The 115,343-nt window shown below is 48.9% G+C and carries 98 protein-coding genes (1 of these 98 running past the window's edge); 65 read left to right on the forward strand and 33 right to left on the reverse strand.

Features of this window, described 5'->3' with window-relative positions; genetic code table 11:
- The first annotated feature begins 243 nt into the window (after positions 1-243).
- Entirely contained in the window at positions 244-633 is a 390-nt protein-coding gene (locus B2Q61_RS00005; RefSeq protein ID WP_290621178.1) for a hypothetical protein, read from the forward strand.
- Positions 634-1,373: 740 nt separating this feature from the next.
- Positions 1,374-2,318, forward strand: a complete 945-nt coding sequence (locus B2Q61_RS00010) for an ATP-grasp domain-containing protein (RefSeq protein WP_290621179.1) — start codon at positions 1,374-1,376, stop codon at positions 2,316-2,318.
- 145 nt (positions 2,319-2,463) lie between these two features.
- Here the strand turns inward: B2Q61_RS00010 and B2Q61_RS00015 are convergent, their stop codons facing one another.
- Both B2Q61_RS00015 and B2Q61_RS00020 read right to left on the reverse strand, forming a co-directional pair.
- Positions 2,464-4,566 (reverse strand): alpha/beta fold hydrolase, encoded by a 2,103-nt coding sequence (locus B2Q61_RS00015; protein WP_290621180.1) that lies wholly within the window; start codon positions 4,564-4,566, stop codon positions 2,464-2,466.
- Positions 4,567-4,700: 134 nt separating this feature from the next.
- On the reverse strand, positions 4,701-6,836 hold the full coding sequence (locus B2Q61_RS00020) for a hypothetical protein (RefSeq protein WP_290621181.1): 2,136 nt from the start codon (positions 6,834-6,836) through the stop codon (positions 4,701-4,703).
- Between the two features lie 204 nt (positions 6,837-7,040).
- Here B2Q61_RS00020 and B2Q61_RS00025 point away from each other — a divergent pair, with 204 nt between their 5' ends.
- The 6 genes from B2Q61_RS00025 (at position 7,041) to B2Q61_RS00050 (ending at position 12,660) form a co-directional block, all read left to right on the forward strand.
- A complete protein-coding gene (locus tag B2Q61_RS00025) occupies positions 7,041-7,352 on the forward strand; it encodes a cupin domain-containing protein (RefSeq protein WP_290621182.1) in 312 nt (103 codons plus the stop codon).
- 28 nt (positions 7,353-7,380) lie between these two features.
- Positions 7,381-7,905, forward strand: a complete 525-nt coding sequence (locus B2Q61_RS00030; protein ID WP_290621183.1) for a GNAT family N-acetyltransferase — start codon at positions 7,381-7,383, stop codon at positions 7,903-7,905.
- Positions 7,906-7,917: 12 nt separating this feature from the next.
- Positions 7,918-8,637, forward strand: coding sequence for an RluA family pseudouridine synthase (locus B2Q61_RS00035; protein ID WP_290621184.1), 720 nt, complete (start codon positions 7,918-7,920; stop codon positions 8,635-8,637).
- A gap of 310 nt (positions 8,638-8,947) precedes the next feature.
- Positions 8,948-9,757, forward strand: a complete 810-nt coding sequence (locus B2Q61_RS00040; protein WP_290621185.1) for a PhzF family phenazine biosynthesis protein — start codon at positions 8,948-8,950, stop codon at positions 9,755-9,757.
- Positions 9,758-10,003: 246 nt separating this feature from the next.
- Positions 10,004-10,510 carry a CHRD domain-containing protein gene (locus tag B2Q61_RS00045; RefSeq protein ID WP_290621186.1) on the forward strand — a complete coding sequence of 169 codons (507 nt, stop codon included), beginning with the start codon at positions 10,004-10,006 and terminating at the stop codon, positions 10,508-10,510.
- Positions 10,511-10,713: 203 nt separating this feature from the next.
- Positions 10,714-12,660, forward strand: coding sequence for a serine hydrolase (locus tag B2Q61_RS00050; protein WP_290621187.1), 1,947 nt, complete (start codon positions 10,714-10,716; stop codon positions 12,658-12,660).
- Between the two features lie 54 nt (positions 12,661-12,714).
- Here B2Q61_RS00050 and B2Q61_RS00055 read toward each other — a convergent pair whose 3' ends face one another.
- Positions 12,715-13,185 (reverse strand): CreA family protein, encoded by a 471-nt coding sequence (locus B2Q61_RS00055; RefSeq protein WP_290621188.1) that lies wholly within the window; start codon positions 13,183-13,185, stop codon positions 12,715-12,717.
- A 232-nt stretch (positions 13,186-13,417) separates the two neighbouring features.
- Between B2Q61_RS00055 and B2Q61_RS00060 the strand changes: the two genes are divergently transcribed.
- Positions 13,418-13,840: a GNAT family N-acetyltransferase gene (locus B2Q61_RS00060; RefSeq protein ID WP_290621189.1), complete on the forward strand. Its 423-nt coding sequence runs from the start codon at positions 13,418-13,420 to the stop codon at positions 13,838-13,840.
- Between the two features lie 70 nt (positions 13,841-13,910).
- Here the strand turns inward: B2Q61_RS00060 and B2Q61_RS00065 are convergent, their stop codons facing one another.
- Positions 13,911-14,417, reverse strand: coding sequence for a cytochrome b/b6 domain-containing protein (locus B2Q61_RS00065; protein WP_290621190.1), 507 nt, complete (start codon positions 14,415-14,417; stop codon positions 13,911-13,913).
- Positions 14,418-14,802: 385 nt separating this feature from the next.
- Here B2Q61_RS00065 and B2Q61_RS00070 point away from each other — a divergent pair, with 385 nt between their 5' ends.
- The 8 genes from B2Q61_RS00070 to B2Q61_RS00105 all read left to right on the forward strand — a co-directional run bounded on the left by B2Q61_RS00070 (position 14,803) and on the right by B2Q61_RS00105 (position 25,113).
- Complete coding sequence (locus B2Q61_RS00070) at positions 14,803-17,187, forward strand: TonB-dependent receptor (protein ID WP_290621191.1); 2,385 nt, start codon at positions 14,803-14,805, stop codon at positions 17,185-17,187.
- Positions 17,188-17,318: 131 nt separating this feature from the next.
- Positions 17,319-17,999: a response regulator transcription factor gene (locus B2Q61_RS00075; protein WP_414631474.1), complete on the forward strand. Its 681-nt coding sequence runs from the start codon at positions 17,319-17,321 to the stop codon at positions 17,997-17,999.
- Positions 18,000-18,006: 7 nt separating this feature from the next.
- Positions 18,007-19,278: a sensor histidine kinase gene (locus B2Q61_RS00080; RefSeq protein ID WP_290621193.1), complete on the forward strand. Its 1,272-nt coding sequence runs from the start codon at positions 18,007-18,009 to the stop codon at positions 19,276-19,278.
- 280 nt (positions 19,279-19,558) lie between these two features.
- A complete protein-coding gene (locus B2Q61_RS00085; RefSeq protein ID WP_290621194.1) occupies positions 19,559-20,017 on the forward strand; it encodes a nuclear transport factor 2 family protein in 459 nt (152 codons plus the stop codon).
- A gap of 133 nt (positions 20,018-20,150) precedes the next feature.
- The gene (locus tag B2Q61_RS00090) at positions 20,151-21,230 is read left to right on the forward strand and encodes a serine hydrolase domain-containing protein (protein WP_290621195.1); all 1,080 of its coding nucleotides are present in this window, start codon (positions 20,151-20,153) and stop codon (positions 21,228-21,230) included.
- A gap of 2 nt (positions 21,231-21,232) precedes the next feature.
- Entirely contained in the window at positions 21,233-22,492 is a 1,260-nt protein-coding gene (locus B2Q61_RS00095; protein WP_290621196.1) for an alpha/beta hydrolase-fold protein, read from the forward strand.
- A 306-nt stretch (positions 22,493-22,798) separates the two neighbouring features.
- Complete coding sequence (locus B2Q61_RS00100) at positions 22,799-23,875, forward strand: DUF4236 domain-containing protein (RefSeq protein ID WP_290621197.1); 1,077 nt, start codon at positions 22,799-22,801, stop codon at positions 23,873-23,875.
- A gap of 104 nt (positions 23,876-23,979) precedes the next feature.
- Positions 23,980-25,113: an alpha/beta hydrolase gene (locus B2Q61_RS00105; RefSeq protein WP_290621906.1), complete on the forward strand. Its 1,134-nt coding sequence runs from the start codon at positions 23,980-23,982 to the stop codon at positions 25,111-25,113.
- Between the two features lie 232 nt (positions 25,114-25,345).
- Here B2Q61_RS00105 and B2Q61_RS00110 read toward each other — a convergent pair whose 3' ends face one another.
- Positions 25,346-26,173 (reverse strand): MipA/OmpV family protein, encoded by an 828-nt coding sequence (locus B2Q61_RS00110; RefSeq protein WP_290621199.1) that lies wholly within the window; start codon positions 26,171-26,173, stop codon positions 25,346-25,348.
- Positions 26,174-26,402: 229 nt separating this feature from the next.
- On the opposite strand from B2Q61_RS00110, the gene B2Q61_RS00115 reads away from it, so the two are divergent.
- The 4 genes from B2Q61_RS00115 to B2Q61_RS00130 all read left to right on the forward strand — a co-directional run bounded on the left by B2Q61_RS00115 (position 26,403) and on the right by B2Q61_RS00130 (position 29,424).
- Entirely contained in the window at positions 26,403-26,924 is a 522-nt protein-coding gene (locus B2Q61_RS00115) for a GNAT family N-acetyltransferase (protein WP_290621200.1), read from the forward strand.
- Between the two features lie 51 nt (positions 26,925-26,975).
- Positions 26,976-27,572: a cold shock and DUF1294 domain-containing protein gene (locus B2Q61_RS00120; RefSeq protein WP_290621201.1), complete on the forward strand. Its 597-nt coding sequence runs from the start codon at positions 26,976-26,978 to the stop codon at positions 27,570-27,572.
- A gap of 233 nt (positions 27,573-27,805) precedes the next feature.
- A complete protein-coding gene (locus tag B2Q61_RS00125) occupies positions 27,806-28,111 on the forward strand; it encodes a DUF6172 family protein (protein ID WP_290621202.1) in 306 nt (101 codons plus the stop codon).
- Positions 28,112-28,155: 44 nt separating this feature from the next.
- Positions 28,156-29,424, forward strand: coding sequence for a DEAD/DEAH box helicase (locus B2Q61_RS00130; protein ID WP_290621203.1), 1,269 nt, complete (start codon positions 28,156-28,158; stop codon positions 29,422-29,424).
- A 97-nt stretch (positions 29,425-29,521) separates the two neighbouring features.
- Here the strand turns inward: B2Q61_RS00130 and B2Q61_RS00135 are convergent, their stop codons facing one another.
- Positions 29,522-30,235 carry a PEP-CTERM sorting domain-containing protein gene (locus B2Q61_RS00135; RefSeq protein WP_290621204.1) on the reverse strand — a complete coding sequence of 238 codons (714 nt, stop codon included), beginning with the start codon at positions 30,233-30,235 and terminating at the stop codon, positions 29,522-29,524.
- Positions 30,236-30,673: 438 nt separating this feature from the next.
- On the opposite strand from B2Q61_RS00135, the gene B2Q61_RS00140 reads away from it, so the two are divergent.
- The 11 genes from B2Q61_RS00140 to B2Q61_RS00190 all read left to right on the forward strand — a co-directional run bounded on the left by B2Q61_RS00140 (position 30,674) and on the right by B2Q61_RS00190 (position 43,694).
- On the forward strand, positions 30,674-33,046 hold the full coding sequence (locus B2Q61_RS00140) for a TonB-dependent receptor domain-containing protein (protein WP_290621205.1): 2,373 nt from the start codon (positions 30,674-30,676) through the stop codon (positions 33,044-33,046).
- Entirely contained in the window at positions 33,046-33,639 is a 594-nt protein-coding gene (locus tag B2Q61_RS00145; protein WP_290621206.1) for a PepSY-associated TM helix domain-containing protein, read from the forward strand. Before B2Q61_RS00140 ends, B2Q61_RS00145 begins: the two co-directional genes overlap by 1 nt.
- Positions 33,640-33,653: 14 nt before the next feature.
- On the forward strand, positions 33,654-34,166 hold the full coding sequence (locus tag B2Q61_RS00150) for a DUF2271 domain-containing protein (RefSeq protein WP_290621207.1): 513 nt from the start codon (positions 33,654-33,656) through the stop codon (positions 34,164-34,166).
- Between the two features lie 48 nt (positions 34,167-34,214).
- Positions 34,215-35,039: a DUF4198 domain-containing protein gene (locus tag B2Q61_RS00155; RefSeq protein ID WP_290621208.1), complete on the forward strand. Its 825-nt coding sequence runs from the start codon at positions 34,215-34,217 to the stop codon at positions 35,037-35,039.
- On the forward strand, positions 35,039-36,322 hold the full coding sequence (locus B2Q61_RS00160; RefSeq protein WP_290621209.1) for an NADPH cytochrome P450 oxidoreductase family protein: 1,284 nt from the start codon (positions 35,039-35,041) through the stop codon (positions 36,320-36,322). The genes B2Q61_RS00155 and B2Q61_RS00160 overlap by 1 nt, the downstream gene beginning before the upstream one ends.
- Before the next feature lie 152 nt (positions 36,323-36,474).
- A complete protein-coding gene (locus tag B2Q61_RS00165) occupies positions 36,475-37,374 on the forward strand; it encodes an ion transporter (RefSeq protein WP_290621908.1) in 900 nt (299 codons plus the stop codon).
- A gap of 79 nt (positions 37,375-37,453) precedes the next feature.
- A complete protein-coding gene (locus B2Q61_RS00170; RefSeq protein WP_290621211.1) occupies positions 37,454-39,847 on the forward strand; it encodes a zinc-dependent metalloprotease in 2,394 nt (797 codons plus the stop codon).
- A 282-nt stretch (positions 39,848-40,129) separates the two neighbouring features.
- Positions 40,130-41,260 carry an MlaE family ABC transporter permease gene (locus tag B2Q61_RS00175; RefSeq protein ID WP_290621212.1) on the forward strand — a complete coding sequence of 377 codons (1,131 nt, stop codon included), beginning with the start codon at positions 40,130-40,132 and terminating at the stop codon, positions 41,258-41,260.
- Positions 41,254-42,090 carry an ABC transporter ATP-binding protein gene (locus B2Q61_RS00180; protein ID WP_290621213.1) on the forward strand — a complete coding sequence of 279 codons (837 nt, stop codon included), beginning with the start codon at positions 41,254-41,256 and terminating at the stop codon, positions 42,088-42,090. The genes B2Q61_RS00175 and B2Q61_RS00180 overlap by 7 nt, the downstream gene beginning before the upstream one ends.
- Before the next feature lie 9 nt (positions 42,091-42,099).
- Positions 42,100-43,065, forward strand: coding sequence for an MlaD family protein (locus tag B2Q61_RS00185; protein WP_290621214.1), 966 nt, complete (start codon positions 42,100-42,102; stop codon positions 43,063-43,065).
- The gene (locus tag B2Q61_RS00190; RefSeq protein ID WP_290621215.1) at positions 43,062-43,694 is read left to right on the forward strand and encodes an ABC-type transport auxiliary lipoprotein family protein; all 633 of its coding nucleotides are present in this window, start codon (positions 43,062-43,064) and stop codon (positions 43,692-43,694) included. The genes B2Q61_RS00185 and B2Q61_RS00190 overlap by 4 nt, the downstream gene beginning before the upstream one ends.
- Positions 43,695-43,746: 52 nt before the next feature.
- Here the strand turns inward: B2Q61_RS00190 and katG are convergent, their stop codons facing one another.
- Positions 43,747-46,011 (reverse strand): catalase/peroxidase HPI, encoded by a 2,265-nt coding sequence (gene katG, locus B2Q61_RS00195; protein ID WP_290621216.1) that lies wholly within the window; start codon positions 46,009-46,011, stop codon positions 43,747-43,749.
- 268 nt (positions 46,012-46,279) lie between these two features.
- On the opposite strand from katG, the gene B2Q61_RS00200 reads away from it, so the two are divergent.
- Positions 46,280-46,708: a potassium channel family protein gene (locus B2Q61_RS00200; RefSeq protein ID WP_290621217.1), complete on the forward strand. Its 429-nt coding sequence runs from the start codon at positions 46,280-46,282 to the stop codon at positions 46,706-46,708.
- Between the two features lie 76 nt (positions 46,709-46,784).
- Here the strand turns inward: B2Q61_RS00200 and B2Q61_RS00205 are convergent, their stop codons facing one another.
- Positions 46,785-47,732 (reverse strand): carbohydrate kinase family protein, encoded by a 948-nt coding sequence (locus B2Q61_RS00205; RefSeq protein ID WP_290621218.1) that lies wholly within the window; start codon positions 47,730-47,732, stop codon positions 46,785-46,787.
- Between the two features lie 230 nt (positions 47,733-47,962).
- Between B2Q61_RS00205 and B2Q61_RS00210 the strand changes: the two genes are divergently transcribed.
- Positions 47,963-49,903, forward strand: coding sequence for an amylosucrase (locus tag B2Q61_RS00210; RefSeq protein WP_290621219.1), 1,941 nt, complete (start codon positions 47,963-47,965; stop codon positions 49,901-49,903).
- A 140-nt stretch (positions 49,904-50,043) separates the two neighbouring features.
- Here B2Q61_RS00210 and B2Q61_RS00215 read toward each other — a convergent pair whose 3' ends face one another.
- The 3 genes from B2Q61_RS00215 to B2Q61_RS00225 form a co-directional block, all read right to left on the reverse strand.
- Positions 50,044-51,270 carry an MFS transporter gene (locus tag B2Q61_RS00215; RefSeq protein ID WP_290614916.1) on the reverse strand — a complete coding sequence of 409 codons (1,227 nt, stop codon included), beginning with the start codon at positions 51,268-51,270 and terminating at the stop codon, positions 50,044-50,046.
- A 212-nt stretch (positions 51,271-51,482) separates the two neighbouring features.
- Positions 51,483-52,508, reverse strand: coding sequence for a LacI family DNA-binding transcriptional regulator (locus B2Q61_RS00220; RefSeq protein WP_290621220.1), 1,026 nt, complete (start codon positions 52,506-52,508; stop codon positions 51,483-51,485).
- 161 nt (positions 52,509-52,669) lie between these two features.
- Positions 52,670-55,096, reverse strand: coding sequence for a TonB-dependent receptor domain-containing protein (locus tag B2Q61_RS00225; protein ID WP_290621221.1), 2,427 nt, complete (start codon positions 55,094-55,096; stop codon positions 52,670-52,672).
- Between the two features lie 352 nt (positions 55,097-55,448).
- Between B2Q61_RS00225 and B2Q61_RS00230 the strand changes: the two genes are divergently transcribed.
- The 7 genes from B2Q61_RS00230 to B2Q61_RS00260 all read left to right on the forward strand — a co-directional run bounded on the left by B2Q61_RS00230 (position 55,449) and on the right by B2Q61_RS00260 (position 60,367).
- Positions 55,449-56,819, forward strand: coding sequence for a ribonuclease J (locus B2Q61_RS00230; RefSeq protein ID WP_290621222.1), 1,371 nt, complete (start codon positions 55,449-55,451; stop codon positions 56,817-56,819).
- 161 nt (positions 56,820-56,980) lie between these two features.
- Entirely contained in the window at positions 56,981-57,616 is a 636-nt protein-coding gene (locus B2Q61_RS00235; RefSeq protein WP_290621223.1) for a hypothetical protein, read from the forward strand.
- Positions 57,613-58,383, forward strand: coding sequence for a DUF3307 domain-containing protein (locus tag B2Q61_RS00240; RefSeq protein ID WP_290621224.1), 771 nt, complete (start codon positions 57,613-57,615; stop codon positions 58,381-58,383). Before B2Q61_RS00235 ends, B2Q61_RS00240 begins: the two co-directional genes overlap by 4 nt.
- A gap of 72 nt (positions 58,384-58,455) precedes the next feature.
- Positions 58,456-59,034, forward strand: coding sequence for a GNAT family N-acetyltransferase (locus tag B2Q61_RS00245; protein ID WP_290621225.1), 579 nt, complete (start codon positions 58,456-58,458; stop codon positions 59,032-59,034).
- Positions 59,021-59,530, forward strand: a complete 510-nt coding sequence (locus B2Q61_RS00250; RefSeq protein WP_290621226.1) for a SixA phosphatase family protein — start codon at positions 59,021-59,023, stop codon at positions 59,528-59,530. The genes B2Q61_RS00245 and B2Q61_RS00250 overlap by 14 nt, the downstream gene beginning before the upstream one ends.
- A gap of 184 nt (positions 59,531-59,714) precedes the next feature.
- The gene (locus B2Q61_RS00255; protein ID WP_290621227.1) at positions 59,715-60,161 is read left to right on the forward strand and encodes a hypothetical protein; all 447 of its coding nucleotides are present in this window, start codon (positions 59,715-59,717) and stop codon (positions 60,159-60,161) included.
- Positions 60,158-60,367 carry a helix-turn-helix transcriptional regulator gene (locus tag B2Q61_RS00260; protein WP_349678754.1) on the forward strand — a complete coding sequence of 70 codons (210 nt, stop codon included), beginning with the start codon at positions 60,158-60,160 and terminating at the stop codon, positions 60,365-60,367. The genes B2Q61_RS00255 and B2Q61_RS00260 overlap by 4 nt, the downstream gene beginning before the upstream one ends.
- A 10-nt stretch (positions 60,368-60,377) precedes the next feature.
- Here B2Q61_RS00260 and B2Q61_RS00265 read toward each other — a convergent pair whose 3' ends face one another.
- Entirely contained in the window at positions 60,378-62,453 is a 2,076-nt protein-coding gene (locus B2Q61_RS00265) for a collagen-like triple helix repeat-containing protein (protein WP_290621228.1), read from the reverse strand.
- Positions 62,454-62,690: 237 nt separating this feature from the next.
- Positions 62,691-63,437, reverse strand: a complete 747-nt coding sequence (locus tag B2Q61_RS00270) for a class I SAM-dependent DNA methyltransferase (RefSeq protein WP_290621229.1) — start codon at positions 63,435-63,437, stop codon at positions 62,691-62,693.
- Between the two features lie 251 nt (positions 63,438-63,688).
- Between B2Q61_RS00270 and B2Q61_RS00275 the strand changes: the two genes are divergently transcribed.
- Positions 63,689-64,249, forward strand: a complete 561-nt coding sequence (locus tag B2Q61_RS00275) for an OmpA family protein (protein WP_290621230.1) — start codon at positions 63,689-63,691, stop codon at positions 64,247-64,249.
- A gap of 226 nt (positions 64,250-64,475) precedes the next feature.
- Positions 64,476-66,260 carry an ABC transporter transmembrane domain-containing protein gene (locus B2Q61_RS00280; protein WP_290621231.1) on the forward strand — a complete coding sequence of 595 codons (1,785 nt, stop codon included), beginning with the start codon at positions 64,476-64,478 and terminating at the stop codon, positions 66,258-66,260.
- A 9-nt stretch (positions 66,261-66,269) separates the two neighbouring features.
- Here the strand turns inward: B2Q61_RS00280 and pbp4b are convergent, their stop codons facing one another.
- Positions 66,270-67,922 (reverse strand): penicillin binding protein PBP4B, encoded by a 1,653-nt coding sequence (gene pbp4b, locus B2Q61_RS00285; protein WP_290621232.1) that lies wholly within the window; start codon positions 67,920-67,922, stop codon positions 66,270-66,272.
- 245 nt (positions 67,923-68,167) lie between these two features.
- Here pbp4b and B2Q61_RS00290 point away from each other — a divergent pair, with 245 nt between their 5' ends.
- On the forward strand, positions 68,168-69,403 hold the full coding sequence (locus B2Q61_RS00290; RefSeq protein WP_290621233.1) for an FIST signal transduction protein: 1,236 nt from the start codon (positions 68,168-68,170) through the stop codon (positions 69,401-69,403).
- A gap of 4 nt (positions 69,404-69,407) precedes the next feature.
- Here the strand turns inward: B2Q61_RS00290 and B2Q61_RS00295 are convergent, their stop codons facing one another.
- Positions 69,408-69,815, reverse strand: a complete 408-nt coding sequence (locus B2Q61_RS00295; RefSeq protein ID WP_290621234.1) for a glutathione S-transferase N-terminal domain-containing protein — start codon at positions 69,813-69,815, stop codon at positions 69,408-69,410.
- Positions 69,816-69,873: 58 nt separating this feature from the next.
- On the opposite strand from B2Q61_RS00295, the gene B2Q61_RS00300 reads away from it, so the two are divergent.
- A complete protein-coding gene (locus B2Q61_RS00300; RefSeq protein WP_290621235.1) occupies positions 69,874-70,485 on the forward strand; it encodes an ACP phosphodiesterase in 612 nt (203 codons plus the stop codon).
- A gap of 45 nt (positions 70,486-70,530) precedes the next feature.
- Complete coding sequence (locus tag B2Q61_RS00305) at positions 70,531-71,067, forward strand: DUF924 family protein (protein WP_290621236.1); 537 nt, start codon at positions 70,531-70,533, stop codon at positions 71,065-71,067.
- Positions 71,068-71,215: 148 nt separating this feature from the next.
- On the opposite strand, the gene B2Q61_RS00310 is transcribed toward B2Q61_RS00305, so the two are convergent.
- The gene (locus tag B2Q61_RS00310; RefSeq protein ID WP_290621237.1) at positions 71,216-71,986 is read right to left on the reverse strand and encodes a substrate-binding periplasmic protein; all 771 of its coding nucleotides are present in this window, start codon (positions 71,984-71,986) and stop codon (positions 71,216-71,218) included.
- A 63-nt stretch (positions 71,987-72,049) separates the two neighbouring features.
- Positions 72,050-73,027 carry a glutathione S-transferase family protein gene (locus tag B2Q61_RS00315; protein ID WP_290621238.1) on the reverse strand — a complete coding sequence of 326 codons (978 nt, stop codon included), beginning with the start codon at positions 73,025-73,027 and terminating at the stop codon, positions 72,050-72,052.
- A gap of 379 nt (positions 73,028-73,406) precedes the next feature.
- Between B2Q61_RS00315 and B2Q61_RS00320 the strand changes: the two genes are divergently transcribed.
- Positions 73,407-74,738, forward strand: a complete 1,332-nt coding sequence (locus B2Q61_RS00320; RefSeq protein WP_290621239.1) for an esterase/lipase family protein — start codon at positions 73,407-73,409, stop codon at positions 74,736-74,738.
- Between the two features lie 26 nt (positions 74,739-74,764).
- On the opposite strand, the gene B2Q61_RS00325 is transcribed toward B2Q61_RS00320, so the two are convergent.
- Positions 74,765-76,303, reverse strand: a complete 1,539-nt coding sequence (locus B2Q61_RS00325; RefSeq protein ID WP_414631473.1) for a hypothetical protein — start codon at positions 76,301-76,303, stop codon at positions 74,765-74,767.
- A gap of 210 nt (positions 76,304-76,513) precedes the next feature.
- Here B2Q61_RS00325 and B2Q61_RS00330 point away from each other — a divergent pair, with 210 nt between their 5' ends.
- The 6 genes from B2Q61_RS00330 to B2Q61_RS00355 all read left to right on the forward strand — a co-directional run bounded on the left by B2Q61_RS00330 (position 76,514) and on the right by B2Q61_RS00355 (position 84,475).
- Positions 76,514-77,662, forward strand: coding sequence for a dienelactone hydrolase family protein (locus B2Q61_RS00330; protein ID WP_290621240.1), 1,149 nt, complete (start codon positions 76,514-76,516; stop codon positions 77,660-77,662).
- A 127-nt stretch (positions 77,663-77,789) separates the two neighbouring features.
- Positions 77,790-80,633: a M16 family metallopeptidase gene (locus B2Q61_RS00335; RefSeq protein ID WP_290621241.1), complete on the forward strand. Its 2,844-nt coding sequence runs from the start codon at positions 77,790-77,792 to the stop codon at positions 80,631-80,633.
- Between the two features lie 141 nt (positions 80,634-80,774).
- Complete coding sequence (locus tag B2Q61_RS00340; protein ID WP_290621242.1) at positions 80,775-81,875, forward strand: endonuclease/exonuclease/phosphatase family protein; 1,101 nt, start codon at positions 80,775-80,777, stop codon at positions 81,873-81,875.
- 71 nt (positions 81,876-81,946) lie between these two features.
- Entirely contained in the window at positions 81,947-82,999 is a 1,053-nt protein-coding gene (locus B2Q61_RS00345) for an aldo/keto reductase (RefSeq protein ID WP_290621243.1), read from the forward strand.
- A 120-nt stretch (positions 83,000-83,119) separates the two neighbouring features.
- Complete coding sequence (locus tag B2Q61_RS00350) at positions 83,120-83,935, forward strand: HDOD domain-containing protein (RefSeq protein WP_290621244.1); 816 nt, start codon at positions 83,120-83,122, stop codon at positions 83,933-83,935.
- Positions 83,936-83,956: 21 nt separating this feature from the next.
- Positions 83,957-84,475 carry a beta-lactamase hydrolase domain-containing protein gene (locus tag B2Q61_RS00355; protein WP_290621245.1) on the forward strand — a complete coding sequence of 173 codons (519 nt, stop codon included), beginning with the start codon at positions 83,957-83,959 and terminating at the stop codon, positions 84,473-84,475.
- Between the two features lie 47 nt (positions 84,476-84,522).
- Here B2Q61_RS00355 and B2Q61_RS00360 read toward each other — a convergent pair whose 3' ends face one another.
- The 5 genes from B2Q61_RS00360 to B2Q61_RS00380 form a co-directional block, all read right to left on the reverse strand.
- Positions 84,523-84,963 carry a DUF3429 domain-containing protein gene (locus B2Q61_RS00360; RefSeq protein WP_290621246.1) on the reverse strand — a complete coding sequence of 147 codons (441 nt, stop codon included), beginning with the start codon at positions 84,961-84,963 and terminating at the stop codon, positions 84,523-84,525.
- Positions 84,964-85,010: 47 nt separating this feature from the next.
- Positions 85,011-85,946, reverse strand: a complete 936-nt coding sequence (locus B2Q61_RS00365) for a sodium-dependent bicarbonate transport family permease (protein ID WP_290621247.1) — start codon at positions 85,944-85,946, stop codon at positions 85,011-85,013.
- Positions 85,947-86,039: 93 nt separating this feature from the next.
- Positions 86,040-86,387 carry a hypothetical protein gene (locus B2Q61_RS00370; protein WP_290621248.1) on the reverse strand — a complete coding sequence of 116 codons (348 nt, stop codon included), beginning with the start codon at positions 86,385-86,387 and terminating at the stop codon, positions 86,040-86,042.
- On the reverse strand, positions 86,384-86,731 hold the full coding sequence (locus B2Q61_RS00375) for a thiol-disulfide oxidoreductase DCC family protein (protein WP_290621911.1): 348 nt from the start codon (positions 86,729-86,731) through the stop codon (positions 86,384-86,386). The genes B2Q61_RS00370 and B2Q61_RS00375 overlap by 4 nt, the downstream gene beginning before the upstream one ends.
- A gap of 51 nt (positions 86,732-86,782) precedes the next feature.
- A complete protein-coding gene (locus tag B2Q61_RS00380) occupies positions 86,783-88,642 on the reverse strand; it encodes a M1 family metallopeptidase (protein ID WP_290621250.1) in 1,860 nt (619 codons plus the stop codon).
- Positions 88,643-88,782: 140 nt separating this feature from the next.
- Between B2Q61_RS00380 and B2Q61_RS00385 the strand changes: the two genes are divergently transcribed.
- From B2Q61_RS00385 to mnmH, 3 genes are all read left to right on the forward strand, one after another.
- Positions 88,783-90,027, forward strand: coding sequence for a DUF2254 domain-containing protein (locus B2Q61_RS00385; protein ID WP_290621251.1), 1,245 nt, complete (start codon positions 88,783-88,785; stop codon positions 90,025-90,027).
- A gap of 104 nt (positions 90,028-90,131) precedes the next feature.
- Complete coding sequence (gene selD, locus B2Q61_RS00390) at positions 90,132-91,172, forward strand: selenide, water dikinase SelD (RefSeq protein WP_290621252.1); 1,041 nt, start codon at positions 90,132-90,134, stop codon at positions 91,170-91,172.
- The gene (gene mnmH / locus B2Q61_RS00395) at positions 91,166-92,284 is read left to right on the forward strand and encodes a tRNA 2-selenouridine(34) synthase MnmH (protein WP_290621253.1); all 1,119 of its coding nucleotides are present in this window, start codon (positions 91,166-91,168) and stop codon (positions 92,282-92,284) included. The genes selD and mnmH overlap by 7 nt, the downstream gene beginning before the upstream one ends.
- A gap of 9 nt (positions 92,285-92,293) precedes the next feature.
- Here the strand turns inward: mnmH and B2Q61_RS00400 are convergent, their stop codons facing one another.
- Positions 92,294-93,505, reverse strand: coding sequence for a methyl-accepting chemotaxis protein (locus tag B2Q61_RS00400; protein ID WP_290621254.1), 1,212 nt, complete (start codon positions 93,503-93,505; stop codon positions 92,294-92,296).
- A 224-nt stretch (positions 93,506-93,729) separates the two neighbouring features.
- On the opposite strand from B2Q61_RS00400, the gene B2Q61_RS00405 reads away from it, so the two are divergent.
- From B2Q61_RS00405 to B2Q61_RS00425, 5 genes are all read left to right on the forward strand, one after another.
- Complete coding sequence (locus B2Q61_RS00405) at positions 93,730-95,037, forward strand: aminotransferase class V-fold PLP-dependent enzyme (RefSeq protein WP_290621255.1); 1,308 nt, start codon at positions 93,730-93,732, stop codon at positions 95,035-95,037.
- Positions 95,038-95,131: 94 nt separating this feature from the next.
- Entirely contained in the window at positions 95,132-95,614 is a 483-nt protein-coding gene (locus B2Q61_RS00410; RefSeq protein WP_290621256.1) for a DUF4199 domain-containing protein, read from the forward strand.
- A 140-nt stretch (positions 95,615-95,754) separates the two neighbouring features.
- The gene (locus B2Q61_RS00415) at positions 95,755-96,609 is read left to right on the forward strand and encodes an SPFH domain-containing protein (protein ID WP_290621257.1); all 855 of its coding nucleotides are present in this window, start codon (positions 95,755-95,757) and stop codon (positions 96,607-96,609) included.
- 12 nt (positions 96,610-96,621) lie between these two features.
- On the forward strand, positions 96,622-96,804 hold the full coding sequence (locus B2Q61_RS00420) for an Arc family DNA-binding protein (RefSeq protein ID WP_290621258.1): 183 nt from the start codon (positions 96,622-96,624) through the stop codon (positions 96,802-96,804).
- Between the two features lie 100 nt (positions 96,805-96,904).
- The gene (locus tag B2Q61_RS00425) at positions 96,905-97,447 is read left to right on the forward strand and encodes a DUF4426 domain-containing protein (protein WP_290621259.1); all 543 of its coding nucleotides are present in this window, start codon (positions 96,905-96,907) and stop codon (positions 97,445-97,447) included.
- A gap of 42 nt (positions 97,448-97,489) precedes the next feature.
- Here B2Q61_RS00425 and B2Q61_RS00430 read toward each other — a convergent pair whose 3' ends face one another.
- Entirely contained in the window at positions 97,490-98,578 is a 1,089-nt protein-coding gene (locus B2Q61_RS00430; protein WP_290621260.1) for a fatty acid desaturase family protein, read from the reverse strand.
- 11 nt (positions 98,579-98,589) lie between these two features.
- Positions 98,590-99,681 (reverse strand): flavin reductase family protein, encoded by a 1,092-nt coding sequence (locus B2Q61_RS00435; RefSeq protein ID WP_290621261.1) that lies wholly within the window; start codon positions 99,679-99,681, stop codon positions 98,590-98,592.
- Between the two features lie 331 nt (positions 99,682-100,012).
- Between B2Q61_RS00435 and B2Q61_RS00440 the strand changes: the two genes are divergently transcribed.
- Positions 100,013-102,169: a tetratricopeptide repeat protein gene (locus tag B2Q61_RS00440; RefSeq protein ID WP_290621262.1), complete on the forward strand. Its 2,157-nt coding sequence runs from the start codon at positions 100,013-100,015 to the stop codon at positions 102,167-102,169.
- A 67-nt stretch (positions 102,170-102,236) separates the two neighbouring features.
- On the opposite strand, the gene B2Q61_RS00445 is transcribed toward B2Q61_RS00440, so the two are convergent.
- Positions 102,237-103,235 carry a hypothetical protein gene (locus B2Q61_RS00445; RefSeq protein ID WP_290621263.1) on the reverse strand — a complete coding sequence of 333 codons (999 nt, stop codon included), beginning with the start codon at positions 103,233-103,235 and terminating at the stop codon, positions 102,237-102,239.
- A gap of 237 nt (positions 103,236-103,472) precedes the next feature.
- The gene (gene soxR, locus B2Q61_RS00450; RefSeq protein ID WP_290621264.1) at positions 103,473-103,931 is read right to left on the reverse strand and encodes a redox-sensitive transcriptional activator SoxR; all 459 of its coding nucleotides are present in this window, start codon (positions 103,929-103,931) and stop codon (positions 103,473-103,475) included.
- A gap of 252 nt (positions 103,932-104,183) precedes the next feature.
- Between soxR and B2Q61_RS00455 the strand changes: the two genes are divergently transcribed.
- Positions 104,184-104,606 (forward strand): VOC family protein, encoded by a 423-nt coding sequence (locus tag B2Q61_RS00455; protein ID WP_290621265.1) that lies wholly within the window; start codon positions 104,184-104,186, stop codon positions 104,604-104,606.
- Between the two features lie 53 nt (positions 104,607-104,659).
- On the opposite strand, the gene B2Q61_RS00460 is transcribed toward B2Q61_RS00455, so the two are convergent.
- A complete protein-coding gene (locus B2Q61_RS00460) occupies positions 104,660-107,938 on the reverse strand; it encodes a S41 family peptidase (RefSeq protein WP_290621266.1) in 3,279 nt (1,092 codons plus the stop codon).
- 150 nt (positions 107,939-108,088) lie between these two features.
- Positions 108,089-109,054 (reverse strand): calcium/sodium antiporter, encoded by a 966-nt coding sequence (locus B2Q61_RS00465; protein WP_290621267.1) that lies wholly within the window; start codon positions 109,052-109,054, stop codon positions 108,089-108,091.
- A gap of 180 nt (positions 109,055-109,234) precedes the next feature.
- On the opposite strand from B2Q61_RS00465, the gene B2Q61_RS00470 reads away from it, so the two are divergent.
- The gene (locus tag B2Q61_RS00470) at positions 109,235-110,134 is read left to right on the forward strand and encodes a dienelactone hydrolase family protein (RefSeq protein WP_290621268.1); all 900 of its coding nucleotides are present in this window, start codon (positions 109,235-109,237) and stop codon (positions 110,132-110,134) included.
- A gap of 57 nt (positions 110,135-110,191) precedes the next feature.
- Here the strand turns inward: B2Q61_RS00470 and B2Q61_RS00475 are convergent, their stop codons facing one another.
- From B2Q61_RS00475 to B2Q61_RS00485, 3 genes are all read right to left on the reverse strand, one after another.
- Positions 110,192-110,509 (reverse strand): TraR/DksA family transcriptional regulator, encoded by a 318-nt coding sequence (locus tag B2Q61_RS00475; protein WP_290621269.1) that lies wholly within the window; start codon positions 110,507-110,509, stop codon positions 110,192-110,194.
- A gap of 66 nt (positions 110,510-110,575) precedes the next feature.
- Positions 110,576-112,378: an ABCB family ABC transporter ATP-binding protein/permease gene (locus B2Q61_RS00480; RefSeq protein ID WP_290621270.1), complete on the reverse strand. Its 1,803-nt coding sequence runs from the start codon at positions 112,376-112,378 to the stop codon at positions 110,576-110,578.
- Between the two features lie 32 nt (positions 112,379-112,410).
- The gene (locus B2Q61_RS00485; RefSeq protein ID WP_290621271.1) at positions 112,411-112,692 is read right to left on the reverse strand and encodes a pyrimidine/purine nucleoside phosphorylase; all 282 of its coding nucleotides are present in this window, start codon (positions 112,690-112,692) and stop codon (positions 112,411-112,413) included.
- Positions 112,693-113,026: 334 nt separating this feature from the next.
- On the opposite strand from B2Q61_RS00485, the gene B2Q61_RS00490 reads away from it, so the two are divergent.
- Positions 113,027-115,343 carry the 5' portion of an ExeM/NucH family extracellular endonuclease gene (locus tag B2Q61_RS00490; protein WP_290621272.1) on the forward strand. The gene runs 866 nt beyond the window's last position, so 2,317 of the gene's 3,183 nt are visible here — the first part of the coding sequence; the start codon lies at positions 113,027-113,029; its stop codon lies beyond the right edge, outside the window.

The raw sequence follows: 115,343 nt of genomic DNA on the forward strand, positions 1-115,343 counted from the left end.
GTTATTTTTAGGGTGTATTACCCGCCAGTACACCACTAAAGTCAAAACGCTATCTCTTACGTGCCTTTTAAACAGGTTCTAATTATATCGCCAAGCGATCCCAGTCTGGCAAGGCTAACCGTTCCGCATGGCGCTCCAGTTTGGACTCAAGATGTGTACTCTGCGATAAAAATAAGCTATAGAAGGGTTACGGGGAAATAACACGCAGTAGCAACCTCGTTTGGATAACACAAGGAGAGACAAATGAAATGCATATTGCTGATACTTACCTGCGTTGCAACATTAACCATTGGTGCTGTTAGCGCCGCCGACGTTATTGTGCCATTTGGCATACCCAAACCCCCTGATGCAAGATTGGCTATTAATGATGCCTATGATAGCGGTGCTGGTGACAGAGAGGAATGGATAGCAAGGTTCGGCACGAAAGCATCACGCCAGGATACTATCGCTTTTTATCGTAACGCGTTGGAACAGGCTGGGTTTGAAATTTATTCAACAGCAGACAGAGCTGGTTCTGCCATGCTGGCGGCCAAGCGGGATAGTGACCGCATTACCATTTATTTTAAAGATAACAGCGATTGGGTTGAGGCGAATGAAAGCGAAATTTTTATCAAAGCGGTGTATAACAAATAGCTGATATCACTTAACAATTGCGTGAAAATTAATTGTCGCCACTAAATATGAGTGCCAATGCCATTGTGGAAATGTTGCTGGAAGACGTATTAATGATACCGATCCTATCGATCGCCAGTCCGGAAGCGTATCGGTAAGCGTTTCGCTTTTTACCGGACACAGCAATTATTTACGTGGCAATGCTATGTAAGCGATAAGCTTTCCATGTTCGCATGCAATGTTTCAACATATGAAATGGCTGATACCACACAAAAATTATGCAAATAAATATATTTTGATACACGGCTTTATAGCTTTTAGCTGCTAGCATTTTAAAAATGAGCGCCATTAAAGCTGAAGAGCAGAGGGTATATAACAAGATTGCGTAAGCTAAATCAGTTAAATTAATATTCATAACAACCTCATTATCTGTAAATTTGCAACTTGAAGGTGTATTGCAGTTTGTTACTCTAACACCGCCCCAAAAGCAGCGCCTTTTGTGATGGGATTGCTGCATTTGTTAATTAAATGCCGAAGCGAGGGTACTCGTAAAACATGAGTTAAGTCAACCGCAATCCAATTCTTACCCGCCCCATGCTATAAGCGGCTACGCTTGTTCGAAAGCCATTGCCGATATTTTTGCTGTTGGCTTTAAAACCAAAGGCGTTGACAGAACATATAGCATTAGCGTTGCGGTATACTTCCCCCAGCGGCGACAAACCAACAAAACCATACACCTCGGTAATTAAGGGCTACAGACAATGAGCAAGATTTACGTGCTGCATGAAAACAATGAATGGACAGTTCATTTACAAAACAGACTTGATGAATTGAATTACCCTTATGAGTTATGGCATTTAGATGAAGGTTCAATCGATCTATCGGCTGAGCCACCGCAAGGCGTTTTTTATAACCGTATCAGTGCCTCGTCACATACCCGGGATCACCGCTTTGCCCCTGAACTGGCTGGCGGGGTTATCGCCTGGTTGGAATATCATGGCCGTAAAGTGATAAACGGCAGTCGTGCTTTGAGTTTAGAAATAAGCAAAGTACATCAGTACTTAGCCCTGGAAAAAGCAGGCATAGCTACGCCAAAAACCATTGCCGCCGTAGGAAAAAAGCACATTATTGAAGCGGCAAGCTCGCTTGGCATGGCCTCATTTATCACCAAGCATAATCGTGCAGGCAAAGGTCAGGGGGTGCAATTGTTTCACTCGGTACAGGCACTGCAAGACTATCTTGACGGCCCCAATTTTGATGCGCCGGTTGATGGCATTACCCTTATTCAGCAATATATTAAGGCAACCGAACCCTTTATCATCCGGCACGAGTTTATTGGCGGCAAGTTTTTGTATGCGGTTAAAGTAGATACCTCTGAAGGTTTCGAACTTTGCCCGGCCGATGCCTGCTCAATAGGTGACATGTTCTGCCCTACTGACCAAACGCCAGCGCAGCCCAAGGCTAAATTTGAAATACTGCAAGACTATCGGCCGGCGTTTATTGAGCAGTATGAAAGGTTTTTGGCAGCAAATGCTATTCAGGTTGCGGGTATCGAGGCCATCCAGGATATAGATGGCAACAGCTATGCCTATGATGTAAACACCAATACCAATTACAATTCAGACGCTGAGGCAAAAGCGGGCCAATTTGCCATGCTTGAGCTGGCACAGTACCTTAAAGCTGAGTTAGATAAATTAGCGTTGTAGGCATTTGGTTGGCGGAAGTGCAGGGTCATTGAGTAGCAGGGACAGGTCTTGCCTTTTGCCAATCCAGAAAGGCAACAAACAAGACCTGACCCCAAGACTCCTTAAGAAGACGCTTTATGACTCAATACTTAGGGCAAATTGCGTTTTACCACGGCGTTATACCCCAACTAACAAAGAGAACACTGAGTAACATTGCAGACAGGCCCAAAAGTATAAAGCCTATTAGCGAGCGTTTTCTAAGGGGATTATTTTTATGCGCTTTTAGCGTCAGCACAAGGGTCGCTATGCCCATTAATCCTGCCAGCAGCACCAGCAATGCACCAGCACCGGCAGGTGGCGCAAAACCAGCAATAAGACTAACCTCGCTGATTTCCATTGCCGTTTGCACACCCAGCCCAATCAGCCCGACACCCACCAGTAAAACAAGCGTGGTGATAAAAGCGATAAGCCTTGGCGTTACCGGGCCAAGGCCTGGCACTTCGACGTTGCTTGAGCTAAAGCGTCTGGCAATAGCACCCCAGGAAATCATAATGAAACCTAATAAGGAAATAATGATAGGCGTAGAGGCAAGCAAGCCAGGGACAACAACGTTCTTTGGCTCATCCATGGCGCGTGCTGCGAGCTTTAAATGGATATCCGTTTGCAGGTAATCCAAAAACTCTGGTGGCGCTGCACCTTCTTCCAGACAAGATGCATCTAATTCAGCAAGATTTTGGCTGGGGTCGTCGAAAAAGTCAGTGAGCACTTGCGATGCACATTCACTCATTGAACGGGTAGGGCCGTGGCCGGCGTAAGGTACGATGATTAAGCGGCCGTTGCTAAACCCTGGCGCAATTCGCTCAGCCAGCGCTGGCGGGGTGATGGGATCCCAATCGCCGTTAACCACTAAGGTTGGAATATCGCTTTGAATTAGTTGATAATCCTTACGATCCCGCGGGGCTAAACCTGCTTCAACGCAGGTATCGGCCATTAATTGGGAACCCTCGACGGAAAATGCGCCCTCGTTAAAACCAAAATCTTCTTGCAGATCCTCTGCCGCAATACTGGCCTCTGCTGCCATATAACCATCGTTACAACGTATCGCGCTGCCCATACCCAGACCAGAACTGCGGGAAAATTCTGCTGCGCCATTTGCTAAGGCCTGAAATACTTCGTCGTCTCTGTTGTTAATCATATCGACTAAGCCCCGCATCACCGCTGGAATAGCGGGGTGTTCGTCTTGTTCATACAACATAGAGAACGGGGCAAAAGCGGCAATTAACGCCGGCACATTTGCTTTACCCGATGGGAAAAGCTCTTCGTCAAACGCATCCGCCATAACAGGATTGGCAATAAGGGCATTACCCGCAGCGTAAAACGCCTGCTCTAAGCCGTCACAAATAGCCGCGCCTTGCCGCTCACATTCGGTAAATACATTCTGATGGTTGCGGGCAACCCAGCGGTGAATGCGCATTAAATCGCCCAGGTCATTCGGTACAATGGCATCGAGTACCAGAGCCCGTATTCCTTCAGGGTCGACATTGACTAACATCTGGCCTAAATGACTGCCGTAGCTAATGCCCCACACATTCCACGAATCGAAGCCTAAAGCACGGCGAAGTGCGCGCACATCTCTGGCATTCTCAACCGTATTGTAGGCGCTTAAATCGACACCCCGGTTGGTGGCTGCATTAAAACATGCCTTCATCCGCTCTGCGTTTTCAATTTCTTGCCCTTTTAGATTGTCCGCCAGCACCTGTTCGCGGCTGGTGGCATCATAATATGGACAAAGCTCTTCCGAATCGCCGATACCGCGTTGATTAAGAATGTATAAATCCCGGGTTTTGGTTAAGTCATGCTTTAAAAAGCGGTTTACATAAAATTCTATACCTGCGCCGGGCCCGCCGGTAAGGTAGATAATGGGGTCTGCTCTTGGTTCAAGTACTTGCTCATCCTCTTTTGCTGATTTGTTCTCCTGATCAATATCAAGACTCGCCTGGGCAGTAATGTGGGTGAAAATGATCCTTAGCAGACGACTATCGGGCACCTCTCTGTTTTCCGGTACCGTAATAAAGCCGCAACGTACTCTGCCTGGCTGATAATCGATTTCATTCTTAAAAGGACAAATAACATGGGTTACGTCGCTGACATCATCGTTTATAAACGCGTTGGTGCTTACTGCAACTGCCGGTGATTCCTGGGCGAAAGTTTGGGTGGACAAGCCAAATAGAAGTAATGCTAAGAGGGATAGCTGTTTACACTTTGTCATTGTAAATACCTTATTGTTATCATTTTCAGGTGATACAGCTTAGAATTTAAAAGATAGTACTTATCCATCGTACTTTATATAACTCAGTCTGCCTATAGCACACCTCTGGCCGAAAATCCCACAAGTCCTTCACTTTAATTATTCGCCGATTCAATGGCTTTTTCCGTTACTAAATCCGGGTTCCATTTTCTAAAGGTACTATCCAAAAATACATTGGCAAGCTGCTCAAACTCAGGGTGCTGGCTCATTCCGTAAAAGGCGGGTGCAGTTAAGATAAACTTCTCGATCCCTAATAAGTCTGTATCTAGCATTGGCTGGCGCTTAAACATACTCTGGGTTTGCTGGAGGGAAATATTGCCAGTGAAATCCATAAGCCATGCACAGAACCAACTGACCTTATTTTGAGTTTGTTGGCATAGGTAATTTCCATTAGCAAGGCTAGTTTGCAGTGCCAGTGCATAACTATCGTCGCCCTGGCGTTTTTTAATGGCTGCATAGTCATAAGGCTCAGCTTGATTGAGATCAACGCGTTGCATAAACTCCTCTGCGCTTACCCCTGCCAACTGCTGCTGTTGTTCATACAAGGTTTCGTCGCCTAACAGCAGCTTATAATATGTCAGTAATTCGGTTTTTGTAGACTCACTTATCGCTAATTGTTGATAACGCTGTTGCTGTTGTTCGTTGAGTTTGCCGCGCTTATCTAAATCCAGTAGTAATAAAAAGGCGTTAAAGAATTGCTCTGCATAATCCGGCGACTGGCGTAATTCTTTGGCCATATAGTCCAGCGCGGTATCGATATTGCCGCTCAGGATATTGACTGCGGATTTTGCTTTTCTATAGTCTGCGCTGGGCTCGCCGCGATAGTCGTTAACCAGGGCTAAGGTCGCTTTAATATCCTGTTGGTAGGCGTAACTAAAATAAAGGTTGCTGACGAAGTTCAGTGAGCTGTCGGGAAAGAGCCGTCCCATTCTGGATAACAGTGGCTGAGCTTTCTCTGGCTGTTCCGTTACTAAATACAAATACACCAGGTTGGACATATTGACCTGACTTTGTGGATTGGTTTTCAGTATCTGCTCCCGGCGCAGAATCATATCCTGGTAGTTATCCAGCCTTAACGTACTGATATTTTGAATGAGCGGGTCGTTGGGAGCTTGTTCATAAGCTTGCTGAAACAGAATTTTACTTATTGCGAGCTTAATATTGTTCTCAGCTTGGTTTGCCATTACCAGCGTTTTAAGTGGAAAGTCTGGTGCGGCCAATAGCTCCCAAAACAAGCGTTCCGTTTCTGCCTGGCGCACTTCAGCCGTAAAGCCACCATATTGTATACCAAAAGTATACACCATATACAGTTGCGCCTTAGCCAGATAAAACTGCGGGTCCAGTTTAATCGCTTGTTGCAATAAGTCAGCGGCTTGTTCTATTGATTCCGATGTGCGCTGATAAGCCAGCTCCCGCCCCTGAATAAATAACTCATAGGCGTCGGGATTTGTGGTCATACCGGCTTCATGTTCAACCTGTTCGGGCAACAGATTTAGTTTGAGTGCCTGGGTAATGGCAAAGGTCAGCTCATCTTGCAAGGCAAAAATACTGGTGAGTTCGCGATCGTAGGTTTGTGACCAGATATGTGCGCCAGTGGCAACTTCAATTAATTGTGCGGTAATACGCACCTTGTCTTTGTCTTTGCGCACGCTGCCTTCAAGAACGTAATTAACATTAAGGAGTTCGCCGATTTTGCGAATATCAGTTTGGCTGCCCTTAAAGTTAAACGAAGAGGTACGGGATATTACCACCAACTGATTTAACCGCGCCAATGAGTTAAGGATTTCTTCGGCAATGCCATCACCAAAATAGCCCTGGGAATTATCCCGACTCATATCTTCAAACGGTAATACGGCAATAGAGCGCTCTAAACTGTCATCGGCTGAACTGACAAACCAGTTTTGGTAAAAGATAAACGCCAATGCCAGCGCTAACGCGGCGGCTAAAATATAATTAATTTTACTGCCGGTTTGCTCACGAATAGACTCGTTAATATCCACCTCATGAGTGCGTTTAAGCCCTTGCGGTGTCAGTTCAAAGGCCCAGGCAAAAATACATACCAACGGAAAGGCAATCGCCAGAATGACGGTGGTAATGGTGCTAAATAGAGTAGGCAGATGTAAGGCGGGCGATATAACCGCAACAATTTGCAGGATAATCCAGCAGGTAACCAGATAAACACTGGCAACCTTGAATACATTACGGCGTTTTAGCTCAGTAAATAATGTCATGCGTCCTGCTCATTATTTTTTGTAAGTTAACCTTAAAGGATAAACGGTAACAGTACAATTAATGTACGAATATATTCATGCTTGAAACCACGCGATGCTATTTGCCACCGGACTTACTAAGTTCGATCAGAATTAACAGCTGAGCCTGTACCTGCTATTGTGTCGACTGTTTATACCAACGCGTTTATATGATTTGGAGCCAACGTGAAAATCATCCGCAGTAAAGACTTTACCGCCAGCCGCGCCTGGAGCGCTCTGGATATCGCCAGTATGAATGGCATTACCACCCGCTTGCACTGGACAAATCAGCCTTATAAATGGCATATCAATGATGGTGAAGAGGTGTTTGTGGTGCTTGATGGCATGGTAGATATGCATTACCGCCAGGATGGCACCGAACAGGTTAGCCGGTTAGATGCCGGTGATATTTTTTACGCTGGTATTGGCTGTGAGCATGTCGCTTATCCGGTGGGCGAGGCACGGATTTTAGTGGTAGAAACAGCGGGTAGTGTTTAACAGGTTTTGCCGCGTTAAGAAAATGACAATGACAATAACAATCCGCTTAATTAAACCGGCAGATATTATGGCAGTCGTGGCACTACAGGATAGCTGCTACAGCGACGCCTTATATGAAAGCCCGGCCCTGTTGCAGCAACGTTTAAGTGCCGCTGCCGACAGTTGCTGGCTGGCTGAAAACGCTAACGGCCAGTTATTGGCTTATTTATTTAGTTATCCGTCAATAAATGGCCACATTACGCCGTTTGCGTCTGCTTTTACATTAAATGCTATGCCTGAGCTGCTATACCTGCATGATATGGCCGTAAACCCGGCAGCGCGTGGTCTGGGGCTGGCCAGCCGCTTGCTTGCTACCGCTCAGCAGCATGCATTAAGCCAGGGCCTGATGAAACTGGCCCTGGTAGCCGTGCAGGGATCGGTACCTTACTGGCAGCGCCAGGGTTTCAGGGTAGTCACTAGGCTAACCGATAGCGCAGAGCACGCTCTGCGCAGCTATCAGGGTGAGCAAGCGCGTTATATGCAAGCCGCGCTGTTTAGCGATACAAAAGGCTGAAGCGGAGGGATTTTGGACATTATTGATACCTTTATTGCACCGGCCTGCCATGAAACTTTGGATGTTTTATACCAGGACGAGGCCATTTTACTGATTAATAAGCCGTCAGGCCTGCTGAGTTTATCGGGTAAAAACCCGCTTAACCTCGACTCGGTGCACTTTCGGTTAGCGAATGGCCGTTTGGTAAATGGCCGTTTAGTGAATGGCCAGCCTGCTGTCAGTCCATCGTTTCCCCATGCCAGATTACCGCACCGCTTAGACTTTGGTACCTCAGGCATTATGGTGGTTGCGCTGACCCCAGATGCCACCGTTAAGCTTAATAAACAGTTTCAGGATGGCACAGTACAAAAGCATTACACTGCGATGTTAGAGGGCTGGGTGAGCGCGGATGAAGGGGTGATAAACGCGCCGATTGCCAAAGATAACAGTCAGTTTCCACGGGTAAAAATTTGCCAGCGCACTGGCAAAACCGCGACCAGCAAGTTTAAAGTATTACAACGGTTAACTGAGCCACGGCGCAGCCTGGTGCAATTTACCCCGCTTAGCGGCCGTACCCATCAGCTGCGCATTCATAGCCTGAGCATCGGCCACCCCATTCTGGGTTGTGATTTATACCATAGTGACAGCAGCCAGCAGCTGGCAAACCGATTATTACTGCATGCCAGTGATATCTATTTTGAACATCCGGTAACCGGCGCGCCGCACCACGGCCACTGTACCAGCCCTTTTTAGGTTCTATCCTCTATTCGTTAAATCGATACCTGAAAGAGAGCGACTGGAACCCCGTTTTGGTCGACACAAAGTGTCTGAGCGAGCGAGAGCGAGAGACAAATACGTCGGGAACGTATTTGAACAGCTCTGCTGGCTTGCGAAGGGCAGGATGTCCGAAGTAGTTGCTGTGGCGAGCCAAGGCGGGTGTTGCAGTTGTTCTCTCTGCATGCTGGTTACGACTTCTAACGCTAAGCCAATGACAGTGCCTGAAACTGCCACTACAATACTCTGCAATACCTGTTATTGAAGCGGTAAACCTAAGGAGTCTGGCTTGGAATTAACTATTTATATTGTGGATGCCTTTACCAAACAACAGTTTAAAGGCAACTCTGCCGCGGTGGTGCCATTACAAGATTGGTTGGCGCCTGAGCTAATGCAAAATATTGCTGCTGAAAATAACCTTTCTGAAACCGCCTTTATCGTTGCTACAGCTGCCAATCAATATCAGATCCGCTGGTTTTCGCCATTAACCGAAATCGACTTTTGTGGCCACGCCACCCTGGCGGCATCCTATGTGATATTTCAGCATTTGGGCGGGGAGGGGGAAATTGAGTTTGTCACCCGGGAAGTAGGTTCCTTGTTTGTTAAACAGCATAGCGATGGCAGAATTGAAATGAGCTTTCCCAATCAGTGCCCGCAGCTTGTTGAGCAGGTGCCGGACACGTTATTAGCAGGTTTATCAGTAGCACCGATTAAGGTATTAAAAAACCGCCAGGCCTATTTTGCGATAATGGCATCAGAGCAGGAGGTTAAAAACCTGAGCTATAACTCAGAGCGGTTAAAGCAGTTAGCGCCTTTTGATCTGGTGGTTAGCGCTAAAGCCAGTGCCACCACCAAAACCGATGAGTATGATTTTATTTCCCGCTATTTCTGGCCGGCGAATGGTGGTGATGAAGATCCGGTAACCGGCTCTATTCATGCCGGGCTGGCACCTTACTGGGCGCAGCAGCTGGCGAAAACAGAATTAGTAGCGTACCAGGCATCAGCGCGCGGCGGCACCTTGTATTGCAGCATCAGCAATGACCGGGTGTTAGTGTCAGGATTTGCCGTGCTTTATCTTAAAGGCACTGCTTACATTTAAGGAAAAGTTTGTTCTCTCTGCATGCCGGATACAACAATCTACTCCTCTTAAGCTAAGCTACATCACGGATGAGCTGCCGGTATTGTAGCCTGCTATCCTAAATCGCTGCTAAACCCGCAGACTAACCATTTTAAAAAACTATTAATCTGCATCCAGTTTAATAAGTCAGTCGTTACTTATATACCCGATAGCTGTTGTCCAATGTTGGAGTTGATCGGTATACCCGCAAAAAAACGGAGAAATACTATGATTTCCAAAAAAACAGCGTTGGCTTTGCTAATTGCAACTGGCGTGTTTAGCTCATCTGCAATCGCAGGCCATACTAACAACCTGCTGGAAGCGACACTGGATGGCAGACAAGAAGTAGCCAATGATGACAGCAACAAAAGAATTTCCGGTGATCCAAATGGCAGAGGTGAAGCTTATGTGTTTGGCATCGACAATGATGCTTTTACCCTGTGTTATGTTCTAACCGTTGAGAAAATCCAGCTTGTTCCTGTTGGCAGTGGCATGGCTGCTCACATTCACAAAGGCAAACGAGGTGAAAATGGTCCGGTAGTGGCGGTGTTAGCCGGGCCGGAAGACGGTAATGCAGCAGATTGCCTGACAGAAGGTGAAGCAGGTAAGTTTCCTACCGGTATTAGTGTAAGCGAAATTCTTGAAAATCCAGAAGAATACTACATTAATGTGCATAACCCAGACTATCCTTCAGGCGCCATTCGTGGCCAGTTATTCTATCAATCTGATGAATAACCGCTGCTAGTCCAGACATAAAAAAGGGCGTTCAGCCCTTTTTTATTGACCTGCTGTTTTATCTCTGACAGATAATATGGTTCGCGGCAGGCCGTCTAATAACCACGCGCTTAATTCGTTGTTTCTGCTAACATTTGTTTACACTCTCCATTTGAATCTGCCCGCTTGCTGGGGTTTAATAAGCCAAAAAAAGAGAAAAAACCATGGATCTTAAGCGCTTATTATCTGGAGTCGTCGCCGCCAGCCTGCTGTTAACCGGTTGCGGTGAACCCGGTTATCCTGATCATTTGCAGGTGCAACGCATCGATCAACCGGATCTGCAGGCAATGTTAATTATGCCTGAAAACCCCGGCACGGCGCTGCCTACCGTTATCATAGTCGGTGGCTCAGATGGCGGGCTGAAAAGTGCAACCGCTGCAGCTCAGGCCTTTGCGGAGCAGGGGGTTGCCGCTCTGGCTGTCGGCTATTTTGGTATGCCCGGATTGCCAGAAACGCTGAACCGTATTCCGCTGGAATATTTTGACGCTGCCTTGCAATACATTGACGCATCTGCGCAGCTAAGTCGCAACCAGTGTCAGAAAGTGGCGATTATCGGCAGCTCCCGTGGGGCAGAACTTGCGTTGCTGCTTGGCGCCAATTTTGATGGCTACGGCCCGATAATGGCCGTTTCGCCCAGCTCACACGTCTGGGGCGCCGTGCAGGACAGTACTGCCGCCGCCTGGACATTAAATGGACTGCCGCTGAATTATGTACCGCGCCATTCTCAGCCCGATTATTCGGCCAAACACTTTATTGGTCGTGAGTATTTCAAGCAGGATTTGCAACACCCCGATGCAGTTGCCGCAAAAATAGCAGTCAGCTCTGTTCAGACTGAACTATTACTTTTTGCCGGTGCCGATGACCAGCTCTGGCCTTCGGCACAAATGGCAGAAGCCATTGCCGCTGAGCTTAAGCAATCGGGCCCGCAATCAAGGGTGACGTCCGTTATTTACCCTGCTGCCGGTCATGTGATTACCCCGGGGCTGCCTGCTAATTTAACCGAAGCCACCCTTAATAACGGCCAAACGCTGGTACTCGGCGGTCAGCCTGACGCCAATGCCCGGGCGCAGCAGGATATTCTGAAGCGGGCCATTGACGCCATTAAACATCCGGTTTGCTATGACAGCAACGCAGCGTTTAACCGCAATAAACTTAACCAGTTAACAGAGTTTGTTAAAACCACCGGCACCTCGTCGATGGTGTTGATGCGCTCCGGTGAAGTGGTTTTCGAATATGGCGATATTCATCAGAAGCATACTATTCATTCTATCCGCAAAGCTATGCTGAACTCTCTGTACGGTATTTATATTGAGCGCGGTGTTATTAACCTTGATGCCACCCTGGCTGAGCTGAATATTGATGATATCACCCCCCTGACAGCAATCGAGCAAGGGGCGACGCTTCGGCAGTTGCTGCAATCCCGCTCCGGTATCTATCTGCCTGCGGCGGCCACGTCAGAGGGTATGCTGGCAGCCATGCCTGCGCGTGGCCAATTTAAGCCCGGTGAACAATATGTCTATAACAACTGGGATTTTAATGTGGCCGGCGCCATTTTCGAAAAACTGGCCGGCGAATCAATTTATGCCGCCTTTAAGCGGGAAATCGCTGACCCGCTGGGCATGCGGGACTATAACGGCAGCTATACGACCATCGATAACGATACTGACATTGCCACGCTTACAGTAGATGGCTTTTATCAGTATGAGCCTGAAAAATCAGCATTCCCGGCCTATCATTTCCGGATGTCGGCTTATGATATGGCACTTTACGGCCAGCTATACGAAAACTTCGGTGTCTGGAATGGCCAACGTATTTTGTCCCGCGAGTGGATAGCGCAAAGCACCACCTCTTATTCTGTTACCAACCGATACATGGACTTTGGCTATGGCATGCTATGGAATGTGATTAATGCTAACGATAAACGGCCCAGCCAGGCCTTTTATCATACTGGTGTTGGCATTCACATGCTTGGGGTATACCCGGACTCTGATCTGGTTTTTGTGCATCGCGTTAATACTGAAACGGAGTACCAATTTGATCAGCAAAACCTGTATCAGATTATAGGCCGGGTGTTTGATGCACTTGAAACTGCAAAAGCACCTCAGCCATAAGCTGCATAAGCAGCGGCTGCAAGCCGCTAACTACACTTTCGCTACCGGACTGGATTACTGGTTTTGTAACGTCGCTGCATTGAAAGCCTCAGTGCCCCACAATGGCACTGTCGACAGGCTGTGCTTAAAGCTGCCGGAGGTTTCCTTGGTGGAGTAGGACACGTACATCAGGGTTTGGTTGTCGGCATCAAAAATGCGGCGAATCTTCATGGTTTTAAAAAAGATACTTTTGGATTTAGTAAACAGCACCTCACCGTTTTTGCTTTTATCTATTTGAGCAATCATTTGGGCGGTGATCGGGCCGGTCTGGCGACAGGCTATAGAGCTATCGGATGGGTCGGAAAAATCCAGGTTAGCCTCAATACTGGAAACATGACAGGTAACCCCGGTAACCAACGGGTCGACAACCGCATCGAGCTTAATATCCTTGGTCGTAAACATCCCCAGTGACACATCGCCGACTTCGTTTTTGCCACAGCCGGCAAGTGCCAGTAACAGTAAGCCACAGTAAATAGCGCGCATCATCAGCTCTCCTCAGGTTAATTATTGCAGTATTGCCAGCATGGCAGGGTTATTAGTCAGCATAGCACTGCCGGCGGGGTAAGTAACTGCACAGTGTCGGTATGTTTTTTGACATGGTTGGTAACAAATCCTCTGCAGCATAAATCAGATTACCCGTTGTAAATAGGATAGAGTCGCTGTAACGTGCTTACACTAAATTTACAAGTGCGAACGCGTGCGCCGGGAGGCTAAAGCCATGATTACCTTTAAACCTGCTACGAATTTGGCAAAAGCGGCGCGGTATACCCTGACCAATATGCGGACTTACTATCAGCAGTATTCGGTTGAATGGGATGAATCACAAATTGAGAGAATGACTGAGAATCTGATTAATTTTGATATTTTCTCAGAGGGTGAAGCGATAGGTGTTATCAGATTGCAATTTGACAGTGAAGGCTGTTACCTGCGTGATTTGCAAGTCGATCAAAACTATCAGAATCGCGGTATAGGCTCTGAAGCTATTGCCGAAGCAGTGCGGCTTGCCAAAGCGCATGGCTCGCATTTGCTTAAACTCAAAGTATTTAAAAACAGCCCGGCTGTGCAGTTGTATAAGCGGCAAGGGTTTAGTGTAACCAGCGAAGATGAGCGGCTTTACTATATGAGCCGGGCTGTTGGCTGACTATCAGTTGTTATCGCCAGTAATAAGCGCCGGCGGCCGAGCCAGCGCGACTTTGCCGGTTACAATAGCTTTATCTTTTTGCGTACATTATTCCTATGAAATGAACAGCGATTAACCACCAGATCAACTGCTTCAGAAACATATGAGTTTCATGAATCTTCGGAAAAACCTGATAAAAAACGTCTTTGTCTGGTGCCAGCTCAAATCCAAAAACGGTAAGGGGGATTTGATAGTTATTTATTAGTGCTACACCGGTTGCTGCCAACAGAAAAATACAGCTGTACAGACTAATATGGGTGACTTTGATAAATACCGAATGCTTTTTAGACTCAGGTTGCACCCGCTCAATTTTAGTTCTGGTTAAATACGGAAAAATCAGTCGCCCAAACATAATAATAACAAGAATAATACCGATAAACGCATGGAGCTCCACTGCATCCTGCCGGTGTAAAACTTGTCCTTTTATGTCCCAGTCCACATGATGGAGCTGTGTCGATAGATTCATCAGCATAAATAGCAATAGTAAGGCTGAAATCCAGTGCAGCGCTCTATCAACAATATATGACTTTGATTTCATTATTTTTTACCAGTCACCAAAAGTATACTGACTGATATCCTAACGCGTTGCAGGCACGCTTGCAGCATAAATGTTAATTATTTTTAAACCGCGATGTTAAGTTGCTGAGAAAGAAACAGCATTATAATAACGTGCTGTTAAGTCCTCACCGCTGGCTTATATTCCGTTAATTACAGGCTACCACGACATGCTGTGCAGTCATCAGGTAGGCGGCTGCAAACATTCACGCTCTGAATAATTCCCCTGTTACAGCGACGTTTTAGTCACATTGGCTTTGTTATCCTCTTGTCGTTTCATCAGATAAATACAGCGGATTGTTGGAGGATAGTGATATGAGCAGGCACGCAAGACAGGTATCGTGGGAAACTGGCAGAGGGATAGCACTATGAGCAGACAATTGAAACAGGTATCGTGGTTGATGCTGTGGGCGCTGCTGGCTGGCTTGCCGTATTTTAGCCACGCAGCAGAGGCGCCTGGTGCGCTGACCGTTATTGTTAAAGATCAGCTGACTGAGCGGCCACTTTCAGGCGTGCAGGTAACGATTAAGGAGCGGGAAACCGCTGCCAGCCAAACCTTAGCCACTGACGAGCTGGGGCGGATCGTTGTGGAGCAGCTCGACCCGGGTCTGTACTCGGTAAACGTTAGCAAAAGCGGCTTCGCAGCATTGTATGAGCCAAGCGTACGCGTGGTGACGCGTAAAAATATCAAAATTGAATTTGAATTGCGGCCGCAGGCAATTGAGGTCGTAGAGGTGCGGGCGCAGCAAACTGATCCATTTGCATCCGCTTCCAGCACCTATCTTGACCGAGAAGCGCTACGCAGTGCTGTCGGCGGTGGTGCCGATCCGCTACTGTCGCTGGACGGTTTACCTGGCCTGGCATCAGCCAGTGAATTTGCCAGTTTTAGCGTACGTGGCCGCGGGCCAAGAGATAATTTGTTATTGGTGGATGACTTTCCGTTTGATAAAGCGGTGCATTTTGATGCCACCCTGGGGGAAGAGGAAGATGTCGGCGGTGGCGGCCGTTTCTCGATTTTTGCACCAAACGTGATCGGTGGTGCCGAATTCTCACCTGGTGGCTGGGGCCCTGCTTATGGCGGCCGCGCAGCATCGCTACTGAAACTGGACGTTGCCGGTGGCAACCCGAGCCCGTCAGCCAGTCTGCGGCTGGATCTGGCCGGTTATGAAGTGGGTTACGACGGCCCAGCCGGTATTTCTGATGATGCGACGTTGCTGGTTTCTGCCCGGCGGCTGGACTTCGGCGCGTTATTTGAAACGATTGAAGAGCTGGACATTGGTGAGCCGGTGTTAAGAGATATCATCGTAAAGTCGGTTATACCCATTAACCAGAACAACACCTTTGAAATTCTGCTGATTGATACCCACGAGGATTACAGCCGCGACGTGACCCACGTGTTCGAATCACCTAATTTCGAAGATGCTGCGCTACAGGATTCAGAACAAGACAGTGATTTGTATGGTCTGACATTGCGCTCATTAATTGGTGATAAAGCGGTCTGGACCAATAAGGTTTACTACCGCAACAGCGACAAGGTTAGCTCAGAGGGCGAAGCCTTTCCCGATCTGGTACCTGAAGGGGCGCCCGCATCGGATTTTCCGCTGCGCGAAGACATTATTACCATCGGTGAAGCTGAAACAGAAATAGGCTGGCGCAGCGATTTTGAGACAGTCAATCAATGGGGTCTGTTCAGTGCCGGGCTGCGGGTAACCCAAATTGAACTGGACTACCACACGGTGTTGGACGGCGACTGGATCCGCTTTGTTTACGACGATGATGATTTCAGACCAGACCCCGACCAGCGGTTTATTGTGCTTGAGCCCGGCAACATCAACTCGGCTATAAATCAAAAGGAAATGAGCTACGCTGGCTATGTCGATCAGGTGTTTGAGCACGGTGACTGGGATTTTAGCACGGGCTTACGGCTGGAACGCGACGGCTTTGCCGATGAAAGCGTCGCTTCGCCCAGATTCAGTGTTAACTGGCAGCCGGGCAGAACGGTCAGATACTTTGCCACTGCCGGGCTGTTTCATCAATCACCACGTTATCTGGAGCTTGCCGCTAATGAAGCAAACGCGCTTAAAAACGAAAAAATCAGCCATGCCAGCGTCGGTGTTAAGTATTTCCCGGCCAATAACTGGTCGGTATTAACCGAGGCTTATTATCAACACCTCGACGATCTGGTGGTCGATCTTGATCGGGCCAGCGGTACCTTTGCCAACATTGGCGATGGCACATCGTACGGTGTCGATATCGTCATCAACGGTATCCTTCGCGAGGGCCTTTACGCTACCGCGACCTATTCATATAACGATGCCGTGGTCGACCGCAAAGATGGTCGGGGTGAAGTTGCTGCTGAATTCAGCCGCAAGCATGTCGCCACCCTTGGCCTGACCTGGGAAATCAGTGACCGCTGGAAGGTAGCGGGGCGTTACAAATACCTTTCCGGCAGGCCAGCCGACGACTTTATTATTCACGCCGACGTATTGGGACCAGGGCAACCGCTGCGTTACTCGAAAGAGATCACGGAGCGCAATGTCGGTCGCAACAGTGGTTCCGGCTTGCTGAATGCTCGCGTTGACTATCGGCGCGCCTTTGGCCCGATAGATTTAACCGCCTTTCTCGACGTTATCAACGTCACGGCAGCGTCTGCGGGCGATGACACCGAGTTTGACTACCGCCGCGGCGTTCTGGTGCAGGACGATAGCGAAGCTGAACCGCTGATTGGTCTGCGACTGGATTATGCATGGTAGATCGGGCATGGTAAATCGTGCATCGTGCATCGTGCATAGGGCGTGGTAAATTGTGTAGGGTAAATCGTGCCTGATAATAGCGGGCAATAGCGGGTAAGGAGAAGCAGCATATGGTTTACGCGCTTGGTGTAATGCCGGTCAGAGTACTGATTGTCGAAGACAATCGCGACATTTGCGCAAATATTGCTGCCTATCTTGCAAAGCATAGCTACATAATGGATTTTGCCTATGACGGGATAAGTGCGATGCAGCTGGCGCTGACGCATCGGTTCGATGTTATTGTGCTGGACCTGATGTTGCCCGGGATGGATGGCTTAAGTTTTTGCAAAAAGCTACGCTCAGATGCCAAAGCTGATACGCCGGTGCTGATGCTGACCGCCAGAGACACTCTCGACGATAAACTTAAGGGCTTTGCGGCGGGCGCCGACGACTATCTGGTCAAGCCATTCGCATTACAGGAGTTACATGCGCGGCTGCAGGCGCTATACAAACGTAGTCACGGCAAAACCGACAATTTGTTAACGGTGGGAGAGCTGACGCTGAACCGGTCAACACTGCAGGTGCATCGCGCCGGGCGGCGTGTCGACCTTAACCCTACCGGTATGAAATTACTGCAACGACTGATGGAGCAAGCACCGGCTGTGGTGGCCCGCGATGAGCTTGAAACCTTGTTGTGGGCCGACGAACCCCCCGATGGTGATGCCCTTCGCTCACACATGTACAAGCTGCGCCAGGCTATCGACAGGCCGTTTGACAGCCCGCTGATCCATACGGTGCATCGTATCGGTTACCGGATTGCGGAGGATGCATAGAGGGTATATGAAAGATAAACAGCCGCTAATGTACCGGCGCAGTTTACGCAGCCGTGTCGCCCTGGCATTTGCGCTATGTGTTGCGGTACTCAGTGTGGTCTGGGGGGTTGCCTTCGTCGCTGCGGTCAGGTTGAGTGAAGACCGGGTGCTGACGCATCAGCTACAGCTTGCCGCCGCAAACTATCCCTCTGTGACATCCAACCTTCGCGGCTATGATGACGTTGCCAGCTTACCCGAATCACTGCGGGCCTGGGCAGAGACTAAACCTGCTGAGGGATTGTACGAATTCGAAGCTGACGAGTTGCATGTCGCGGTGCTATCTGTCGACAATGAAAAGCTGCCTGCCGGCAATGCACAGCGACCGGCCTTTGTGGTGTTTGACGTTGCCGGAATTGAAGCGGCCTCGTCAGAGGATTGGTGGTTGCTGCTTGTTATCAGCGGCGTTGTCGGTACGCTTGGTGTGCTTGGTTTTGGCCTCGGCGTTATCGTGATGCGCAGAGCGGTTGCCCCTGTGGCGCAACTGGCCAGAGCGGTTGCCGACATCGATCTGGAACATTTGTCAGCTGAAGATTACAAACGGATAGACGCCAGCCGCTTTGGTGATGATGAGGTTGGCGTGCTTGCTGCGGCTATTGAGAAAACGCTTGAGCGTATCAGCGCCTTTGTTGAGCGGGAGCGCTATTTTACCGGTTCTGCCAGTCATGAGTTACGCACGCCAATCACGGTAATAACAGGCGCACTTGAGCTGCTGGAGCAAAGCACGCTGTCAGCGACCGATGTCAAGGCGCTGGATCGGGTGCGGCGGGCGACGCTTGATATGAAAACCACTATTGAAATGTTCCTGTGTCTCGCCCGCGAAACCGATGACGGCTTGTACGACGAGCAGTTTTCGGTGTTGCCGCTGGTGAACAAGGCGATAGATCAGCAGCGCTACCTGTTAAACGGCAAGTGCATCGATGTTAATATCGACCAACTGGCAAACCCCGGCATCAGCGGCCATCCACAGGCTTTTGCTATTGCCGTCAATAATCTGGTGCGAAATGCGTTCGAGCACACTCTCGACGGCCAGGGCCCGATTACCATTCGTATTAACCCGCACGAGCTGTTAGTTACCAATCAGCTGAGCCATGACACTGATGAGCTGCACCCGCCAACCGGGGCGTCGCCTCACGGTTATGGTCTGGGGCTGGCTATCGTACAACGGCTATGTGAGCGCAATGGCTGGTCGTTTTCAATGCTCGCAGATGAGAAGCGGGTAGTCGCCCGTCTTTCCTGGTGACGATAGACTGCTCTTTTGCAGGTTGAATGTTTTTAGTAGCAAAATGCTGTTAAAGCAATCGTAAACAGTGAAAATAGTAGACTTACATTTTTGTATCGGTAATGACTATCAAAGTTATCGTTACCCATAAGTTATTGTAAATAAGCCAGTTACAATGTAATGTCATCAACATCCAATTTACAAAGACGTACAGTTATAGCAACGGGGTGGGGCATACTGCTCTATCGTGCAGGTTTTGGCCACTGCTTAATGCGTTATTAAAATTTAAAATGGAGTGCGTATGAAAAAAGGAATTATTTCGTTGTTGGGTTTTATATTTTTTAGTTCAGGCACACTGGCTGATGAATTTGCTTACGATGCTTTTGTTAAAGCTTATTACCAGGCAGAGGTAAAGACTCAGCAACCAAATGCAACGGCGGAAGATTTGGAACACTACTTATCTTTTCTTACCGATGATGTTGGCAACCAGCATTTCCCAAACGCGCCCGATGACTCTCGTGAACCAGATGGTAAAGCGTTGATGCGTAAAGGTATGACCCATTATCTTGGTGTTCATACAGAATACAAAGCGGAACTCATCGACTATCAGTATGGATACAACGCGGTTGCCATTAAGCACAAATATTCTGCAAAAGGCAAAAGAGCAGATGGTTCAGATTTTAGCTACAGCAAAGTAGCACTGGATGTACTTGAACTTGAAAATGGCAAAGTCTCTGTTATCCGTCGCTACAGTGAATAACTCACAGATCACAAATTTTATTGCCAGCAAAAAACCGTTGGCTGCGCCGCCAAACCGCTGCGTGGCTTTTGGCGGATTTGGCGGCTGTTAGCCGGTTTTCGGGTTATATTGCTCCGTGTAAGTGGGATATAAAATGACAAAATTTAGTGTGTTTGCTTCGCTATACTTATTTTTTGCCTGTGCTGCCAATGGTCAGACTTCCAATGTTGATGTCCATACTGCAGTTGATGCTCAACTGCGGATTAATCAGCAAACACATGGCATTCCTGGTCAGGCCGTGCTTGTACTTCACAACAGCGATATTTTGTACCGCAATGCTACCGGCATGACAGCGATTGAAAACGGTACCTTTGTCACGCCCGAAACGGTCTTCCCTGTGTATTCGGTAAGCAAGCTGTTCGCCATCACCCTGGCGATGCAATTGCAGGAAGAGGGAAAAATTGATTTTTCTGCGCCTGCCTCACGTTATGTTGAGAATCTGCCGCAATCCTGGCGAAATATCCGGATCGATCAGTTTTTAAACCATGTTTCGGGCATTCCTGAATATTTTGACAGTAATGATTTCTCACTGCCTTTTCCGCCCAGTCTGGCAGCCGTTTTTACGAACTTAAAAGATGTACCTGTATCTGCACCCGGCGAACGGACAAACTACACCAATACCAACAATCTGGTTATCGCGGCTATCCTCGAATCCATAACGGGTAAACCATACCGCATGCTGGTACGCGAGCGGATCATTGAACCGCTTGAGCTGCAAGATACGTGGCTTGATCGTGCTGACGTACCCAAAAACCGCCTTGTTGAAAGCTATCGGGCGAATGAGGGCAAGATTGTGCCTGACTTATTAATAGAATGGCCGGATTACAGCGCCGCGCACGTGGGCGCTTACATGACACTGGACGACGTGGGCAAATTTATGTCTGCTATCGCGCAAGGGCGTCTTGTTGCAAAGCAGGAACTACAGCGCCTTTGGCAGCCCTATCAGTTCGCTAACGGTAACGTTGGATTTTTTGCCGCAGGCTGGGATTATGGTAAGTCAGGTCGCTGGCACGAGGTCGGCCACGACGGTGGCACCAAGGTGCGGGTGCGCATTTTGTTCGATGATAATCTTGATGATCATTACGTGGTCGTCTATCTGACCAATGGAAATAAAGATGGTGTCTGGTCGCACACGCTGGTCACTTCGGTCCAGACGCTGATATTACCGAAATAGCTGTGGCCTGGCAGAATAGCGCAACGTTTCTGGCCAGCTTCATTGAAGTTATTAAAATAAATGGAAAAATAATGAAGAAAAGGAATATTGCCAAAATAATAGTTACCTTTGTAGGTTTGTCACTGATTGCTTCAGCTGTTTTCGCTCAGCAGGTAGCAGTTGCTAACAATGAATACAGAACAGTGACTGATACCCTTTATTCGGACGTTCTGAGCGAAAACAGAACTATTACGGTGCAACTCCCCAAGAGCTATAGCGCTTCGCCGAACAAGCACTATCCTGTTATTTATCGGCTGGACGGTAAGAGTAATATTCCGCTTGTGTCGGCAGTGTTAGAGCGTCTGCAAGACGTAAATGCGGCGCCTGAAGTTATCATTGTCGCCATTGAAAATACTGACAGGTTGAGAGATTTTTACCCAACCGTCAATCAGGAGCCGCAGGGACCTGTTGGCATTGGCGGTGGTGCACCAAAATTCTTAAAATTTATCGAAAACGACCTTATCCCTTTTGTTGATAAAAAATACCGTACCCATGATTTTAAGGTCATTGCCGGGGCCTCCGCTGCCGGCGTATTCGTACTTTACGCTTTGCAAACCAACCCCGAACTTTTCCATGCGCATCTCGCTTACAGTGCAGCTGTTTGGTGGAATTATGGGGCATCGGCAAAAAGCACAAAAGCGTTTATGTCTGAAACAAAAAAACTAGACACCTATTTATATATGAACATTGGTGAAGAAAGTGGCGTGATGAGAGAGCGCTACAACGATTTGCAAAGCTTTATTTCAGCCAACCGGCCTGAAGGCTTAACATTGATAAATGATGAGTTTGACAATGTCCCGCACGGGTTAACCTCAGCCGCTGGCATTTTTAATGCCTACCAGAATCTGTTCTTACCGTTACGGATGCCGCTTCGAGACTATACCGGCGACACCAGCTCAATTGCAGATTATTACCAGCGGCTATCAGCTCAATATGGTGAGCAGACTGCGCCGCCGGAATGGATGGTACGTGAGTTGGCTTACCACTTCGTCAATATCGGCAATTTTGAACAGGCGATTAAGCTGTTCAAATATGACATATTGCTTTATCCCGAAAAACCAGATGCATACAACGGTCTGGCCTATGGCTACGAGCAAAGTGAGAAGTACGAAGCGTCACTCGCCGAGGTTAACAAAGCAATTGCTTTATCCGGTAAAGACGACGACGGTTATGACGTTTATCTTGCTCGTAAACAGCGACTACTTAAGCGTTTGGCGCAGTAAACACCGGTTCGGAAATAGTGTCAGAAGTTTCAGGGCGTGAAGCAAACCTTCCTTTCGGTATCTCACCTGGAATTTAAGTGATGTATTGGTATCCAGCTTGCCGCTAAAAATGCCCCGTGCTTTGTTAGACGGGTTGCCCCGTATTTGTCGCCGGCATAAATACTAGCTGTACCTATAAGTTATTGTAAGTTTTAAAGAACCGGGGTAATGTTTCTACATTAAATTTACAAAGGCAGGTTAACCCATGTTTAAACACGGGGCGGCCCGCCGAATGAGTATTAGATGCAAAAGAAGGGAGTTCCATAGATGGGATTTTATATTCGTAAAGCAATTAGCGTCGGACCCTTCAGGTTCAATTTATCAAAATCCGGCGTTGGCGTATCAGCTGGAGTTAAAGGGTTACGTTTTGGGACGGGACCCCGGGGCAATTATGTCCATATGGGAAGCGGAGGCTTGTATTACAGAAAAACTTTACCCTCTGGTTCCACTGGGAGAAATCAAACTACAAATAGCCCAGAGTTACAGCAAAGCAACACCGAGATTGAGCACGAGTCATTAAGAGAAATCGAGAGCGCACATATCACACAGATGGTTGATTCATCATCGGCCGACCTTGTCGCTGAAATGAATGACAATAGAAAGAAGGTAAGAATCTGGCCGTTTATAGCAGTGCTTGGCGCTACTTTAACGTTTGTCGCCTTTAAAAGTTCAGAAACACCAACTCTTGCTTTTGCTATAGCAGCCGTTTCAGTCATTCTCACTGTTTTCGCATCGGTCAAGGACAGCTTAAGAAAAACAACGGTTCTATTCTTCGAGCTTGAACCTGAAATTGAAGCGCTTTATCAGGAACTGCACGACTCTTTCGGGCAGCTTTCATCATCATCTAGCAAATGGCACGTGGAGGCGGAAGGAGCTGTTAAAGATAGAAAACGTAATGCAGGTGCCACTAGTGTAATCAAGCGAACCTCAATATCACTGAGCTTAGGGAATCCACCTTATGTAAAAACCAATGTTTCAGTTCCATCCATTCCGGTTGGTAAGCAAACTTTATACTTTTTACCTGACAAGGTGCTTATTTTTGAGCCAAATGGTGTTGGCGCAGTGAGTTATCCGAATCTTAGAATATCGGTGGAAAGAACAAGGTTCATCGAAGATGGAAGTGTACCAAGAGATGCAAAGGTCGTGGATAGAACGTGGAAGTATGTTAATAAACGAGGCGGCCCAGATAAACGCTTCAAGGATAATCGTGAACTGCCAATAGCCTTATACGAAGACCTGAACTTGACAAGTGATACCGGATTAAACGAACGGATTGAAGTATCAAGGGTTGGTCATGGGGATGGCTTTTCAAGTGCTATCGCCATGTTGGCAAAAAGCATCTAACAATGGGCTTCAAGGGACGCTCCGCTTCGCTGATCCCAGGCGTTAGCGCTAAAATCGGTTCGCATCCTGGTTACGAGCAGCATCATAAAATTAAGGGAATAAAAATGAAGAAAATCGTTCATGGATTACTGCTGCTCATGTTGGCGAGCCACTGGAGTAGCTGGGCTGCAGCGCGCCTTCCTGTATTACAGGAACTTACTATTGATAGTGCTGTACTTGGTGAAAAGCGTGATCTGGTGCTTTACCTGCCTGAGGGGTATCAAACTAGTCAGGATCGTTATCCGGTTTTATACCTGACCGATGGTAACATTCAGGGCCCACATACTGCCGGCACAATAGATTATTTAACAAAATTCGAGCAGATGCCGCCGATGATTGTGGTCGGTATTGTCAACCCGCGAGAAACTCGTGAGAGAGATCTGACTGTAACCCCCTTAGAGAAGCAAAACCCTAATCAACTGGAAAATGCAGACAGATTTTTAGATTTTGTTGAGAACGAAGTGATTGCTTTTGTGAAAAAACAGTACCGTACTCTGGACTATCAAGTACTGTCCGGTACGTCCCATGGTGGTCAGTTTGCTATCAATGCATTGCTGAAACGACCTGGCTTATTTGATGGCATTATCGCTATCAGCCCGTCTTTATATTGGAATAACCATCAATTGCCTGGATTAGCTGAGCAGGCTTTAAAAAGCGATCAGTTGCAAGGGCGCTTGTTTGTATCGATAGCCAATGAAGAATCGACAATGACAGAGTCGTATCAACGTTTTGTTGATTTGCTAGCGCGTTATCCATCTAATAAGTTGGCCGTCGCGTCCCAGACGTTTAGCAATGAAACCCACAATACGACCGTGTTGCAAGGACAGTATGCCGGGTTAAAGTATTTGTTTTCCGAATGGCCTATTCCGGAAGATGAGCCTAAAACGTTGGCCGATTTACAGGCGAAATTTGCCAGTCGCTCGAAGCTGCTCAAAACAGACCTCATGATCCCGCAAGATAAAGCCAGCGGTTACGCTGGGTGGTTGCAATATTTAAACCGGCAAGATGATGCGTTGGCATTACTGAAATGGAATCGAGCCAATTATCCTCAGTCTTTGGATGCTCATACAGCCTTAATTAAGGCTTACTTACATTTCAAAATGCCGGAAGATGCCAAAGCAGCACTTAAAGATGCACTAAAGACGTTAAATGAGCTTAGCCCTGAACAAAAAGAGCAGCTTGAAAGCTTATTTGTTTAGTATCTATCGAATTGCAAAGTGCTAGCAAACGAAGCCAGCCGACACTTACGCGCAGCTGTTTTGGGCGTTAATGTCCGGTTATCGCTTTTATAAGGCTCTTAGTTCTGCTTTAACTGGCAATTGTTGGTATCAACGAAAGCGCTGCCGGTAGGCATTGGGCGCCATCAGGAATTTTCGGACAAAGGCGCGCCCCTGAAACAGGGGCAGAGTCATTTAAAGACACTTGGTTAATCTAGAAAACATAAATAAAACCAATACCTATTTCGGCCTCGTAGTTGCTGCGGGCGATGGGACTGTTGCGAACGTCGCTACTGAAATACTCATACAGTGCCTCGGCGAAAATCTGCCAGTTATTATTGACGAAATAGCGGTAGTTGTAATCGAGCCCGAACGAGCGTAATCCTCCGCCCATGCTGGTTTGATTCAGCCCGGATGCAGCCGATTGCTCTGCGGTAACGCCGAAACCTGTATTGGCGTATTCGCTATCGTGAAATACCACAACGGCATTAATTTCAGAGCCGGAGCCGTCATTCTTATCGCCGAAGCGCCGGCCAACTCCAAACAGGCCAAGATTACCGTTTTCAGTGGCCACCGCCCGACCAACTAACCAATAACGCCAGTCGGCATCCAGTGCACGGCGTGCCTGGAACACTAACTGAAAACCCTCTTCTGTATCACCAAGCCCATCCAGACGACCGTCATCGGAATCACTTTCTTCGCGGCCCTCATCAAAGCCTACTAAGGCTTCAAGTAGCCAGGTATCTGAACGAAGGCCGCGCCAGCCGAGCGCTTCACCGGCAAAAAAGAATACATTGTCACCGCTGCGCCATTGCACTGCTCCTGCAGGCTGGATCTCAACACCAAACTCATCCGAGCCCTCGTAGGCTGTTTCATATTCAACCCCAAGGCCCAAACCAAAGCTCCAGCCATCCTCACCATTTGAGAAGTCATCAACCGAGGGCAAAGGTACCAAAGCGGTTCTACTATCCTCGGCTACAGCTGTCTGTACCAGAATTAACTGCATGAATAATAGAGACAATAAAGTTGTAAACGTTTTCATCTAAACACTCTCCAGACAAAGTTGAAGCAAAATGTTATTCCCAAAGTATAGTATTTGCTTCACCTTAACGTGCGGCGATAGCAACGCGATCTCTTTACGGCGCTATTTATTTAAATGTTCAGTTCGCCCTGATTATTCGAAGCCCAACCTATAGTTTGCCGCAGTAAAGCTGTTTACAATGCCGGTTAAGATTGTCCAAGAAAGTTGCCAGCAGAGAATACCAACCATCATGACCCTGATTTGTGAAACAGCACGTTTAATAATCCGCCGTTTTACGCTAGAGGATGCCGACTTTATTGTGCAGTTATTAAACGACGAGTCGTTTATTCGATATATTGCCGATAAACAGGTGCGCACTTTAGCCGATGCCGTAAATTATTTAACTAATGGCCCGCTTGCCAGCTATAACAGCTATGGTTTTGGCTTAAATATGGTGCTGCTAAAGGCTTCAACCGAAAACCCGGCAACACCGATTGGCATGTGTGGTTTGCTGAAAAGGCCTGAACTGAGTTTGCCTGACTTAGGCTTTGCATTTTTGCCAGCATTTTGCGGCCAGGGTTATGCCCGGGAAGCGGCAGCGGCGGTGCTTAGCCAGGCCATTCAAACTCATAAAATGCGCACGGTGCTGGCGGTAACTAAACCGGACAACCTGCGCTCAAATGCTTTGTTGCTGAAACTGGGCTTTGCTTTTAAACACAACATTTCCCTGTATGGCACAGAAAATAAGTTGCATCAGTATCAGACGGCGTAAACTTCCTGTTATGAAAATATCTCCGGCAAACGTAACCAACAAGAGAATGCTATGCGCGTAAAAGGCAAGATAACCCAGTGGGACGATGATAAAGGCTTTGGTTTTATTCAGCCGATGCTGAAAGTAACGCCAAAAGTTGAGCGGGTATTTTTGCATGCTACAGCGCTGCAGAACCGTGGCCGCCGGCCACAAGTGGGTGAGGTTGTTACCTATTCGATAGCTAAAGATCAACAAGGCCGCAGCCAGGCACAAGGCGTTACCTTTGCCGGCGAAAAGCAGCTGGTTAAATCAGTCAGAGCAACAGGCAGCTGGCCGCTAAAAGTGGTGCTGCTGTTCTTTTTGCTGCTGGCTGGAGCCTGTTGGTTTGGCGAGCTACATTACTATGTTCTGGCCGGCTACGCGGGCCTGAGTTTGCTGACTTTTATTGTTTACGCTTCAGATAAGCAAAAGGCAAAAAATGGAAGGTGGCGTACTCCGGAAGCAACATTGCAGCTGATGGCTTTAATTGGCGGCTGGCCAGGTGCTTTACTGGCGCAGCACTGGTTGCGACATAAATCGAAAAAGCGGCCGTTTTTATTCGTATTCTGGCTTATGGTACTGCTTAATCTGGCCGCATTAGGCTATTTGGGCCGGATGTCCGGCGTTTAAAACAAAAGCTGATTTCTTTTACATTGCCCTTGCATGCACTACGCTTACAGCTAATTTTCACCAATGCCCTGGCGAAGTGCTGCTACATTGGTGTTTGCCGGTTAAATTTTCTGCTTAATATGCCGGCAAATTGCAGATAGTGGCAGTTATCTTCAGCGTATCCATGTAGAATGCGCGCATTATTCTGCGCGTTCAGCTTTATGTTGTGAGTGTGCCCACCTGTAGGAATTTTTATGAAAAAAACATTCGCGTTAACCCACCCTAAGCTGAACACGGCCCGCCTGGTCGACGCCATTAAGCATGAGATAAAAAAGTACCTGGCCAGAGAGCGGCGCAAAGCCCTGCCGGACGGTAAAGATTACTGGACCTTTGATTGTCGCTTTGGCGCAGCAGAGGATACGGCAGAGCAGATTTTCACCTCTGAAATTAATAACAAGATTGATGCTGCGGTGGCAGCAGAGTTGCCGGCGTTCTATATCGAGATTTTGGCCCGTGCTTGTAATCATAAGCCGCGCGATACTGATGTAGCGGCAGACTAATTCACTGATATTATTAACTGTAGCGTGGCTACAGAGGACACCTGATGCACTTTTCATCGTTAGATTTAGCTCCTGATTTACAACGCGGCCTGGCAGAATATGGCTACAGCGACATGACCCCGGTTCAACAGCAGGCCATTGTGCCGGCGCGCCGGGGCAAAGACTTACAGGTAACGGCGCAAACCGGTACCGGTAAAACCGCAGCGTTTGCCATTCCGTTATTACAACAGATGCTGGATAAGCCAAAAGCTACAGTTGAAAAACGGCCACGGGCGCTGATCCTGACCCCAACCCGCGAACTGGCCGAGCAAATTGGCGTGGCAATAAGCGGCTATGCTAAGTTTTTACCGCTAACGGTTACTGCTTTGTACGGCGGCGTAAAAATGGGTGGCCAGACTAGTAAATTAGCTGCCGGCGTGGATATTGTGATCAGCACCCCGGGCCGCTTGTTAGAGCACTTGGCGCTGGGCAACGTTATTCTGAGCGATGTGGAATTTGTGGTGCTGGATGAAGCCGACCGTATGTTAGACATGGGCTTTAGTACCGATGTGTTTAACCTGTTGCAACACACCGCCACTAAGCGCCAGACCTTGTTGTTTTCGGCGACTACCTCGCCGGCAGTCAATGAGTTATCACATAAAATTCTGCGCAATCATCAGCAAATCCGGGTAGCGAAAACTAACAGTGCCGCTGATACCGTTGACCATGTGATTTATCCGGTGGAAGAAAGCCGTAAAATTGAATTGTTTGAGCAGTTACTGGCCGAGAATAACTGGTTTCAGGTACTGGTGTTTACCAGCACCAAAGAGCAGGCCGACCGCTTATTAGCCGGGCTGCAGCAGCGTAAAATTGATGCTGCAGTTTGCCATGGTGATAAAAGCCAGGGCGCCCGTCGCCGCGCTATCGCTGATTTTAAATCAGCCAAATTGCAGGTGTTAATTGCTACTGAAGTAGCAGCCCGCGGCCTGGATATTCAGGGCCTGGATTATGTGGTGAATTTTAACCTGCCGTATTTGCCGGAAGATTACGTCCATCGGATTGGCCGCACCGGCCGGGCAGGGGCCTCGGGTACGGCTATTTCGTTTGTCAGTCGTGAAGAAGAGCAAACCCTAGAGCGCATTCAAAAGCTGATAGGCGCCGGAATTAAACGTATCGTTAAGCCGGGCTTTGAAGTCAGTAACCGCGGATCCTTGCTGAAAAGTATTTCACGTAGGGTATTAACCGGGCGATCGAACAAAGCAACTCAAACGGTGATCGACCAGGTGAGCCAGGGTAAACCTAAGCAGAAAAGTAAGCCAAAACAGAGTAAATAATATTGATTAAATATATAAAACGGCAACAATTACTCCGTTTATACATTTAAATGATAGTGGAAGAATGCTAAGCATTCCTCCACTACGTCACAGTTTTTTACGCGGATTTTCTGCGCGTAAACAGCGCGATCAGAGCTAAGCCGAATAAAGCAATTGTTGAAGGAACTGGCACTGCAACAGCATCATCGGCATCCTCCTGAGTTCTAAAACCATTGGTGGTGATATTGTCTATTGAAAAGGTTTCAGTATAACCACCGGTTGCGGTTTGGCTGAATTTAATGGTTGTAAATGGTGTGTCGCTAATAAAGCCAAAAAAACTGATAAACTCGCTGGCGCGGCTGGCTATATCAAGCGCAAATGGCGCAGCACTATCGAACTGCACGCTATAGCTGTCAGACCAGTCAGAATCAGAGAATTCAAAACCAAATGCTGTAATGGGAGCAAAAAACCGGAACGTGATGTCCGGGCCATCACCTGTGCCACTTGTTCCGAAAAGGCCTTCACCCCAAGCTACAGAGTTAGTGTCATTAATCGCGGTGCCGTCGGCGCTATTTACGTTTCTTGCTGTTGCAATACCGGCTTGTTGATTGCCCCTAACGTTTAAAAATGAAAAGCCGAAACCTTCGAACAGCATCTCAACGCCTGGAGTTAACGCGCCAGCAGTTTCAGCGTCGAAAGTTTCCAGTGTTGTTGTTCCACTGGTAAGGGCTGCATTGAAACTTGCTGCGTCGTTATATTCTATGATTGATGCTTGTGCACTTCCAAGAAATGTTAAACCGACTAAAGCTTGGCACAACAACATTTTCTTCATTATTATTTATCCCTAAAATTTAAATTGGTTATTAAAAACAGCTGCCTTATGTTCTTTAATTCATAGCAGCGCGAGCTTTATGCAAAAAATGAGCCTTTTTTTATCTTTATGATTAATATCAATATAATTTTAATTTGGTCTTTTTTTATGCTGGTTGTGTAAAATATTCTGACAGTTGCAATGGTGTGTTAGAACAGCAATTTTTATATATCGTTGAGAATCTATCTTGATATCCGTTATTCCTGCTTATTTTTACGTTGCCGTCCCGGTTACACCTTTCCCTTTGCGACCAGTTTGAACTCATACTTGCTTTGTTAATTACGCGCATGCAAATAACAATAATTATCATTTGTATTGACGTTGGCGTCAGAGGTCGTCTATTATCTCCCTGCATTTTTTGGAGCGCTCTTGCTCACGGATATAAAAAGGACGATAAAAATGAACCACCTGACGCCGGCAAAACTGGCTTTAGTTATTGGCGCAACGCTTTGTGGCAAGGCACTGGCTGACCCGGCAAATATCCCTGATGGTATTGAACGTATAGTGGTAACCGCGTCAGGGTTTGAACAAAAGCTGACAGAGGCGCCAGCCAGTATTTCAGTGATTACCCAGGAAGAAATCCGTCAGCGCTCTTTTACCAGTCTGCTGGACGCGGTGAAGTATCAAGAAGGCATTGATATTGGCACGACCCGTGATAAAACCGGCCAGGGCTCGGTCAGTATGCGTGGTTTAACCGGCGAATATACCCTGTTGCTGATTGACGGTCGGCGCCAGAATAATCACGGCGATATTTATCCTAACAACTTTGGCGGCAATGCATTTAACCATGTGCCGCCGCTGGCCGTCATTGACCGGATTGAAGTGATCCGTGGCCCGGCCTCGACCCTGTACGGTGCCGATGCGCTGGGTGGGGTAATTAATGTGATTACCAAAAAGCATACCGAAAACTGGACCGGCGAATTCAGCATGGGCCGCAGTGTGCAGTCGGATGATAGCTTTGGCGATGATTTTACCACTGAAGTTTCGGTAATGGGCCCACTGATTGACAACGTCCTGAGCCTGGGCCTGCGCGCCAGCCTGTATAATCAGCAAGCCTCGTCGCCGGCTTTTGCCCCGGCCATTGATCCGAACGGCAACCAGATCGTGCGGGAGCTTGGTTTTGGCGGCGGTGGCCGTACCGTTGATAATAAAGATGAACATGCCGGCTTCTCGCTGTCATGGACTCCGGCCGATAATCAGCGGCTGAAGTTTGATTACGATATCTCCAACCAGATTTACGACAACACCCCCAGCTACGATCTTGCCAACGATACCATTGTTTACCCACTGGGTACCAAAGACAGCATCGAGGCACTGTGGCAGGCCAGCAGGGGGCAGGTTAATCCGCGGGCAGGTTATGCTGCTGATCAGGAGTTTGATCGCAGTTGGTGGTCACTGGCCCATGAAGGCAGCTGGAACTTCGGCTCCAGTATGCTGGCGCTGTCCTATGTTGATACTGCTAATAATGGCCGTACTTTACCGCTGAGTGTGGCAGAGCGACAATTATTGCAGGCAATGTATGACGGCAGCGGTGACTATGCCGGTTTAACGGAGCAGGCCCGGCGTGATTTGGCTGAACAAACGTTTCTGCCGCGACCAGCCCGACCGCTTGAAAGCAATCAATATACGCTGGATGCAAGGCTTGATATTCCGCTGACTGCAGCAGGCTACCATAATCTGGTTGTCGGCGGCCAGCTGATAGACGGTGAACTGATTGACGGCGTGTTTGGCCTGGAGTCGGGTAACGCCGGCGGGGTGCAGCAGCAAAAAATGTATTCGCTGTTTGTTGAAGACAACTGGCTGATGACCGACTCTTTCACGCTGACGGCAGGCGTACGGTACGACAAACACGATACCTTTGGCAGCCAGATATCACCCCGCGTGTACGGCGTTTATAACATCAGCCCGCAGTGGACCTTGAAAGGCGGAGTGAGTACCGGCTATAAAACGCCCAATACCACCGACTTATATGACGGTATTACCGGCTTTGGTGGCCAGGGTACCAGCCCGTTTGCCGGTAACCCGGAATTACAGCCGGAAACCAGTGTTAACTCAGAAATAGCGCTGTACTGGAACGCGACTGACAGCAGTCATCATTTTAATATTACCTATTTTGCTACCAGGTTCGACGACAAGATAGCCAGCGGCGATACCATTCAAAGCTGCAGCCAGACTGGCGGCGTGCGGCCATGCGTTAACCTCGGCGAGTATGGCGAGCTGGGTTATCAGACCTACAGCCAGAAAATTAATATCGACAGCGTTGATATTCAGGGGATAGAAATTGCCGGCCATTACCAGTTATCCCAGAACTGGGCAATGCAGGGTAACTATACCTGGACTGACAGTGAGCAGAAAAGTGGTCCGCAAGCCGGCCTGCCACTGACGAATACCGCCGGGCATATGGCTAACGTGCGGCTTAACTGGACACTTGCCGACAATCTGCACCTTTATCTGCAGGGTGAACTGCGCTCTGACCGCTATCGTGGCTACGACAGTGTTATTGAGCAGGAACTGTACTATGAAAACTACAGCCTGCTGAATATCGGCGCCAGTTACCGGCTGAATGACATGGTCCGGTTTGATGTCAGAGTTAATAACCTGCTGGATCGTGATTTTACCTCCTACTCAACCGTCTTTACCGACTTAAACAATGATGGTCAGTACGATTATGTTACCGGCCGTGGCGCGGTCAGCGAGGTATTGTTTACGGATGACTACAACGTTAAAGACAAGGCCCGTAACTTCTGGTTCGGGATGACGGTAAGCTTCTGATGCGGCTTAGTCTTGGTTCAATCCGGCAGTGGCACTGGGTAAGTGCCGCAGTAACCCTGGTGGGCATGTTGCTGTTTGCGATTACCGGCATAACGTTAAATCATGCCGCCGCCATTAAAGCCGATCCGCAGATCATTACTATTGAAGCCGCCGTACCCGAAGCGCTATTGCAACCGCTGCTGCACTTGCCGCCAGGCAAAGTGACATTACCGGCAGCGTTGCAGCAATATCTTACGGCGCAGGGGGTCAACATCGGCCCGCAGCAACCCGGCGAGTGGGATGGCAGCGAGTTTTACGCGGCGATGCCAAAGCCCGGAGCTGACGCCTGGCTGGCGCTGGATGCACAGGCCGCCGGGTTCAGCTATGAGCAGACCGACCGTGGCTGGGTGGCTTATTTTAACGATCTGCATAAAGGTCGCGACAGTGGCGGGGTCTGGTTCTGGTTTATCGATGCCTTTGCAGTGGTGTGTGTGGTGTTTTGTGTCACCGGACTGATTTTACTGTTCAGGCAGGGGCCGCACCGGCCAATGACCTGGCCGATGATCGCCTTGGGCGCCTTGCTGCCTGTGGTGATAATGCTGGTATTTATTTAAAAAAGGAAAACAACATGGCCCGACTACTTATTCGATTAACCCTGCTGCTGGGTGTCTGCAGCAGTGCAATGGCAACGGCGTCTGAGGTAACGCTGACGGTAACCTTGCCCCGGCTGAACGTGGCTGAGTATCACGCGCCCTATGTGGCGGTCTGGATTGAAGATGAAAAACGACAGGCGACTCAGGTTGCCCTGTGGTACGACGTGGCGATGGCCGATGGCGAAGGCCAGCAGTGGCTGAAAGACTTGCGACAGTGGTGGCGGCGTGGCGGCCGGGCGCTGAGCATGCCGGTAGATGGCCTGACCGGGGCGACCAGAGGGCCGGGCCAGCATACGGTCAGTACCCGGTTAACTGCGGCCCTGTCGTCATTACCGCCAGGTCGGTACCAGCTTGTGGTGGAAGCCGCGCGTGAAGTGGGCGGCCGCGAAGTGTTGCAGTTGCCGGTTACGCTGCCATTAACGGCGCAACAATTACCCAGCGAGATCACCGGACAAAGTGAGCTCGGTGCTATCCGGCTGCATTTTTGAAGCCGCTATTATTTCTAAAGCTACTTTAATTTCTGAAGGAAAAAGATTATGCGTTTAACCATTATGTTTATCAGCGCCGTCTGGGCATTGACCCTGTCAATGACGACAAGTGCCCACCGGGCGTGGCTCGAACCCAGTGCAACGGTATTGTCCGGCGAAGATGCGCTGGTTACTGTTGATGCCGCTATTTCAAATACTTTGTTTCATCCGGATCATGTTGCGATGTCGCTGGAGGGCATCAAGGTGACGGCCCCGGATGGCACCAACGTCGAGATGATTAATGCAGTGAAAGGGCGTTATCGCAGTGTTTTTGATGTGCCCCTTGCTCAGCAGGGCACCTATAAAATTGCCAGTGCATCAGGTGGCTTACGGGCTTTCTGGCGTGATGAGGCCGGCAACCGGAAAATGTGGCCGGGCCGCGGCCAGCAAGCTAACGAAGCCGATTTTGCCAGCGCCGTACCGGCCAATGCCACCGATTTAACCGTATCCCGTGGCTGGCGTCGGGTTGAAACTTTTGTCACCGTCGGCGCACCGACCAAAGAGGTGCTGCAACCGGTCAATCAGGGGTTAGAGCTGGTGCCGCTAACCCACCCGAACGATTTGTATACGAGCGAAACGGCGACCTTTAAACTGCTGATTGACGGTGAACCGGCAAAGGGCGCCGAAGTGGCAGTGGTACCCGGCGGTATGCGTTATCGCGACAGCCAGCAGGTTATGACACTGACCAGCAATTCGCAGGGGGAAATCAGCATTACCTGGCCCCACGCCGGCATGTATTTTCTGGAAGCCAGCTACCAGGATAATAACGTAGCCCGGCCTGCCACAGTCCGTACCGGCAGCTACTCTGCCACCTTTGAGGTGTTACCGCTGTAATGACTGTGTTAGCCGTTACGCTTTGCCTGAGCTGGCTGTTCTGGACATTTAGCGTGATCTGGCGTCACCGCAAACCCGGTGCCGCTGCGACAGCGCTGCAGCCGGTGCTGGTGGCTTATGCCAGCCAGACCGGTTCTGCCCGGGCGCTTGCCCTGCAGCAGCAACAGGCGCTGGGCGGGCCGGCGCAGGCCAGTATTATGCCATTATCAGAGCTGGTACCTCGGCAGTTGTCTCAGGTACAAAAAGCGGTGTTTGTGGTCAGTACTTATGGCGATGGCGAGCCACCTGATAATGGCCGGCGTTTTTACCGCGAGTTGCAAAATCTGACTGCAGACAGTGCGGCCAATAGCGCCAGCGGGGTGTTAAGTTCATTGGCTTATGAAGTGGTGGCACTGGGGGACAGCAGCTACCCGAAGTTCTGTCAGTTCGGCATCGATTTGTTTAGCCAGCTGGCCCGGCTGGGCGCAAAGGCAACTGCGCCACTGCAAACCAGAGATCAACAGCAAACAGCAGCTGAGGGCGGTGTTATCTGGCAAAGCTGGCAACTGCTTTCGCGCCAGCGTTTAAATGCCGGGCCGGAACCTGGCTTGTATCTGTTGCGTTTTAATACGGCTCAACTTTTGCCCAACTGGCGGGCGGGCGATCTTGTCGCGATAAAACCATACAATAATGATCAGACCAGCGCGCGCCGTTATTCGGTGGCGTCAGTACCGGCTGACAATGAACTGCAGCTGGTGGTGCGGCAGCAGGTTAACGAACAGGGTGAGCCGGGGCTGTGCTCAGGTTGGCTGACTGATAGTGCCGGGCTGGGGCAACGTATCAAGATGCAGCTTGTTCACAATCCGGCTTGCCATATTGGTGAGTATCAGGCACCGCTATTGTTAATTGGTGCAGGCAGTGGCCTGGCCGGCATTCGTGGCCATCTGGCAGAGCGGGCACAGCAGCTGCAGGCAGGGCCCGCATGGCTTATTTTCGGCGAGCGCACTGCGACGCTTAACCAACCGCTGCAGGCTGAGCTGACACGTTGGCAGCACGCCGGCGTGTTGCAGCAACTGGACTGTGCCTTATCACGCGATCCGGACAATCCTCGCTATGTGCAGGATATTGTTGCTGCCAGGGCGGAACAGGTTAACCAATTTATTGGCCATGGTGGCCATGTGTATGTCTGTGGCCGTTATCAGGGGATGGGCCTGGCGGTTGATGTCAGCCTGCGTATTGCGCTTGGCAATGCTGCCTACCAGCAAATGCTGGCCCAGGGCCGTTATCATCGCGATCTCTATTAACTTATACCCCCCGCTTTATGGTTCAAAACCGATCTGGCGCCAGGATGGGCTATTATCTAAGCAGTAGCCTGATTTACTATCATTTTATCCCGGCAACTGGCTTGGCGGTGTATTTTGATGTTTATCTTTTTGAGCAACGGGACGGGAGTGGCATGTCTGAACCAGCAACCGGCAAAGTGGACTTAAAAACCCGGATTTTTCAAATTATCTTTGAATCTGATACCCCGGCAGCCAAGACTTTTGATGTGCTGTTGGTGTTGCTGATATTTTTCAGCGTGGCGATCATTATGCTCGACAGCGTGCAGGAATATCACGACCAGTACGGTACCCTCTTTTACTATATCGAATGGGTAGTTACTGGGCTCTTTACCATTGAATTGGCGCTGCGGATTTATTGCCTTGAAAAGCCTAAAATTTATCTGAAGAGCTTCTTTGGCATTATCGATATTCTGGCGGTGCTGCCGACCTGGCTGGCCCTTATTTTTCCTGGCGCACAAACCCTGGTGGTACTGCGCCTGCTACGGACTCTGCGCTTATTCAGGGTGCTGGAAATGACCGCCCTGGTCGGGCAGGGCCGGTTGCTGTTAAAAGCACTGGAGCGAAGTCGTGGCCAGATCTTACTGTTTCTGTTTTCTGTGCTGATGCTGGTGGTTGTGTTTTCATCATTGCTTTACCTGATTGAACCGGATGATGCTGGCTTTACCAGCATTCCTAAATCGGTGTACTGGGGGATTGTTACCCTTACCACAGTGGGCTATGGCGACATCGCGCCAGTGACCCCGCTCGGCCAGTTTGTTTCAGTGATGATCATGCTCTCAGGCTATTCCATTATCGCGTTGCCAGCCGGCGTGTTTTCGATGGAAGTGATCCGGGCGCTGCGGGAAGAGCAGTATTCTGATGAGGCCTGTCCGGGTTGCGGCGCGCACCAGCACGAGCGGGATGCCCGCTATTGTAAATATTGCGGCACCTGGCTCGACGAAGTAAGCCCGGAGCCGGAATTACCTGAAAAAGATGCCAGAAACAAAGGTCTGGGTAGGAAAAAAAAGCGGTAGCGGGCATACTGGTTTGCAATAAGTGCACTGTTATATCGCTAGTGTTATAACACTGCAGACCAAAAGAAAAGGATGCGGCATGAAATTAGTTAGTCTGTCTGGCTTGTTATTACTTGGGGCAGTGCTGTTAACGTGGTCATTTGACAGCCACGCGGCAGCAAAAAATGAAGCCAGTGAAATGGTACCGCTTGCTGAATTTACCCGGAACATGACCCAGCACAGCGGTTATTTCGATTTTTATTATGATAAAACCAATGACAAAGTGTATTTGCGGGTTGATAAAACAGAACAGCCATTTATTTTCCAGAGTTCATTGCCCAGGGGCATAGGTTCAAACGATATTGGGCTGGATCGCGGCCAGCTCGGCGACACCCGACTGGTACAGTTTGAACGTTTTGGCAATAAGTTACTGCTGAAGCAGCTCAATACCTATTATCGGGCGCAGTCAGACAATCAGGCCGAAAATTTAAGTGTGCAGGAAGCTTTTGCCAGCTCGGTTATTGCCGGCTTGCCAGTGGTAGCAACTGATAAAACCGCGGTATTGGTAGATTACACTGACTTTTTACTGAGTGATATTCATCAAATCAGCGCCAGTTTAGCGGCGCAAAAACAAGGTAGTTTCAAAGCGGATAGTAAACGCAGTGGTATATACCTGCCACGAAGCAAAGCATTTGAGCGTAATACAGAGCTCGAAGCGTTAGTTACCTATATTGGTGAGAAGGCCGGTGCTTTTGTCCGCCAGGTTACGCCCTCCGCGGATGCCATTACCGTGCACTTACATCATTCTTTGATTGCGTTGCCCAAGGCAGGCTATCAAAGCCGTGAATTTCATCCCTATTCCGGTTTCTGGCAGGTTGAATATATGGATTATGCCAGTGCTTTTGATACACCTATGGTAAAACGTCTGTTACCACGCCACCGTTTGCAGAAAAAACATCCTGAAGCTGAATTAAGCGTAGCGGTGGAACCCATTGTTTATTATCTGGATCCTGGCGTGCCAGAGCCGGTGCGCAGTGCGCTGATTGACGGGGCCATGTGGTGGAATACGGCCTTTGAGCAAATTGGTTATAAAAATGCGTTTCAGGTTAAGGTACTGCCAGAAGGTGCGGATCCGATGGATGTGCGTTATAACGTAATCCAATGGGTACATCGGGCAACCCGCGGTTGGTCCTACGGCGCCGGAGTAACTGATCCGCGTACCGGTGAAATTATAAAGGGCCACGTGACATTAGGCTCACTGCGGGTACGCCAGGATTTTTTAATTGCTACTGGGCTTACTGCGCCCTTTACCGGCGAAACTGCCGATGTTAGCAGCCAGAAAGCCATGGCACTGGCCCGGATCCGGCAGCTCTCTGCCCATGAAGTCGGCCATACTCTGGGGCTTATTCACAATTTTGCCGGCAGTGCTAATGACCGCTCAACGGTTATGGATTATCCGCACCCTAAAATTGACTTAGAAAATGGCAAAATCAGCCTGGAGGATGCGTATCGCGAGGGGCTGGGTGAATGGGATAATTATGCTATTGCTTTTGGTTATGGCGATTTTACTGCAGCTGAGCGGGCGCAATTGGTAAAACAGGCTAAACAGCAAGGCCTGGAATATATGGCCGATCAGGATGCACGGCCGGCAGGTGGGGTCAGTGCCATTGGCCATTTATGGGACAATGGCAGTGATGCCATCGCTGAACTGAACCGGCTTAGCACCATAAGGAAAGCGGCCCTGGCTGATTTTGGTCTGAATAATATTGCGCCGGCGCAGCCATTGGCCGCGTTGCAGGAAGCATTAGTACCGGTTTATCTGTTGCACCGTTATCAGGTGGAGGCGGTCAGCAAGCTTATTGGCGGAGCTTATTACGAGTATGAGTTAAAGGGCGATTATGCAACACCTAAAGGTTTTCGCTGGGTCAGTCAGCAACAGCAGCTAGCGGCGTTGCAAGCGTTGTTAAATACAGTATCTGCCGACTATCTTGCATTGCCTGAAACACTACTGGCGTTAATTCCACCCAAAGCCTTTGGTGACAGTAATAATCGCGAGAGTTTTAGCGGGCGCTTCGGGCTGGCTTTTGACCCCTTATCAGCAGCTGAAGCCTCAGCGAACCATACTCTACAACTGGTGCTACATCCCCAGCGTTTAAACCGGCTTAGTGCTCAGCAGCAACTGGCGGCGACATTGAGTAACATTGTAAATGCCACACTAAAACGCCAGTTTGATCCCAGGTTGCAACCATTGTTGCAGCAACGCGTCGCGCATGTCGCATTCTATCAGCTGATGCAAAGCCTGACGTCGACTGAGCTGGCTCCGGAAGCCCGAGCCCTGTTGCACAACGAGCTGGCAAATCTGGCCGTGTGGCTGGGTAAACAGAAAAATGCAGATCATCGATTGCTGCTAAGTCAGTGGCAGCGCTATACAGAAACAGGCTTATGGCAACCGGCATTTGTGCCTAACGCCTTGCCACCAGGGTCACCAATTTAGGCCACTGCATCACGTGGTGAAGGTAAATGGTATAGCTGCAGTGAGAATAAACAGCCTGGTATTACTTAGCCGGAATACGTCATTTTAGTTATTGAAAAGCCGCATCATTGGCGCACCCGCAACGCGGTACCGCGTTGCTTTGCTAGAGAAACTACACAAAACAATCTACTATTTAGTATATCCGGCTGAATTCATGGCATTGTTTTGCTCGCAGGGGGCTTGGAATAATAAAATCTGAAAGCCGCACAGCCGGCAACACTAACCTGAACAGAATCTAGCGCGATGACTAACAACACGCCTTCTTCATCAGAAGCTGATCTTGTCCGCGATCCCGATACGCATGGCCGCGTGCTGGCCAGTGGCGACTGGACCCTGGCAAATGTGCAAACGCTCAGTGCCAGAATTAACACGTTGCAACAACAGACCTCAGCGCTGGATACCAGCGCGGTTTCCCGGCTGGATGCGTCTGGTGCCTGGTTACTTGAACAATTACTTTGTCATACCGGACAGGATGCAGCCGATACCGGCCTGAGTGAGCAATGGTGTAAAGTGCTTGAAGCCGTTAATGTTGACTGCAACGAGGAACGGCGATCAGAGCCCGCAGCACCGCCACTTTGGCAACAGTTGTTAGCCAGTATCGGCCGGCGCACTGTCGGGGTTATCCGAGGTGTAACCGAAATGCTGAGCTTTACCGGCCTGGTGGTTCATCGTCTGGGGCTGACCATGTTAAATCCGGGCAGGCTGCGACTTACCTCAACGGTCTATCATATGCAGCAAACCGGATTAAATGCGGTGCCATTGCTGTTTTTACTTGCCAGCTTAACAGGAGCAGTTGTTGCTTATCTGGGGGCGACGGTGCTTAGCGACTTTGGCGCTGAACTGTTCATTATCGATTTGGTGACATTTGCGTTTTTACGCGAATTTGGCGTATTGCTGACTGCCATTTTACTGGCTGGGCGCACGGCCAGTGCCTTTTGTGCCCAGATTGGCATGATGAAAACCCGGGAAGAGTTGGATGCCATTAAAGTTCTCGGGCTGGATGAAACAGAAGTACTGGTGGTGCCCCGGCTACTGGCCCTGATAATTGTTATGCCATTGCTGGCATTTATCGCCACTATTGCCGGTTTGTTCGGTGGCCTGATGGTGGCGGTGCTGGCACTTGATATTGATTTAAGCCTGTTTTTTGAGCGGATGGCCCAAACCGTCACCCTGAAACATTATCTGGTAGGTATGCTTAAAGCACCTGTCTTCGCACTGGTCATTGCCCTGATAGGGTGTCTGGAAGGCCTGCGGGTAAAGGGTACCGCCCGTTCTGTCGGTGAGCACACTACCAGTGCTGTGGTAAAAAGTCTGACCACGGTCATTGTGCTTGACGGGCTGGCTGCGATTTATTTTATGGAGATAGGATGGTAACTGAGTCCAAAACAGCCAACTCTGAGACAAATAGCGCTGCAAGCCCAGCGCAGAAGCCACCCGTTATCCGGGTATCAGGGCTGCATAACCAATTTGGCAGTACTGTGGTGCATCATGACCTTGATTTGAACGTCAGACGCGGCGAGATCCTGGCAATTGTCGGTGGCTCGGGCAGCGGTAAGTCGGTGTTGATGCGCTCTATTCTTGGTTTATTGCGCCCCAGCGGGGGCAGCATAGAGGTATTTGGCCAAAAACTGGACGATGCCAGCGACGCCCAACACATAATGGCGCGCCGGGCCGGTGTGTTGTTTCAGGGCGGTGCCCTGTTTTCCTCGTTGACGGTGCTGGAAAATGTTGAATTGCCACTTAGAACTCACCGGCCGCAGCTGCCGGCTTTGTTGCGCCGTCAGCTGGCATATTCAAAGATCCGGCTGTCGGGTTTAGCCGAGTCGACCGGCCTGAAAATGCCGTCTGAGCTCTCTGGTGGTATGCGTAAGCGGGTAGCGCTGGCACGGGCTCTGGTGCTGGAGCCTGAATTACTTTTTCTGGATGAACCGACCAGCGGGCTTGATCCGATTGGTGCAGCAGCGTTCGATAACTTACTGCGAACATTACAACAGGCACTTGAATTTACAGTATTTATTATTACCCACGATCTCGACACCTTGTATGCTATCAGTGATCGGGTGGCGGTACTTGCCGATCAGAAGGTCATCGCAACAGCGCCACTGGCCCAAATTGAACAGTTTGATCATTCGTGGATCCGCCAATATTTCCACGGGCCACGTGCACGTAACAGCCGTAAGCAGCAACGCGCTGCGTCAGCCTGAGGAGCTTATATGGAAACCAAAGCCAACTACGTCATTATCGGGGCTTTTACTGTTATCTGCGCCATTGCTGTGCTGTTATTCGGCCTGTTTACCGCTAATTACGCTGCCAGCAGCGCCTTTAATAAATACCAGATATTGTTTGAACAATCTGTTATCGGCTTGACTGAGGGTAGCCCGGTGCTTTACAACGGGGTGAAGATAGGGCGGGTGTCTGAGCTACAACTTAACCCCAGCGATGTACGCCAGGTGCTGGCAACAGTAGAAATTGAAGCCAGGGTGCCGGTCTACCAGGACACCGTGGCGACTATTCGCCTGACGGGGTTAACCGGCACGGCAGCAGTGCAGTTAAAAGGCGGTAGCCCTGACAGTGTATTGCTCAGTGCAAATAACAAGAACCCGGCGCGAATTACAGCTGTATCATCGCCTCTTAGCCGCTTACTTGAATCGTCTGAGGGCATTGTGGTTACCGCCAATAAGGTACTTAACCAGCTTGATGCGGTGTTCTCGGATGCCAATATAGAACGACTGAACTCGACGCTTATTTCACTGGAGCAATTCAGTAATGGGTTGGCCGCGCCGGATAGCGCCCTTAACCAGCTACTGAGCAACAGCGCCCGGGCCAGTGAAGACTTGCCGCTATTGCTAGAAAGGCTGAATACTACCAGCGAAAACTTTGAGCAACTTATTGTTGGCATTGATCAGGGGCTGGTTAGTGATCTGCCGCAACTGAAAAGCCATCTGGCTGGTACCCTGGCTAACCTTGAGTCACTGTCTGGCCGGCTTGATTCTATTGTTGCGGGCGGTCAGCAGCAGCTAAGTCAGTTTAGTGGCGTAGGGATGAATCAGCTGTCTGGTGGGCTTGAAGATCTCCGCACCCTGATCAGTGAGCTTACCCGGCTGGTGCAACAGCTTGAAAATAATCCCGCTCAATTACTGCAGGGCGCTGAGCAACCAGAGGAGTATCGTTCGCAATGACTAGTCAAAATTTAATAATGCTGTCAACACGGCTAATGGCTCTGGCGTTGCTTGCTACCCTGGTAGCCTGCTCAGTTATACCTGAAAGTGAGCCGGTTAAATTGCTGGATCCAACCCTGCCAACACCAGCCCGTGCCGGGAAATCCGTTGCCTGGACATTAAATATAAACCGGCCACAGTCAGACCCGGCGCGTGATTCAAACCGGGTAATGGTTCGCACGGCCGATGGTCAGCTTCAGGTATTGCCACAGATGCGTTGGATTGCGACAGCCCCTGATTTATTCAGAACCCTGCTGGTGCGGTATCTACGTGACAGCCATACTGTAGCACAAGTCAGTAATGGTGCTTCCGGGATGGCTCGCACTCTTCAGCTGGATATACGCCAGTTCGAGCTGGTTGAAAACGCTGATAACCTGCTGCAAGCCAGTATTAGTGTCGAAGCCAGGTTGTATCATAGCCGTTCGGCCCGACTGCTAACCCGGCATATATTCAAGCAGCAACAGGACATTGCAGGTACCGGTGCAGCAGAAATTATCAGCGGTTTTGAAATAAGCTTGCGTCAGGTTATTGAAGATATTGCCAGTTGGCTGGCTGAATATGATATTGCCGCCAGCAGCGCCAACACCTAGCGCGCAGGATAATAAAAAAGGGCCCGCAGGCCCTTTTTAACGTCGTCGTGATTTAGCGATCCAGGTTCATTACCTTAGTCCAGGCCTTAACAAAGTCATCCACAAACTTCTGTTTTGACGTATCAAAGGCATACACTTCGGCGACAGCCCGCAGTTCCGAGTTGGAACCAAATATCAGATCAACCGAGGTGGCTGTCCACTTTTGCTGGCCGGTTTTACGGTCTAAGCCCTGATAAACGCCGTCGGTGTCAGCCTTTTGCCAGACAGTAGACATATCGAGCAGATTAACGAAAAACTCGTTGTTTAAGGTACCGGGCCGGCTGGTTAACACGCCATGTTTTGCGCCCTGATAATTGGCATCCAGCGCTCGTAAACCACCAATCAACACAGTCATTTCAGGTACGCTTAAGTCAAGCTGGTCTGCTTTATCAATCAGCATTTCTGTTGGTGACTTGTAGCTGGCATCGGCATCAAAGTAGTTTCTGAAGCCATCTGCAGTCAGCTCAAGTAAGCTAAAGGCATTAACATCAGTCATTTGCTGCGTGGCATCACCGCGGCCTGGTTTAAACGGCACAGTAAGGGTGTAACCGGCGTCTTTTGCCGCTTTTTCAACGGCAGCGGCACCACCCAGCACAATGAGATCGGCCAGCGATACTTTTTTCCTGTTGCTGTTAAAGCCGGTCTGAATGTCTTTTAAGGCGCTGACTACTTTGGCCGTTTCTGCCGGGTTATTTACCGCCCAGTCTTTCTGCGGCGCTAAAGCAATCCGGGCCCCGTTGGCGCCACCACGCATATCGGTGTCACGGTAACTGGCAGCGGATGCCCAGGCCACGCGCACCAGTTCAGGTACCGTTAAACCAGTGGCCAGAATTTTGGCTTTAAGGGTTTTAACGTCCCGCTCATTAATAGTGGACTGGGTTGTTTCATCAATTGGATCCTGCCACACCAGAACCTCTGCGGGTACTTCACTACCTAAGAAATTACGGGGCGGTCCCATATCGCGGTGAGTTAATTTATACCAGGCTTTGGCAAAAGCCAGCCGGTATTCCTCTGGATCGGCCAGAAAGCGCTCGGCAATTTTGCGGTATTCCGGGTCAAATTTAAGTGCCAAGTCAGCCGTGGTCATCACCGGCGGGTTAAATTTACCTTTGACATGGGCATCAGGCACCGCTTTGTGCAACGATTCATCCGTAGGAACCCACTGAATGGCGCCAGCCGGGCTGCGGGTTTGTTTCCACTCAAAATTAAGTAAATTGCTCAGATACAGCGAGGTCCAACGGGTAGGGGCCTGAGTCCAGGCGCCTTCCAGACCGCTGGTTACGGTATCTTCTGAATGGCCTTTACCACACTTATTTTTCCAGCCAAGCCCCTGTTCTTCAGTACCCGCTGCAGCGGGTTCGGCACCCAGGCAATCGGCGGGTTTATGCGCGCCATGCATTTTGCCAAACGTATGGCCGCCGGCGATAAGCGCCAGGGTTTCTTCATCATTCATGGCCATCCGTTCAAAGGCAACCCGGATATTTTTGGCAGAACCCATTGGATCCGGCACCCCTTTGGGCCCCTCGGGGTTGACATAAATAAGCCCCATATGGGTGGCGCCAAGTGGCCGTTGCAACTTGCCATCGGCATCTTCCCGATCACTGGCCAGCATTTCTACTTCCGGCCCCCAATACACCATATCGGGTTCCCAGTCATCAGCCCGGCCACCGGCAAAACCGTACGTTTTAAAACCCATGTTTTCCAGGGCAACATTACCTGCCAGTACCATTAAATCTGACCAGGACAGCGCTTCGCCATATGTCTGTTTTACCGGCCATAACAATCGTCGTGCCTTGTCTAAGTTACCGTTATCCGGCCAGCTGTTAAGAGGCTCAAACCGTTGCTGGCCGCCACCGGCACCACCACGGCCATCCAGGGTGCGGTAGGTACCGGCACTGTGCCAGGTCATCCGGATAAAGAACGGACCGTAATTACCAAAGTCGGCTGGCCACCAGTCTTGTGATTCGGTTAGCAGGGCATTGATGTCTTGTTTAACCTTAGCCAAGTCAAGCTTGCTAAAGGCGTCAGCGTAATTAAAGTTGCTGCCGTAGGGGTTTGAACGTGTATCGTGGTCACGCAGTGCCGATAAATCAAGTTGATCCGGCCACCAGAACTGGTTGTTTCGTACTGCAACCCCTTTGACTGCGCCAGTGGCTACAGCACCTTTCGGTTTTGCCATTTCAGGTTTTTGTGGCTCATTAGCAAAAGTTGCGCCCGATGCCAATAGCATGCTCATCGTGCCGGCCAGGATTGTTTTAGTAAAAGCTAGTGTTCTCATTACTCGCGTCCTTCAAATTTATCTATGGTTGTTATAAACAGTCGCGCGTTGTTAGCGGTTAATCACCGGAACTAACGTGATAAATTGGTGAGCGCTGCACAACAATAAACGCTGCACAACGTTAAACAGAGTATAGTAAGTTCCTAATAGTTTAATGTGAAATAAAGTGATTGCCCTAAACTATAAAAGCGATTTAAGGTGTGTTGTCAGACCGTGCTGGTGTATGTTGTCTGTTATAATTTTTTTATTTTTCGAGCCTGGGAGCAACATGATTTCTATATGGCTGTTAAACAGCTTGATTGTCGCTATCGTGGTGATTATTCACTATGAATTTTTGTACCGGCTGACCCGGCTTATTCCCAGCCTGAACATCAAACACCGCTATCGGATTGTGGTGGGGGTGTTCGGGGCGCTGATTGCCCACGCTATTGAAATATGGGTATTTGCGCTGGCGTATTATCTGATGCACCGGGCCGCTGGCTGGGGTGAACTCAGTGGCAACTTTGATGGCAGCCTGATGGATTGTGTCTATTTTTCGTTTACCGTATTCAGCACGGTCGGCTTTGGTGATATTGCGCCTTTGGGTGAGCTGCGGTATTTAACCGGCATTGAATCGCTGACCGGCCTGGTGTTGATCACCTGGACGGCATCATTTTTATTTTTTGAAATGCAGCGTAACTGGAGTGAGCGGAAATAATTTGCAGTAAGCCATGCTACTAACCGCTATCCGATAAATAATTCCTCACAATGCAGAATGTATGAGTCATAAAATATTATTCAGACTCCCACTTATATCGCGTTGGCAAGGCGGTAAAAGCGCCGAAGTATTGGCAGGTCAGCGAACCTGCTTTAATCGCTTTGTTAAGTATCAGTTGTTGTTTGATATTGTCTTGCAATAGTGCAGACCAGCTGTGCTCAGATAAGTACTGACTAAGCTGATAAAGCCAGGCACCAACGAAAGCATCTCCGGCAGCTGTGGTATCAACCACCTTAACTGCAGCAACAGGTAAACTGAATTGGTGTGCTGCATAACTATTTACTGCATTGCTACCAGCAGTCACCACTAACCAACTATTACGATTAGCCTGTAATTGTTCAAGCCAGGTTTTCGCTTCCTGCTGCTGAGCAAGGTAATTCAGTTCGTCATCACTAAGCTTAATGATATCGGCCTGTTCCAGTAACTTCATTACCAAACTAATATCTGCCTGGCTACTTGCCCACAGATTATGGCGTAAGTTGGCATCGACCGACACCAACCAGCCATGCTTATGCGCTTGCTCAACCATTGCAAAACTAGTGTCCGCAATTGCGCTATCTGTCAAACTGTTTGAGCATAAATGAAGAATTGCCGGGGTTTGCCAAAAACCTTCTGGTAGATGCGCCATGGTATAAAGTAAGTCTGCAGCCGGTGGCCGATAAAATGAGAAACTTCTATCTCCTTGCTCGTTTAATGCAACAAAGGCCAGCGCTGTTTTTGCGTCGCTGGTAGTTGCACAGGCATGGCAATTTACGCCGTAATGGCTAAGCTCTGAAAGCAAAAACTCACCAAACATATCAGCACCAAGCATACCTACAAAACGTCCTTCACCGCCCAGCTTGGCAACGGCAACCGCAACATTCGCTGGCGCGCCGCCAGCAAAACGACGAAATAAACCTGGTTGTTGCGGGTCTTGTAAGAAGTCGATCAACACTTCGCCAAAACAATATACGGGTAATGACATGCCTGCCCCTCTAACCTTTACTCTTATCAATTATCTGGGAACCTTTGTTAAAGGGACATCAGAAATCAGAGTTTGTTGATGCTTTCTGAAATGATTAAGATAACACTACGTCATAGTTTGTAATTAGTAAATGTTAAGCGCAAAAAAACAGCTATATTTTTTTTGAGATGTTGCATTTAGGCTTAAATAAAGCAACTATAGCGGTTAGTTATTGCGTGAGGATGAGACAAATGGTTCAGAAAAGCATATCAGAATTACAACTTGACTCAGCTGAGCTGGCCGATTTTTCTGCCAAAGTACTTAAACGATACAGTTCGTCGCTCAGAGCGATAGCGAAAGATCGCTGGCCGCTGTTTCAGGCTCGCCTGAAACAGCATTTACCTGCGTTATTGCAGTTATATCTGCCCCTCTATGGCGAGCGTTTTGACAGTTATTATTATCTTGAACAGCTATTAAAGTTATTGGCTAAGTCTGTTGCGCAACGGCCTGATTATCTGCATCTTGAGGATGAAGAACCACAAGATTGGCATAAACAGCAGCATGCTTTGGGCTCTGCCTGTTATGTCGATTTATTTGCCGATAATTTTGCTGGTCTGGCAGCTCGTATTCCTTATTTAAAGCAAACCGGCATTAACTATCTGCACCTGATGCCTTTATTTAAAGCACCTGAGCCTAATAGCGATGGTGGTTACGCTGTGTCTGATTACCGTAAAACGATGCCTGCGCTTGGCAGCATGCCAGAGCTGGCTAAGTTAATGCAACAGCTGCATCAGAATGGTATCCGGCCGGTGCTTGATTTCGTGTTTAACCATACTTCTGATGAACATCGTTGGGCACAAAAAGCCAAAGCAGGTGATACGGATTACCAGCAGTTTTATTTCTTTTTTACCGAGCAGCAGCGCGAGCAGTATTCACCATGGTTGCGTGAAATTTTCCCTGAGATACGCCGCGGCTGTTTCACATTTGAACCCCTTGCTAAACGCTGGGTCTGGACAACTTTTAACAGCTTTCAGTGGGATTTAAATTACGCCAATCCGGCAGTATTCAATGCCATGGCCGAAGAAATGTTATTTCTTGCCAATCAGGGCGCGGCGGTACTAAGGTTAGACGCTCTGGCGTTTGTCTGGAAAGAAGCTGGCACAAGTTGTGAAAACCTGCCAAAAGCTCACACGTTAATTCAGGCATTTAATGCGGTTGCCCGCATTGCTGCACCGGCATTACAATTTAAATCTGAAGCAATAGTGCATCCGGATGAGGTAGTAAAATACATTTCGCCCGAAGAATGCCAGCTATCATATAACCCATTGTTGATGGCGCTGTTGTGGAATAGCCTGGCAACCCGCAAAACCCGTCTATTAACCGAATCACTACAGCGACGTTTTGCGATAGACCCGCATTGCAGCTGGGTAAATTATATTCGTTGCCATGATGATATTGGCTGGACCTTTGATGACAATGTGGCCTGGCAACTGGGTATTAATCCTGAGCATCACCGCCAGTTTTTAAACCAGTTTTACACCGGTCAATTTAGCGGAAGTTTTGCCACTGGCGTGCCATTTCAGCAAAACCCTGTTACCGGGGATTGTCGTGTCGCTGGCATGCTGGCGTCGCTTACCGGGGTCGAGCAGGCACTACAAAATGTGGATGAAACACAAAAACAGTGTCAGCTTGAGCAAGCGCTGGCTAGAATTTTTATTTTAAACAGTGTTATTTTAAGTATTGGCGGCTTACCGTTACTCTATATGGGTGATGAGTTAGGCTTGTTAAATGACTACAGCTATCAGCAAGATCCCGCGAAACAGGATGACAGCCGCTGGGTAAACCGGGTTAAAGTGTCGGAACAGCAGCTGTTAACAGCAAAAGACCCTGCAAGTTTATCCGGACGTATTTATCAGCAGTTACAGCATCTGGTTAACGTGAGGGCCGGGTTAGCCGTGTTAGGGCCGGGCAGCACAGAAATCTTAGCAAGTGGCAATCCACATGTGTTTGTCTATCAGCGACAAGCTGACATGCAAGCTTTACGTTGTGTGGTAAATTTTAGTGAATCAGACCAGCTGTATACCGGATTAACAGCAGGCAAATGGCGTGACGAATTAACCGGGCAGCGGTTTGACAGTCAAAGTATGATGTTAAAGCCTTACCAGGTACTGTGGTTAAGCGCAATTAGTTAAATTTACATCAGCAGTTAACGCCGGCCTGTAGTAAAACTACCGGCCGGCTTTTTTGTTGTTAAGAAAATAACGTTAGCAAAAGCAAAACGAAGCCCCGTTGGACGGGGCAGAAAAAGAAAGAAACCGCTTTATAAAACAAATTAGTGTGACATTCTCTGCAGTTGTTGCTCCGCAGGGTTTTTCAGGTGATTCCACCACAAGCCGATGCTCATAATAACGGCAAAGCCCGTTGCCAGGTAAAACCCGTAGCGGACATCGCCAAAAATATCACCAACAATGCCCATCATTAATGGCCCAACAGCTGCGGCCAATGCGGTAAAAGCTAAAATTAAACCTGCCGCCGCTCCGTGTTGATGGCGGGGAAAACAACTAATGCCTTTAGAATTAAGAGTTGGGTACATCATTGACATAAATAAGCCCGAGAGTGGCATCAGCCACAATGCCCAGGCAACACCCTGGCTCATACTTAAAACAAAACAAAACGCAATGGCAGTACTGAACCAGGCTAGCAAAATGGTCCAGCTAAAGCGGGTTAATAACCATTCGGCTAAAAACCGACCCGTGGTGCGTAAGATAAAAAATACTGTGATGGCATGGGCTGCCAGTAAAGTGTATTGACCTTCGTATTGTTGTAGCAGGGTGGGTAGCCAGACAAACACCGCCACTTCAGTGGCTACATAGCAGGCTATTGCCAGCGAAAAGCCAAGCGCATAAGGGTTTTTAACCAGTTTCAGACAGTGCCAGATAGACGTTTTTGGCTGGGTGACATAAGCAGGGTAGTCCATGCGCCAGGCGATAATCAGTAAAATCGCGCAAATCAAACCTGCAACCAGATACAGTTGCTCCCATGCCATATCCAGCATCAGCAGGACGGCGACCAGTGCCGGGCCAACAATAGCACCCAGTCCAAAAAAACCTTCGACCCGGTTCATTAAACGGGTGTGGCTAAGGGGGTTGGGGCTGATATCACCAATTAAAGCAAGGGCACCGGTTTTAAATAAACCGATGCTTAGGCCGCATAAGCCGAGCAGCAGCATATAAAAGTAAAAACTTTGGTTAAGTGCAAAAGCGAAGCAGGCCAGTGTGTAAATAAACAGGCCAAATAAAATGATCTTTTTACGCCCAAGTTGATCTGCCAGTTGCCCCAGAAATAGGCCAGATAATCCAATAAAGATCATTGGCACGTAGTGAAACGCTGCGGCCTGGGTCAGGCTCAGATCAAATTGTTTGACCACTTCCGGTATAATCACCCCTACGGCATCGGTGGTCATAGCGAAAACAAAGAACATCAGGCAAGTCATCCACTTTACCTGGGTATAGGTATGCTCGGTCACCACAGCCGTGGTAATTACTGGTTTGTGTTGCATGTTATTACCCTGTCTTATGCAGGCTTTTTGCCTGTCAGTTTTATAATGCCAGTACTGTTATTGTTTTCTGGCTACCACTGTATGGTGGCTTTTGATTTATTGGTTTTCCAGGCTCGCTAAAGCCATACTTGAAATTACACCTTAAACGTTTAAGTATCAAGCCGGAGTTCGAAAAATGAACACAAAAGTTGCGGATTAATCAGTTTAAGGTGTTAGCAGCTGGCACGCAGCCTTAATTCACACTCCAGCAATATGTCCTGCTGCACATCACCGGCCAGTAGCATGCTGGCTGCTGTGCGGCCTTTTTCATCGCTATGCTGAGCGATAGTTGTCAGGGTAGGATAGGCTCGCTCGGCTTCTTCAATACCATCGAAACCAACCAACTTAACATCTTCCGGAATTTTTAAGCCAAGTTGCCTTGCTACACTCATTGCACCAAGTGCAATCCGATCGCTCATGCACAACAACAAAGTTGGTCTCGGGTGTTGTGTCAGCGCTTCACGGGCAGCAATTTCTGCATAGTGATGGTTATTAACCGGAATATGCCAGATTTGATCAGCACTAATTTCACGTTTTAAATCAGTCACCGCCGCCAGATAGCCATCAAGTCGACGACGGGAGATGGCTTCATTTTGATCGTAGAGCTCGTGGCTTTGCATGCGACATACCCGGTTAGAATCAACTAAACGCAAGCCCAATACTGCCACTTTGCCAGGTTGCTGCTGCAGGGCGTAGTGGGCAATATCGTAAGCATAGCGGTAGTTGTCAATATTAACTGAGCCAATACCAGCCAGGTTGCAATCGACACTAATCACCGGCTTGCCACTTTGTATGACCCGCTCCAGCTGTTCGTGGTTTTTAGGACTGCCATAAATAATGAAACCGTCAGGAAGCGCTTCAGCTGTGCTGTGCACCGCTTTGCTACCCGACAATAACAGCATATCTTTGCCTTGTTGCTGCAACACCTCAGCAATACCTTTAATCAGCTGATTTGCTACAGGATCACTGACGGAATACTCAAGGGTGTCTGACAATAAAATTGCTATCATATCTGAACGACCCGTCCGAAGACTTCGCGCCGTAGCATTCGGGCCTGTAAAGCCGAGTTTCTCACTCTCTTTTAATATATGACGCCTTAAATCAGCTGATAGTTGGTCAGGGCGGTTAAAAGCATTGGAAACGGTAGCAATCGACACGCCAAGGTGTTTTGCTAATGATTTAAGCGTAACATTGGCCATTTAGTAGCTGATCCTTATGCGAAAGGTGTAAAGTAGTTCCGGCAGCACTGTATTACAGATGTTCTTAAACGTTAAGTTTTATTGTGCGAAAATGAGTTAAATGCCCACAAAAACAAAAGCGGCTGCCTGTGCAACCGCTTTATATTTGTTAGCAATCTTTGTTAAAACTGATAACGCAACCCTAAAGAAGCGGTACGACCATTAATAGTCCGCGCGGTAATAATCTCATTGTCCGGAACGCTACCTTGTTCAGCTTCAGTAATTCCAATGGTATCAAACAGGTTATTGACGTTCAGCGAGAGCGTCAGGTTTTCGGCAAGTTCATAATTTGCAAAAGCATTAATTTGAGTATAGCCACTGAATTTCAGATCATTATTATCCTGAGCATAGGAATCAGTTGTGCCCACCAGACTAACGCCTATCTGCGCATTATCCATGGTATAACGTGCCAGTAAATTGTAGATCATATCTGCCTGGCGGCGAGGCGTGTTGCCTACAACATCAGGATTTAATGCGTCACTGCTGATCTCCGCATCAGTAAACGTTACTGAACCACGAAAGTCAAAGTCACCTATCCGGTAGCTACTTTCCAGTTCTATACCTTTAGCCTTGTAAACCCGGTCAAAAAAGAGTTGTGTCGTTGCTTCAAAGTTTTGCTCATCAGTTTCAGCGAAAAACAAGGTAGCAAATAAATTAAGATTGCCATGGCGGCTTTTGCTACCAATTTCATATTGTTTTACTTCGTCAATGGCATCTTCTCGAGCTACTGTGCCATCAGCATTCACTTTACCAAATAGCAGGCGGTCGGCATTAGCACGGGCGCCTTTACTGATCCGGCCAAACATTGCCCAGTCGCGATTGAACTGGTAATTAGCGCCAGCAGAGTACGAATTATAGCCCCAACTGTAATTGACCAGTTGCGGGTTTGCTAAATCAATACCAGATACACTTTGCTCAATTTGACTGATAACGCCATCACTGTTCATATCCCGGCTGCTTTGTGAAGCTCCGGCATAGGTGCCCGTTGCTTTGCCATTATCCCGCCTTACACTGGCATCAAGTGACCAGTCACCAAAGGCCCAGCCCACGTTAATATAAGGGGCTTTCGTACTGTATTGGGTGTCGTAGTTACGTTGGCAACAGTTTCCCCAGAACGGAACGCCATATGCCAGCTGCCCTTGTTCTGAAAATGCTGTACCATCTGCTGCGTTAACGTTTAACAGTTCTGCGTTATCTCCTTTTAAGGCCATCAGGTAAGAGTTCCATAGCCATGACATACTGATAGTCTGATCTGCCATGTAGTAGCCAAAAGTGACATCTACGTCGCCAAAACTTCTCGCCAATTTCAAATCATTTACTATAGAGCCAAAGTCATTGATTTCAACATCAAAGGTATGGATCCGCATGGCATCCGCTGCAGTGTATTCCTGGCCAGCCTGAGGGCCAACAGCATAAGTGAGCGTCGCGTTATCGCCAGTAATACTGTTGGCAATATCCTGTGCGTTGCCAACTTCAGCAGGAAACAGCGTAATAAAATTACCGCTGATGTCACTAATTCTGAAGCGATTGTCTAAGGTCCAGTTTTCGTCTAAATCAAATTGGGCTTCAATACCAAAACTGTCAACTTTCGGATTCATACCGTCGCGTACATCACCGCGGGAGATCTGATTATCACCGTTTAATCGCACAGTTTGGCTTAAATAGACCGATTGCAAAGTGTCCTTTTGTGCATCGTAGCCTGGCACTGAGCTGCCATCGGCATACATTGGCATTGGCATATAACTGGCGGCGCGATCATTTAAATGTTTGGCATAAACTCTTACGTAGCCCGCGTTAAATTCTTTTGTCACATTGGCTTTGATTTGATAGCCGCGCTCACCCTGATAGCCTGGGTCACGAACACCTTCACCCTGACGAACAAAACCACCAAAATGAAAACGCATGTCATTGTTAATGTCACCACCGAACTCAAAATCAGTTCTGAACTGGTCGTAGTTTATGCCTGAAGTAACAGCGATGCTGCCGCCCTGGTGTTCGCCGGTTTTGCTGATGAAGTTGATAATACCACCCGGTGAGTTGCTTGCGGCAGTGCTGGCTGAACCACCACGAATGACATCTAATCTGGCCATGGTTGAATCTGCCCGGACAAAAATATCTGCATTACCAAAGGCAATGTCGCCAAACTGCAGTACCGGTAGACCATCTTCCTGCAACGTTAAAAACTTCGCGCCGCCTGCAGCGACGGGTAAGCCGCGTACAGCAATGTTTGCATTACCTTCACCACCGGTAGACTCACTTCTTACTCCGGGCAGCATTCGAAAAATTTCTGCTGTAGAGCGTGGGCTCGTTACATCGATATCTTCAAATGTCAGGCTGCTGACTGAGACACTTGATTGCATAACTGACTGATTACGTGAGACAGCCCCGGTAACGACAATACGTTCAAAACCAAGGCCTGACGTTGTGCTGGATTCTGTCGCTGTAACGTCATTTTCAGTAGTTGTTTCCTGTGCGATTACAGTAGCAGAGCCTATTGCCAGGCTTACAGCAAGCGCCAGGCATGAACGATTTAAATTTTTTGTTTTCATCTGTTTTACCCTCGTCAATTCAAATTGGTATCGTTATATATTACTTAATCGTTTAAGTTTATAGGTATAATTACAGCCAGGCCAACATCTCACTTATGCTGTTTTTTGTTTTAATCCTGTAGCTTGATAAGCTGAAAGCCTTTTTAAGCTATTAATCCGCCCTGGATGTTAGCTGTTATTTTAATCGCCTTGACCGTCTTAAACGTTTTACCTCTAAATATTAATTACGTCAAGCTTGGTTAATAACTAATCAGTTTTTTTGTGTTGTTTGCCACTGTTGGGTTGAGTTGGCTGTGCTGTCTAACCATTTACTGCGTACAATGCTTATCTTTTTCAGATGAAGGATGTTGTTTTGACTGTCCGTTTACCTGCAGACTTACTGCCCGGCCCTAGTGACTTATGGTTTCTGCCACTGGGAGGCTGTGGCGAAATAGGCATGAACCTGAACCTGTACGGTCATGACAGCCGCTGGTTGATGGTAGATTGCGGCGTGACGTTTTATAACCCGCTGCAGCCGACAACCAGCCCGATTACCGCTGAAGTGCAGGCGGCCGATCCGGCATTTATCACGCAGCGCCGTGAGTTGCTCTCTGGCATTGTTATTACCCATGCCCACGAAGACCATATTGGTGCGTTACCTTTTTTATGGCCGCGCTTTGGCTGCCCGGTATATTGCACGCCTTTTACTGCAGAGATCCTGCGCCGTAAAATTGCCCGCAGTGGTTTATCGCAGAACATGCCAATTATTGAGATCCCACTTGGCGGCACCAGCAATATTGGCCCTTTTTTAATTAACTGGCTGAGTATTACCCACTCTGTACCTGAGCCGCAGGCGCTGTTGATCACCACGGCGGCCGGCAAGGTGTTTCATACGGCTGACTGGAAAATTGATCATGCCCCCATGACGGGCAAGCCTTTTAAACCGCAAGTATTTAAGCGATTAGCCCTGCAGGATATTACCGCGATGGTGTGTGATTCGACCAATGCGTTAAGGCCGGGTTTTTCGGGATCTGAAACTGCCTGTTTTGAGGGCTTGTTTGAAGTAATACGGCATGAAAAACAGCGGGTGGTGGTCAGTGGCTTTAGCAGTAATATTGGCCGTTTAATCAGCCTTGGCCACGTTGCCAGGCGCACCGGACGCTATTTAGCCTTGTTTGGCCGTGCTATGGAAAATATGGTAGGCGCGGCGCGGGCCTGTGGTTACTGGCCGGATGATATTCCGTTAATTGAGCCCTCGCATATTGGCTACTTGCCGGCGAGTGAAGTATTAGTAGTGGCAACCGGCAGCCAGGGCGAGCCGCGCGCCGCGCTCAGCCGCTTAGCGCAGCAGCGTCATCCGCATTTAATTCTGGAAGAAAATGATCTGGTGCTGTTTAGCTCGATTTTAATTCCGGGGAATGAAATGCTGGTTAGCCGGTTGATAACCCAATTAAAACTACTGAAAGTACGCACGTTACAAAGCGCCGATAGTCCGCAGCTTATTCATGTATCCGGCCACCCGAATCAGGGCGAACTCGACTTAATGTACCGCTATGTACAACCTGCTATGGCTATCCCCGTGCATGGCGAGGCGGCGCATATACAGGCTAATGCTACCGTAGCAAAAGCGGCTGGAGTAAAACAACAATTCACTGGCCAGAATGGTGATTTATTTGTGCTGGCCCCAAAGCCGCGTATCTGCAGCGGGGCTGTGACGACTGGGCGGATTGCGGTAGAACATTAGCCTGGCTGGCCGCTGCCAGATTTAACGCTAGCGTCTTAATTAATTTTTTGGTAATCATTTTCGGTTACTTTTATGTTTTGTAATCAATTATGGTTACATATTTGACATGTAACCATATTGGGTTACCATTAAGCATCATTGAACAAAAACTGAGAGCAAAAATGGCAGCAACTTATGCTGTGCTAACCGGTGATTTTGTCAAGTCCCGCGGCATTGCCGGTGAACAATACGATACGGTACTGTATCAGTTAGAGCAGCTATTAGTTGCTAAAGCCAGCACGCTGGGCTGCAGTTACAACTTTTACCGCGGCGATGCGTTTCAGATATTATTACCGCAACCTGCTGCAGCGGTAACCCTGGCTCTTTATATTCGTTTAACACTGATAAGCCTGAATCGGGATTGTAAGATTAGTATTGGCCTGGGCGAGGTAACGAATTTACGTCAGGATGTAAAAAGCGCCAGCGGCCCGGCTTTTACCCTGTCTGGTAATGGCCTGGATACCTTACCTGGCGGACAGCGGCTGGCAATTTATAGTCAGCAGCAAGCCCTGCAACACATATTAGCGGTACCACTGCAAATGGCCGACAGTATGCTAAGCAAACTTACCGCCCGTCAGGCCGAAGCGTTACTACTGTATTTTCTGACCCCAGGCAGCTCCCATGAAAATATCGCCGGCAAACTCGGCACCTCCAGAGAGAATGTCACTAAGTTACTGAACAATAACCATGCGGATTACCAGCTGATGCAGGCGTTCATCGAGTATTGCCAAAGCCATATTAAAAGGAGCGTAGCATGAGTGATAGCAGCTTACTCCTGAGTTTAGTGCTGGTGCATATTCTGGCCGATTTCTTTTTACAACCTACTGCCTGGGTGCAGGCTCGGGCTGAGCGGCATTGGCGCTGTAGCCAATTGTACTTTCATGGCTTAATTCATTTTGGTTTAAACCTGTTACTGTTAATACTGTGGTATCGCCTCAGCTGGTCGGCAGTAAGCGTCATCTCGGTTTTTAGCCTGGCGCTGCTGATTGCCGTCAGCCATCTGCTGATTGACGTTGCTAAATCTTATTTCACTGGTTTACGTTACTTTGTGCTGGATCAGCTACTACATGTGTTAATTATCATGCTGGTGTGGCTGTACCTTACTGATACCGGGTATCCCGCATTACTAAATCTGGCCACAGGGTTGCTCAGAGCCGAGCATCTGTTGTTGCTGCTGGCTTATTTGCTACTCATGAAGCCTGCTTCGGTGGTCATCAGTTTAGTGCTTACCAAGATAAGTGCGCCGGCCACCAATGCCAAGCAGGGCTCACCGGCTGCCGGGCATCTGATTGGGATTGCCGAGCGACTGCTGATCCTGACGCTGATCCTGGCCGGTCAGTATTCAGGGGTGGGTTTGGTAGTGGCCGCAAAATCAGTGCTACGCTATAACGATTTACGTGATTCGCACGACCGGGCACTGACCGAATATATTTTGCTGGGGTCACTGTTAAGTTTTGGCTTCACATTACTGATCGCCATCATCTTACTGAAGTTTCTTCCTTTCAGGGCGGCCGGTTCATGGTAGTCACCCCCGGATGGTATTGGTTGAGGGACAACCATATTGATCGACACAACTCTATCAAGGAGACTAATTAAGGTGTCTGCCACATTGCTTACCAAACCATTAACTGTGTCGCCCAGTTCACGGCTGAGCTTTTCGTTGTTATCTGAGCAAGATGCCCAGTTGCTGTTTGAAATTGACCAGGACAAAGAGGTAATGCGTTATCTTTCTGGCGGTAAGCCAACCACAATGCAACAAATTACCGAGGTGTTTTTGCCGCGGATGGCACAATATCGTAACCCACCACGCGGCTTTGGCATCTGGCAGGTATGTCGGCGCGCCGACAACGTTTATCTGGGCTGGATATTAATCCGGCCCATGGGCTTTAATACTTTAATTCCAAGCAGAGATGATGTTGAATTAGGCTGGCGTTTTAAGCGGAAATACTGGGGTCAGGGTTATGCCAGCGAAGCGGCAGCTGCAGTAGCAATGGCGGTTTTAGCACATAACGATAACGTGCGTTATGTATCAGCAATTACCACACCGGATAATACCGGTTCAATTGGCGTAATGCGCAAGCTGGGGATGCAGTTTATTAAACGCTATATGCATCAGGATGCATTGGGTGAAGTGGACGCAGTGCTATACAGGAAGCACATCAATGAAGATAGCTAAATTTTTACCCTGGTGTGGGGCTGCCAGTTGCGCGCTGGCACTACAGGTCAGCGCTAATACCATTTATCTGGTACGCCACGCTGAAAAGCAGGATGATAGCAAAGACCCTGCGTTGTCTGTGTGCGGTCAGGCCAGAGCAACAGCCCTGGCTGATTACTTTGCCAACATCACTCTGGGCGCTGTGTATGCCACACCATACCAGCGTACCCAACAAACGGCAGCTGCTGTTGCTGATAGCAAAAAAATATCTGTCAATCACTACGATCCCGGCAAGCCCGAACAATTAGTGCAGCAGCTAAGTACAGCCGCCGCGCCGGTGCTGGTGGTGGGACATAGCAACACCGTACCTGAACTGGTTAAATTACTGAGCGGTATCGACGTTGCACCGCTGACTGAACAACAATATAACCTGTTATACCAGGTGCAGCTGGGCGCACAGGGCAGTGTGACGATTAGACAGCAGTCATTTCAGTGTCAGTCAGCCCCAAAACCTTAAATAAAAACAGTAACAAGCGCTTACGTTAACACTGCGCAGCAAAGGATTATGCGAACCAGTTTTATTAGCTGATAACAATTTTTGCCATCACTTGATGTTAAATATAATTGACATTGGGTTATCTTTAACTACCATTGAGTTCGTTGTAGTAATCATTAAGAGCGGTTCAAACAAGGAGATCGCAATGTTGCATTGGCAAGTTATACCGTATCGCGAAAAAGTAGCCTGGTTGTCTATCGCCGCTATGCTCGCTACTTTCGGGCCGTATTTTACCCTGGTGGCTACTGGCTACTTTCCGGTAACGCCAATGCCGGACCTGCGACAGCTGGCAGGTTATGCGGTTACTGCTGCAGTGCAGGTAACTATTTTGATTGTTGGCCATATTGTATTGCGTCGCAGCAACCCGCTTGATGCAAAAGTAGCAGCTGATGAGCGCGATATCGCGATAAAGCATCGGTCGGTTACAACGGCTTACTATGTGCTGATAACCGGCATGATCCTGGTCGGGGTGGTGATGCCATTTTCCAGTAACGGCTGGCACATTGTTAATTCTGCACTATTTATGATTGTGCTCGCTGAGCTGGTGCAGTATTCGGTAATGGTTATTGGTTATCGCAGGCAGGCAGGATGAAGGGATCGCTAAGTAATAACATCCGGTTACTGCGTTTTGTACAAAGCGAGATGACGCAGGCTGAGTTGGGGCAACGGGTAGGGGTAACCCGTCAGACTATCGCCGCGATAGAGGCAGGTAAATATTCTCCGTCGTTGGAGGTCGCGTTTCGGATTGCCGGAGAATTTAAACTGCCACTGGAGCAAGTGTTCCAGTGGCAGGAATAGCGTTAAGCTGTTAACGGTTAGTCAGATAAAGCGGAATAATCGCCACCGACTCCGGTGCGGTAAATGCAAAACTGGCATCCGCAGCAATATTACCGCCGGCGCTGTTAAGGATATTATCGAAACGTAACACCAGATTATTTGACTTTTCAGCCACATAAAGGTGTTGACCGCTATACATAATATCAACAGGGTTACCCAACGCAGAATTATCACCACTGATATTAACCGCCACATTGGTTAAACCACTGGCCAAACCGGCATTGTTTAGCACGTAAATTTTGCCGTCGGTGGCGTCAGCTGCGCTGCCAACATCAGAGACGATTAATGCGTCGCTGGCAAAGTCGTAGTCAATACCATGCAGATTGCTTGGCGCGGCTATTGCTAAACCACCTATCGCCGGGGTAATAATGCGATCTGCCGTATCAATACTGCTATTGCCTGCCAGCCATTTACTTGTTACCTGATCAAAAACGGCCACGGTGCCATTTGTCAGCGCGACAAAAGCTTTATCGCTGGCGGGGTCATAGTCGACATCCCATGGCCGGGCCGGTGTAGTATTTAAGGTCAGCAACGGCGCCGCATTGCCACTGGCGCAGGTGGAGTAAATTAAAATTCCGGGGCTGGTGGCATTGTTTTCTGCCACAAACAACAAGCCACTGGCTGAATCAATGTCGAGCCCTTTTGGTGACATTAAACCGGTGTTGCTGCCACTGATGATCCGGTCCTGCGCGGCGCTATATTGCTGACCACTGCGTCGGCTCGCCACCCGGTTGCTAATAACGATGCCGCCACTGTCGGCCGTGTCAAAGCTGGTATAGCTGTCGCCCGCGACATCAAACGTTACGCTCTCAATTGTTTGAAGCGCATTGTATTGGCCCAGATCGCTGGTTAGTGCCGCAGTTAAACGGCTGATCCGGCCCGTGGTGGGGCCAGTGGTTGCCGGGTTACTGGACACCGCCACCCCTAGCAATACCGGCGCACTGCTGCTGTCAGAAATATCGACTGCAGCAGAGGATGCGCTTAACTGTACCAATGATTCAGGCTTAACAGATTCTGTTATTAAATCTGGCGCGATATCACCACTTGGTCCGGCAAAAATTGTAGCAAAAACTAAAATAGCATCATTGGCTTTCTCTGCTACCCGCAGTTCGCTGCCAGAGAGCACAATATCAACCGGATTGCCCAGCATGGTAGCAGGGCCGTTAATCACCCGGGCGGGTATCACTTCACCATCCGCAACTGAGATATTATTTAAAACAAACAAAATGCCATCAGTGGCATCGCTTGCACTGCCAACGTCAGATAAAACCAGCTTGTCTGATAATCGGTCATAGGCAATACCATGCAGGTTAACGGATAATTGCATGCCATCGGCCGAGACGGGGGTAATGCTGCGGGTGGGCATTGCTGCATAATCACTGGCGACATAATTATCGTAAATAGACAACACACCATTGGTTAGGGCGACATATAAGACATCGTTAATATCATCATAAAACAGATCCCATGGCATCGCTTCGGTCGTCGTGCTAGCCAATGGCGCTGCAGTGCCTGCGGCAGCGCCGCCATAAACGGTAACTTGCATGGCATTTTGATCGGCAATAAACACTAAGCCCCGCTGGTCTGAAAATGCGATGCCTTTAGGGTTAACCAGGCCGGTAGCGGCACCGGTAAGCTCGCGATCAATGGTCGGGTCAAAGGTAGTGCCATCCGGGCGCGTCGCGATTCGGCAGAATGTTTTCAGGCTGCCATTGCTACTATCGCCAGCCTGAACCAGATTACCCAGGGTATCGAGCACCACGCCCTGATTATTCAAACCAGAAAAGCGTTTTAACGGTGCGGCATTCTGGTTAATCAGATCGACCGTACCGCTATTGTCAGGGCCATTATTAGCCATTAAAAAATTGGCAGCGGTAAAGCCCGGGTTACCGTCTGCGCCAGGCTGACCCGGGGTACCGTCAGCTCCGGGCTGGCCGGGTGCACCATCGTCACCGTCGCAACCGGTAAGCGCAAGCAGCATTGCCAGAGCTACTGCACTTAATGACATCGGACCGCGAACCGCTCGAACAAATTTTGAATGTATCATAGTGTTTTCCTTGCTTTATCAACTGTGTTTGGCGAACAGCAGGTCGACAGCCTGAACCTGATACAGCATAAAATGCTCACCTCCAATGCAAGCAACGACTGAGCTGGCCAACTGGATGCAGTAAAAGCTGGAAAGTTTTCAGATTGATTATCAAATGTGGTTTAACTAATGCGTGTGTGTCAGCTGTCTACCAACTGGATCATTTTAATCACGACAATCCGCATGCCCGGATGGAATTCAGCGCTTAACACAAACAAAAATGGCATTGCCGGAGCTCCGGTCCCAGGGCGTGATTTTATCGTAATCGTGGGCCAGTATCTGCACCTCAAAATAAGGGGTAAGCAGTGCCTGCAGCTGTGCAAAACTCACTGCCACCATCGGGTGCTGATCCTGCCATAACTCTGTTGCCGCTGCAGTGGTTTTGGCAATGCTCAGTTTAAGTGTTTGCTGCTCTCCCTCACCACTGTAATGCCACGCTGACTCAAATATAAAATGGCTGCTGTCGAGCTGAGCACTATGACGCACGGCAGACTGATTGCAGATGGTATTTTTGTCTACCGCATTAAATACAAAGAGTCCGCCTGGTGTCAGTGCCTGAGATACGCTGGCAATGCATTGTTGTAGCGCATTGATACTTCCGCTGTAATGTACTGAATATAAAAAACAGGTAATCAGATCAACCGGTGCATCCAGCGTGAAGCTTGCCATATCGTGCAGCATAAAATTGGCTTGCGGGCAGCGGGCGCGGGCAAGATCCAGCATCGGCTGGTTGAGATCCAGGCCATTACACTGATAGCCATAATCAATAAAATGACGAATATGCGGGCCGGTACCACAGGCTAAATCAAGATGTTTGATACCACCATTGCCCAGTAACTGCTGGAGCCTGTGCACCATATTGCTCTGGGTCAGATAATTAATGTCGCAACACATTAAATCGTAGTAAGACGACAGGTCGGTATAAAGGGCATTTGATGACAGCATGTAGGCTGCTTACGCTAAATTATGGTGGCGCATTTTATAGCAGTTTACCGGGATTGCGAAGCGGGATTATATGCTGTGCAGCGCATATTCAACATTTTGTCAGACTGTTATTCACTATTTATTTTTACCAATATTAAACAATAGTATTTATTTGGTTAAATAAAGAATTTAGAATGGCGGTTGTTTTGCAACATGCGCTGTGGATTGCGTTCCAGCGCGTTATCTGAATATCATTAACCGGAGTATCAATTTTGCGCACTTTATCGATTACCGCAGCGACCTTAATAACCCTGCTGACGACAGGTTGTGTAAATACACCTGATGATTCTGGCACCACAGCTGCCGCGGGTAGCGTGGTGTCTGCTAACCCGCAAACGTTGTTTGCAGCAAGACTGCAACCCGCCAGCGGACTGGAAACCTCGGTAATGGCTGGCAACCAGCTTAGGATATCTTTCCCTGGTATGACCGCTTTTTCACATGACGGTGCCAGATTAAGCAGCGCATTACAGCAGCAGTTAACTCACATAGTCGAATCGCTAAAAGGTATAAATTACCAGCGGCTTGCTGTACTTGGGCACACCGACAGCAGTGGCCAGCTGGCTTATAACAATAAGTTATCACAGCAGCGTGCAGAGCAGGTTAAGGCCTTTATGCTGCAACAAGGCCTGGCAGCAGAAACGATAGCGGCCGAAGGGCGCGGTCCGGCCGAGCCGATTGCCGATAACAACACGGCAGAAGGTAAGGCGGCTAACCGTCGGGTAGAGCTGGTAATCAGTTTCGAACAGCCATTAACTGCGGCTGTTACTGACTGAATACCTGATCGGTATCAGGGCGTGTTGACGTTTGATGGTTGTTTTGCAGCAATAGTGCCAGGATAAAACGACCAGACTATTGTTTGTATGGTCGACGTGCCTTGCGAAAACGCTAACCCCTTTGCCTCATCACCTTGATAATCTTTCGTTTACCCGGGTACAGCCTGTTATGATGAGCACTACGTTGATCATTACCGTAGCGGTAACTTACAAGATTCGAGGTGATATGAGTACCCTGTTTACGCCGCGAAACAGTGGCCCGCATGCCGTTTTGCCCTGGCTTGGCCGGTTTTTAATGCCTTATCGCTGGCGGGTGATAGCGGCTATGTTATTTTTGCTGATTGGTTCTCTGGCCTGGCTGGCATTGGGCCAGGGCGTGCGTTTACTGGTCGATCAGGGGTTTGTTGCTGGCAATAGCGCCCGGCTAAATTCGATTGTTCTACTGATTTTACTCATTACCAGTATTAGCGCTGCAGCGGTATTTTGCCGGTTTTATCTGATGACCTGGCTGGGAGAGCGGGTCAGTGCTGACATTCGCAATCATGTGTATCGCCACATGCTGCTGTTGTCACCCGCTTTTTATAGTGAAACCCGCACCGGCGAGGTTATTTCCCGCTTTACCGCGGATACGACGGTACTGCAAACCGTGGTGGGCTCCAGCTTTTCTATGGCACTGCGCTCGGCTGTTACCGCCGTTGGCGGTTTACTGATGATGGCTTTTACCAGTTTAAAAATGACCGGCCTGGTATTAGTCGCTGTCCCGCTGGTTCTGGTTCCTATCTTTATATTGGGGCGGCGAGTGCGCCATATGGCCCGCGCCAGTCAGGATCGGTTGGCTGATATTGGCGCCCATGTTGATGAAAGTCTGCATGAAATTCACACCGTACAGGCTTATGGCCATGAAGCTTTGGATCAGCAGCATTTTGCCAGCAAAATTGAGCAGGTAATGATGGCAGCAAAACAGCGTATTTTTTACCGGGCGCTGTTAATTGGTGTCGTCATGTTGCTTAGTATCAGTGCTGTTACCCTGGTTGGCTGGGTCGGTGCATTGGATGTGCTACAAGAGCGTATTACTGCCGGCGAGCTTACTGCCTTTTTATTTTACGCGGTGGTAGTGGCAGGCTCTGTTGCTACCATCAGCGAGGTGATTGGTGAGATTCAGCGAGCGGCGGGTGCTACCGAGCGCCTGATTGAATTAGCCAGTATACCAGTGGAAATAGCAGCACCTGCCACACCGGCCCACTTGGCAAAACCTGTTGCCGGTACCCTGGAGTTTGAAGAGATTAGTTTTTACTATCCGCAGCTGCCAGATAAAACCGTAATACAGCAGCTTAATCTGCATATTAAAGCGGGCGAACGGGTGGCTCTGGTTGGTCCAAGCGGTGCGGGGAAAACGACTCTGTTTCAGTTGTTGCAGCGTTTTTATAATTTGCCAACAGGACGGGTTTTACTGGACGGCATTGATATCAGCTTGCTTGATCCTGCCGGGCTGCGCGCCCAGTTTGCCCTGGTACCACAAGATGCAGTGATCTTTGCCACTACTGTGCTGGAAAACGTACGCTACGGCCGCCCAGAGGCCAGCGAACAAGATGTGATTGCTGCTTGCAAAGCGGCAGAAGCCGATGAGTTTATTCAGGGGCTTGGGGAGGGGTACCATAGTCAGCTGGGTGAGCGCGGGGTGCGTTTATCCGGTGGCCAGAAGCAGCGAATTGCTATTGCCAGAGCTATTCTGGCCGACCGGCCGGTGCTGCTACTGGATGAGGCAACCAGCGCACTGGACGCGGCCAGTGAATATTATGTAAAGCAAGCTCTGGAGCATTTGATGCAGGGCAAAACCACCTTGATAATTGCCCACCGGTTGAGTACGGTATTACACGCTGACCGCATTGTAGTGCTGGATAAAGGGCAGCTTATTGCCGTCGGTAAACATAGCGAACTAATGCAAAGCTGCCCGCTATATCAGCAACTGGCCCAATTGCAGTTTTTGAGTGCCGACAGCGCTGACTTATAACGACTTTTTTTACTGCAGAACGGCCTGGTAAATCAGGGTCATAATAGTGCCATAGCGACCGGTTTCAAAGCTGTCACCACTAAATTCATAACCATTACCGTTAGCAACAATCGGGCTGTGCTTTTTGTTGGTTAGCAACACCACCATTAAATTGTGGGCTGGGTCTATCAGGGTGGCAGTGCCGGTCCAGCCGGTGTGGCCATAGGCATAATCACTGGCATAGGCGCCAAAGTGCCAGCTTAAGTCACCACCGGCGGCGGTACGCCAGCCCAGACCAAAACGATGATCATAGCCGGATGGTCGGGTAAACTGCTGTACCACCTCAGGGCTGAAAAAACGCTGCCAGCCATATCCGCCCTGCTGTGCCACCACGCTCATTACTACCGCCAGATCCCGGGCACTGGCAAACAAACCGGCATGGCCAGCCACTCCCTGCAGTGCATGGTAAGCTTTCTCATCATGAACCTGTCCCCTAACAACTCCCTGGCGGTTAGCCGGAAAGCTTACCCGGCCACCACGGCTGTTGCCATCAAGTTCAGTAGCGGCAATACGTTGCTCCGCTACGCCATGTTGCAGGGGATTAAACATCAGATTATTTAACCCCAGAGGCCGGTAAAATTGCTGCTGCAAGTACCGGTCTAATGGCATGGCCGTCAAGCGCTCAATCAGCAGACCCAGCAGCATAAAGTTGACGTCACTGTAGCGGGCGCTTATACCACGCTCACTGACAAAAGGAACCTGTTCCAGCAGCAGCTGGTCGGTATAGGCTTTATTAAGAGAGTAAAATAGTAAACCGTTATTGTTGTCAGGCCGGTGAAAATGGACTTCCGGCGGATAACCACTGGTGTGATGTAGCAGATCGCTAACCAGGCGTTGCTCCCGACCTTCTCCTCGGTATTCTGGCAGGTAGTCGTTCAGTGGCCGGTTTATATCCAGCATACCACTGCTAACCAGCTGCATTACGGCATAGGTAGTGGCATACATTTTAGTGTTTGAGGCAATATCAAATAAGGTATGGGTTTGCATTGGTTCAGGACTTGGCTGTTCGATGCCGTCAGTGGTGTAGCGCAAGGCGTAGCCATAAGCCGTTTGTTTGATGATGTTGCCATCTTTTACTACTAGCAACACCGCGCCTGGAAAACCGGCCGCAATTTCTGAGTTAATAAGTTTATCAACTGCAGCGAAGCGTTCGCTGTTTATTTCGGCATAAAGCGGTTGCTCATTTAGCTGTGGATAGGGCAATGCCAGAGTGATCCGGGCGCTGGCCGGTGTCACGCTAATCAGTTGCAGGAAATTAGCACCGTCCCGGGTGTAAGCGCTGATATCTATTTTAAATGGCTGACCGTGTTCTTGCCGGTGCAGCGTTATGCGTTGGTTGTTTACTGAAATGATGGCTGATGTTGCCTGGGCCATATCTGCCAGCAGCAGACCCTGGCCCTGCCAACTGGTAAAGCGTCGACGGTTATTGACGCCAGAGCGACTGCTAAGTTGTTCCGGCCACTGCAGATAATGCTGGCCAGCCTGTTCCGACAGAGCCAGTTGCTCTGCAGCAGTAAGGGGTTGCGCGGTTAAAACGGGAACAGCTGGATTGGGAGTAACACCACAACCAGCAAGCGCTGTCAGTACCACTACTGTCAGAGTTAGTACAATAAATAACCGCATCTGATTACCTTCACTGTTTTAATGGCCAAAACGCTATCAGCTGAGAATAGATTTACTATAACAAGTTAGTCTGCAAATCAGAAACTTTGTGATTTGCCGTATTCCTGCAATAGTTAATTCAGTGTAATATTCATTGGTTGTTGATGTGATCCTGGGGCTAATGTCAATTCAGCAGCAGGATTGGGGACTGGGGTTGAAGGATTTTGTATTAGGGATTCTGTTAAAGGAATTCTGGATGAGGGATTATGAAAGTTGGTATAGGATACAGTAATTGCGAGGATGCTTTTGTCGCTGGCCAGCAAGCTGCACAAAGCGCAATAGCGCAGGCCACTTTTAATAACGCTGATTTAGTGCTGGCATTTTGTAGTGGCAGGCTGAATCATCAGGAGTTTTACCGCGGTCTGCGGCGGATACTGGGTCCGGAAGTTAATATATTCGGGGGCTCAGCGATTGGGGTGATCACCAATTCTCAGACATCGTATCAGGGCTTTCCGGCTGCGGTAGCTGTGTTGAAGTTTGAAGATAACTATTGTCAGATGGCAGTAGCCAGTGGTTTGTTTAACAGTCCGTTTAAAGCCGGAGAGCAGTTAGCCGCTGCTTTGCCGACCATGCCTGATGCCAGCTTATTGCTGCTGCTGTATGATTCAATTAAATTTGCAGGATCCGAGCATGTCGCACCCGTGATGAACCCTTCAGCGCCCCTGCTAAGGGGCCTTGAGTTAAATTTGTCCTCTGCGGTGCCTGTTGCAGGCGCAGGGTTACTGGGTGATCAGGGCTTTGGTCATACCCAGCAGTTTTGTGGCAAGAGTATTGCGCAGCAAAGTGCCAGTGCTTTAGTGTTTGGTGGCAATTTAACGTCTTATATTGGGGTAATGCACGGCTGTCAGCCGCTAAGTACTCAGCGTTATACTATTACCGGCATTTTCGGCCAGTTTTTATATACCCTGGATGGCAAACCTGCGGTTACCGTTATCGATCAGGCATTTGGTAGCAGCAACTGGCGAAAAAGTTCACCGGTCAGTAAGCTATGTCTGGGTATCCCGGCTACTGGTAGAGCAGAGCTGACTAGCGAAAATGATTTTAGTAACCGGCTGATCAGTGGAATATTACCGAATGATGAAGGTCTGATCCTGTTTGAGCCTGATATGCATGAAGGGATGCAAATTCAGCTAATGCGTCGTAGTCCGGCCTTAAGCAGAGTATCGGCCAGAACGCACACAGAAGCGCTTTTGCAGCAAATTAAACAGGATGGCAAGCAACCGTTATTTGCGCTTTACATGGATTGCGCTGGCCGGGTGGCTCAGTTTGATGACAACGAGCAGCATGAAGTCGGCCGGGAGGACGCGATTGAAGTGCAAAATTTACTTAACCACGCCAGAGTGCCGCTACTGGGCTTTTATTGCGGCGTAGAAATTGCGCCGCAAGCAGGCAAAAGCAGGGGCTTGGACTGGAGTGGGGTATTAGTCGTTTTTACCCGCTAAACTGCTACTTAACCACCGCAGCGCTACTATCAAACTGACGTTGCAAATAGCTGATAATATCTTGTGACTCATATAACCAGGTTGTGGTTTGGCCCGGCGTACTGATACGTAAGCACGGCACCTTTACTTTACCCCCAGCTTGCGCCAGTTCAAGGCGATACTGTTGGTTATGCTGAGCATCGCGCCGTTCAATATTAAGACCCAGGCGGGCAATTTCTTTGCGAACTTTGATACAAAAAGGGCAGCTGCTAAACTGGTACAAAGCAAGCTGTTGACAGTTTTCGTCAACGTTACGTTGCTGTTCCGCGTCACGAGCAATCGCTTTTGGTGTGGTAAGCCATTCACCAATAAGCATAAAAGGAGTTAAGATAAGCCGGAGCAACCGGAAGAATAAACGGATAAACAAACGCATTGCGTACTCTGCAGGTAAAGTAAAATCGGCGCAAGTATACCAAAAACGGGAGAGCAGTGTGAACTACCTGGCCCATGCTGTACTGGCAAAACCAAATCTGTATTCGTTAACCGGCAATTTGCTGGGCGATTTTTGCAAAGGTCTTCGTGTTGACTGTTTGCATCCTGAAGTTAAAGCTGGTCTGGAGAATCATCGTGCGACAGATCGTTTTACTGACAGCCATCCGATCGTCAGATCAGCCAAAGCGGGGTTTTCGCCGCGGCGTCGCCGTTTCGCGGGAGTAGCGCTGGATGTATTATTTGATCACTTTTTGATCAGGCACTGGCAGCAATTTTACAAAGCGCCATTTTCAGACTATAAAATTCAACTGTATCAACAACTGACTCAGGCGATGCCATTAATGCCGTTACCCATGCAACAGACAATGCAGCGGGTGTGCCGCCACGATTGGTTTGCCAGCTACCAGCATCTAACCCAGCTTGGCCGGGCATTAGACCATATTGCCGGCAGGATCCGCTTTGCCAACAATTTCAGCGGAATGATTAACGAAATTACCCCGCGTTATGCCGAACTGGAACATAACTTTTTGCAGTTTTATCCTCAGTTGCAGCAGCATTTGCAGCAATTAGCACTCGAGTCAGTTAGCCGTGGCACGATCAATACAGACTGAACCGCGAAGCTTTGATTACAGAAGCTTTGATTACAAGGAGTAGCTATGCCAAGCAAGATCCTGGATTTTTGGTTTAATGAAATCAGCTCTAAACTATGGTGGGCCAAAGACCAACAGTTCGACCAGCTGATCCATGACCGTTTTGGTGATTTAGTTAAGCAAGCCAGCCGTGGCGAGTTATACCGCTGGCGCAGTGATGCAAAAGGTCGGTTGGCTGAGATTATTCTGCTTGATCAGTTTTCCCGCAATATTTACCGTGAAACTCCGGCGGCCTTTGCTCAGGATGCCATGGCATTAGTGCTGGCACAGGAAGCGGTAGCCGCTGGTGCATTAAAAGAGCTATCGGCTGATGAACGCAATTTTTTATTAATGCCTTACATGCACAGTGAATCACAATTTATTCATTCGCTGGCTGAGCCGCTTTATAAACAATATGCGCCGGATAGCAATTATCAGTTTGAATTAAAACATAAAGCGATAATTGATCGTTTTGGCCGCTATCCGCACCGAAATGCTATTTATGGCAGAACTTCGACTGAACAGGAAATTGAGTTTTTAAAACAGCCCGGTTCCGGCTTTTAAACTACGTAGGGCCTGTCCGGGGGGGGCGGGTACTCAGATATAATAATTGTTAAACAAGGTACAGTTCATGATTGCCAGCGTCACGGTATATACCTCTGCGTTAAGGTATTTCGGCTTGCAAACAGATACCGCTGCATCGCAATACAATTTAATCTGGTAGTTGCAGGTTTGACTCGACTTCTTTGTGGGCATGGTATTCGGCTATTGCCTTATTTAGGCGCTCCATAAAACCAGGGTTGGCGGCAAGGTAGTTTTTACTGACATAAATACCAAAAGGCAGTTTTATCTGTTTACGAATAACGTAGTTTTTTCGAGATAATTTCTCTTGTTGGATCAGGGTTTTGGCCGTTAAAGCCGGCAGCATCACGGCATCAACCCGTTTATGATCAAGCAGGTTAAAAAGCCCTCTGATATCGCTGGTGCCCGGTGTTATCTGGTAGTGTTGCTTTGACAACCAGCTATAGATATTACTATTCATTTGGGCTGATACCTGAGCAACGTGTTTAAACTTCTCGTGTTCAGGATGTAAGTCACGTCTGTCAGCTAACCAGACCCAGGCCCACTCTGTGTAAAACAACGGGGTTGAATACTCTGCCAGCTCGTTTCGCTCCGGGCTCTCCGTTGCTAACAGTAACGCGTCCAGCTGATTATTCTCTAAATCGATTAGTGCCCGGGCAAAGTGTGGTACTGCTTCAGCCTGATAGCTAACACCAAGTTCAGCCATGATGTTAACGAAAGCCTGATAGCCTTCGCCAGCAAATCCATTGCCCTGCACATAGGTGTAAGGCGGGTAATCGGCTACTGCCACCCGCAGCATTTTTGCATCAACGCTGCGGCTAAATCCAGCCAACAAAATGACGGGCAGCAACAGGGTTGTTGCTAATCTGCGTGCTTTGGCAAAGTCTCTGGTAGCTTGCATTATGTGCCACTCTCTGTTGTTCCAACAAAACCCGTTGTTCAGCTAACATTGAGTATAGACCCTTTACTTACTATTGCGTTGATGGGCAGCCTGATAATCTATATCGGGGCCGACAGGCACGATCTGGCTGGGATTGATCATGGTGTGGCTGAAATAATAGTGGCGCTTAATATGATAAAAATCGACGCTGCCAGCCACGCCTGGCCACTGATAAAGCTCGCGGGTAAAGCCTGCTAAGTTCGGGTAATCTTCGAGTCGTTGTTTATTGCACTTAAAGTGGCCATGATATACCGCATCAAAGCGGATTAAGGTGGTAAATAAACGCCAATCAGCTTCTGTCAGCAATTCACCCGTCAGATAGCGGTTATTGCTTAATATGGTTTCTACCTTATCCATTGCTGAAAACAGCTGCGCATAAGCATCTTGATAGGCCTGTTGACTTGTTGCAAAACCACAACGGTATACCCCGTTATTAATGTTGTGGTATACCAGTTCGTTAATTTTATCGATTTGGGGTTGGATATCCGCCGGGCAATAATCGTCAGAATTGCCAGTTAGCGGGTTAAAGGCCGAATTGAGCATCCGGATAATATCTGCCGATTCATTGCTGACTATGCAATTTTGCTTTTTATCCCACAGTAATGGCACCGTTACCCGACCGCTGTAATCTGCCTGGTGGCGGGTATAAACCTGGTGTAAATAATCATAGCCAAACAGACTGTCGCCGGTACTGTGATTACTGGTATCAAACTCCCAGCCATGCTCAAGCATATCAGGGCTGACCACTGACACGCTGATATAGTCTGTCAGATTTTTCAGCTGCCGAAATATCAGGGTGCGATGCGCCCAGGGGCAGGCCAGGGATACATATAAATGATAACGGTTTTTCTCTGCTTTAAAGCCTGCCTTGCCGGTTGGACCGGCGCTGCCGTCCTGGGTGATCCAATGACGTAATTGGGCATTTTCCCGCTTAAATTCGCCGTCGTTGCTGTCGGTGTCATACCATTTATCTTGCCAGGTACCGTTTACCAGTAAGCCCATGTCAAACTCCTTAATTTTTGTTCAGATTATCCAGCCGGCAAGTGATTGCCAGTGACAATATGCTATTACTTTAGTCAAAATGGCCCAGCAGCGATATTGGATAATAGTGGCAGGTTTGTCCTATAAATTAGAAAAAATGACGGTATTATTGACGTGTTTTATGTACCTGCCATTAAAGTTTATGTTGCCCGCTCAGGTGATTTAAATGCTGGAGACCATTAGCTCCAGGCTATTAACGCCCGGCTATTAACGCAGGGTTATTAACGCCACGTGATTATGAAAGCTTGCTATACTGATTTGAGCTTTATTTACGTTAACCAAGATTGGCGCAGCCTGCCGGTGTTGTCTGGTTTTTCTCAGCTAATTCAGGGAAGACGTTATGGATAACCCGGTCATAATTCTGCATGGCTGGAGCGACAACAGTCGCTCTTTTGCTGCCATAAGCAAATTTATCAAACAGTTACCAAATAAAAAAACCGTACATTTACATCTGGGTGACTGGCTGTCGATGCACGACGATGTTACCTACAGCGATTTAGGCACGGCTATGCAGCGTGCCTGGCACGAAATGGGCCTGCCGACAGATGACCGTAGCGTCGATTTGGTGGTACACAGCACCGGTTCTTTAGTTGCAAGGCAATGGCTTACCCAGTTTTACAGTGCCAGCCATAATCCGGTAAAACGCTTTGTGATGATGGCGCCCGCTAATTTTGGCTCGCATTTAGCCCATAAAGGTCGCAGTTTTTTTGGCCGGGCAGTGAAAGGCTGGGGCCAACCGGGTTTTCAAACGGGTACTCAAATTCTTAAAGGGCTGGAATTAGCATCTCCTTATAGTCAGCAACTGGCATTTAACGATCTGTTTTCTGAAGATAGCTGGTACGGTGCTGGTAAAATTCTGGCCACGGTAATGATTGGTAACAGCGGTTATTCGGGTATCAGCGCTATTGCCAATGAAGATGGTTCCGATGGCACAGTGCGGATCAGCGGCGCTAATCTTAATTGCAGCCGGATCACCGTGGCGCTGGATGAGCAGCAATCTGTGTTACCCGGCAGTTTACAGTTTAGCCGTAGTAAAGGCGATATTGCGCTGGCGATTCTGGATAACGAAAATCACAGTACTCTGGTGTTTAAAGATAAAGGACCAAAAAACTCGCTTACCCAGACTATTTTGGCCAAGGCCCTGCGCGTAGAAGACACCGATTATCAGCCGCTGGCCGACAGTTTTAACTGGCAACAGCAGATTAATGCGCTGGACCCTGCCGTTGTTAGCAAAAGCCCGCAGCGCAGTCAGATAGTATGTCAGTTAACCGATCATCTGGCGAACAACGTGCAGGATTATTTTGTCGAGTTTTACCGTACCGGTAAAAAAGATCAGAAGTTTGAGCAAGAGTTATATCAGCAATTACTATGTGGTGTACATGCCTACAGTGATAACGGCGCTTATCGCACCTTGTATTTTAATCTGGCAAGTCTGAGTGAATTACGCCAGCGCTACCAGCTTAATCAGTTGTATATTAGCTTTAATGCCGAGCCGCATTATAAACCACCACGCCAACCGGTAGGCTATACCAGTGTTGCCGCCAGCGCTACTGCCGGTATAAAGCTGCCGCCAGAACAGATTGACTGGCTGTTTACGCCGCACCAAACGGTGTTGTTACAGGTGATCATGCAGCGCAGCGTTGATGCGGCCGTGTTTAAACTGCGCCGGTAGTACGCGGGTTGTTGGCTCCCGGGTAGTTATTGGTACTGCCATCCCAGAGCTTTGATGTCCTGCAAAAGTTGTGGCTCAATTGTGTTGAGTAAAGCATTAGCTTGGGCATCGCTTAGCATTGGATTTCCCGGGAGAGCAGCCGCATTATCCAGTTTAGCCATACCAATATATCCCACAGGTGATTCTGGGAAGTCGGCGATTAGCTGCTGATATTGCTCTTGTGCAGCGCTAAGCTCGCCACGTTCAGCCAGTTTAACGGCCAGGTTATACTGATGAGTAATGGCGACGGGGTTTAGCCTGTATGCCCGTTGCAGTGCTTGCCAGGCATCCTGGCGGCGGCCAAGTTGCTCTAAGGCGGCAAAGCGCCATAAATGAGCTTGGGCTAAATTGGGGTTGAGGCTTAGCGCTTTATCCAGTGCCGGTAGCGCGGCATCGTAATTACTTTGTAAATAGAATAGCAGGAAGCCACGGATAGCATGGGCTTCGGCCAGCCCGGGTGCCCGGACCAGTGCTTTGGCTAAATGCTGCTCTGCTAAGGTGGCGGCAATATCTGCTTTTAAAACGCCAAAACTGGCACTGCCTTCGGCCAGTGAAATAATGGTGTCTGCCAGCGCGGCATAGGCCATAGCGTATTCCGGATCAAGTGCCAGCGCCTGCTCGAATAAACGGCGTGCCTCTTTAATTGATTCAGTGGTTTGCAGGCGGTATTGCTCGCGGCCCCGCAGGTACATCATATAGGCATCGCTGCTGGCGGTGTTATTTAGGCTGGTCAGACTGCCTGCTGCTAAGTACCGCTGTTGCAGCAGGTTAGCGATAGCCCGGGCGATTTCGGTTTCTACTGCAAAAATATCGCTTAATTGACGTGAGAAACTCTGACTCCAGAGGGTCATGCCGTCCTCGGCATTAATCAGCTCTACCCGCAGCCGGATTTGATTACCAACTTTATGAATACTGCCACTGAGCAAAGTGTCCACCTTAAGCCGCCTGGCAATATCAACGGGCAGCAGGTTTTGCCTGGCCAAACTAAAACCGGCACTGGCCGACGCCACCTGTAAACCTGCAACCTGGCCCAGTAAACTGGTTAGCTCTTCGGTAACACCGGCCGCCAGATATTGCTGGTCACTTTCGGGGCTTTGATCCCTAAATGGCAATACAGCGATAGAACTGGCTTTCAGGCTGGTTAGCAGGCCTTCATTGCGTTTAACATAGTCGGTACGGGCGTTGTCGAAATAATGCAGGCCCAGCATTAACGAGCCAACCATTACCACACTTAACCCCAGCCACCATTTCAACCCGAGTGGTTTAGGGTTTTCGCTGTAGTCAACGGCGGTAACCTTAATGCCCTGGGGCGTGATATCAAAATACCAGGCCAGATAAAACACCACGGGAAAGCAGGCGAACAGAAATATCGTCAGGCTGGTGGCAACAAAGGGGCTTAAATTTAAAAGTGGGGTAACCACGGCGATAATTTGCAGCAGCAGCCAGATAACACCCAGAAAAGGAATAAGGGTTTGAATGACTTTGCGCCGGCGTAATTCCGACAGAAACTTCATCACTACTTTCAAGCTTGTCTCCCTGACCCTGAAATGATGACACTGACTTGAACTGAGGTATATTGTATAAATTAAATATAATTTAGCAGCTTAGCATTGTCAGAATAAGCGTAGCAGGCAGGTGAGTTTTTAACCAAGTAAAGCGGGATAAATATCCATACTGATTTACCTTAAATTTATTACTAACGCAGTACTTATTTCTAGCAGGAGCAGAAAAACGTTATGGCTTTGATCAGGATAGTGTTGGGGGTATTGATATTGCCATTCAGTGTGATGGCGCAAACCGGCTCAGTGCGAGCAGATAGCCCGTTGCCAGATTTTTATCAGCAGTTACAGCAACAGCAACACTATCCAGCGAGCTGGACTGCTGGGAACTTTGCGACACCAGCGCTGTGGCGGGAAAATGGCCGCAACCTGCTGCGACAAAGTTTACTGTGGCCCGCAGAGTCGGTCGACTTTGCGCCGGTACTGGAAAAAACTGAGCAGCGGCAGGGATATCAGGCAGAGTTATGGTCGGTGCAACTGACCACGTATAGCCGGATAAAGTTATTGCTGCTTCGTCCGGCACAAGGCGCCCCCTATCCAGCGGTGTTGCTACTGCATGACCATGGCGCCCGTTTTGATATTGGTAAAGAAAAAATGATCCGGCCCTTTGCCGATGACCCAAAACTTATCAGCGCCGCACAATGGAGTGATCGCTATTTTTCCGGCAACTTTGTGGGCGATGAACTGGCGAAGCGGGGCTATCTGGTGGTGGCTGCCGATACGCTGGGCTGGAGTGACCGCGGGCCAGTTGAGTTTAGTCAGCAACAGGCGTTGGCCAGTAACTTTTTGCTAATGGGCCGCTCATTGGCAGGCATGGCAGCATACGAGGACCTGCAACTGGTGCGCTATATCAGACAATTACCCGCAGTCGACAATACGCGGGTGGCGGCACTTGGTTTCTCGATGGGGGCATTCCGGGCCTGGCAGCTGGCGGCATTGACCGACGATATTAAAGCGGGCATTGCGGTGGCCTGGCTTAACCGTTATCAACATATGCTGGTACCTGGCAATAATATTATTGGTGGTCAATCAGCCTTTTATATGTTGCACCCCGGCCTGGCAGGTCATTTAGATATACCGGATGTTGCAAGTCTGGCGGCGCCTAAAGCTATGCTGTTTATTAACGGTGGCAAAGATAAGCTGATGCCGATAGCCGGTGTAAACTCGGCATATCAGCGGCTGGCAGAGGTGTGGCAGGCTTTTTCAACCGCTGAGGCACTCACCACAACATTGTGGCCGGAATATGGTCATGAGTTTAACGCGACACAGCAGCAGCAGGCGTATAACTGGCTGGAGCAGCAACTGCAAATACAAACTGAAAAATAATGCCGCTTACCGCAAATTATGGCTAAAGTGTTTCAAAATATTACCAGACTAATGACTCGACGCGCTTTAACACTTAACATGGCCTTGTAAATAGAATGACAACAAAAATAAATCCGGAGAAAACGAGTTGAAATTATCTAAAATTGTTCTGGCTATGGGGTTAGTAGCGGGTATTACGGCTTGCAGTCAACAACCGGCTGCACCACAGTTACCGCAAGGCGTTAAACTGATAACTGAGCATACCCAGCAGAAAAATGGCGTATCAGTGCCCTATAAAAAATATCAGCTGGATAATGGTTTAACGGTTATTGTGCATGAAGATCATTCTGATCCGCTGGTGCATGTTGATGTGACCTACCACGTGGGTTCTGCCCGGGAAGAGTTGGGTAAATCAGGTTTTGCCCACTTTTTTGAACATATGATGTTTCAGGGCTCAGAAAATGTGGGCGATGAAGAGCATTTTCGGATAGTAACCGAGGCCGGTGGTACGCTAAATGGTACGACAAACTCTGATCGTACCAACTACTTTCAGACGGTTCCCTCTAACCAGTTGGAAAAAATGTTGTGGTTAGAAGCAGATCGGATGGGCTTTTTGCTGGATGCCGTAACAGAAGAAAAATTTGAAGTACAACGTGAAACCGTGAAAAACGAGCGTGGTCAGCGTGTTGATAACAGACCTTATGGCCGCTTAGGTGAACGCGTATCGCAAGCGATGTATCCGGTAGGGCATCCTTATTCTTGGCCGGTAATTGGTTATATGGATGACTTAAACCGGGCCAATGTAAACGACGTTAAAGCGTTCTTTTTACGCTGGTATGGTCCGAATAATGCGACTGTTACCATTGGTGGTGCGGTCACGGCAGCGGAAGTGCTGCCTCTGGTTGAGCAGTACTTTGGTTCAATTCCTCGTGGCCCTGAAGTGACGGCAGCGCCGAAGCAACCGGTATCACTGGACAACAGCCGTTATATTTCGATGGAAGATAATGTACATTTACCGTTGATTTATATGTCTTATCCTACGGTATATCTGCGCCATGAAGATGAAGCTGCACTGGATGTGCTGGCCGAAATTCTTGGCGGGGGTAAAAACTCGATTTTCTATAAAAACCTGGTGAAAAATCAGCTTGCGGTACAAGCTACTGTGAATCACCCATGTGCTGAGCTGGCTTGTACTTTCAACTTATTAGCCCTGCCACACCCGGCATCGGGTAAAAATCTGGCTGATATTGAAGCGTTGATGAGGGAAAGTCTGGCCGAGTTTGAACAGCGTGGCGTTAATGACGATGACCTGTTAAAAGTAAAAGCGCAAATGGAGGCCAATACTATTTACGGTCTGCAAAGCGTTTCTGGCAAAGTAAGCCAGTTGGCCATCAACGAAACTCTGACCGGTAACCCGGATAACCTGCAGAACGATTTAAACCGGGTTAATAAGGTAACCAAAGACGATGTAATGCGGGTTTACAATACCTACCTTAAAGGCAAAGGTGCAGTGGTGATGTCGGTGGTGCCGCGCGGTAAGCTGGATTTAATCGCCGCAGCCGATAACTTTACCCCGCAAGTACAGGATTTCGGTGGTCCATCTACCACCAGTGCCGATGATTTACAGGTACGCCGCGCTACCGACGACTTTGATCGCAGTGTAGAGCCACAAGCCGGAGTTAACCCTGCCGTTACGGTGCCAGCGTACTGGCAAAGTAGTCTGGATAATGGCATTAAAGTATTAGGTGCGGCCAGCGATGAAACACCAACCACTTCTATGCTGTTGAAACTAAACAGTGGTCTTTACTACGAGACACCGGACAAAACTGGTTTAAGCAGTATGTTAACGGCCATGCTGAATGAAGATACCAAAAATTTTAGCGGTGAAGAAATTGCGCTGGAATTAGAAAAGTTGGGTAGCTATATCAGCATTAGTGCGACAGATGAGCATATTCAGCTCTACGTGTTAAGCCTGAGCAAAAATCTGGACCAAACTATCGACCTGCTGATGGAGAAAATGCTGCAGCCGGCGTTTAATGAAGACGACTTTAACCGCTTGAAACAGCAACGTTTACAAGGCATTCAGCAGTCAGAGAAAAATGCCGGTTACCTGGCCAGCAACGCATTTCGTAAGCTGATGTATGGTGATAGCATTTTAGGTCAGCCAGGTGGTGGTACCTTAGCCAGTGTAACTAACCTAAGCCTGGAAGATGTCAAAGCCTATTATCAGAGTCACTTTAAGCCAGATGGCGGCCAGTTAATTGTGGTGTCAGACTTAGCTAAAGATAAACTGCAGCAAGCCATTACGCCGCTTACTCAGTTTACCGGTACTGCACCAGCGGTAAATGTTAAGGTGCCAGCGGATGCCAGCCGCGGCTCGGTTATTTATCTGGTGCATAAAGATGATTCACCGCAATCAGAGATCCGCATCGGTAAGCGCAGTTTATCTGAGGATATTACCGGTGAGTACTTTAAAACGGGCTTAGCCAACTTTACCATCGGTGGTAATTTTAACAGCCGGATTAACCTGAACCTGCGGGAAGATAAAGGTTATACCTATGGTGCGCGCACCGGCTTTAATGCTGACAGCTATACCGGGGTGTTTATTGCTTCAGCTGCGGTACGGGCTGATGCGACTGCCGCGTCGGTAAAAGAGTTCATTGATGAACTAAACCGTTTCAGCGAAGCTGGCGTGACCGATCCTGAGCTGGCATTTATGCGCCGGGCGTTGAATCAGCGTGACGCGCTGAAATACGAAACGCCTAACGCGAAATTAGGTTTCTTAGCTCAGATCCTGCAACACGATCTGGCACCTTCTTTTGTTGATGAACGCAATACTATTATTGCGACGATCAGTAAGGAAGAGATTAACCAGCTGGCAAAACAACACTTTAATCCGAAAGAAATGGTTATTGTGGTGGTAGGTGATTCTGCTGTACTGCGCCCGGAGCTGGAAGCACTGGGATATCCGGTGGAAGCCTTATCTTTATAAGCTAATGGCTTGACCAGAGCGCCACCTTCGGGTGGCGTTTTTTATTAGCGTATTTTTTCTGCCCGGCACCGGGGTATTACTGGCAATTTGCCGCGTAAGCTCCTAAAGTGGCGGGATGTCTGGATTATTAGAGACGGATAAATGGTTATTGGGTTATGGCTGGCCAGTTTGCTACTGGCATTGTTGACGTTATTACCTTTGTGGCGGTTTGAGGCATGGTGGGTTCGCGGTCTTGATTTTCCGAGGCTGCAACTGGCGGTGCTGGCCGGGGTCATTGTAACTTTACAGCTGCTGTTTACTGATTTAACCCGGTTAAACCAATGGCCGATGTTGCTGATAAGTAGTGGCTGCCTGATATTTCAATTATGGTGGATAGTGCCTTACACGCCGCTTTTTCGAAAAGAAGTGATGGCAACGACTGCCGATAACACCAAGCCCTGCATTGCTATTCTCAATGCGAACGTGCTGGGTCCAAATCGTAATGCGCAAGCACTGATTGATCTGGTTAATCAGCATCAGCCAGATATTCTGGTTACTCTGGAATCTAACAGCTGGTGGCAACAGCAACTGGACCAGTTGAGCGACAAGTATGGTTACAGTGTTAAATGCCCGCTGGACAATTTATATGGTATGCACGTGTATTCCCGCTTGCCATTGCATAATACCGCCATTCAATTTTTGGTAGAAGATAATGTGCCATCTATTCATGCAGAGGCAGAGCTGGACGACGGTAGTCGGATTGCCGTACACTTTTTACATCCTGCGCCACCCAGTCCGACTGAAAACCCCAGCTCTGAAGAACGTGACGCCGAGCTACTGGTGATGGCATCCAGTGTTAAGGATGTTAAAACACCGGTCATTGTCGCTGGAGATTTAAATGACGTGGCCTGGTCGGAAACAACCCGGTTGTTCAGGAAAATTAGTGGCTTACTTGATCCCCGCATTGGCCGGGGTATGTTTAACAGCTATCATGCTGATTATCCTTTTATGCGTTGGCCACTAGACCATTTGTTTCATAGCAGCCATTTCACCTTGCAGCATTTGCAGCGCTTACCGTCTATTGGCTCAGATCATTTTCCAATGTTGATCAGGCTATGTTATACCGGCCAGCAGCGACCACAAGACGGGATTGATCCTGACCAGGATGATAAAGAATTGGCACAAGACAAAATGATGGCGCAAGCAGTTAGCCCTGAGCAGGTTCACCGCCCCGAAGCTCTCGCGGTTGCCCGATTAAGTTAAATATGCTTTTTTTCTCCTGCTAGTGACGTGCGCATTTTCAGATATGCTGACAGATTAACAACGGATTATTTATGCAATATTCAGTACTTGGTAGTAGTAACATAGATGTCTCCCGCGTATGTTTAGGAACCATGACCTGGGGCACCCAAAATACCCAGCAAGATGCCGATGAACAGCTGGCATACGCTCTGGCGCATGGGGTTAATTTTATTGATACTGCTGAGATGTATTCCGTGCCCCCCACCGCTGAATCTTATGGTGCTACGGAGCGGATAATTGGCGATTGGCTGCGCCGCAACAACGACAAGCGATCAGAACTTATTATAGCCAGTAAAATGGCCGGTAGTGGTTTGTCGTATATCCGGGGTGGTGGCATCATGACGCCGGCAACACTGCGTCAGGCCGTCGATGACTCGTTAACCCGGCTGCAAACAGATTATCTGGATTTGTACCAGTTGCACTGGCCTAACCGGATATCTCCGCACTTTGGCCGGCATGGCGTTGGCCATATCAGCTTGTCTGAGGCAAACGCAACTGAGCAAACCGAGCAAATACTTGGCTTATTACAGGCACTGCAATACTGCGTTGATGCTGGCAAAATCCGCTTTTGCGGTTTATCAAATGAAACCCCCTGGGGTATTAGTCAGTATCTTAAGTTAAGCGCTGAGCACAACTTGCCAAAAATGGTGTCAATCCAGAATGAATTCAGCCTGTTACATACCAAAGACTGGCCCTATTTAATTGAACAATGTGTCCACGAAAACATCGCTTATCTGCCGTGGTCACCCTTAGCAGGGGGGGCCCTATCCGGAAAATATCTCAACGGTGCCAGACCAGATGGCAGTCGCTGGAGCATGCTGCAGCGCCATGGTCTGTTTCGTGACACGCCACAGTCTGAAAGGGCAGTAGCGGCGTTTACCGAGCTGGCTGCCAGTCATCAGCTCAATCCTGCCGTACTGGCTTTAGCCTGGGTTAATCAGACCGCAGGGGTAACTTCAACTATTATCGGTGCCACCAGCATGGCCCAGTTGCAGCAAAATATTGCGGCCTTTAGTTTAACGCTCAATCAGGCGGTAACTGAAGATATCAGTCAGTATCTCAGGCAATACCCTATGCCATTTTAACTTCTGACTATTGCCGGCGGCAGTAAAAATTAGCGCAATGGCAGCTTGTGAAGTCAGTATCGAGCCATTAAGCTCAATACCAGCGCGTATATTCTGAAAAGTAGTGGAATGTAAATCACCATGAAGCAAATGATAGAGCAGGCAACTAACTTACCCAGTATTCCACAAGTGCTGCAAAAGCTAATCGCCACTATGAACGATGAGGACACATCGACTGATAAGCTGGCTACTATTATCAGCAATGATCAGACCATTACTGCTAAGGTACTGCGTTTAGCCAATTCGGTCCACTTTGGTCGTCAGCGCAAGGTTGGCTCGGTTAAAGACGCGTTAGTTGTGCTTGGGCGCGATACTCTGCGCACTCTGGTGTTATCAATCGGCCTGGTATCAAGCTTTAAGGCGCCGGCCACCTTCGATTTAAATGCTTTTTGGCGCCGCTCGTTTATGCTGGCGAACCGGGCAAAATGGCTGGCTAAATTAAACAAGTCTGATCCGGAAATAGCCTATACCTGTGGTTTACTGCATGGTATTGGTGAATATCTTATTCATATTATCGAGCCTGAGTTGGCAAAAACCATCGATGAGCAGGTAGAGGGGGGCGCTGCAAGGCGCAAAACCCAGCTGGAATTATTCGGGTTTGACTACACTATGGCCGGCAGTGAACTGGCCAGATACTGGAAATTTCCGGACGATATTGCAGATGCGATTTTGTGGCAGCAACAACCGGCCGGCAGTGGTGCGCTATTACCTTATGCTACCCTGTTATATCTGGCCCGCTATATGATTTTATACCGCGAGCAGGTAAGCGCTGGCAATTTTGATGAGTTGCCGGTGAAGTTAATTCATGCCGCCCATATGAACCTGGACGATACTTACAGCAGAATGCGTGATTTCACCGAAGATAATGAAGATATTATGGCGATGCTGCAGCAATAAATCAAAGTAGAGGAGAGCGACATGACCACAGTAAAGCAGGTGTTAGCCTTAATCGTTTTGGGGTTGGTATTAATTGGCTATCACCCTCAATGTCTGGCGGATCCTACCATCCCGGATCACTTTAACCAGCCTGCAGAAAATCTGATAACCGGCGGCCAGCCGTCGCAGGCCGATCTGAAGCAGCTTAAAGAGGCGGGGATCAGCAAAGTCATTAACCTGCGCGGGCCAGATGAACCAATTTCTTTTGACGAGCAAGCGGCGGCGGAAGCACTAGGCCTAACTTATATTTCGCTGCCGGTTGCCGGGGCCGGTGATGTCACCGTCGAGAAAGCCAGAGCGCTGTATCAGCATTTGCAAAGTGATGACAAGATACTGATTCACTGCGCGTCGGGTAACAGAGTGGGTGCGTTACTGGCTATTGGTGCGCATGACATCAATGGTAAACCCATTACGGAATCGCTGGAATTTGGCCGCGCCGCAGGGTTAAGCTCACTGGAACCGACGGTACGTTCAGTGCTGAACGTACAGACTCAACAATAACACAATTTTTGTTCAGCGTTGAGCTGGCCAGCGGTGGTTTGCGTCGGTTATGTTGCCGATAGCCCAAGCAGCGCAAACATCACTATGTGGCTGACAGCTACCACGACGGTTAAAGCATTGCGCAGGCTTTGGTAGTTTTTGCTGTAACGCTGGTTAATGCCGCTGCTGAATTCGGCAAGGCGTAGCAATAAAAACAGTAAAGCCTGCAATAGCAGAAAATAGTCTGGTAATAGCGCCAGGCAGATAATACTGATAACCGGAAAACTCACTGCCAGCAGTGCCAGCTTGCCTGGTCCAGATGGTTTTCCGGCCGGTTGATATAATACCGGCCATAACACGCCGGCCATAAAACCCAGAATAAGTGCGCTGAATAGCTGATAAAGCTGCAGCAACTGGGCGCCTGGCGCCAGCCACTGCATATGGTAAGCCAGAGGCAGCAGGACAAAAGGCAGCAAGCCTGCGAAGCCCAGAATATTAATGAGTTTCATGATTTACCTCGTATTTTCAGCTGTTACGCAACATACGCTGTCTGTGATCAGATTAGCAGCGCGTTAATCCAGCTTAAATACAGAGGTAAGCCAATTAACACATTGAGCGGGAAGGTAATACCCAGCGCTGCCAACAGGGCCAGACCAATATCGGCTTCTGGGATTGCCGCCCGGATTGCCGCAGGGGCAGCAATATACGACGCACTGGCCATTAAGCCTGCCAGGACTAGAATACTGCCGCTGCTTAGCCCCAGCAGTAAGCCCAGGCCAATACCAAACCAAGCCAGGATAAACGGCGCCAGTAGCGCAAATAACATCAGTCGCCACTGTTTTACTGGCAGCGGCGAGCAGACTTTGGCGGTACACAAGCCCATTTCCAGTAAAAACAATGCCAGCAGAGTACTGAAGCCACCCACTAATACCGGGGTTATACCCGATAAACCATCTTTACCGTAAATCCATCCAATCAGCAGGCCACCTCCTAATAGCAGCACGCCGCGGCTGGTCAGCGCTTCATGTAATATCGCCAGTGAACCAGCCTTACTGCCATTAATATAGCGGTACAACCATAACATAGTAACAATAGCGGGTAGCTCCAGCAGCACCAGATAAAGGGTGGTTTGCGGTGCCATTGGCAAATTGTGATGCAGAGCCAGCGCCATCACGACCGCAAAGGTACCTGCACTGACCGAGCCATAATGGGCGGCTACGCTGGCGGCATTGGCGCTGCTAAGTTTCACTGCTCTTCGAAGTAGTGGATACAATAGTAGCGGTAATACCACACCAGTTGCCGCTATTAGGCCAAGTTCCGGTAATATTGGCAGTAGCGGCACGCCATGCAATGCCATACCGCCCTTTAAACCTAGGGTTAGCATCAGTAAGATTGACAGGGTTTCATAGATTGGCAGCGGGACTTTTAAATCTGATTTTACTAAGCCGGCCAGCAGGCCCAGGGCAAAAAAAGCAATAACAACATCAGGCATTAAGGTGCTCCGCTGAGTAAATTTAGCCAAGTGTGCCAGAATACAATTGCTAATGCATGGCGAATATTCTTGTTTCAGCGGATTACTGGCACATTAACTGACGCCGTACAGCAACTCTATCCGTTCCTGCTCTGTTAAAATACCGGTCAAAATAGTGCGGCGACGCAGTTTACACATACGCTCACCTTCATCAAGCACCTCTCGTTGAAACAACTCGGGCTGGTCGATGCAATCAAGAATACTATGCCAGTGAATATAGGCGCTGTGTCTTAGCTGACCGGCCTGATAGCGTTGCTCCAGCCGCTGATAAATATCGGCTATCCGTGAAGGTTCAGCCAATAGCTTGGCAACAATGGCCTGGTGCAGCCGTAATATCTGTTTATCGGTGGCATCATGCGCTTTGGTCGTCGGGCGATTAAGCCTGGTTCTGCGTGGTCTCACAACGTACAATCACCCTCGGTGCAATTTGCCCGCTTGCGCGCCCACAACGCATAAGCTTTGCTGGCCAGCCAATAACAGGGCGGCAGGCGCAAAAAAGCCACCAGTTTGCGGTAACCCGCCAGTTGCCAGTAATGCAGACTGGCATCGATTCCGATAATAAAATGATCCTGATCCCATAAATGAATTTGCCGCATCATCGCGCCCTTACTTACCCCGGCAAAACCACTAAAACCATCAGTACTAATGTCGACCAGTTGCAGGTGTGGGCTGAGTTTCGGCGCTAAAGCGCCAATTTCACGCTGACACAGCTTGCAGCTACCATCATAAAACAGTTTTTTCATCATCAGAGCCAGTTTGTCACCATGGCACCTGTTACGGTGCCAGCTGTATTTCGATCAATCTCTTTTAAGTAACAGTTCATCAACGCTACCCTGGGCCAGCGGGTGATAACCCGGCCGGGCTTGCTGATACACTTTTTTCGCAAAAGCCAACCCTTCCGGTGTGATGGCTAGCTGCTTATAAAGCGGAATAATCAGTTTACGCCGGCCAATATTGATTAAGTATTGCTCAAGTTGCGGCATAATTTGCTGATAACCGGTCTTCAACGCCAGTAAATACCAGGCATGGGCAATTTCGCTATTGGCTGACTGGGTCAGGGCAAACGCGGCATCCAGGCTGGCTAATTGCTGCTGGCTGATCGTCATTGGCAGATTATTAATAAAATACAGCCACTCATGCACGGTCCAGTTTTGCGTTGGCAGGGCGTTGAGCGCTGTTTTGCCGGCTAACCAATTGTTTGCATGCTGTTGTACCTGATTAAACGCATCAGATTGCGGTGCTGGCGTGGTGGCCGGTAAGCCCGGCTGATAGATCCAGGTTTTTGCCTGTTCTAGAGACACCAAGTCCGGATATTTTTGCAATAAGTTAGTATTCAGATACTGAACAAACGTGGCAGTATCGATACTCTGAAAGGCGTGATCAGCAAAGTACTGGCGGACGAACGGGTCAAATTTATCGCGGCCAAATTGTTGCTCCAGATACATTAAAAATAACTGACCTTTGGTGTAAGGAACACCGCTGAACGCATCGTCCGGATCGCGGCCCTGTAAGTCGATGTGTAAAATACTGTCGTTGGCACTGAGGGTTGTCAGCTCGTCCTGCAGCGCCTGCGCCGATAACGCTTGCTCCATCACAGCGCGGTCTACACCAAACACCTGCTCCATAATCCGGTTTTCAACATAAGAGGTGAACCCTTCGTTTAACCACAAATCACGCCAGGTAGCGTTGGTAACCAAATTACCTGACCAGGAATGGGCCAGCTCATGCGCAATCAAACTGACCAGACTGGCATCACCGGCGACAACTGTCGGGGTAATAAAGCTCAGCACCGGGTTTTCCATGCCGCCAAACGGGAAGCTGGGCGGTAAGATCAGCAAATCGTAGCGACCCCAGCGATATTCGCCATACAGTTGTTCGGTGGCATCAATCATTGCCTGCGTGCTGGCAAACTCTTTTGCCGCTGCATCCAGAATATAGGCCTCAGCATAAACGCCGGTTTGTTCGCTCATTGCTTTAAACTGCAAATCACCTGCGGCAATGGCAATTAAATAGGCAGGTATTGCCCGTGGCATAGTAAATTGATAGTCGCCGTCACGAGCGGTGGTCGGGTCGTTTGGTGCACTCATTACCACCAGTACGTCGTCCGGGCTTTGGATCCTCGCACTGTAGGTTAATCTTACCGCTGGCGTGTCCTGTACCGGTATCCAGCTACGGGCATGGATAGCCTGATTCTGACTGAACATAAACGGCGTGGTCTTCGCGGCAGTTTGCTCCGGGCTCAGCCACTGCAGGCCGGAAGCCTCAGCGGTGGAGTGATAATAAATCCGCAGCGTTTTTGCCTGAAAACCGGCATTAACGGTTAACTTACTGCCAAGCACCGGATCCCGTTCTGCCAGACTGTAGGGCGCAGGTTGCCAGCTGCCATCAGCAGCTTTAGCATAGACTTGCTTAATCACCAGATCACGGGTATCGAGCAATACTGTTGTTTCAGTGCTGTCCAGCCAGTTAAGGTTTAAATCGGCAAAGCCAGTTAAGGTTTTTTGCTGAAAATCGATGGCTAAATCAAGATTCAGATGCTTGATGGTTACCTGCTGGTAGTTGGCGTAAGTATAGTTATCAGCAGTGTCGGCAGCAGCGCCCTTGCTGAACAGGGTGAGCAGCAGCACACCGAGCATAACAGTCATGCGACGTAACATAGTTGTTCCTTAATAAAATTGGCCACCTCAGTTTAATACTAAAGCGCCGGCAGGCAAAGTTCGGCTTTACGTTGCCATTTACTTGTGTCAGGGCAAGGCATTGGTTATGTTGAAACTCTGACACATGACAGGACCAGCGTATGCTATCAAAATGGGGTTGGAAGTTACTGCAGTTAAGCCGCAAGCTGTGGGTGCGGATATCGCTGTTTACCGTACTGGCTTTTTTTACCCCCGGGCTAGGGGTGTTGTTCAGTGATCTGATACCAGATTCGCTTGGCGTGGCGATTGGCTCTGATGCAGCAGAGAAAATTCTGACCATTTTGGCCACCAGCATGCTGACCGTTACCACCTTTTCTTTAAGTGTGATGGTGGCGGCGTTTAATGCCGCTTCAACCGGTGTATCGCCACGGGCAACCCGATTGCTGATGGCAGACAGTACCACTCAGAACGCCCTGGCTACTTTTGTCGGCTCATTTTTGTATAGCATCGTTGGCATAGTGTTACTTAGTGCGGATGTCTATGGCGAAAGTGGCCGGGTGGTGCTGTTTATCATTACCATTGCGGTGATTCTTTTAATTGTGGTCACCATTTTAATCTGGATTGAGCATTTATCGAGCCTGGGCCGGGTAGGTGAAACGGCTAACCGGGTGGAAGACGAAGCCTACAAAGCCGTGAGGCGCTGTGAAGAGCACCCCTGGCTGGATGCAAATCAACTAAAAACACTCGACGATATCCCCTCTGGGGCCACTGCTGTCTGTACAGAACAAATTGGTTATATTCAGCATATTGACGTTAAGGCATTACAGGAATGGGCGGTAAGGCATGACGCTGAAATTTATATTGCCAGTTTGCCCGGTGCTTTTGTGCTTAAAGAGCGGCCACTAATGTGGCTCAAGGGCAACCACGTCCAGCCTGATCAGCCGTTACTAAATGCATTTTCACTCGGTGATTACCGTAATTTTGATCAAGACCCACGATTTGGCTTGATAGTACTGGCAGAAATTGCCTCCAAAGCATTATCACCGGCGATTAATGACCCGGGGACCGCAATTGAGATTATCGGCCGGGGGATCAGAGTGCTTAGTAACTGGCCACCGGAAAATTATCAACAAGACGTCAAGTTCGATCGGGTCTGGGCCCCTGAAGTTCAGCTGGATGAGTTATTTAATGATTTCTTCACGGCAATTGCCCGCGATGGCGCGGCCCACATTGAAATTCAAATTCGGCTGCAAAAAGCCTTTCTGGCGTTGGCCACTTATGGTCCGGAATTCAGACACTGTGCCCGCAAACATGCCGCCGCCGCATTAGCCAGGGCTGAACTGGCAATCAGTTATCAGGCTGACATCGCTTTACTGAAAAGGCTGAATAAACAATTAGATGATTAAGCGGCTTAAAGCCGCACCGGTGATTCAACGCCAAAACATGCCTTGTTATTACAAAGGGCTTTGGGTATGTTGGCATTATTACGTTGTTACCCGATAGGGTTGTTATGTCCGATTTTTCTACAATTAAACTTACTGAATACAGCCACGGCGCTGGTTGTGGCTGTAAAATTTCCCCGCAAATACTGGATACTATTCTTAAAACCAATTCAAACTTTACCGACGGCAAGTTGCTGGTGGGTAATAGCAGTAAAGACGATGCTGCAGCCTATGATTTGGGTGATGGCAGTGCGCTGCTAAGCACCACCGACTTTTTTATGCCCATTGTCGATGATGCTTTTGATTTTGGCCGCATTGCCGCCACTAATGCCATTAGCGATATTTATGCTATGGGCGGTCAGCCACTTATGGCGATTGCCATTTTGGGCTGGCCCGTTAGTAAGCTGCCGCCTGAATTGGCGCAGCAGGTGCTGGAAGGCGCACGTTATACCTGTAAAGAGGCCGGCATTATGTTAGCCGGTGGCCACAGTATTGATGCGCCAGAGCCGATATTTGGTTTGGCAGTAAGTGGCCGGGTGGCGATTAACCAGTTAAAACGCAACGACACTGCAAAGGCAGGGGACCGCTTGTATCTGACCAAGCCGCTGGGGGTGGGTATTTTAACCACCGCCCAGAAGCAGAAAAAACTGCAGCCTGACCATGCTATGCTGGCGCGGGATAGCATGGTGCAATTAAATCGGATTGGTACCGACATTGCTTCGCTGCGTGGCATAAATGCGATGACCGACGTGACCGGTTTCGGCTTGCTGGGACATTTGATGGAAATGTGTGAAGGCAGCGCTGTGGATGCCGTGCTGGCTTATGACGCCGTGCCGGTGTTACCTAATGTGATAGATTACCTTAACAAAGGCTGCATTCCCGGAGGCAGTGCGCGTAATTTTGCCAGTTATGGTGCCAAAGTATCCCCGTTAAACGAGGCCCAACAAGCTATATTGTGCGATCCACAGACCAGTGGCGGCTTATTACTGGCGGTTAGTCCGCAAGCAGAGGCGGCGTTCAGGGATTTAGCTCTGGCATACGATCTTATATTAGAGCCTATAGGGGAGTTAACCAGCCAGGGAAACGGCCACCGGATCCGGCTGTGCTAGCCGATACCGCCATGGACAGTGACTTACCGCTGGTAGCAAATTACCATCAGATCCTCAGCCAGCAGCCTCCTCTGCTGGATTTACGCGCGCCTGTCGAGTTTAGCCGCGGTGCCTTTGCCGGTAGTGTTAATTTGCCGCTGATGAGCGATAACGAGCGTGTTGCAGTGGGTACCTGTTACAAGCAGCAGGGCCAGCAGGCGGCGATTGCACTGGGACATCAACTGGTGCAGGGTGACCTTAAGGCCAGCAGGATAAATGCCTGGCGCAATTTTGCACTGGCGCAGCCAGAAGGCATGTTGTATTGCGCCCGGGGCGGGCTGCGCTCGCAAATTGCTCAGCAGTGGCTGGCAGATGCCGGCGTGGTTTATCCGCGGGTAAAAGGTGGTTTTAAAGCGTTGCGCCAGGCCGCTGTTGCCGTTATTGAACACGCTGCCACGCTTCCTATGTTGTTACTGGCAGGACCTACCGGTAGTGGCAAAACCCGCTTACTACAGCAATTACACGCAGTAGATCTGGAGGCGTTGGCCAATCATCGCGGTTCAGCTTTTGGCCGCAAGCTGGCCGCACAACCAGCGCAAATTCGCTTTGAGAATGATTTGGCCGGTGCGCTATTAAGGGTACAGGCGATTAAGCCGGCCTATTTATTACTGGAAGATGAAAGCCTGTTGATCGGCCAGCGCAATATTCCGCACGTTTTCTTTCATGCCATGCAGCAAAGCCCATTATTGTTGCTCGATGAGCCCTTGCACACCCGGATTGAGGTAATTCTGCAGGATTATATTGTCGATTTGCTTTCAGAAGCGATGAGTCTGCATGGCGAGCAGGGTTTTAACCAGTTCAGCACTATGCTGCAACAGGCCATGGCACGCATTCGAAAGCGGTTAGGTGGGGCGCTTTACGCTGAGCTCAACGCCCGATTGACCGAGGCCCTGACAGAGCAACAACGCAGTGGTGATATCAATTTACACCGCCAATGGATAGCTCGGCTGTTAACCGACTACTATGATCCAATGTATCAATATCAGCTGAAAAAACGTGGCCTGCCGATCTTAATGCGCGGCAGTGCCAGCGAGCTTAGCCTGTGGTGGCAACAACAAACCGCCGTGCGTTAATTTATTAAGTTAACTGCGGGCAAAGCGGCCCAGTTGCTGTTGGGTGCGGGCGGTGCCACTCAGCAAGTCTTTAGCCGCTTTATCAATCGAGGTCATTTGCTGGTGCGCATCGCTGGTGACTTTTTCAATCGCACTCAAATGCTGATGGGTTTGCTGGTAGCGCTGTTCCAGCTGCACTACGGTCTGGTTGATATTTTGTATCCCGCTTTTCGCGTGCTGTAATTCCTGCTGTAATTGAGCAAACTCGCCGCTGGTATCGGCAATTTGCTGTTGTGCCTGCTGCGCCTGCTGGTTCAGGCTTTGTGATTCGGTGCGGGTTTCGCCGACCAGTTGCTCCATTTCATTTAAAAACCCGGAAATTTGCTTAGTGGCATCGTTTACCTTGGCTGCCAGGGTACGAACTTCATCAGCAACCACCGCAAAACCGCGGCCGGCATCACCGGCGCGGGCGGCTTCAATGGCGGCATTGAGTGCCAACAGGTTAGTTTGATCAGAGAAGGTTTCTACCATCACCAGAATTTGCCGCACGTTTTCAGAGTTTTTATGCAGGCCGTTAATGGTGTTTCCAAAAGTATCAAGTAACTTCACTATACCGGACAACTGGCCACTTAGTTGCTGCATCTGGCCGCTGGCCACTTTGGCTTTATCCACCGCATGGCCTGACACCTGATTCACTTCATCACCGTGCTGCACAATGTCGGCCAGATTATCCAGTACCTGATCACTGTCGCGGCGGATCTGGCCGCTGCGTTTTTCGGTGTCCTGTAAATGCTGACGGGTACTTTTTACAGCCGTTGAAACCTGTTCGTTCACCTGATGCGTTTCCTGTGCCTGCTGGTGAATATCACCAAGCAGCACGCCAAGCTGGCTGACAAACTGGTTATATTCCTCCGATAAGGTTCTGAACTCATCAAAGGTAAAGGCGGGCAGGCGAAGGTTAAGATCGGTGCCCTTGCGGTTAGTGTCATGCAGCGCGCCGACCAGGGTGGTTACCGGGCGCACAAATAAATAGTGCATATAGCCAATAGTAAAAATAAACGCCCCAAGGCCTGCTATCAATAACGCCCACCAGCGACCATTGGCACCGCCCTCGGGGTAGGCCATATACAATGCCAGCAAGAAAAAAACAGCTAAAAAGCTGATATTACCGATTATTTTCCGGCTTAGGGTGCCAAAAAAGGTCCGTTCGATAAATAGATAAAGGGAGCTGAAGCCGCTCATAAAATTATACACCCTGCCAGCTTAAACGAAGTAAAACCAGCTTATCACAGCCTTTTACGACTCGCGAGTATGCAGGACCCTGAGTGTTTGATCTGAAATAAAGACGTGGCTGAAAGCCGCAAACCGCGATCGCCGTAAACCTGGAGTGACTGCGGTTTAGTCAGTATTTGCGGTGTGGATTAGCTTGCACTAAACTGATTAAAATTTAACCACTGGTGGTTGCTATGCAACGGCGCGAATTCCTGACCAAATCCTCATTAGTGCTCGGCAGCAGCCTGCTGCCCTTACCCGTGTTAGTTCAAGCCGGTTCAACCCAAAACGTTACCGCTGTGCCGTTAGAAGCGGGCGACTGGCCTGGTTTGCGCAAACAGTTCTTACTTAGCTACGACTACATCCATCTGGCCACTTTTTTACTGGCATCGCATCCCAAACCGGTTGCCGATGCCATAGCCCGCCATCGGCAAGCGTTTGATGTCAATCCGGCAGATTACTGGCATGAACACTTTATGACCATCGATGCTGATATTGCCGCTGCGGCTGCCCGTTACATGGGCGGCAAGGCAGAAAATATTGCCTTAACTGACAGCACCACCATGGGCCTGGCCCTGGTATACAGTGGTTTGCAGCTAACACCGGGCGATGAAATTCTGCAAACTGTACACGATCATTATTCCACTGATCTGTCACTGCAATTACGCGCTGAGCGCACCGGTGCCAGCGTGCGACAGGTGGCGCTTTACGACAATCCGGCACAGGTGTCAGTCGATCAAGTGGTTAGCAGGTTAAAAGCGGCTATTCGTGCGGCAACCAGAGTTGTAGCGGTCACCTGGGTGCACTCGTCTACCGGGGTGAAGCTGCCGCTGCATGCTATTGCTGCCATGCTGGCCGACGTTAACCAGCAACGATATGACGCTGAGCAAATCCTGTTTTGTGTTGATGGTGTGCATGGCTTTGGCATTGAGGATATTGACGTATCAACCATCGGTTGTGACTTTTTTATTGCCGGCACCCATAAGTGGATATTCGGGCCACGTGGCACGGGTGTGATTTGGGGTAGTGACAAAGGTTGGTCGCGCTGCAAGGCTGTGATCCCAAGCTTCAGCCGCTCATATGATGTCTGGCTGGGTGGCAGTACTCAGGATCAGGTTGCAATGGGCGAGCATATGACACCCGGAGGCTTTCATTCATTTGAACACCGCTGGGCCTTACCCGAGGCTTTTAATCTGCACCTGCAGTTAGGCAAAGCGAAAGTTCAGCAGCGAATTCACCAGCTAAACACCCTGACCAAGCAAGGACTGCAGCAGATATCAGGCGTAACCCTGCATACGCCGATGGCAGCAGAGTTATCGTCGGGACTGGTATGTTTTGACTATAAAACTATGGCTCCGGACGACGTGGTAAAAGCGATGCATGGCAAGGGCATTATTATGAGCAGCACGCCGTACCGTCAGTCATACGCCCGCTTTGCGCCCAGCCTGATTAATAATGAACAGGAAATTGAGCAGACCCTGGCGGCATTGCGCACGGTATAACAAAGCTTCGGGTTTGTACCTGACAAGAACAGTGGCTTTTACAGTAAAAAGCGCTATAGTTCTGCTGTGTCTAACCTAATAAGAACAATACGTTATGCAAAAACATCTGACTGAAATACGCTGGGGCATTATTTTTAGCCTGGTGATGTTGTTATGGTTGTGGCTGGAGCACCTGGTCGGGCTGCACGGCCCCTATATTGAGCACCATGCCACTTACACCAACTTATTTGCGATACCGGCTATTTTAATTTATGTGCTGGCACTGCGGCAGAAAAAACGGCGTGATTACCAGGGTTTAATGAGCTGGAAACAGGGCATTGTTGCCGGTTTGCTGATTACCCTGGTGGTAGTGGTGCTAAGCCCGCTATGCCAATGGTTATTTCATACCGTGATAAGCCCCGAATATTTTGCTAATGTTCAGGAGTATGCCGTGGCAGAGCAGATGATGACCAGTGACGAAGCCATTGCGTACTTTAATTTACCCAGCTATATCGTTCAAAGCCTGATAGGCGCCGCAATAATGGGCACTGTTACTTCGGTGATAGTGGCATTTTTTCTGCGTAGCAAAACATCCTGAGCTCAACTGCCCGACGCTCGGGCAGCAATTTTAAGACAGTGAACAGAAAAAGCTGATTAAAAAATCAGCTTTTTTCTTGCCTTTTAAAAAATATCAATTAAAGTGATATCAAAATAATATCATTTTAACGGAGTTTGATTATGTTGAAGGAACGAATGATTAACAGCAAAGGTGGCTTTGGGATGATTGGCGTGCTGCTGATCTTGCAATTGCTGATGGTGGCTGCCCTGGTAGTAATGCCCGGCGTGCTAAAGGCAGTGTTTGCATTGGCCGCTATTGTGGTATTGGTATGCTGGTTTGGCTTTTATATGGTACACCCGAATCAATCTGCAGTGCTGCAGCTATTTGGCCGCTACGTTGGTACCGATTTAAATAACGGTCTGCGCTGGTCTAACCCGTTATACAGCAAGCAAAAAGTGTCGCTTAGGGTACGTAATTTTGAAAGCAGCAAAATGAAGGTCAATGACAGCGCCGGTAATCCGGTAGAAATTGCTGCGGTAGTCGTCTGGAAAGTGGTCGACAGTGCTGAAGCGGTATTTGAAGTCGATAACTATGAAAACTTTGTCAGCATTCAGAGCGAGTCGGCGATTCGGCATTTAGCCTCTAGCTACGCCTATGATGCCGGCAATGACGAAGACATCAGCCTGCGCAGCAGCACCGATGATATTACTGAGTTACTAAAAAATGAAATTCAGGCACGGCTGAACAAAGCCGGGGTGCAGGTGTTGGAATCACGGATTAGCCACCTGGCGTATGCCCAGGAAATTGCCAGTGCCATGCTGCAGCGCCAGCAGGCAGCCGCTATTGTTGCCGCGCGCCGGCAGATTGTCGAAGGCGCAGTAGGTATGGTGGAGTCGGCGCTGGAGCAGTTATCTGCCCGTAACGTGGTAGAGCTGGATGATGAGCGCAAAGCGGCGATGGTAGGTAATTTACTGGTGGTATTGTGTGGTGATCATCATGTGCAGCCGGTACTCAATACCGGCAGTCTGTACTAAAAAGGGGCGGGTGTGGCTAAAAAAGCCTTTGCCTTACGGCTGGATGACAAAATGCTCAGCGCCTTGCAGCGCTGGGCGGATGATGAATTCAGAAGTGTTAACGGCCAGATAGAATATTTACTGCATGACGCCCTGCGTAAGGCGGGGCGGCTTCCTTCAAAATCAGCCGGTAACCCAGACGATAAAGCTGAGTAACCGTCGGCAGTTTGCCAAACGTTCAGCTATGCTTAGGGTATGTAACGGTATAAGAAGTTAATTAAACGCTTTGTTTGCTGTTAGCCCTGAGGAGTGACAGATGAATACGCAATTAAACATTAGCTTATCAGTTTTTTCGTTCAAACTTGGCCTGGTTTTGCTGATCTTTACTGGTTTACTAACGGGGTGTGAGCGTCCTGCCCGGGACGTAACCCCGACAACCGATCCTGCTAATAACGCAGAGGTGGTGGTTCCTGATAAGCCCTTAGGGCATGTTATGGAATTTGATCGCTATACCTTGCGTGCCAATATTACCCGTGCTGATGTATTAAATGAGAATATGACCGATAAGTATGGCATTGAGGTTAATCCAGATCTTGCGCTGCTGAATCTGGTAATTCTCGATAATAGTGAGCCTCGCCAGGACGCTACAGTTAACGCAACTGTCCATGTTGAGCACGAAAATCTGCTGGGGCATACTCAGGTAATTGAAATGCGCGCAGCAGACACGGACGGTTATATTTCTTACTACGGCACACTGGATGCCAGCTCGCAGCGTATTTTCCAGCTGAAGGTAACAGCACAGCCAGCAGAAACCGAGCAGATGCTGGAAATGAACTTTGAAGCACGGCTTAACTGGTAAAATCTGCTAATTACCTGAGCTTAAGCCGCGCCGTTTGCCTGGTTAAGTTGATATTTTTACTGCGGTGTCTCCGCCTGGCAACGAGTAGCGCATAATGCGCCAGAACACCGTGCTGTACTGGCGCAGAAAACTACCGCTGTTGTAGCTGATACCATACTTTGCAGCAATAGCCTGTACCTGCTGTGCCATCGCCGGGTAATGTCTTGCTGGGATATCCGGGAATAAGTGGTGTTCAATCTGGCAGCTTAAATGGCCGGTTAAAATATGCAGCCAGGTTGGGCCGGTAAAATTAGAAGAGCCCAGCATCTGCCGGTAATACCACTGGCCCCGGCTTTCACCTTCGCACTCTGCTGCGGTAAATACATGCACGTCTTTGGTAAAATGGCCGCAGAAAATAACGGTTGAGGTCCATAAATTACGGATCAAATTAGCCAGCAAATTACCCGTTAATACCCACAGCCACATTGGCCCGGCAATCAGCGGGAAAAACAGATAGTCTTTAACCAACTGGCGGGCGCCCTTACCAAAAAAGGCTTGTTTCAGTTCACGATCGGTTACCTGCGAGTGGCGATCGGTTTTTTTCTTACCAGCAAACACCCGTTGTGCCGCCAGCTCGTGATAGGACACCCCCCACTGAAACAACATGCTGAGCACAAGGTAAGTGCCGCCTTGCCACAGGTTACGCAGCCGCCAGCGAAAATCGTTGCTTAAGCGCAGCAGGCCATAACCAAAATCACGATCTTTGCCAATAATATTGGTATAAGTATGGTGTTCAAAGTTGTGAGTACGTTGCCACGAGCCGGCATCACAGGCAATATCCCATTCAAAGCGTCTGGAATGCAGTACCGGATCATTCAGCCAGTCATACTGACCGTGCAGCACATTATGGCCAATTTCCATATTGTCGAGAATTTTCGCCAGGGCCAGTAGCAACACGCCAAACAGCCACAGCCACGGTGTAATAAAGCCCAAAACCATTAATACCCGACCGCTTAAGGCGCTTAAGCGCTGTACCAGCAACACCCGGCGGATATAACGCGCATCGGCATCGCCCAGTTGCTGCTGTACCTGCTGTTTTACGCTGTCGAGTTCGTGCGCAAGGGCGTTAAATTGCTCAGTAGTTAGTTTCATTTAGGTTCCCCTTACAGCTTAATCACAAGTTCGGTTACCGGCTGGCTGACACACAGCTGAATTTGCTCAACGCCATGGCCACTTAAGGCGCCGCTTCGGATATCGCGCACCTGGCCGGATACTTTGTCGCACACACACTGAAAACATACGCCCATCCTGCAACCAAAGCGGGCGTTAAGGCCATGCTCTTCAGCGTTTTGCAGCAGGCTTTGCTGAGCGTTTAATAACACCGTTTTACTGATGCCGGCACTGATAAAGTGGCCGCTAAGTGGCTGGTTTCCCGGGGCAGCAATAACGACTGCTGGCATGGTTAAGCCAAATTGTTCCTGCTGAATATGGCCGGCAGTAACGCCACTTTTTAAAAGTGCGGTACGAGTCTGCTGCATAAACCCGGCAGGTCCACACAGGTAAAATTGCTTGCTGGCCACATCGCCAGCCAGTTGCTGCTGCCAGCTTCCGGCAGGTTCTGTGCTGCTATCAGACAGATATAAAGTAAACATCGGCTGGCTGGCCGCAAGCTGGTTAAGTTCAGTTAGCAGCGCCGCATTTTCTGGGCCGCGGCAGCGGTAATACAGAATTACCGGCGCCAGCCAGTGGCGCTGGCTTAGCAGCATCGCCGCTATCGGGGTAATGCCAGAGCCAGCAGCAATAAACACCGCTGGCAGGGCAGGTTGTTGCCAGTAAAAATTACCTTGCGCCTGGCTAATATTCAGTAAGGTGTTGTCAGGTAATTGCGCCAACAGCGGAGTAAATTCGCCCATGCTGTTTATTTTGCAGCAAAGTTGTATTTGCCGCTGGCTTTGCCACCGCTTCAACGACGAACAAATACTAAATGGTCGGCTCAGGTAACGGCCATTATGCTTAAGGGTTAATACAATATGCTGGCCTGGTACAAAGCCCGGCCAGCGGCCCGACACTTTGAGCGTGAGCAGCAGCATATCAGGTGTTTGCCATTGCTGGCTTAAAAGGCTTGCCCGGTAAAGTCCGGGTAAAAAGCCGGGCCATAGCCGTTGTATTAACGGCAGCAAGTACAGGGTTAAAGATGGCTGGTTTGCCAGCATTAAACAAAAGGCGCGCCAAAGGCGGGATAAATTCAGTTTCACTATCGTTATCTACTATACGCTGATATTAAGGGGGGATTTTCAGCGCACAGTTGTACACTAAAATGCCTGGTTTGGCCAGTTTGAATTATTATTTATTTCCATAATTGGTTTTAATTTATTGAAATTAAACAGCTTAAACTGTCTCATTGAAGTGGCATTTAAAATTTATTCAGTGAACAGTTGTTCATTTTTGTAATGAATTGCAGGTTGTAACCTATGGTAGGGCCGTTAAAGTCTGCTCAAACACGGCCCATCACGGCTGGGTCTGTTGTGTAAATACCTGTTGTTGACTAGGCTTTATATATTCGATGCCTCTAAAGTCTGTCCTATTTTGAAAACCTTTCTTAGTGAGCTAAAACGCCGTGCGGTCATTAAATCATTATTGGTTTATCTGGGGTTAAGCTGGTTACTGCTACAGATTATCTCCGTGTTAAGCAGTACGCTGGCACTTAACCCGTTGCTGGGTTCAGCGCTGTTTGTGCTGCTACTGTGCTGTCTGCCACTGGTTATCTACCTGGCCTGGTACTGTGATATCAGTTTTAGCGGCATTAGCCGCACGGCAAGTAGTCACGAGCAAGATAAACCGGCTGCCGCGCCGGGTAGCCGTCAATGGGCCGGTTTAGTGTTGGTTATGCTTGTTAGTGGCTTTGTTGGCATTGAGTACTATGGCGTACTTAAGCAGCAACAACTGGCAAAGCAACAGGCCGCAACTGCCGCCAGCCAGGCTGGTACCAGCACTATTGCGGTATTGCCGTTTAGTGATGACAGCGCAGCGCAGGATCAGGGCTATTTAGCGCTCGGCTTAGCAGAAGAGATGACCAGCTTGCTTGGCAGTGCTGCCAATTTTAAAGTATCTGCCTCGCGCTCCAGCCAGTTTTTAAGCGAGCAGGGCTTCACCGCGCAGCAGATTGGTCAGCGCCTGCAGGTTGATACGGTGCTGACCGGCAGTGTTAAGGCAACAGGTCAGCGGCTAAATGTGCGGGTGCAATTGCTGGATGTTAATAGCGGTAGCACCCTGTGGAGTAATAGTTATGCCCGCGAGCTCACTGCTGTTGCTGAGTTAGAACAGGAAATTGGCCGCTCGGTAGTCAATACGCTACAGGATAAATATGCAGAGGCCGGTAGCTTCAACACCCTGGCCAGTACCCGTAATGCCGATGCCTATGTGCTGTATTTAAAAGGCCGTGAGCAGTACCGCAAACAAACCACTGAGTCCATGCAGCAAGCCCGCCAGTTATTTGAGCAGGCGGTAGCGCTGGACCCGGAATATGCCAATGGTTATGTCGGGGTGGCGGATACGCTGGTGTTATTGGCAGAAGGTAAAACAGAGTTAGGGGTAATAAGTGCTGATATTGCTGCCAGTTTAGCCCGGCAAAATATTGATAAAGCGTTGCTACGTCAGCCAGAACTGGCGGAAGCCTATGCAGTAGAGGGCCATATATTTTATATTCAGAGTGATTTTGAACAAGCTGTCACTCATTATGATCAAGCGATTGAGCTTAATCCCAGCCTAGCGATTGCTTATATGTGGAAGTTTCTGGCGTTAAACTTACTGCAGCGATTTGATGAGTCATTGCAGGCATTACAACAGGCAGAACAACTTGATCCGCTGTTTCAGACCAATACTTATAATTTAGGTTGGGCACTAACCCGGGCTGGCCGCTTTGACGAGGCTGCGGCTATTTTTAAACAAATGCAACTGGATTTTCCGCAGTCCCCTTTTCCTTATCAGGGTTTAGCCGATATTTATTTTAGTCAGGGTAATTTGGTGGGCGCTATTGCTGAAGCGCAAAGTGCTATAAAACAGTCGCCTGAAAACCATACTTTGGGTCATAAATTAATCAGCCCGATGGTAAATCTGGGGCTCACCGAAATTGTGAAGCAAATGGCAAATGATCCGGCTTGGGCCAGTACTGCTGATTTTTATCAGGAGACCTTACTAATTTTTGAACGGGATTTTACCGAATTGTTTGCCAGGATGGACTTTAAATTGGCAACTAATCCTGATGATTACTGGTTGCAGTTTGAGGCTGGCTGGTATCAGGCAATGTTTGGTGATAAACAGCAGGCGCTAAAACTATTTACCGAACAATTTAGCTTGGTTGACGAGGCAGAGCGGTTTGGTATGCCGCATTGCTCACCAGCTATTGAGGTGGCCTGGGCTGAGAGTGAATTGGGCAATAAAGCTGTAGCGCACAGTTTAATTAAACAATGCCAAAGCTTATTAGAGCAGCAACTGCAAGCTTCAATAAGCTATTTTGAACTGCATTATTTGGCAGCACGGATTGCTGCGTTAAAAGGTCAACCAGCCGAGGCTGTTCAGGCGCTGGCGAAAGCAATTGATATTGGCTGGCGGGAGTGGTGGACTAAGTACGACCCGTTGCTGGCAAGCCTGGCTGGCGACCCTGAGTTTCAGCGGTTAATTCAGTTTCTGGATCAGGATTTAGCGCGGCAAAAAGAGGAGGCACAAAGGTTGTTTACTGAGTAATATCCCCCCAAAAACAAAACGGGCTTTTGCCCGTTGTGTTTTTTATAAAATTTCAGGGTGAAAAACATTAGCTTTGGGTTTTACGTTGTCTTCTTAAGCCCATGGTGAATAAGCCTGCTAACAACAGCGCAATAGAGCCTGGCGCATTTACCGGGGTAACCGGGCCGTCACTGGCTGACAGAATACGCAGCATTTCACCATCAGAGAAGAACGACATCGTTGGGTTATTCACTTCTGAATCATTTCTGTCGACATTGGTATAGCCACATACCTCAATAAAGGGGTCATTCCCTGCATCAGGATCAAAATCAGGGTTTGGTTTTTCGATACATTTTTCTTCAAATACAATTTCATAGTCCGGCTCGCTACTGGTCCGGAAAAACCGGCCATTAGGGGCAGAAAGGCCAACACTTACATAGACCATATAATCACCCGGGGCAAAAGCCATGGTTGGCGGCGTATTTAAGGTTACCCAGCCATCCCTGATAGTGCCATCGGGGGCAACGATATCGCCTGCGGTATTAATATCGCCGGGTAGGGTAATATCGCCAATTAACCAGTTAACATCGTAGCTAACATCCGGTGTATCAAAATACAGGCTGAAAAAGCCAAACATCGAAAGCGCGTCACCCTGGGCAAACTCCCAGACACAGGGCTCGCCGTATACTGCGAACTCTAATGCGGCGATGCCGGCATTTAATTCATCTTCAGTGATTAAACCGTTATCAAAGTCCTCGTATAAAAAGCTTATTTCCTGCTCTAAGTTATCTAAATCGTCCTCGGTATAGCCATTAATACAGTCATTGGGTACCGCACCCAAGCCGCGGCCACCACCACCCACTGCCCGCACTATGCTATTGGCTGCTTTGGGGCTGTCAAAATCAAAGGCCGACGCAATAATACCGACTTCATTTAAATACTGGTTATCAACATAGTAAAAAGCTTGTGAGAAATTGCTGCTGGGATCGCCTCTGCCGCCGGTTCTGACCAGGCCCGCCTCAGCAAACTGAGCAAATAAAAACAACGCTAGTAATGGCAGGGTAAGTAGTTTTAGTTTTGTAGACATAGATATTCCTTAACATTAACGATACAACGTATGCGTTATTCTCACCACTTACAACATGGCAGGAATGGGTAAGCTACAGGTACTGCTTTAGGAAGGGTGTTAAGGTAGCTGCTTAAAAACTAAGCAAGATTTAAACCGTATTAGTAATAAGCTTTTTATACAAGCACTTACTACTTTAGATTGTTTGGGGAAAATAGAATTTGTAAAAGACCCTGACGTATCTGCCTTAGGGCAACACTAAGTCTGATGCTGTGCTGATGACTGATCCAACAGTACCGGGCCGTTACCTTTCGCAGCCAATATATCGTCCGGGTTATACAGCGGGCAGCTGTTCATGCTCAGGCAACCACAACCAATGCAGCCGGTGAGCTGGTCGCGCAGCTTCTGCATATAGCTAATTCTGGCATCAAGCATTTGCTGCCAGTTAGTCGATAGCAATTGCCAGTCTTCGGTGGTGGGGGTGCGGTTATCCGGCAGCGACAAAAAGGCCTGCTTTACTTCTTCCAGGCTAATGCCCAGTTTCTGAGCGGCTTTAATGATTGAAATACGCCGCAGCACCTCGGGTTTGTAACGGCGCTGATTGCCGTCATTCCGCCAGCTTTTAATCAGGCCTTTTTGCTCATAAAAGTGCAGCGTACTGACCTTAACGCCGCAACGTTTTGCCACCCGCCCGACACTCCAGGTTGCTTCTGCCATTTCTGCTCCGCAATTTTTTTACGCCAACCTTAAAAAACACTTTACCTCAACTTAGCTTGAGGTTTTAACCTGCCGGTCGAATTAATGCAAGGAGAAATGCCATGACTTACCCGCCAGACCACGAACTGCCGCGCTGCCGCAGTTTTTTATGCCATTTATTCCGGTTGTTTAACCGGGCTATGCAAAATAAGTAACGCAAAACAAGTAGCGCAAAACAAGTAATTCAAAACACATAACGAGTAGGAGATAACAATGTATCTGGAACATGTGAATCTAGTGGTATCGGACATGGATGCCATGCTGCAGTTTTACCGCGCAGCTTTCCCGCATTGGCGCATTCGGGATGAAGGCGAAGGGGAATGGTATGGCAAGCCACGCAAATGGCTGCATTTTGGCGACGATTATCACTATCTGGCACTGAGCGATCACGGTGAGGGCAGCAACCGTGAGCTGACCGGGCACAGCGTTGGTTTTGCTCATTTTGCTTACGTGACGAAAAACCTGGATGAGGTGATTGCCCGGCTGAATAATGCCGGTTATGCCATTGCCAAAACGGGTGCTGACGAGCCGTATCGGAAAAACATTTATTTTGTCGACCCTGCCGGTTTTGAAGTGGAGTTTATTGAGTATTTAAGTGATAACCCGGCCGAACGGAATTTAAATCAGGACAGCTAAAACCGGATAAAAAACCGCTGCCAGGCAGCGGTTTTTTGACTAGATGTTAAAGATTACAAACCCAGCTTGGTCGGCATAGCCGGTGCCTTACTGTGATCTTTTGGCGGACTGGCTTTCAACTCTTTTAAGGTATGCTCAATAGCCCGGTTTAACTGGACATCGATGCCTTTATTGACCGCGATAGGGTCGAGCTCGACCACGATATCCGGTGCCACGCCTTCGTTTTCTACCCGCCACTCGCCATCGGGGGTATAGAAGCGGAAGAACGGCACTACGTGAAAACCACCATCAATCATTGGCGGGTTGGCGGAAATACCAATTAAACCGCCCCAGGTGCGGGTGCCAATAGTGGTACCCAGATTAAGCCGCTTAAAGGCCCAGGGCAGGAAGTCGCCACCCGAGCCGGCGTCCTGATCGATCAGCATGGTTTTCGGGCCGTAAATACCCGCGCCTGGTGTGGTAAAGATCAGGCCATCGCGGTCTTTCCAGCCAGATAAAAACGGCCGGGCCAGAATTTCGGTAATGTAGTTAGCTGCCTGACCACCACCGTTTTTGCGCTCATCCAGAATAACCGCTGGTTTATCGGTCTGGGCGAAGAACATCCGGTTAAAGAAGTAAAAGCCACCATCGGCGGTATTTGGCAGATACACATAGGCGACTTTGCCGTCTGTTTTGTCGTTAACCAGCTTGCGGTTCTGCTCTACCCAGTGCCATAAACGCAGCTGGTTTTCATTGGCCACCGGTTCGACCGTGATGTTGCGCTGGTTTTTACCGCGGGCATCATCGCTAATGCTCAGTACCACTTGTTTGCCTTGGGTGTTATCCAATAGCGCAAACACGTTGTCGCTGGCGCTAAGCTCGCGGCCATTAACAGCCAGTAAATAATCGCCGGCTTTGGCACTGGCGCCGGGTACACTTAACGGCGCCTTTAAAAACGGGCTCCAGCGATCGCCGGTATAAACCGTTTTAAACTGATATTTGCCGTTGTTAATTGCAAAATCCGCACCCAGTAAACCGACTTTGCTGCTGCCTTCCTGATGGACATCGCCGCCGCCAATCCGGTTATGACCAACCTGCAACTCGGCAATCATTTGCACCAGCACGTCGTTTAAGTCTTCCCGGCGCTGAACATGAGCGAGCATTGGCTGGTATTTATCGTAAATGGCCTGCCAGTTAATACCATGCATATTGGCATCGTAAAAATATTCCTGCTGCATGCGCCAGGCATCATCAAAAATCTGCTGCCATTCTTTAGCCGGGTCGACAAAGCTGCGTACTTCAGCTAACGACACTGCTTTTGCTTCTGGCTTGGCTTTAGCATCACCCACTTCCAGCTTATTAGGCATGCTAACCATTAAGATTTTTTTGCCATCGGCACTTAAGGCGTAACTGGCAATATCCTGCTTAACATTTTCGGTTTTTTTCTCTTCAAAATCAAAACGGTGTAAGGTGGCAGTGTTACGACCATCGCTGCCTGGCAGCTCATTGCTACTGCCTGGCTGGGTCCGTTCCATATAAAACAGCGCTCCATCGTCAGCAACGCTTAAACTGTCGTAATTGCGTTCGGCTATTGGCAGGGCAATAATCCGGTTTTGCAGGCCGTTCAGGTCAAGTTTTACCGGTTTTACCGCCGGCTTATCCTCATCTTTGCCTTTTTTATCGTCTTTTTTATCATCTTTGGCGGCAGCGGATTTTGTCGGCTCATCGCCACTTTCCGGCAGCAACGGCGATTTACCGTCACTGGCCAGCACATAAGCATAAATGGCTTTGCGTAACGGTCGTTCCTGAGTGGATAAATCCAGGCCAACCTGCGATGGGCCGCTATTTACCGACGCAGTAAAGTACAGATAGTCCTGGGTAAATACCGGATCGTCTGCTTCACTCATGCCGTCGGTGATCTGGCTGGTTTTATTATTCTGAAAATCGAATAACTTGATCTGACTAAAGTAATTAGTAGCGGCGACGGTGTAGGCCAGGTAACGGCTATCAGGTGAGAATGACACATTGAAATCGTTGCGCCGCAAAGAGGTATCCAATTTCTGGCTGCGCTTGGTTTTCAGGTTAAATGCATACAGATTTAAATGATTGTCATGATAAATAATCAGGTTGCCATCGGGTGAGAAGCTCAGCAGATTAAAGTAGCCTGTATCTGCTAAAGCAAATACTTGCGGCTCACTTAAGCCATCCTGGTTTTCCAATACCAGCTGATGTTTATTGCCCTTATCGGAAATATAGGCCACTTTCGTGCCATCGGGGCTCCATAAGCCGTCGAATTCACGTACGCCGCTGGTTTGTGTCAGGTTACGGGTGCTGCCGTCTTTTACCGGCACGGTAAAAACATCGCCGCGGGCACTGACTACCACCCGCTGGCCAGTGGTAGACAGCCTGGCGCTGGTTAAGGTTTTACTGGCATCTTTCCACTGCGGCCGTTTCTGCGCTGACTGAGTGGTGATATTGATAGTAATTGGTTTACTCTGGCCGCTGCTGAGATCAAACTGATGCAAAAAGCCACCGGCTTCATAGACGATGCTGTTGCCGTGGCCTGCCGCACTGCGCAGGTCCCAGTCGGTGTTATTGGTCAGCTGCTTAACCTGCTTATCGCGATACTGAAACAAGTTAACCGCCACGTTATCCCGGTCAGATAAAAAATACACCGTATCACCGAGCCAGAACGGATTAAATTCATTGGCATTAGGGTGGGGGATTTTCTCCAGCTGCTGTTTTTCTAAATCGATAATCCAGACCGGTGGCGTGCTGCCACCACGATGCAAACGCCAGCCACTGGCGCCGCTGTAGGCCATATTATTAGGGCGGTAAGCCAGTTTATTACCGTTGTCAGATAGCTGCCCTTCATAAGCGACCGCTTCCATTAACTTCGCCGGGTAACCACCGTCGACGCTTATCTGATACAACTGATTACTGCGGCTGTTAGCAATTTCCCGGTTTGAGGCAAACATGACTTTTTTGCCATCAGGGCTCCAGCCGTTAACGGTATCGGCAGCGGGATGAAAAGTCAGCCGGGTAGCCGGGCCACCAGTTGCCGGCATCACATAGACATCGGTGTTGTTGTTATAGCTGGCGGAGAAGGCAATCCAGTTACCGTCAGGTGAGAACGACGGCGCAAATTCACTGGCCGGATCGCTGGTAAGCTGGCGTGGGTTCTGGCCATTGCGGTCGGTTAACCAGATATCACCGCCATAGACAAAGGCCAGATGATTAGCCGAAATATCAGGTTGCTGCAATAAGCGGCTGCCGTTATTAGCAGCGGCTATGGTGGTGGTAAGGCCGAGGCTGATACAACATAACATCGCCAGTTTTTTTGGTTTAAACATGAGTATTCCCTGCATTTTTAATGTGGTATCGAAATGTTGACCAACAAGTAATAGCACAGGGTAGCGATTGTGGATGTCAAAAAACTGTAAGCAGAGTTTTCTGTGCGACTAATGCAAGCATTAAATCGCACAGAATTTTGTGACCGGGGATCAGAATGCCGTCGTGATTAAATAGCCGGTGTAGCCAAAAAATACCGCCAGCAATAAAGCGCCTTCCAGCCGGTTAATCCGGCCTGCTTTTTTAATGCCGATACCAAGTACCAGCAATGCCACAGTTAAACCAAACATCAGGGTGTAATCACGGGTTAGCACTACTGGATCAACTGCCATGGGCTCGATTAATGCAGCAATGCCAACCACGGCTAAGGTATTGAACAAGTTAGAACCGATAATATTGCCAAGGGCGATATCGTGCTCGCCTTTTTTAATTGCCATTAACGACGAGGCCAGTTCCGGTAACGAAGTACCAACAGCCACCACAGTCAGGCCGATCACTAAATCACTCACCCCCAGGCCTTGTGCAATATACACGGCGCCATACACCAAAAAGCGTGAAGCAATAATCAGTAGCACCAGACCCAGCACCAGCCATATTAACGCCTGCTTTAAGGTCATGGTGTTGTTATTAATTTCGGTATTAACATCTGCTGCCATGGCATCCTGGGGGTTGCGCATGCCTTGCCAGACTGACCAGGCCATGACGAACGCAAACACCGCCAGTAAACACCAGGCGTCTAACCGGCTTAATTGATGGTCAAACATTTGCCAGCCGGCAAACAGGGTAATGGCCAAAAGCAGAGGCAGTTCTTTTTTCAGCACCTGGGAGTGCACATTTATCGGGCTTATCAGCGCAACTAAACCAATTATCAGCGCGATATTGGTAATATTAGAGCCATAGGCATTACCGAGCGCCAGGGCAGGGTTGCCATCGGCGGCGGCCATAGCCGACACCACCATTTCCGGTGCCGAAGTACCAAAACCGACCACCAGCATGCCAATTAATAACGGTGGCATGCCACCAAAGCGAGCCGTAGCTGCGGCACCATCAACAAACCGATCTGCACTCCAGACTAATAACGCCAGGCCGGAAATTAACGCTAACACTGCAAGTAACATAAGGTTTTCCACGTTGCTAATAATGTTGCATAGCATATCAGTTGCAACGCTATTTTCCAGTTAGCGCAGGGAGCCGGCAGCAAATATTTTTCAGCTGTTATACTAAACTTTACAGCACAACTGAACGTAGCCACAGAATGACGTAGTTGCTCAGCAGAACGGTTAATCAGGAAAATAACAATGAATAAGAATAACAAAGTAGTATCCGGAGCGATCCCGCCTAAGGCGTATGAGTTGTATGACAAATATGCCCATGGCATGTTAAATCGGCGGGATTTTCTATCGGCTATTGGCTCTCTGGCAATTGGCACTGTGACCGCAGCAAGTATTCTTGGCGGCTTGTTGCCAAACTACGCGCTGGCTGAACAAGTGTCGTTTAATGATCCTGATATCATGGCAACGTATCAGACGTTTCCTTCGCCAGAGGGGCATGGTGAAGGGCGGGGTTATCTGGTTACCCCTGCCAAAGCTGAAGCTAAGCTGCCAACAGTGCTGGTTATTCATGAGAACAGAGGCTTAAACCCTTATATCAAAGATGTTGCCCGTCGTTTAGCCAAAGCCGGCTTTATTGCTTTTGCCCCCGATGCACTGTGGCCATTGGGTGGCTATCCGGGTAATGACGATGAGGGCCGGCAAATGCAGCGCAGTATGGACGGTCAAAAAATTATAGCAGATTTAAAAGCGGCAGCGCAGTGGCTGAATAAGCTTGATGGCGGCAGCGGTAAGCTGGGTGTGGTTGGTTTTTGCTTTGGTGGTGCCATGACTGGCTTACTGGCCGCAGAGTTGCCAGATATTGTCGATGCCGGTGTACCGTTTTATGGCTCGCCACCATCTGCCGATAAAATAGCCGATATTAAAGCCCCATTACTGGTGCAGTTAGGTGAGCTCGATACCAGAGTAAATGCCATGTGGCCTGAGGCTGAAGCATTACTGCAGCAGCATAGTAAAACATTTACCGTACACCGCTATCCAGAGTCGCACCATGGCTTTCACAATGACTCTACCGCACGCTACAACGAAGAAATGGCGGAGCTGGCCTGGCAACGCACTGTAGCCTTCTTTAAGCAACACCTGAGTTAACACGCTCTGCCAGTAATCCTTTAAACAGCCAGCTTGTCGCTTAAAGGCAGGCTGGCGCTACACGGGTGTATTGGCGCAGCTGATACACAAGGTGGTGAAGGGCACGGCATTTAATCGTTCCAGTCCAATAGCCTCGCCACAATGGCTACAATTTAAGTACTCTCCATGCTCCATTCGTTGCAGTGCAATATCAATTTGCTTTAATTCTTCGGCAGCATTACGTTCCAGACTGCTTAGTATCTGTTCGCTTTCTCGCTCAGCGGCTTGTTCGGCAGAATCAGCACTTCGCAGAAAATCGTGATGGTTAGCAGACAATTGACGTTCTAACTGCATTTTGTGAACTAATAATTTATGTTTTAACTGTTGTATCTGCATGATGAACCCCCTTTTTACCCTCAGTCTAAGCATAGCCTGCTTTTAAGGTTAAGGGGTTGATCTGTCTCATGTCTGCTGTTGTTGCTGTAATTGCCACATCCGGGCGTATTCGCCCTCGCCGGCAATTAACTGCTGATGGTTGCCTTGCTCGGCCACGATGCCGTTTTTTAACACTATGATGTTATCGGCGTCGGTAATGGTAGACAGGCGGTGGGCAATGACCAGGCTGGTATGGTTACGCGCGACTTCGCGCATGGCTTGCAAAATAGCTTGTTCAGCGCTGGAATCCAGGGCTGAGGTGGCTTCATCGAAAACCAGGATCGGTGATTTTTTTAAAATGGCACGGGCAATGGCTATCCGCTGTTTTTCGCCGCCAGAGACTTTTAAACCGCGCTCACCCACGATGGTCGCATCACCTTGTGGCAAGCTGGCGATAAATTTACGCAAATGTGCCAGCTCGATGGCCTGATCAACCTCTGAGCCACAGGCATCCGGGTTGCCATATTGAATATTATCGCGGATGCTGCTGTTAAACAGCACCGTATCTTGTGGCACGATGGCGATTGCCCGGCGTAAGCTGTCCAGTGTTGCGGTGCTGATATCCTGGCCATCAATCTTGATCTGGCCGCCGCTCACCTGATAAAAACGATACAGCAGGCGGGAGAGGGTGCTTTTACCGGCACCACTGGCACCCACAATAGCCACTTTACTGCCTGGCGGCACAGTAAAGCTTAAACCTTGCAATATCGCGCGGTTAGCCTGATAAGCAAATTGGACATTTTCAAAGCTTATCGCGCCTTTGCTAACGGTAATAGGCTTAGCATCGCGGGTGTCAGCAATGATGGGTTTGCGGCCAAGCAGTCCCAGCATATTCTCCAGATCAGTCAGGGCCCGGCGAATTTCCCGGTAAACAAAACCTAAGAAATTCAGCGGCAGAAACAGCTGGATCATGTAAGCATTGACCATTACTAATTCGCCAAGGCTGATATTACCCTGCATTACTTCTGCTGCAGCCAGCCACATCAGGCTGGTTATGGCAGCAGCAATAATTAATGCCTGGCCAGAATTAAGTGCCAGCAAGCTTAAGCGGTTTTTCAGCCGTGCCTGCTCCCAGCTCGCCAGAAAACCATCATAAATTTTTGCTTCATAGGCTTCATTATTAAAGTATTTTACGGTTTCATAGTTTAAAAGGCTGTCAACTGCCCGGCTGTTAGTGGTGTTGTCGGCCTGATTGGCTTCACGGATAAACTTATTGCGCCACTCGGTAACAGATACAGTAAAAAAGATATATAACGCCACGGCAACAACGGTAATTACGGCGTACAGGGGGGAGAACAGCAGGCTGAAAATAACGGCTACTGCCAGTATTTCAAACAGAGTTGGCACGATATTAAACATTAAAAAACGCATTAAAAAGCTCAGGCCATTGCTACCTCGCTCTATATCGCGACTGACTCCACCGGTTTGCCGGTCGAGATGAAACGCCAGCTCGAGACTATGCAGATGCTTAAATACTTTCAGACCAATCTGGCGCATAGCGTGTTCAGTAACCCGGCCAAACAGGGCATCACGCAGCTCGCCAAAAAATACCGTGGCAAACCGTAAGCCACCGTATAATAGCAGTAACGAGACGGGCAGCAGCACTACATTGCTGACATTGGGGTCCAGCGCGTCAATAACTTCTTTTAATGCCCAGGGCATGATTAAGGTGGCAGCTTTAGCGGTGATAAGTGCCAGGATAGCCAGAAATACCCGGCCTTTAAATGCCATTAAGTAGGGCCAGAGCGTCGCGACGGTCTGGCCCAGCTGCAGTGCCTCAGGACGTTTTTGCGGCTCTGGTTGTTTGGCTGTACTTCGCATCCCGCGCATAGTGTACTCTGTTTATTTATGGCTGATTGTTATTATGCATAAGTACACAGATAAGCGGTATCCTGGTTTACCTTTACCTGAAATTTAACATTAGCCGCAACGTTAAAATGCTGGCCGCTGTTAAAGGTTTGCCAGTCTGAAGCATCGGGCAGCAATACGGTTAAAGCCCCACTTATTACTGTCATCACTTCATGCTTACTGGTACCAAACTCATATTCGCCTGCAGCCATTACCCCAACCGTGGCTGGTAAGTGTTCGCCGGCAAAAGCGATCGAAGCCACTTTTCCATCAAAATACTGATTCACGTTAAACATTAACATCATTCCTTATATTAAAAATACCCGCAAATTATCAGCGGTTGTCTGTCTGCAGCCCACCAGTAAACCTGAAATAACGTCAATTGTAAAATAAGAGGTATAGATGTCTGAATGTTTTAATTAACTTTTTATGTAAAATATTTAGACAGTGTAATGTATGGCAATATATTGTTTCGGCACGATTAATTTAATGAAACTGCCATAAATTGATCTTATAGTAAGCTGTCGATTGATAATCGGCTTGTGCGTTACGGACGCACATCTACGACACCAGGCTTGCTGGTACGGACGGTTTTGCAGTACGTCATTTATTAAACAACATGGATTGCAAATGATGAGAATAATAATATCCCTGCTCATGTTACTGGTACTGCTACCAGCATGGGCGCAACAACCTATTGCGTACTGGTCGCAAAACTTCAACACTTTACCCTCTGGTGGCAATGGCTTTACACCAACATCTTTTCCGCAGGCAGCCGATGTCGGGGCCGGTGATCTGTTTTTACAAAATTTTGACCAGACACTTGATGGTAACGGTGCATATAGCACAGTACAGGCTTTTGCTGGTTCAACCGTTAACGCGTTAAGTGGCTTTGCTGCCGGTCAGACCTTGTCGGTGCAAGGTGGAACAGGCAATAGTAATAATGGTGCTGAAATCATTATTCAGGTAGACACTACAGATTATCAGGACATTATGCTGAGCTGGGCGCAGCGCGGTACCTCTACCGGCTTTACCTCACGTCAGATCAGCTGGTCAGTTGATGGTGTTAACTATCAGTTTTTTGCAGAAGACAGCGGAGCGCTGGGTAGTGCGTTTCAAAGTCGACTTTATGATTTTTCTGCGCTGACCGAGCTTAATAATCAGGCTCAGGTATATTTTAAAATTACCCTCGATGGCGCCAGTTCGGCTTCAGGCAACAACCGTTTCGATAACCTGTTAGTGCAAGGTACTGCAGCAGCAGATGTTGGCCGGCTGACCGTTTACGATCGCAACTTTACCAGCAATCCATTTGATGCTGGCTGGACTGAAGTGAGTGTCAATGGCACCGAAAGTTGGGACTGGAACGGCTCTTTTGGCAATGTAAGTTTTGCGCCCTTTATTGACGGTGCTTGCCGCGTTAATGACAGTTGGTTAATTTCCCCGGCTTTTAATCTAAATGCTCAGACCGGCGAACGTTTAGCATTTGATATTGCACGCGGTTTTGCCGGCACTAATCCATTGGAGGTTTATTATTCAAGCTCTTACAACGGCAGTGGCGATATTAACCCCGCTGACTGGCTGTTGTTAACGACTATTACCAGCGACGACTTCACCACCAATAACGTACCGGTAAGGTTTGATGGCTTTGAGCAGCTGGCGGATGCGACCGGTCAGGCTTACATCGCATTTCGTTATAATTTTGACAGCGGTAATTGCAGTACCTGGCGGCTGGCCAATATAGAGATCACCGCTGAGGGTAATAACAATCTGGCAGAATTTGCCTGTGGTAACCCGGTTAACCGGATCCATACCATTCAGGGAGCGGGCTTCCAGAGTCCGGTGCAGGGCGCGTACGTGCAGGTCGAGGCGGTGGTTACCGCCAGCTTCCAGGACACCAGCAATGGTGGTCTGGCAGGATTCTATCTGCAAGAGCTGAATGTCAATGCAGATATGGACCCACAAACCTCTGAAGGTATTTTTGTCTATGACAATGGCTTTGGTGTCAGTCTGACTCCGGGAGATTTAGTGCGGGTAGGCGGAACTGTAGCCGAATACTTTGAAGAAACCCAGCTAACCGATGTTACTGACGTCGCGATCTGTGCCACCTTTCAGCTGGGCGGTGTAACACCGCAAAGCCTGAATTTACCGGTAAGCAGCTTTGCCCGGTTTGAAAGCACCGAAGGTATGTGGTTGAATACCGGGGCAGATTATACGGTGAGTGATGTATTTAACGCTGCACGTTTTGGTGAATATACCGTATCTAATGGCCGGCTGTTTACGCCGACTCAGGTAGTGAGTCCGGGTGAACAGGTAGCAGCGTTAATGGCGGCCAACCTAAGAAACAAAATTATCATTGATAACGGCCGTACTGGCATTTATCAATTGCCCTTTATCGCTGGTGCCGATGGTGTTAGCGAGCTGTCAGCGTCTAATCCGTTACGCAATGGCTACCTGCTAAATGCAGGCTTTAGCGGCATTATGGGTTATTCGTTTGGTGCCTACCGTTTACGCTCGTTACAAGCGGGTGAGTTTAGCACCGGCGCGAATCCGAGGCTGGATCAACCTGCTACGCCAGCAGGTAATTTGCGGCTGGCAACCTACAACGTTGAGAACCTGTTCAATACCTTGCAGACAGCGGACAATGTTTGTGGCCCTAATGCCCTGGAATGTCGTGGTGCCGCCACATTATCAGAGCAGAACCGGCAGCTGGCAAAAATTACCGAAACCTTGCTGGCGTTAAATGCTGATGTTGTAGCCCTGATTGAAATAGAAAACGATGCGGATGACGCCACCCTGGCTTTGTTAACATCAGCCCTGAATGAGCTGGATGTTAATGCAGACTGGGCTTATATTGCCACTGGCTTTTTAGGTACGGATGCGATTAAACCTGCGTTCATTTACCGCAGCAGCAGAGTAACCCCTCAGGGCGCCTTCGCGGTTTTAGATT

It is taken from the genome of Arsukibacterium sp. UBA5043 (assembly GCA_002415085.1).
Lineage (GTDB): Bacteria > Pseudomonadota > Gammaproteobacteria > Enterobacterales > Alteromonadaceae > Alishewanella.

Excerpts from the sequence above, each read along its gene's own strand:
- B2Q61_RS00470 (WP_290621268.1), top strand. The coding sequence starts at position 109,235 with ATGAATAAGAATAACAAAGTAGTATCCGGAGCGATCCCGCCTAAGGCG.
- B2Q61_RS00265 (WP_290621228.1), bottom strand. The coding sequence starts at position 62,453 with ATGATACATTCAAAATTTGTTCGAGCGGTTCGCGGTCCGATGTCATTA.
- B2Q61_RS00240 (WP_290621224.1), top strand. The coding sequence starts at position 57,613 with ATGAGTGATAGCAGCTTACTCCTGAGTTTAGTGCTGGTGCATATTCTG.
- selD (WP_290621252.1), top strand. The coding sequence starts at position 90,132 with ATGTCCGATTTTTCTACAATTAAACTTACTGAATACAGCCACGGCGCT.
- B2Q61_RS00455 (WP_290621265.1), top strand. The coding sequence starts at position 104,184 with ATGTATCTGGAACATGTGAATCTAGTGGTATCGGACATGGATGCCATG.
- B2Q61_RS00465 (WP_290621267.1), bottom strand. The coding sequence starts at position 109,054 with ATGTTACTTGCAGTGTTAGCGTTAATTTCCGGCCTGGCGTTATTAGTC.
- B2Q61_RS00105 (WP_290621906.1), top strand. The coding sequence starts at position 23,980 with ATGAAGAAAATCGTTCATGGATTACTGCTGCTCATGTTGGCGAGCCAC.
- B2Q61_RS00115 (WP_290621200.1), top strand. The coding sequence starts at position 26,403 with ATGACCCTGATTTGTGAAACAGCACGTTTAATAATCCGCCGTTTTACG.
- B2Q61_RS00135 (WP_290621204.1), bottom strand. The coding sequence starts at position 30,235 with ATGAAGAAAATGTTGTTGTGCCAAGCTTTAGTCGGTTTAACATTTCTT.
- B2Q61_RS00415 (WP_290621257.1), top strand. The coding sequence starts at position 95,755 with ATGTTGAAGGAACGAATGATTAACAGCAAAGGTGGCTTTGGGATGATT.
- B2Q61_RS00225 (WP_290621221.1), bottom strand. The coding sequence starts at position 55,096 with ATGAAAACAAAAAATTTAAATCGTTCATGCCTGGCGCTTGCTGTAAGC.
- B2Q61_RS00070 (WP_290621191.1), top strand. The coding sequence starts at position 14,803 with ATGAGCAGACAATTGAAACAGGTATCGTGGTTGATGCTGTGGGCGCTG.
- B2Q61_RS00020 (WP_290621181.1), bottom strand. The coding sequence starts at position 6,836 with ATGACATTATTTACTGAGCTAAAACGCCGTAATGTATTCAAGGTTGCC.
- B2Q61_RS00365 (WP_290621247.1), bottom strand. The coding sequence starts at position 85,946 with ATGCCTGATGTTGTTATTGCTTTTTTTGCCCTGGGCCTGCTGGCCGGC.
- B2Q61_RS00015 (WP_290621180.1), bottom strand. The coding sequence starts at position 4,566 with ATGACAAAGTGTAAACAGCTATCCCTCTTAGCATTACTTCTATTTGGC.
- B2Q61_RS00485 (WP_290621271.1), bottom strand. The coding sequence starts at position 112,692 with ATGTTTAACGTGAATCAGTATTTTGATGGAAAAGTGGCTTCGATCGCT.
- B2Q61_RS00160 (WP_290621209.1), top strand. The coding sequence starts at position 35,039 with ATGACTGTGTTAGCCGTTACGCTTTGCCTGAGCTGGCTGTTCTGGACA.
- B2Q61_RS00190 (WP_290621215.1), top strand. The coding sequence starts at position 43,062 with ATGACTAGTCAAAATTTAATAATGCTGTCAACACGGCTAATGGCTCTG.
- B2Q61_RS00305 (WP_290621236.1), top strand. The coding sequence starts at position 70,531 with ATGCCAAGCAAGATCCTGGATTTTTGGTTTAATGAAATCAGCTCTAAA.
- B2Q61_RS00380 (WP_290621250.1), bottom strand. The coding sequence starts at position 88,642 with ATGTTACGTCGCATGACTGTTATGCTCGGTGTGCTGCTGCTCACCCTG.
- B2Q61_RS00130 (WP_290621203.1), top strand. The coding sequence starts at position 28,156 with ATGCACTTTTCATCGTTAGATTTAGCTCCTGATTTACAACGCGGCCTG.
- B2Q61_RS00360 (WP_290621246.1), bottom strand. The coding sequence starts at position 84,963 with ATGAAACTCATTAATATTCTGGGCTTCGCAGGCTTGCTGCCTTTTGTC.
- B2Q61_RS00165 (WP_290621908.1), top strand. The coding sequence starts at position 36,475 with ATGTCTGAACCAGCAACCGGCAAAGTGGACTTAAAAACCCGGATTTTT.
- B2Q61_RS00350 (WP_290621244.1), top strand. The coding sequence starts at position 83,120 with ATGAAGCAAATGATAGAGCAGGCAACTAACTTACCCAGTATTCCACAA.
- B2Q61_RS00060 (WP_290621189.1), top strand. The coding sequence starts at position 13,418 with ATGATTACCTTTAAACCTGCTACGAATTTGGCAAAAGCGGCGCGGTAT.
- B2Q61_RS00340 (WP_290621242.1), top strand. The coding sequence starts at position 80,775 with ATGGTTATTGGGTTATGGCTGGCCAGTTTGCTACTGGCATTGTTGACG.
- B2Q61_RS00005 (WP_290621178.1), top strand. The coding sequence starts at position 244 with ATGAAATGCATATTGCTGATACTTACCTGCGTTGCAACATTAACCATT.
- B2Q61_RS00085 (WP_290621194.1), top strand. The coding sequence starts at position 19,559 with ATGAAAAAAGGAATTATTTCGTTGTTGGGTTTTATATTTTTTAGTTCA.
- B2Q61_RS00050 (WP_290621187.1), top strand. The coding sequence starts at position 10,714 with ATGGATCTTAAGCGCTTATTATCTGGAGTCGTCGCCGCCAGCCTGCTG.
- B2Q61_RS00120 (WP_290621201.1), top strand. The coding sequence starts at position 26,976 with ATGCGCGTAAAAGGCAAGATAACCCAGTGGGACGATGATAAAGGCTTT.
- B2Q61_RS00375 (WP_290621911.1), bottom strand. The coding sequence starts at position 86,731 with ATGATGAAAAAACTGTTTTATGATGGTAGCTGCAAGCTGTGTCAGCGT.
- B2Q61_RS00140 (WP_290621205.1), top strand. The coding sequence starts at position 30,674 with ATGAACCACCTGACGCCGGCAAAACTGGCTTTAGTTATTGGCGCAACG.
- B2Q61_RS00090 (WP_290621195.1), top strand. The coding sequence starts at position 20,151 with ATGACAAAATTTAGTGTGTTTGCTTCGCTATACTTATTTTTTGCCTGT.
- B2Q61_RS00155 (WP_290621208.1), top strand. The coding sequence starts at position 34,215 with ATGCGTTTAACCATTATGTTTATCAGCGCCGTCTGGGCATTGACCCTG.
- B2Q61_RS00430 (WP_290621260.1), bottom strand. The coding sequence starts at position 98,578 with ATGAAACTAACTACTGAGCAATTTAACGCCCTTGCGCACGAACTCGAC.
- B2Q61_RS00280 (WP_290621231.1), top strand. The coding sequence starts at position 64,476 with ATGAGTACCCTGTTTACGCCGCGAAACAGTGGCCCGCATGCCGTTTTG.
- B2Q61_RS00170 (WP_290621211.1), top strand. The coding sequence starts at position 37,454 with ATGAAATTAGTTAGTCTGTCTGGCTTGTTATTACTTGGGGCAGTGCTG.
- B2Q61_RS00315 (WP_290621238.1), bottom strand. The coding sequence starts at position 73,027 with ATGGGCTTACTGGTAAACGGTACCTGGCAAGATAAATGGTATGACACC.
- B2Q61_RS00180 (WP_290621213.1), top strand. The coding sequence starts at position 41,254 with ATGGTAACTGAGTCCAAAACAGCCAACTCTGAGACAAATAGCGCTGCA.
- B2Q61_RS00270 (WP_290621229.1), bottom strand. The coding sequence starts at position 63,437 with ATGCTGTCATCAAATGCCCTTTATACCGACCTGTCGTCTTACTACGAT.
- B2Q61_RS00320 (WP_290621239.1), top strand. The coding sequence starts at position 73,407 with ATGGATAACCCGGTCATAATTCTGCATGGCTGGAGCGACAACAGTCGC.
- B2Q61_RS00235 (WP_290621223.1), top strand. The coding sequence starts at position 56,981 with ATGGCAGCAACTTATGCTGTGCTAACCGGTGATTTTGTCAAGTCCCGC.
- B2Q61_RS00100 (WP_290621197.1), top strand. The coding sequence starts at position 22,799 with ATGGGATTTTATATTCGTAAAGCAATTAGCGTCGGACCCTTCAGGTTC.
- pbp4b (WP_290621232.1), bottom strand. The coding sequence starts at position 67,922 with ATGCGGTTATTTATTGTACTAACTCTGACAGTAGTGGTACTGACAGCG.
- B2Q61_RS00010 (WP_290621179.1), top strand. The coding sequence starts at position 1,374 with ATGAGCAAGATTTACGTGCTGCATGAAAACAATGAATGGACAGTTCAT.
- B2Q61_RS00255 (WP_290621227.1), top strand. The coding sequence starts at position 59,715 with ATGTTGCATTGGCAAGTTATACCGTATCGCGAAAAAGTAGCCTGGTTG.
- B2Q61_RS00405 (WP_290621255.1), top strand. The coding sequence starts at position 93,730 with ATGCAACGGCGCGAATTCCTGACCAAATCCTCATTAGTGCTCGGCAGC.
- B2Q61_RS00065 (WP_290621190.1), bottom strand. The coding sequence starts at position 14,417 with ATGAAATCAAAGTCATATATTGTTGATAGAGCGCTGCACTGGATTTCA.
- B2Q61_RS00200 (WP_290621217.1), top strand. The coding sequence starts at position 46,280 with ATGATTTCTATATGGCTGTTAAACAGCTTGATTGTCGCTATCGTGGTG.
- B2Q61_RS00125 (WP_290621202.1), top strand. The coding sequence starts at position 27,806 with ATGAAAAAAACATTCGCGTTAACCCACCCTAAGCTGAACACGGCCCGC.
- B2Q61_RS00075 (WP_414631474.1), top strand. The coding sequence starts at position 17,319 with ATGCCGGTCAGAGTACTGATTGTCGAAGACAATCGCGACATTTGCGCA.
- B2Q61_RS00310 (WP_290621237.1), bottom strand. The coding sequence starts at position 71,986 with ATGCAAGCTACCAGAGACTTTGCCAAAGCACGCAGATTAGCAACAACC.
- B2Q61_RS00055 (WP_290621188.1), bottom strand. The coding sequence starts at position 13,185 with ATGATGCGCGCTATTTACTGTGGCTTACTGTTACTGGCACTTGCCGGC.
- B2Q61_RS00410 (WP_290621256.1), top strand. The coding sequence starts at position 95,132 with ATGCAAAAACATCTGACTGAAATACGCTGGGGCATTATTTTTAGCCTG.
- B2Q61_RS00260 (WP_349678754.1), top strand. The coding sequence starts at position 60,158 with ATGAAGGGATCGCTAAGTAATAACATCCGGTTACTGCGTTTTGTACAA.
- B2Q61_RS00215 (WP_290614916.1), bottom strand. The coding sequence starts at position 51,270 with ATGCAACACAAACCAGTAATTACCACGGCTGTGGTGACCGAGCATACC.
- B2Q61_RS00475 (WP_290621269.1), bottom strand. The coding sequence starts at position 110,509 with ATGCAGATACAACAGTTAAAACATAAATTATTAGTTCACAAAATGCAG.
- B2Q61_RS00080 (WP_290621193.1), top strand. The coding sequence starts at position 18,007 with ATGAAAGATAAACAGCCGCTAATGTACCGGCGCAGTTTACGCAGCCGT.
- B2Q61_RS00210 (WP_290621219.1), top strand. The coding sequence starts at position 47,963 with ATGGTTCAGAAAAGCATATCAGAATTACAACTTGACTCAGCTGAGCTG.
- B2Q61_RS00425 (WP_290621259.1), top strand. The coding sequence starts at position 96,905 with ATGAATACGCAATTAAACATTAGCTTATCAGTTTTTTCGTTCAAACTT.
- B2Q61_RS00030 (WP_290621183.1), top strand. The coding sequence starts at position 7,381 with ATGACAATAACAATCCGCTTAATTAAACCGGCAGATATTATGGCAGTC.
- B2Q61_RS00175 (WP_290621212.1), top strand. The coding sequence starts at position 40,130 with ATGACTAACAACACGCCTTCTTCATCAGAAGCTGATCTTGTCCGCGAT.
- B2Q61_RS00355 (WP_290621245.1), top strand. The coding sequence starts at position 83,957 with ATGACCACAGTAAAGCAGGTGTTAGCCTTAATCGTTTTGGGGTTGGTA.
- B2Q61_RS00250 (WP_290621226.1), top strand. The coding sequence starts at position 59,021 with ATGAAGATAGCTAAATTTTTACCCTGGTGTGGGGCTGCCAGTTGCGCG.
- B2Q61_RS00110 (WP_290621199.1), bottom strand. The coding sequence starts at position 26,173 with ATGAAAACGTTTACAACTTTATTGTCTCTATTATTCATGCAGTTAATT.
- B2Q61_RS00345 (WP_290621243.1), top strand. The coding sequence starts at position 81,947 with ATGCAATATTCAGTACTTGGTAGTAGTAACATAGATGTCTCCCGCGTA.
- B2Q61_RS00290 (WP_290621233.1), top strand. The coding sequence starts at position 68,168 with ATGAAAGTTGGTATAGGATACAGTAATTGCGAGGATGCTTTTGTCGCT.
- B2Q61_RS00145 (WP_290621206.1), top strand. The coding sequence starts at position 33,046 with ATGCGGCTTAGTCTTGGTTCAATCCGGCAGTGGCACTGGGTAAGTGCC.
- B2Q61_RS00185 (WP_290621214.1), top strand. The coding sequence starts at position 42,100 with ATGGAAACCAAAGCCAACTACGTCATTATCGGGGCTTTTACTGTTATC.
- B2Q61_RS00150 (WP_290621207.1), top strand. The coding sequence starts at position 33,654 with ATGGCCCGACTACTTATTCGATTAACCCTGCTGCTGGGTGTCTGCAGC.
- B2Q61_RS00205 (WP_290621218.1), bottom strand. The coding sequence starts at position 47,732 with ATGTCATTACCCGTATATTGTTTTGGCGAAGTGTTGATCGACTTCTTA.
- B2Q61_RS00445 (WP_290621263.1), bottom strand. The coding sequence starts at position 103,235 with ATGTCTACAAAACTAAAACTACTTACCCTGCCATTACTAGCGTTGTTT.
- B2Q61_RS00295 (WP_290621234.1), bottom strand. The coding sequence starts at position 69,815 with ATGCGTTTGTTTATCCGTTTATTCTTCCGGTTGCTCCGGCTTATCTTA.
- B2Q61_RS00220 (WP_290621220.1), bottom strand. The coding sequence starts at position 52,508 with ATGGCCAATGTTACGCTTAAATCATTAGCAAAACACCTTGGCGTGTCG.
- B2Q61_RS00385 (WP_290621251.1), top strand. The coding sequence starts at position 88,783 with ATGCTATCAAAATGGGGTTGGAAGTTACTGCAGTTAAGCCGCAAGCTG.
- soxR (WP_290621264.1), bottom strand. The coding sequence starts at position 103,931 with ATGGCAGAAGCAACCTGGAGTGTCGGGCGGGTGGCAAAACGTTGCGGC.
- B2Q61_RS00400 (WP_290621254.1), bottom strand. The coding sequence starts at position 93,505 with ATGAGCGGCTTCAGCTCCCTTTATCTATTTATCGAACGGACCTTTTTT.
- katG (WP_290621216.1), bottom strand. The coding sequence starts at position 46,011 with ATGAGAACACTAGCTTTTACTAAAACAATCCTGGCCGGCACGATGAGC.
- B2Q61_RS00460 (WP_290621266.1), bottom strand. The coding sequence starts at position 107,938 with ATGTTTAAACCAAAAAAACTGGCGATGTTATGTTGTATCAGCCTCGGC.
- B2Q61_RS00045 (WP_290621186.1), top strand. The coding sequence starts at position 10,004 with ATGATTTCCAAAAAAACAGCGTTGGCTTTGCTAATTGCAACTGGCGTG.
- B2Q61_RS00480 (WP_290621270.1), bottom strand. The coding sequence starts at position 112,378 with ATGCGCGGGATGCGAAGTACAGCCAAACAACCAGAGCCGCAAAAACGT.
- B2Q61_RS00330 (WP_290621240.1), top strand. The coding sequence starts at position 76,514 with ATGGCTTTGATCAGGATAGTGTTGGGGGTATTGATATTGCCATTCAGT.